Source organism: Demetria terragena DSM 11295 (assembly GCF_000376825.1).
Taxonomy (GTDB): Bacteria; Actinomycetota; Actinomycetes; order Actinomycetales; family Dermatophilaceae; genus Demetria; species Demetria terragena.
On record NZ_AQXW01000001.1, the window covers coordinates 1 to 115343 of the forward strand.

At 65.1% G+C, this 115343-nt stretch carries 107 protein-coding genes and 1 riboswitch (1 of these 108 running past the window's edge); of the genes, 44 read left to right on the forward strand and 63 right to left on the reverse strand.

What is annotated here, in order from left to right; translation table 11 throughout:
• The 4 genes from F562_RS17470 to F562_RS0100020 all read right to left on the reverse strand — a co-directional run.
• Positions 1–1637 (reverse strand): Ig-like domain-containing protein (locus F562_RS17470; protein WP_169333347.1); only part of this gene is annotated, 1637 nt, incomplete at its 3' end.
• Between the two features lie 209 nt (positions 1638–1846).
• Positions 1847–2590, reverse strand: a complete 744-nt coding sequence (locus F562_RS0100010) for a succinate dehydrogenase/fumarate reductase iron-sulfur subunit (RefSeq protein WP_018154855.1) — start codon at positions 2588–2590, stop codon at positions 1847–1849.
• On the reverse strand, positions 2587–4566 hold the full coding sequence (locus F562_RS0100015; RefSeq protein ID WP_018154856.1) for a fumarate reductase/succinate dehydrogenase flavoprotein subunit: 1980 nt from the start codon (positions 4564–4566) through the stop codon (positions 2587–2589). The genes F562_RS0100010 and F562_RS0100015 overlap by 4 nt, the downstream gene beginning before the upstream one ends.
• A gap of 27 nt (positions 4567–4593) precedes the next feature.
• The gene (locus F562_RS0100020) at positions 4594–5295 is read right to left on the reverse strand and encodes a succinate dehydrogenase cytochrome b subunit (protein WP_018154857.1); all 702 of its coding nucleotides are present in this window, start codon (positions 5293–5295) and stop codon (positions 4594–4596) included.
• 100 nt (positions 5296–5395) lie between these two features.
• On the opposite strand from F562_RS0100020, the gene F562_RS17475 reads away from it, so the two are divergent.
• Complete coding sequence (locus tag F562_RS17475) at positions 5396–6739, forward strand: CoA transferase (protein ID WP_018154858.1); 1344 nt, start codon at positions 5396–5398, stop codon at positions 6737–6739.
• A 233-nt stretch (positions 6740–6972) separates the two neighbouring features.
• Here the strand turns inward: F562_RS17475 and F562_RS0100030 are convergent, their stop codons facing one another.
• Together F562_RS0100030 and trpS are read right to left on the reverse strand one after the other, a co-directional pair.
• The gene (locus F562_RS0100030; RefSeq protein ID WP_018154859.1) at positions 6973–7521 is read right to left on the reverse strand and encodes a 2'-5' RNA ligase family protein; all 549 of its coding nucleotides are present in this window, start codon (positions 7519–7521) and stop codon (positions 6973–6975) included.
• Positions 7518–8528, reverse strand: a complete 1011-nt coding sequence (trpS, locus tag F562_RS0100035; protein WP_245553586.1) for a tryptophan--tRNA ligase — start codon at positions 8526–8528, stop codon at positions 7518–7520. Before trpS ends, F562_RS0100030 begins: the two co-directional genes overlap by 4 nt.
• A 147-nt stretch (positions 8529–8675) precedes the next feature.
• Here trpS and F562_RS0100040 point away from each other — a divergent pair, with 147 nt between their 5' ends.
• Both F562_RS0100040 and F562_RS0100045 read left to right on the forward strand, forming a co-directional pair.
• Positions 8676–10334, forward strand: a complete 1659-nt coding sequence (locus F562_RS0100040; RefSeq protein WP_026180858.1) for an AMP-binding protein — start codon at positions 8676–8678, stop codon at positions 10332–10334.
• Positions 10331–11167 (forward strand): acyl-CoA thioesterase, encoded by an 837-nt coding sequence (locus F562_RS0100045; RefSeq protein WP_018154862.1) that lies wholly within the window; start codon positions 10331–10333, stop codon positions 11165–11167. The genes F562_RS0100040 and F562_RS0100045 overlap by 4 nt, the downstream gene beginning before the upstream one ends.
• On the opposite strand, the gene F562_RS17480 is transcribed toward F562_RS0100045, so the two are convergent.
• Positions 11066–12076 (reverse strand): LysR family transcriptional regulator, encoded by a 1011-nt coding sequence (locus F562_RS17480; RefSeq protein WP_018154863.1) that lies wholly within the window; start codon positions 12074–12076, stop codon positions 11066–11068. The two genes, F562_RS0100045 and F562_RS17480, sit on opposite strands and share 102 nt — an antisense overlap.
• A gap of 67 nt (positions 12077–12143) precedes the next feature.
• Between F562_RS17480 and F562_RS0100055 the strand changes: the two genes are divergently transcribed.
• Positions 12144–13043 carry a LysR family transcriptional regulator gene (locus tag F562_RS0100055; protein ID WP_018154864.1) on the forward strand — a complete coding sequence of 300 codons (900 nt, stop codon included), beginning with the start codon at positions 12144–12146 and terminating at the stop codon, positions 13041–13043.
• Here F562_RS0100055 and F562_RS0100060 read toward each other — a convergent pair.
• The 5 genes from F562_RS0100060 to F562_RS0100080 all read right to left on the reverse strand — a co-directional run bounded on the left by F562_RS0100060 (position 13022) and on the right by F562_RS0100080 (position 18163).
• Positions 13022–14350 carry an MFS transporter gene (locus F562_RS0100060; RefSeq protein WP_018154865.1) on the reverse strand — a complete coding sequence of 443 codons (1329 nt, stop codon included), beginning with the start codon at positions 14348–14350 and terminating at the stop codon, positions 13022–13024. The two genes, F562_RS0100055 and F562_RS0100060, sit on opposite strands and share 22 nt — an antisense overlap.
• A gap of 138 nt (positions 14351–14488) precedes the next feature.
• Positions 14489–15481, reverse strand: a complete 993-nt coding sequence (locus tag F562_RS0100065) for a Gfo/Idh/MocA family protein (RefSeq protein WP_018154866.1) — start codon at positions 15479–15481, stop codon at positions 14489–14491.
• 25 nt (positions 15482–15506) lie between these two features.
• Positions 15507–16055 carry a hypothetical protein gene (locus tag F562_RS0100070; RefSeq protein WP_245553587.1) on the reverse strand — a complete coding sequence of 183 codons (549 nt, stop codon included), beginning with the start codon at positions 16053–16055 and terminating at the stop codon, positions 15507–15509.
• A gap of 81 nt (positions 16056–16136) precedes the next feature.
• Positions 16137–16934, reverse strand: a complete 798-nt coding sequence (locus F562_RS0100075; protein WP_040385032.1) for an HAD-IIA family hydrolase — start codon at positions 16932–16934, stop codon at positions 16137–16139.
• A gap of 11 nt (positions 16935–16945) precedes the next feature.
• Positions 16946–18163, reverse strand: coding sequence for an NADP-dependent isocitrate dehydrogenase (locus F562_RS0100080; protein WP_018154869.1), 1218 nt, complete (start codon positions 18161–18163; stop codon positions 16946–16948).
• 265 nt (positions 18164–18428) lie between these two features.
• Between F562_RS0100080 and F562_RS0100085 the strand changes: the two genes are divergently transcribed.
• Entirely contained in the window at positions 18429–19139 is a 711-nt protein-coding gene (locus tag F562_RS0100085; protein ID WP_018154870.1) for a TetR/AcrR family transcriptional regulator, read from the forward strand.
• On the opposite strand, the gene F562_RS0100090 is transcribed toward F562_RS0100085, so the two are convergent.
• From F562_RS0100090 to F562_RS0100100, 3 genes are all read right to left on the reverse strand, one after another.
• A complete protein-coding gene (locus F562_RS0100090) occupies positions 19098–19673 on the reverse strand; it encodes a hypothetical protein (RefSeq protein WP_018154871.1) in 576 nt (191 codons plus the stop codon). The two genes, F562_RS0100085 and F562_RS0100090, sit on opposite strands and share 42 nt — an antisense overlap.
• A 140-nt stretch (positions 19674–19813) precedes the next feature.
• On the reverse strand, positions 19814–20572 hold the full coding sequence (gene cuyB, locus F562_RS0100095) for a cysteate racemase (RefSeq protein ID WP_018154872.1): 759 nt from the start codon (positions 20570–20572) through the stop codon (positions 19814–19816).
• Positions 20569–21837 (reverse strand): carboxylate--amine ligase, encoded by a 1269-nt coding sequence (locus tag F562_RS0100100; protein ID WP_026180864.1) that lies wholly within the window; start codon positions 21835–21837, stop codon positions 20569–20571. The genes cuyB and F562_RS0100100 overlap by 4 nt, the downstream gene beginning before the upstream one ends.
• A 43-nt stretch (positions 21838–21880) precedes the next feature.
• Here F562_RS0100100 and F562_RS0100105 point away from each other — a divergent pair, with 43 nt between their 5' ends.
• The 4 genes from F562_RS0100105 to F562_RS0100120 all read left to right on the forward strand — a co-directional run bounded on the left by F562_RS0100105 (position 21881) and on the right by F562_RS0100120 (position 27477).
• Positions 21881–23377, forward strand: coding sequence for a hypothetical protein (locus F562_RS0100105; protein WP_018154874.1), 1497 nt, complete (start codon positions 21881–21883; stop codon positions 23375–23377).
• Entirely contained in the window at positions 23374–24906 is a 1533-nt protein-coding gene (locus F562_RS0100110) for a hypothetical protein (protein ID WP_018154875.1), read from the forward strand. The genes F562_RS0100105 and F562_RS0100110 overlap by 4 nt, the downstream gene beginning before the upstream one ends.
• 39 nt (positions 24907–24945) lie before the next feature.
• Entirely contained in the window at positions 24946–26412 is a 1467-nt protein-coding gene (locus F562_RS0100115; RefSeq protein WP_018154876.1) for a S10 family peptidase, read from the forward strand.
• A 75-nt stretch (positions 26413–26487) separates the two neighbouring features.
• A complete protein-coding gene (locus F562_RS0100120) occupies positions 26488–27477 on the forward strand; it encodes a malate dehydrogenase (protein ID WP_018154877.1) in 990 nt (329 codons plus the stop codon).
• A 79-nt stretch (positions 27478–27556) separates the two neighbouring features.
• Here the strand turns inward: F562_RS0100120 and F562_RS0100125 are convergent, their stop codons facing one another.
• Complete coding sequence (locus tag F562_RS0100125; RefSeq protein WP_018154878.1) at positions 27557–27820, reverse strand: DUF3017 domain-containing protein; 264 nt, start codon at positions 27818–27820, stop codon at positions 27557–27559.
• A 3-nt stretch (positions 27821–27823) separates the two neighbouring features.
• Entirely contained in the window at positions 27824–28669 is an 846-nt protein-coding gene (locus F562_RS0100130; RefSeq protein ID WP_018154879.1) for a bifunctional methylenetetrahydrofolate dehydrogenase/methenyltetrahydrofolate cyclohydrolase, read from the reverse strand.
• Between the two features lie 19 nt (positions 28670–28688).
• Here F562_RS0100130 and F562_RS0100135 point away from each other — a divergent pair, with 19 nt between their 5' ends.
• Positions 28689–29159, forward strand: coding sequence for a GNAT family N-acetyltransferase (locus tag F562_RS0100135; protein WP_169333348.1), 471 nt, complete (start codon positions 28689–28691; stop codon positions 29157–29159).
• Here the strand turns inward: F562_RS0100135 and F562_RS0100140 are convergent.
• Both F562_RS0100140 and purH read right to left on the reverse strand, forming a co-directional pair.
• Positions 29156–30133, reverse strand: a complete 978-nt coding sequence (locus F562_RS0100140; RefSeq protein ID WP_018154881.1) for a DMT family transporter — start codon at positions 30131–30133, stop codon at positions 29156–29158. The genes F562_RS0100135 and F562_RS0100140 overlap by 4 nt on opposite strands.
• A complete protein-coding gene (purH, locus tag F562_RS0100145) occupies positions 30133–31734 on the reverse strand; it encodes a bifunctional phosphoribosylaminoimidazolecarboxamide formyltransferase/IMP cyclohydrolase (protein ID WP_018154882.1) in 1602 nt (533 codons plus the stop codon). The genes F562_RS0100140 and purH overlap by 1 nt, the downstream gene beginning before the upstream one ends.
• 25 nt (positions 31735–31759) lie before the next feature.
• Positions 31760–31840: riboswitch (ZMP/ZTP riboswitch) on the reverse strand.
• Positions 31841–32064: 224 nt separating this feature from the next.
• On the opposite strand from purH, the gene F562_RS0100150 reads away from it, so the two are divergent.
• From F562_RS0100150 to F562_RS0100195, 10 genes are all read left to right on the forward strand, one after another.
• The gene (locus F562_RS0100150; protein ID WP_018154883.1) at positions 32065–33561 is read left to right on the forward strand and encodes a sugar transferase; all 1497 of its coding nucleotides are present in this window, start codon (positions 32065–32067) and stop codon (positions 33559–33561) included.
• A gap of 8 nt (positions 33562–33569) precedes the next feature.
• Complete coding sequence (locus F562_RS0100155) at positions 33570–34340, forward strand: WecB/TagA/CpsF family glycosyltransferase (RefSeq protein WP_018154884.1); 771 nt, start codon at positions 33570–33572, stop codon at positions 34338–34340.
• Positions 34304–35881, forward strand: coding sequence for a flippase (locus F562_RS0100160; RefSeq protein WP_018154885.1), 1578 nt, complete (start codon positions 34304–34306; stop codon positions 35879–35881). Before F562_RS0100155 ends, F562_RS0100160 begins: the two co-directional genes overlap by 37 nt.
• Positions 35878–36567 carry an IMS domain-containing protein gene (locus tag F562_RS0100165; RefSeq protein ID WP_018154886.1) on the forward strand — a complete coding sequence of 230 codons (690 nt, stop codon included), beginning with the start codon at positions 35878–35880 and terminating at the stop codon, positions 36565–36567. The genes F562_RS0100160 and F562_RS0100165 overlap by 4 nt, the downstream gene beginning before the upstream one ends.
• Before the next feature lie 61 nt (positions 36568–36628).
• Positions 36629–39085, forward strand: coding sequence for a fibrinogen-like YCDxxxxGGGW domain-containing protein (locus tag F562_RS17485; protein ID WP_018154887.1), 2457 nt, complete (start codon positions 36629–36631; stop codon positions 39083–39085).
• The gene (locus F562_RS17490) at positions 39082–39906 is read left to right on the forward strand and encodes a CDP-alcohol phosphatidyltransferase family protein (RefSeq protein WP_018154888.1); all 825 of its coding nucleotides are present in this window, start codon (positions 39082–39084) and stop codon (positions 39904–39906) included. Before F562_RS17485 ends, F562_RS17490 begins: the two co-directional genes overlap by 4 nt.
• Entirely contained in the window at positions 39906–41138 is a 1233-nt protein-coding gene (locus F562_RS0100180) for a Wzz/FepE/Etk N-terminal domain-containing protein (RefSeq protein WP_018154889.1), read from the forward strand. Before F562_RS17490 ends, F562_RS0100180 begins: the two co-directional genes overlap by 1 nt.
• 6 nt (positions 41139–41144) lie before the next feature.
• Positions 41145–42431: an O-antigen ligase family protein gene (locus F562_RS21105; RefSeq protein ID WP_018154890.1), complete on the forward strand. Its 1287-nt coding sequence runs from the start codon at positions 41145–41147 to the stop codon at positions 42429–42431.
• Entirely contained in the window at positions 42428–43336 is a 909-nt protein-coding gene (locus F562_RS0100190; protein WP_018154891.1) for a glycosyltransferase family 2 protein, read from the forward strand. The genes F562_RS21105 and F562_RS0100190 overlap by 4 nt, the downstream gene beginning before the upstream one ends.
• Positions 43337–43338: 2 nt before the next feature.
• Positions 43339–44217 (forward strand): glycosyltransferase family 2 protein, encoded by an 879-nt coding sequence (locus tag F562_RS0100195; RefSeq protein WP_018154892.1) that lies wholly within the window; start codon positions 43339–43341, stop codon positions 44215–44217.
• A gap of 21 nt (positions 44218–44238) precedes the next feature.
• Here the strand turns inward: F562_RS0100195 and F562_RS0100200 are convergent, their stop codons facing one another.
• The 7 genes from F562_RS0100200 to rfbB all read right to left on the reverse strand — a co-directional run bounded on the left by F562_RS0100200 (position 44239) and on the right by rfbB (position 50773).
• Positions 44239–44682: an FAD synthase family protein gene (locus F562_RS0100200; protein ID WP_018154893.1), complete on the reverse strand. Its 444-nt coding sequence runs from the start codon at positions 44680–44682 to the stop codon at positions 44239–44241.
• A gap of 79 nt (positions 44683–44761) precedes the next feature.
• Complete coding sequence (gene purN, locus F562_RS0100205) at positions 44762–45397, reverse strand: phosphoribosylglycinamide formyltransferase (protein WP_018154894.1); 636 nt, start codon at positions 45395–45397, stop codon at positions 44762–44764.
• A 16-nt stretch (positions 45398–45413) separates the two neighbouring features.
• Positions 45414–46649 carry a cell division protein PerM gene (locus tag F562_RS0100210; protein WP_018154895.1) on the reverse strand — a complete coding sequence of 412 codons (1236 nt, stop codon included), beginning with the start codon at positions 46647–46649 and terminating at the stop codon, positions 45414–45416.
• Between the two features lie 79 nt (positions 46650–46728).
• Positions 46729–47610, reverse strand: a complete 882-nt coding sequence (gene sucD, locus F562_RS0100215) for a succinate--CoA ligase subunit alpha (protein WP_018154896.1) — start codon at positions 47608–47610, stop codon at positions 46729–46731.
• Positions 47611–47645: 35 nt separating this feature from the next.
• Positions 47646–48830 carry an ADP-forming succinate--CoA ligase subunit beta gene (gene sucC / locus F562_RS0100220; protein WP_018154897.1) on the reverse strand — a complete coding sequence of 395 codons (1185 nt, stop codon included), beginning with the start codon at positions 48828–48830 and terminating at the stop codon, positions 47646–47648.
• Positions 48831–48920: 90 nt separating this feature from the next.
• Positions 48921–49778 (reverse strand): dTDP-4-dehydrorhamnose reductase, encoded by an 858-nt coding sequence (gene rfbD, locus F562_RS0100225; RefSeq protein WP_018154898.1) that lies wholly within the window; start codon positions 49776–49778, stop codon positions 48921–48923.
• Positions 49778–50773, reverse strand: coding sequence for a dTDP-glucose 4,6-dehydratase (gene rfbB, locus F562_RS0100230; RefSeq protein WP_026180871.1), 996 nt, complete (start codon positions 50771–50773; stop codon positions 49778–49780). Before rfbB ends, rfbD begins: the two co-directional genes overlap by 1 nt.
• 86 nt (positions 50774–50859) lie before the next feature.
• Here rfbB and rfbA point away from each other — a divergent pair, with 86 nt between their 5' ends.
• Both rfbA and F562_RS0100240 read left to right on the forward strand, forming a co-directional pair.
• Positions 50860–51750, forward strand: a complete 891-nt coding sequence (gene rfbA / locus F562_RS0100235; protein ID WP_018154900.1) for a glucose-1-phosphate thymidylyltransferase RfbA — start codon at positions 50860–50862, stop codon at positions 51748–51750.
• Entirely contained in the window at positions 51740–52348 is a 609-nt protein-coding gene (locus F562_RS0100240; protein WP_018154901.1) for a dTDP-4-dehydrorhamnose 3,5-epimerase family protein, read from the forward strand. Before rfbA ends, F562_RS0100240 begins: the two co-directional genes overlap by 11 nt.
• A gap of 34 nt (positions 52349–52382) precedes the next feature.
• On the opposite strand, the gene icmB is transcribed toward F562_RS0100240, so the two are convergent.
• Positions 52383–52793, reverse strand: a complete 411-nt coding sequence (gene icmB, locus F562_RS0100245) for a coenzyme B12-dependent isobutyryl CoA mutase small subunit (protein WP_018154902.1) — start codon at positions 52791–52793, stop codon at positions 52383–52385.
• 268 nt (positions 52794–53061) lie between these two features.
• Here icmB and F562_RS19905 point away from each other — a divergent pair, with 268 nt between their 5' ends.
• Complete coding sequence (locus tag F562_RS19905) at positions 53062–54018, forward strand: M23 family metallopeptidase (protein WP_169333349.1); 957 nt, start codon at positions 53062–53064, stop codon at positions 54016–54018.
• Between the two features lie 638 nt (positions 54019–54656).
• Here F562_RS19905 and pcrA read toward each other — a convergent pair.
• The gene (gene pcrA, locus F562_RS0100255; RefSeq protein ID WP_018154904.1) at positions 54657–57098 is read right to left on the reverse strand and encodes a DNA helicase PcrA; all 2442 of its coding nucleotides are present in this window, start codon (positions 57096–57098) and stop codon (positions 54657–54659) included.
• 79 nt (positions 57099–57177) lie between these two features.
• Here pcrA and F562_RS0100260 point away from each other — a divergent pair, with 79 nt between their 5' ends.
• Positions 57178–58272, forward strand: a complete 1095-nt coding sequence (locus tag F562_RS0100260) for a phosphoenolpyruvate carboxykinase (ATP) (RefSeq protein WP_018154905.1) — start codon at positions 57178–57180, stop codon at positions 58270–58272.
• 1 nt (position 58273) lies between these two features.
• On the opposite strand, the gene F562_RS0100265 is transcribed toward F562_RS0100260, so the two are convergent.
• The 3 genes from F562_RS0100265 to F562_RS20450 form a co-directional block, all read right to left on the reverse strand.
• A complete protein-coding gene (locus F562_RS0100265) occupies positions 58274–58816 on the reverse strand; it encodes a hypothetical protein (RefSeq protein ID WP_018154906.1) in 543 nt (180 codons plus the stop codon).
• Between the two features lie 164 nt (positions 58817–58980).
• A complete protein-coding gene (locus F562_RS0100270; RefSeq protein ID WP_018154907.1) occupies positions 58981–60372 on the reverse strand; it encodes a sugar transferase in 1392 nt (463 codons plus the stop codon).
• Entirely contained in the window at positions 60369–62651 is a 2283-nt protein-coding gene (locus tag F562_RS20450) for a glycosyltransferase family 4 protein (RefSeq protein WP_018154908.1), read from the reverse strand. The genes F562_RS0100270 and F562_RS20450 overlap by 4 nt, the downstream gene beginning before the upstream one ends.
• A 113-nt stretch (positions 62652–62764) precedes the next feature.
• Between F562_RS20450 and F562_RS0100280 the strand changes: the two genes are divergently transcribed.
• The gene (locus F562_RS0100280) at positions 62765–64309 is read left to right on the forward strand and encodes an oligosaccharide flippase family protein (protein WP_018154909.1); all 1545 of its coding nucleotides are present in this window, start codon (positions 62765–62767) and stop codon (positions 64307–64309) included.
• On the opposite strand, the gene F562_RS0100285 is transcribed toward F562_RS0100280, so the two are convergent.
• Entirely contained in the window at positions 64234–65406 is a 1173-nt protein-coding gene (locus F562_RS0100285) for a glycosyltransferase family 4 protein (RefSeq protein WP_018154910.1), read from the reverse strand. The genes F562_RS0100280 and F562_RS0100285 overlap by 76 nt on opposite strands.
• A gap of 32 nt (positions 65407–65438) precedes the next feature.
• On the opposite strand from F562_RS0100285, the gene F562_RS0100290 reads away from it, so the two are divergent.
• Genes F562_RS0100290 through F562_RS0100300 form a run of 3 tightly spaced genes read left to right on the forward strand, consistent with a single transcriptional unit; the run spans position 65439 to position 67662 of the window.
• Complete coding sequence (locus F562_RS0100290) at positions 65439–66518, forward strand: glycosyltransferase family 4 protein (RefSeq protein WP_018154911.1); 1080 nt, start codon at positions 65439–65441, stop codon at positions 66516–66518.
• Positions 66515–67381, forward strand: a complete 867-nt coding sequence (locus tag F562_RS19910; protein ID WP_018154912.1) for a nucleotidyltransferase family protein — start codon at positions 66515–66517, stop codon at positions 67379–67381. Before F562_RS0100290 ends, F562_RS19910 begins: the two co-directional genes overlap by 4 nt.
• Positions 67378–67662: a hypothetical protein gene (locus F562_RS0100300; RefSeq protein ID WP_018154913.1), complete on the forward strand. Its 285-nt coding sequence runs from the start codon at positions 67378–67380 to the stop codon at positions 67660–67662. Before F562_RS19910 ends, F562_RS0100300 begins: the two co-directional genes overlap by 4 nt.
• Before the next feature lie 54 nt (positions 67663–67716).
• Here F562_RS0100300 and F562_RS17505 read toward each other — a convergent pair whose 3' ends face one another.
• Positions 67717–69057, reverse strand: coding sequence for a tyrosine-protein kinase domain-containing protein (locus F562_RS17505; protein WP_018154914.1), 1341 nt, complete (start codon positions 69055–69057; stop codon positions 67717–67719).
• An 83-nt stretch (positions 69058–69140) separates the two neighbouring features.
• Between F562_RS17505 and F562_RS0100310 the strand changes: the two genes are divergently transcribed.
• From F562_RS0100310 to F562_RS17515, 4 genes are read left to right on the forward strand one after another with little or no spacing between them, the layout of a single operon-like run.
• On the forward strand, positions 69141–71096 hold the full coding sequence (locus F562_RS0100310) for a glycosyltransferase (protein WP_018154915.1): 1956 nt from the start codon (positions 69141–69143) through the stop codon (positions 71094–71096).
• Positions 71093–72394 (forward strand): O-antigen ligase family protein, encoded by a 1302-nt coding sequence (locus tag F562_RS17510; RefSeq protein WP_018154916.1) that lies wholly within the window; start codon positions 71093–71095, stop codon positions 72392–72394. Before F562_RS0100310 ends, F562_RS17510 begins: the two co-directional genes overlap by 4 nt.
• Positions 72394–73404, forward strand: coding sequence for a glycosyltransferase family 4 protein (locus F562_RS0100320; protein WP_018154917.1), 1011 nt, complete (start codon positions 72394–72396; stop codon positions 73402–73404). Before F562_RS17510 ends, F562_RS0100320 begins: the two co-directional genes overlap by 1 nt.
• Positions 73401–74510 carry a glycosyltransferase gene (locus tag F562_RS17515; protein ID WP_018154918.1) on the forward strand — a complete coding sequence of 370 codons (1110 nt, stop codon included), beginning with the start codon at positions 73401–73403 and terminating at the stop codon, positions 74508–74510. Before F562_RS0100320 ends, F562_RS17515 begins: the two co-directional genes overlap by 4 nt.
• On the opposite strand, the gene F562_RS19915 is transcribed toward F562_RS17515, so the two are convergent.
• The 5 genes from F562_RS19915 to F562_RS0100350 form a co-directional block, all read right to left on the reverse strand.
• Positions 74496–75425, reverse strand: a complete 930-nt coding sequence (locus F562_RS19915; RefSeq protein WP_018154919.1) for a glycosyltransferase family 2 protein — start codon at positions 75423–75425, stop codon at positions 74496–74498. The genes F562_RS17515 and F562_RS19915 overlap by 15 nt on opposite strands.
• Positions 75413–76159, reverse strand: a complete 747-nt coding sequence (locus F562_RS19920) for an FkbM family methyltransferase (RefSeq protein ID WP_156822440.1) — start codon at positions 76157–76159, stop codon at positions 75413–75415. The genes F562_RS19915 and F562_RS19920 overlap by 13 nt, the downstream gene beginning before the upstream one ends.
• Before the next feature lie 36 nt (positions 76160–76195).
• Entirely contained in the window at positions 76196–76498 is a 303-nt protein-coding gene (locus tag F562_RS0100340; RefSeq protein ID WP_018154921.1) for a winged helix-turn-helix domain-containing protein, read from the reverse strand.
• The gene (locus tag F562_RS0100345) at positions 76495–76929 is read right to left on the reverse strand and encodes a hypothetical protein (protein ID WP_156822441.1); all 435 of its coding nucleotides are present in this window, start codon (positions 76927–76929) and stop codon (positions 76495–76497) included. The genes F562_RS0100340 and F562_RS0100345 overlap by 4 nt, the downstream gene beginning before the upstream one ends.
• A gap of 64 nt (positions 76930–76993) precedes the next feature.
• Positions 76994–77644, reverse strand: coding sequence for a GTP pyrophosphokinase (locus F562_RS0100350; RefSeq protein WP_018154923.1), 651 nt, complete (start codon positions 77642–77644; stop codon positions 76994–76996).
• Positions 77645–77715: 71 nt separating this feature from the next.
• Here F562_RS0100350 and F562_RS0100355 point away from each other — a divergent pair, with 71 nt between their 5' ends.
• On the forward strand, positions 77716–78237 hold the full coding sequence (locus tag F562_RS0100355) for a GNAT family N-acetyltransferase (RefSeq protein ID WP_018154924.1): 522 nt from the start codon (positions 77716–77718) through the stop codon (positions 78235–78237).
• A 13-nt stretch (positions 78238–78250) separates the two neighbouring features.
• Here the strand turns inward: F562_RS0100355 and F562_RS0100360 are convergent, their stop codons facing one another.
• Complete coding sequence (locus F562_RS0100360; protein WP_018154925.1) at positions 78251–79621, reverse strand: cryptochrome/photolyase family protein; 1371 nt, start codon at positions 79619–79621, stop codon at positions 78251–78253.
• Between F562_RS0100360 and F562_RS0100365 the strand changes: the two genes are divergently transcribed.
• Together F562_RS0100365 and F562_RS0100370 are read left to right on the forward strand one after the other, a co-directional pair.
• Positions 79564–80184 (forward strand): GNAT family N-acetyltransferase, encoded by a 621-nt coding sequence (locus tag F562_RS0100365; protein ID WP_281164081.1) that lies wholly within the window; start codon positions 79564–79566, stop codon positions 80182–80184. The two genes, F562_RS0100360 and F562_RS0100365, sit on opposite strands and share 58 nt — an antisense overlap.
• Positions 80181–81530 carry a serine hydrolase domain-containing protein gene (locus F562_RS0100370; protein WP_018154927.1) on the forward strand — a complete coding sequence of 450 codons (1350 nt, stop codon included), beginning with the start codon at positions 80181–80183 and terminating at the stop codon, positions 81528–81530. The genes F562_RS0100365 and F562_RS0100370 overlap by 4 nt, the downstream gene beginning before the upstream one ends.
• 15 nt (positions 81531–81545) lie before the next feature.
• Here F562_RS0100370 and F562_RS0100375 read toward each other — a convergent pair whose 3' ends face one another.
• From F562_RS0100375 to F562_RS0100390, 4 genes are read right to left on the reverse strand one after another with little or no spacing between them, the layout of a single operon-like run.
• Entirely contained in the window at positions 81546–81902 is a 357-nt protein-coding gene (locus F562_RS0100375; RefSeq protein WP_018154928.1) for a hypothetical protein, read from the reverse strand.
• Positions 81899–83119, reverse strand: a complete 1221-nt coding sequence (locus F562_RS17530) for an MFS transporter (protein ID WP_018154929.1) — start codon at positions 83117–83119, stop codon at positions 81899–81901. The genes F562_RS0100375 and F562_RS17530 overlap by 4 nt, the downstream gene beginning before the upstream one ends.
• Before the next feature lie 41 nt (positions 83120–83160).
• Positions 83161–83850, reverse strand: a complete 690-nt coding sequence (locus F562_RS0100385) for a LuxR C-terminal-related transcriptional regulator (protein WP_018154930.1) — start codon at positions 83848–83850, stop codon at positions 83161–83163.
• Positions 83847–85076, reverse strand: a complete 1230-nt coding sequence (locus F562_RS0100390) for an ATP-binding protein (RefSeq protein WP_083915412.1) — start codon at positions 85074–85076, stop codon at positions 83847–83849. The genes F562_RS0100385 and F562_RS0100390 overlap by 4 nt, the downstream gene beginning before the upstream one ends.
• A gap of 115 nt (positions 85077–85191) precedes the next feature.
• On the opposite strand from F562_RS0100390, the gene F562_RS0100395 reads away from it, so the two are divergent.
• A complete protein-coding gene (locus F562_RS0100395) occupies positions 85192–86541 on the forward strand; it encodes a PspC domain-containing protein (protein WP_018154932.1) in 1350 nt (449 codons plus the stop codon).
• Positions 86538–86855, forward strand: coding sequence for a hypothetical protein (locus tag F562_RS0100400; RefSeq protein WP_018154933.1), 318 nt, complete (start codon positions 86538–86540; stop codon positions 86853–86855). Before F562_RS0100395 ends, F562_RS0100400 begins: the two co-directional genes overlap by 4 nt.
• Here the strand turns inward: F562_RS0100400 and F562_RS21110 are convergent.
• Together F562_RS21110 and F562_RS0100410 are read right to left on the reverse strand one after the other, a co-directional pair.
• Positions 86812–87486 (reverse strand): NUDIX hydrolase, encoded by a 675-nt coding sequence (locus F562_RS21110; RefSeq protein ID WP_018154934.1) that lies wholly within the window; start codon positions 87484–87486, stop codon positions 86812–86814. The two genes, F562_RS0100400 and F562_RS21110, sit on opposite strands and share 44 nt — an antisense overlap.
• Positions 87483–88598 carry a glycosyltransferase gene (locus F562_RS0100410; RefSeq protein ID WP_018154935.1) on the reverse strand — a complete coding sequence of 372 codons (1116 nt, stop codon included), beginning with the start codon at positions 88596–88598 and terminating at the stop codon, positions 87483–87485. The genes F562_RS21110 and F562_RS0100410 overlap by 4 nt, the downstream gene beginning before the upstream one ends.
• 15 nt (positions 88599–88613) lie before the next feature.
• Between F562_RS0100410 and F562_RS0100415 the strand changes: the two genes are divergently transcribed.
• Together F562_RS0100415 and F562_RS0100420 are read left to right on the forward strand one after the other, a co-directional pair.
• On the forward strand, positions 88614–89450 hold the full coding sequence (locus F562_RS0100415) for a PIG-L deacetylase family protein (protein WP_018154936.1): 837 nt from the start codon (positions 88614–88616) through the stop codon (positions 89448–89450).
• On the forward strand, positions 89447–90529 hold the full coding sequence (locus tag F562_RS0100420; RefSeq protein WP_018154937.1) for a lysylphosphatidylglycerol synthase transmembrane domain-containing protein: 1083 nt from the start codon (positions 89447–89449) through the stop codon (positions 90527–90529). The genes F562_RS0100415 and F562_RS0100420 overlap by 4 nt, the downstream gene beginning before the upstream one ends.
• A 12-nt stretch (positions 90530–90541) precedes the next feature.
• On the opposite strand, the gene F562_RS20455 is transcribed toward F562_RS0100420, so the two are convergent.
• The 12 genes from F562_RS20455 to F562_RS20690 form a co-directional block, all read right to left on the reverse strand.
• Positions 90542–90667 (reverse strand): methionine/alanine import family NSS transporter small subunit, encoded by a 126-nt coding sequence (locus F562_RS20455; protein ID WP_018154938.1) that lies wholly within the window; start codon positions 90665–90667, stop codon positions 90542–90544.
• Positions 90667–92226 carry a sodium-dependent transporter gene (locus tag F562_RS17540; RefSeq protein ID WP_051080112.1) on the reverse strand — a complete coding sequence of 520 codons (1560 nt, stop codon included), beginning with the start codon at positions 92224–92226 and terminating at the stop codon, positions 90667–90669. Before F562_RS17540 ends, F562_RS20455 begins: the two co-directional genes overlap by 1 nt.
• 81 nt (positions 92227–92307) lie before the next feature.
• The gene (locus F562_RS17545; protein ID WP_169333350.1) at positions 92308–93189 is read right to left on the reverse strand and encodes a phosphatase PAP2 family protein; all 882 of its coding nucleotides are present in this window, start codon (positions 93187–93189) and stop codon (positions 92308–92310) included.
• 56 nt (positions 93190–93245) lie between these two features.
• Positions 93246–94823: a glutamine-hydrolyzing GMP synthase gene (gene guaA, locus F562_RS0100440; RefSeq protein WP_018154941.1), complete on the reverse strand. Its 1578-nt coding sequence runs from the start codon at positions 94821–94823 to the stop codon at positions 93246–93248.
• Between the two features lie 4 nt (positions 94824–94827).
• On the reverse strand, positions 94828–95208 hold the full coding sequence (locus F562_RS0100445) for a DUF3817 domain-containing protein (protein WP_018154942.1): 381 nt from the start codon (positions 95206–95208) through the stop codon (positions 94828–94830).
• Entirely contained in the window at positions 95201–96013 is an 813-nt protein-coding gene (locus F562_RS0100450; protein ID WP_018154943.1) for an SURF1 family protein, read from the reverse strand. The genes F562_RS0100445 and F562_RS0100450 overlap by 8 nt, the downstream gene beginning before the upstream one ends.
• Positions 96014–96046: 33 nt before the next feature.
• Positions 96047–97759, reverse strand: a complete 1713-nt coding sequence (locus F562_RS0100455) for an FAD-dependent oxidoreductase (RefSeq protein ID WP_018154944.1) — start codon at positions 97757–97759, stop codon at positions 96047–96049.
• 35 nt (positions 97760–97794) lie between these two features.
• Positions 97795–99228, reverse strand: a complete 1434-nt coding sequence (locus F562_RS0100460; RefSeq protein ID WP_018154945.1) for a family 14 glycosylhydrolase — start codon at positions 99226–99228, stop codon at positions 97795–97797.
• 92 nt (positions 99229–99320) lie between these two features.
• The gene (locus tag F562_RS0100465; protein ID WP_018154946.1) at positions 99321–100442 is read right to left on the reverse strand and encodes a GuaB3 family IMP dehydrogenase-related protein; all 1122 of its coding nucleotides are present in this window, start codon (positions 100440–100442) and stop codon (positions 99321–99323) included.
• Between the two features lie 183 nt (positions 100443–100625).
• Positions 100626–101363, reverse strand: coding sequence for a hypothetical protein (locus tag F562_RS0100470; RefSeq protein ID WP_018154947.1), 738 nt, complete (start codon positions 101361–101363; stop codon positions 100626–100628).
• Positions 101364–101370: 7 nt separating this feature from the next.
• Positions 101371–102303, reverse strand: coding sequence for a hypothetical protein (locus F562_RS0100475; RefSeq protein WP_156822445.1), 933 nt, complete (start codon positions 102301–102303; stop codon positions 101371–101373).
• 110 nt (positions 102304–102413) lie between these two features.
• The gene (locus F562_RS20690; RefSeq protein ID WP_156822446.1) at positions 102414–102962 is read right to left on the reverse strand and encodes a hypothetical protein; all 549 of its coding nucleotides are present in this window, start codon (positions 102960–102962) and stop codon (positions 102414–102416) included.
• Positions 102963–103339: 377 nt separating this feature from the next.
• Between F562_RS20690 and F562_RS0100485 the strand changes: the two genes are divergently transcribed.
• The 3 genes from F562_RS0100485 to F562_RS0100495 are packed head-to-tail and all read left to right on the forward strand — an operon-like array spanning position 103340 to position 109097.
• The gene (locus F562_RS0100485; RefSeq protein ID WP_018154950.1) at positions 103340–103939 is read left to right on the forward strand and encodes a hypothetical protein; all 600 of its coding nucleotides are present in this window, start codon (positions 103340–103342) and stop codon (positions 103937–103939) included.
• Positions 103936–105681 carry a DNA polymerase Y family protein gene (locus F562_RS0100490; protein WP_083915414.1) on the forward strand — a complete coding sequence of 582 codons (1746 nt, stop codon included), beginning with the start codon at positions 103936–103938 and terminating at the stop codon, positions 105679–105681. The genes F562_RS0100485 and F562_RS0100490 overlap by 4 nt, the downstream gene beginning before the upstream one ends.
• Entirely contained in the window at positions 105681–109097 is a 3417-nt protein-coding gene (locus tag F562_RS0100495) for an error-prone DNA polymerase (protein ID WP_018154953.1), read from the forward strand. The genes F562_RS0100490 and F562_RS0100495 overlap by 1 nt, the downstream gene beginning before the upstream one ends.
• Positions 109098–109113: 16 nt before the next feature.
• Here F562_RS0100495 and F562_RS0100500 read toward each other — a convergent pair whose 3' ends face one another.
• From F562_RS0100500 to F562_RS0100525, 6 genes are read right to left on the reverse strand one after another with little or no spacing between them, the layout of a single operon-like run.
• The gene (locus tag F562_RS0100500) at positions 109114–109650 is read right to left on the reverse strand and encodes a GNAT family N-acetyltransferase (RefSeq protein WP_156822447.1); all 537 of its coding nucleotides are present in this window, start codon (positions 109648–109650) and stop codon (positions 109114–109116) included.
• 59 nt (positions 109651–109709) lie between these two features.
• Entirely contained in the window at positions 109710–110438 is a 729-nt protein-coding gene (locus tag F562_RS19935; protein ID WP_018154955.1) for an anti-sigma factor family protein, read from the reverse strand.
• Positions 110435–110977, reverse strand: coding sequence for a sigma-70 family RNA polymerase sigma factor (locus tag F562_RS0100510; protein ID WP_018154956.1), 543 nt, complete (start codon positions 110975–110977; stop codon positions 110435–110437). Before F562_RS0100510 ends, F562_RS19935 begins: the two co-directional genes overlap by 4 nt.
• Before the next feature lie 2 nt (positions 110978–110979).
• On the reverse strand, positions 110980–111837 hold the full coding sequence (locus tag F562_RS0100515; RefSeq protein WP_245553588.1) for an enoyl-CoA hydratase/isomerase family protein: 858 nt from the start codon (positions 111835–111837) through the stop codon (positions 110980–110982).
• Positions 111837–113225 carry a ferredoxin reductase domain-containing protein gene (locus F562_RS0100520; protein ID WP_018154958.1) on the reverse strand — a complete coding sequence of 463 codons (1389 nt, stop codon included), beginning with the start codon at positions 113223–113225 and terminating at the stop codon, positions 111837–111839. Before F562_RS0100520 ends, F562_RS0100515 begins: the two co-directional genes overlap by 1 nt.
• Positions 113222–114838: an amino acid adenylation domain-containing protein gene (locus F562_RS0100525; protein WP_018154959.1), complete on the reverse strand. Its 1617-nt coding sequence runs from the start codon at positions 114836–114838 to the stop codon at positions 113222–113224. The genes F562_RS0100520 and F562_RS0100525 overlap by 4 nt, the downstream gene beginning before the upstream one ends.
• A 174-nt stretch (positions 114839–115012) precedes the next feature.
• Between F562_RS0100525 and F562_RS0100530 the strand changes: the two genes are divergently transcribed.
• Both F562_RS0100530 and glmS read left to right on the forward strand, forming a co-directional pair.
• Complete coding sequence (locus tag F562_RS0100530) at positions 115013–115273, forward strand: hypothetical protein (RefSeq protein ID WP_026180879.1); 261 nt, start codon at positions 115013–115015, stop codon at positions 115271–115273.
• 17 nt (positions 115274–115290) lie between these two features.
• Positions 115291–115343 carry the start of a glutamine--fructose-6-phosphate transaminase (isomerizing) gene (gene glmS, locus F562_RS0100535; protein WP_018154961.1) on the forward strand. The gene runs 1771 nt beyond the window's last position, so only the first 53 of its 1824 coding nucleotides appear in the window; its start codon is at positions 115291–115293; its stop codon lies beyond the right edge, outside the window.

Genomic DNA, 115343 nt, shown 5'->3' on the forward strand with positions numbered 1-115343 from the left:
TCCACCGGCGTAAACGTCACATCACCGTTCGGCTCCACCGTGAACGTACCCACATCCGGAACCGTCACCGTGTCAGTCGGGTCACCGTTCTCATCCAACAACGTGGTCTCACCAGGAACAATCGGTGTATCACCCGCAGTGTCGTTCTCCGACGGCGTCAACGTCACCGGAGTATCCAGCGGCGTCGTCTCCTCATCCGGGTTCGCCACCGGCGGGACAGCATCCTGCGGAGTCACCGTAATAGTGACCGTCGAATCAGCCGTCTCGCCGTTCTCATCCGTGATCCGATAGGGAACCGGAGTCGCCTCACCCGTGAAATCAGGAAGCGGAGTAAACGTCACAACACCCTGATCATTCACCGCGTACGTGCCCTCACCCGGCACCGTCAACTCATCAACGGGGTTACCAGCCGGGTCGAGCAACGTCGTCAGCGCGGGATCGATCGGAGCAGAACCCGCGGTGTCGTTATCCAACAACGGCACATCCACCGGAGTGCCCTGCGGGGTGGTGTCCGAATCCGGGGTCGCCACCGGCGGGTCAACTGCCGTCGGAGTCACCGTCACAGTCACCGTCGAATCAGCAGTCTGGCCCTGCTCGTCAGTAATTCGGTAGGGAACCGCAGGCGTCTCACCGGTGAAGTCAGCCTCTGGTGTGAACACCACATTGCCCGTGTCATCGACCGTGAACGTCCCGACTCCGGGATAAGTACGCGTGTCGACCGGGTTGCCCGCGGCGTCCAACAGCGTTGTCAAAGCTGGGTCAATCGGCGACGTGCCCGGGGTGTCGTTCTCGAGCAGCGGGACCGTGACCGGGGTGTTCTGCGGGGTCGTGTCCTCATCCGGGTTAGCCACCGGTGGCGCGGGCTCGGCCGTCGTCACGAATCGCTGGGGAAGGAAGTTCAGGGCGTCCCTGGGGAAGGTGCTGACGAAGTTGCGAAGGATTGCACGACCTACCAGGCCGCCCTGAGTTCCCCCAGCAGAGCGGATCGAAATGCCCGAGGAGTGTTCGGTGACGGCACCGCCGCCACCGGTGTCGACCCAACTCACGCGGGTCGTACCGTCTCCATTGTCGGTCGCAGTGAAGTCGACACGACCAGTCGGATCTCCGAACCGAATATCCATGTCAGCCGGCGCGATCCGGTTGTTCTGCGTGTCGAAGGCTTCAATGTCAACCTGGCCGGTCCTGCCGTCCAGGTCGGAGATCGAGAAGAAGGACGTGGTGACAGTGCCGTTCTCAACACTGGTGTCTTCAGCGATGTCGAGGATGTCCCCACTTACCACTGCAGCGGGCCCTCCCGGCTCGTACGCGATTCCGTTACCGGTCGCACGCGTCAACGCGGTGCCGCTCGTGGTAATCGAGCCGCCCGTCGCGCTGGAGACAAACTGGAACGGGCGATACGTGCCGTTCCCGGTCTGGGTCTGGGAGCCTCGGTTAGTAGCCCCCTCATAGATCTCAGCTGCCTGCGCAGCACTCTGGAGCGCCGCAAAACTCGAGACGACCAACGTGACGATCGCTGCGAGGCGGGTCAGCCACACTGCACCCGGCCACGCCCGGGAGCCACGGCGGGCATCAGGCCCAGGATCTCGCTGATTCCTTGTGATCGGACCGCCCTCGGGCCCTGATCGCGCACCACTCATATCTTCTTCCCTTACCACAGATGTCGGTTATCCAGCGCCCGTTCAGACGCTACCCAGCAAGCGACAAAGTAGTAAGGATGCGCAGCACGCAACAAGACTTCAGTTGCTAATCCGTTCCATTAGATCCTGAAACGTTATGAAGCGTCCGGCATGGGAGATGCGGCGCGGCGGAGGTGCCCAGCTAGGTCTCGATGGCTCAAGTAGCCGAGTTAACGCTGCGACTTCCTCGAACTACGGAAGTCAGCGTTGAGCGTGGAGATCACGTCGAGCGGAATCTCCTTGGGGCAGGCCGATGAGCATTCGCCGATATTGGTGCAGCCGCCGAAGCCCTCGAAGTCGGCCTGGTTGACCATCGACACCACGCGCGAGTCACGTTCGGGCTGACCCTGCGGTGTCTCGCCCAGGTGGGTCACCTTGGCACCCATGAACAACATCGCCGACGCGTTGGGACACGCTGCGACGCAGGCACCACAGCCAATGCACTTGGCGGCCTCAAAGGCCCGGTCAGCGTTGGCCTTCGGGACCGGCACGGAGTGGGCCTCCGGCGCGGCACCGGTGTTGACCGAGATAAAGCCGCCCGCCTCGATGATGCGGTCGAACGCCGAACGGTCCACGACCAGGTCGCGCACGATCGGGAAGGCTTCGGCCCGCCACGGCTCGACGGTGATGGTGTCACCGTCGGTGAAGGACCGCATGTGCAACTGACAGGTCGTGGTGACCTCGGGACCGTGGGCCTCGCCGGAGATCATCAGGCCGCACATTCCGCAGATGCCCTCGCGACAGTCACTGTCGAAGGCCACAGGTTCATCGCCTCGACCGATGAGCTGCTCGTTGAGGACGTCAAGCATCTCCAGGAAGGACATGTCGTCCGTGACGTCTTCGATCGGGTACGTGACCAGCTCGCCCTGGGCGTCCGGGCCGGTCTGTCGCCAGATTTTGAGGGTGAACTTCACTTGTAGCTCCGCTGCTTCAGCTCGATGAACTTATACGTCAGGTCTTCCTTGTGGAGCGTCGGCACCAGCGCGCCGGTGTCCTCGTCACCACCGAAACCCCACGCCGCGACATAGGCGAACTCGTCGTCGTGGCGGAGCGCTTCGCCATCCTCGGTCTGGCTCTCCGCCCGGAAGTGGCCGCCGCAGGACTCGCGGCGGTGCAGCGCATCGATGCACATGAGTTCACCGAGCTCGAGGAAATCGGCGACGCGGCCAGCCTTCTCCAACGACTGGTTGAGGGTGTCAGCGGCGCCGAGCACGCGCACATTGCGCCAGAACTCTTCACGAAGGCCACGGATAAGGCCAATCGCTTTACGCAGGCCCTCCTCCGAGCGTTCCATGCCGCAGTACTCCCACATGACGTGGCCGAGCTCTTTGTGGAAAGAGTCAACGGTGCGTTCACCGTTAATCGACAACAACGTGTCAATGCGCTGCTGCACCGACTGCTGCGCCTCGATGACCTCCGGCGCATCTTCCGCGACCGGCTCGAACGGACCATCGGCGAGGTACTGCCGGATCGTGTTCGGGAGCACGAAGTAGCCATCGGCCAGGCACTGCATGAGCGAAGAGGCGCCCAGGCGGTTAGCACCGTGATCGGAGAAGTTGGCCTCGCCGGCCGCGAACAATCCCGGGATCGTGGTTTCCAGGTCGTAGTCGACCCACAGCCCACCCATCGTGTAGTGCACGGCCGGGTAGATACGCATCGGGACCTTGTACGGCGACTCCCCCGTGATGCGCTCGTACATGTCGAACAGGTTGCCGTACTTCTCCGACACCTGCTCCTCGCTCATCCGCGCCAGCGCCGAGGAGAAGTCGAGGTAGACCCCGCGGCGAAAGTCGCCGACGAGCGGGCCGACACCGCGGCCCTCATCACAGACGTTCTTGGCCTGACGCGAGGCAATGTCGCGCGGCACCAGGTTTCCAAAGGCCGGGTAGATCCGCTCCAGGTAGTAGTCGCGGTCTTCCTCGGCGATGTCGCGCGGGTCCTTGTCGCAATCTTCACGGTTCTTCGGCACCCAGATACGGCCGTCGTTGCGCAACGACTCCGACATCAGCGTCAACTTGGACTGGTGGTCGCCGCTGACCGGGATGCAGGTCGGGTGAATCTGCGTGTAGCACGGGTTGCCGAACAGCGCGCCCTTGCGGTGCGCCCGCCACGTCGCGGTGACATTCGAGCCCATCGCGTTGGTCGACAGGAAGAAAACATTGCCGTAGCCGCCGCTGGCGAGGACGACCGCGTCGGCCAGGTGGGTCTCGACCTCACCGGTCACCATGTCGCGCGCGATGATTCCGCGGGCCTTGCCGTCCACGACGATGACTTCGAGCATCTCGTGCCGGGTAAACGACTGGACCGAGCCGGCCGCGACCTGCCGCTCCATCGCTTGATAGGCACCGATCAACAACTGCTGGCCGGTCTGGCCCGCCGCGTAGAAGGTACGAGCCACCTGAACACCACCGAAGGAGCGGTTGTCAAGCAGGCCGCCATAATCGCGGGCGAACGGCACGCCCTGCGCGACGCACTGGTCGATGATGTTGGTGCTGACCTCGGCGAGCCGGTAGACGTTGGTCTCGCGTGAGCGGTAGTCGCCACCCTTGACCGTGTCGTAGAAGAGGCGGTACGTCGAGTCGCCGTCGTCGTTGTAGTTCTTGGCGGCGTTGATACCACCCTGCGCGGCGATCGAGTGAGCTCGGCGCGGGCTGTCCTGATAGCAGAACGTTTTGACGTTGTAGCCCGCCTCGCCCAGCGTTGCCGCCGCGGCGCCACCAGCCAAGCCAGTGCCGACGATGATGACCGACAACTTCCGACGGTTGGCCGGGTTGACCAGTCGGTTATCGAACTTGGCCTGTGTCCACATCTTCGTGATGTCGACATCGGGAGCCTTGGTGTCGCGGATTGGCTCGCCCTTGCGGTAGAGCCCGTCGACCAGTGAAGTCATGTTCTCGCCTCGTAGTTCAGTAGGCACTTAGTTGATGACGTCGAACAAGATGAGTAGCGGTGGTAGCGCGAAACCGCCAGCGATCACGACCGCTGTCACGGCTCCTGCGGCCTTCCAGACCCGGCGGGAGCCCGCGGACGTGGTCAGCCCGAGCGTCTGCACGGCGCTCCACACCCCGTGGTGCAGGTGCATCCCCAGCGCCACCATCGCGGCGAGGTAGATCAGCGTGACCCACCAGACCTCAAAGGACTCTTGCACCAGGGCGAACGGATTGTTGGTTTCGCCGCCGGTGACGTTGATCTTTGGCGCCGTGAACTGCAGCAGGTGGAAGACCAGGAAGAGCAGCAAGGTCAGCCCACCCCAGCGCATCGTGCGCGAGGTCACGGCGGATTTGCTCTTCTTCACGGCATATTTCTGCGGCCGTGCCGCACGGGCACGCCGCGTCAGAGCGACCGCGGAAGCCACGTGTGCGACCAGCGCGACGATGAGCCCGACGCGCAGAATCCAGAGCAGCCCGGAGTACGGCAGCATCGGCTCACCGATGGTCCGCAAGTGCTCGGCATAGTCGTTGAAGGATCGCTGCCCGGACAGCAACTTGAGGTTGCCGTACATGTGGGCGGCCACGAAACCGATGAACGCGACCCCTGAGACCGCCATGAGCGTCTTCAGGAAGATCGTGGTCCCCTGTTTCGACGTCCGTTGCGCCGCGGAAAGGGTGTTGGTAGCCACGAGGGCACAATACTGCGGACCATCCGTCATACCGTGGTGAGGCAAACCTCACTGAGTGCCGCGAGAGAAAAATTCTCCTCTCCGCCGACACACTGGCTCCATGACGATGACCTGGCCTCTCCTGCACGCTGGCGATGACGGCCCCACGGTGGAGGTCCACGGCCCGCGACGATGGTGGGGCGGCGTCCTCGACGTCGAAGGACTCGCCGTGGGGTCGGTCGCCAGCGCGGTCTCGGCCATCTCGGCTCTGTGCAGCACAAACTTGCCTTGGCCGATGCGCGTGGAACGCGTCGCTGCGTCGTTCACGTCGATCACTGCCCTATCAATCGACGGTGTGCACCCGCCCGGATTCGCCGAAATGTCCGGCTTCTATCGCACTGCGGACGGCTGGATCCGCGTTCACGCGAACTACCCACATCATCGCGAACGGCTTCAGCAGGCGCTGAGCGCCACGACGCGTGATGAGATCCAGGCCCGGCTCGGCGAGATGTCATGCAGCGACGCCGAGCGCGAGATCCGGGCCGTTGGCGGCATCGCCGCCGCGGTCCGGTCCCGCGCCGCATGGGTGGCCAGTGAGCAACACCGGGCGAACCGGGACCGTCCATGGATCTGCTTCGAGGAGTCCACTGACACCAACACCAGGGCAGCATGGACCCCTCGGAGTGACCATGAGCTGCCGCTGTCCGGGATGCGTGTCCTCGACCTCACCCGCGTCATCGCCGGGCCGTCGGCGACTCGCTTCATGGCCGCGCTCGGCGCCGACGTGCTACGCGTCGATCCGCCCCACCTGCCCGAGTTGCAGGATCAACACGTCGATACCGGATTCGGCAAACGTTCGGCGCTCGCTGACCTACGCCGCCCGGAATCGGTGGACCAGGTGCACGAGTTGCTGACCCGGGCAGACGTACTGTTCCTCGGCTACCGCCGCCACAGTCTGGCTGCGGCCGGCCTCACCGCCGAGCAGTTGCGCGAGCGCCACCCGCACCTCGTCGTGGTGACCCTCGACGCCTGGGGGTCGTCCGGCCCGATGGAGCACCAGGTCGGCTTCGACAGCATCGTGCAGGCCGCGGTTGGTATCGCCGACGACTACCGCAAGCCAGACGGGTCTCCAGGCGCGCTCCCGCTTCAGGCGCTCGACCACGCGAGTGGCTACGGCATGGTCACTGCCGCCGCGCAACTCCTCGCGGCTCGCGCCCGGGGAGAGGGCGCAGGCTCGGCCCAACTGTCCCTCGCGCGAACGGCCGACCGGCTGTACGCCATGACGGCGCCAGATGCAGCTATCGAGTCGCTACAGCCGGTCGAGACGTTCCGGGTCGACAGTGCGTACGGGCACCTTGAGTTCGTGCCACCCCCTGTCGACTTGCCCGACCGGCCACTGGCGTATCCGTCGCCGCCGAGCCGCTATGGCGCGGATGAACTCGGCTGGAGACCTCGGACGAGGTGAGGCACGGAGGTGGGGTTTCGATACGCCCGCTCGTTCCTCACGGGCTACTCAACCAGCGGATTCTGGCTCGTTCCTCACGGGCTACTCAACCAGCGGATTCTGGCTCGTTCCTCACGGGCTACTCAACCAACGGATTCTGGCTCGTTCCTCACGGGCTACTCAACCAACGGATTCTGGCTCGTTCCTCACGGGCTACTCAACCAACGGATTCTGGCTTGTTGCTCACGGGCTACTCAACCAGCGGGATCTTCAGGGCCAAACGCGAACCGCTCGACCGGACGCCAGACCTGGTCATCGCCGTGCCGGTACAGGTCGAAGCCATCCACCTCGAAGGCGCACCGGAACGTCGCGAGCGCCTCGAAGGCCCGATCGAGTGCTGCGTCGGCCAAGCCCTGCGCGATCGTCACGTGCGGGTGGTAGGGAAACTGCAGCTCTCGGGAGACCGGGCCGCTACGCACGGCCGCCTCGAGTCGTTCGCAGTGCCCGATTCCCTCGGCGACAGCCACAAAGACCACCGGGGAAATCGGGCGGAAGGTGCCGGTGCCTTGCAACGTCATCCGGAACGGCTCGGCTCCGGCCGCCACCGTGCGCAAATAATCGTCCAACTCGGGCATCGCGTCGACTGCCACCTCGGTCGGCGGCATCAGCGTCACGTGCGTGGGTACGGCATCAGCCAGCGGGTCCCCCGCGTGGTGGCGCGCAGCCTGCAACTGGTCGCCATACGGGCTCGGCACCGGAATGCTGACCCCAACGGTGTGCACTCCCCCAGAGCGCGCGTTCACCGGCCGAGGGGCACGAAGCCCACTGCGTCGTAGACACGGGCCAAGGTCGCGCCCGCGACCTCTCGTGCGCGTTCAGCGCCACGGGCCAGATGCGCGTCGAGTTCGGCAGGGTCGGCGAGCAAGTCGTCGACGCGTTCCTTGAATGGCGCCTGGACCACTGCGACTTGCTCGGCCACTTCGCCCTTGAGCGCGCCGTATTTGTTCTCGCCGGCAAAACGCTCGACCAGCGCCTCGATGCTCTCGCCCGACAACGCGGAGTGAATCCGCAACAGGTTGGCGATTCCGGGTTTTGCCTCCGGGTCCCACCGCACGTCGTTGTCGGTGTCCGTAACGGCCGACTTGACCTTCTTCGTGTTGGCCTTGGTGGTGTCCAGCATCATCAGATTTCCGGACTGGTTCTCGGCGGACTTGCTCATCTTGGCCGTCGGCTCAGCCAACGACATGACCTTGGCGGTCTCCGCGGGGATGTGCGCCCGCGGCACGACAAAGGTGTCGCCATAGCGCGCGTTGAACCGCTGCGCCAGGTCGCGGGTGAGTTCCAGGTGCTGGCGCTGGTCTTCCCCGACCGGCACCGCCTCGGTGTTGTACAGCAGGATGTCGGCTGCCATCAGCATCGGGTACGTGAACAACCCGACCGTGGCGGCGTCCTGACCGCCTTTGGCCGATTTGTCCTTGAACTGGGTCATCCGCGCCGCTTCGCCGAAACCCGCCAGACAGTTGAGTACCCACGCCAGTTGTGAGTGCTCGGGCACGTGGCTTTGCACGAAGACCGCTGAACGCTGCGGGTCTACACCCCCAGCGATGTACTGCGCGGCGGTGACGCGGGTCCGCTGGCGCAGGTCAGCCGGATCCGGACCGACCGTCAGCGCGTGCTGATCGACCACACAGAAGTAGGCCTCGAAATCTTCCTGCATCCGCACCCAGTTCACCTGGGCTCCGAGGTAGTTGCCGAGGTGGAGCGAATCATGGGTGGGCTGCATGCCCGAAAGGAGGCGAGGTCGCGACATGGAGGGGATTGTGTCAAGAGCGAACTCGGCGGTGCCATCGCCCTCACCTATATCCCGCATCACAAGTTCCTTCTTTACGAGGAGGCACCTCACCTGCTTCAGTCAAGCCACCACCGGAACACGCTGGTGGCGGCAGGAGGCCGAGTAGTGAGTTGGTTCGACGAACGCCCATGGACTGCTTTACGTCCGGCCGATGCCCCGACGCCGGGGCCCGCGCCGCCCACGACCCTCGACCTGTTGAGCGCGGCAGTGGCAGAGCACGCCGCCGAGCCTGCGCTGCGCTATCTCGGGTCGACCGTGACCTACGCCGAACTGGATGAACTCACCGACGGTGTTGCGGCGTACCTGAAGTCCGAAGGCTTCGCTCCCGGGGAGCGCCTTGGGCTCTATCTGCAGAACGTCCCCCAATTCGTCATCGCACTGTTTGGCGCGTGGAAGGCCGGCGGGGTGGTGGTGCCGTTGAATCCGATGTATCGCGACGAGCTGGACCACATCCTCACCGATTCGGCCGCTACCGCGATCGTGTGCGGTGACAAGGAATGGGCCGAGCACGTCGGTGAGCGCGCGCGGGCTGCCGGGGTACGCATCGGGATCACGACCAGCCCGCTCGATCTGCAGGTCGGGGACGACCCTCGTCTGTTCGCCGGGAGAGAACGGGTCCAGACCTCATGCGCCGATCTGCTCGAGGTGGCCCGGGCCAAAAGCGGATCGCCCGTCGCCGCACCAGATTTACAGCCCTCGACCCCGGCGCTCATCTCCTACACCTCGGGAACCACCGGCCGTTCCAAGGGGGCGGTCAACACCCACCACAATCTCACCAGCAATGCCTCGATGAGCCGTCGTTATACGGCCGCGGAAGCAGGGCCCATCCTCGCCCTCGCACCCCTGTTCCACATCACCGGAATGGTCGCTCAGGTGCTGACGGCCGTCGACCACGGCGTCGAACTGGTGCTCGCCTATCGCTTCCAGGCCGCCGTCATGCTCGAGCAGATGCGGACTCATCGACCAGTGGCCATGGTCGGCCCATCGACGGCATACACCGCGATGCTCGCCCACCCCGACTGCGGCCGGGACGCCTTCGAGTCGGTGCAGACCGCGGTCTCCGGCGGCACCCCATTGCCGCCGGCACTGCTGGCGAAGGTCGAGGAACAGACCGGCCTCTACCTGCGCAACGGGTATGGCCTGACCGAGACGACGGCCGGCGCGGCGAACGTCCCGCTCGGCTTGCGCGCGCCGTACGACGCCGTGTCCGGAACACTCGCGGTTGGCCTGCCATCGGCGGAGACCGTGATCCGGATCGTCAACGACCAACGCCAGGACCTCGGCCCTCGCGAGATCGGCGAGATCGCGATCGACGGCGACAACGTCGTGCCGGAATACTGGAATCGCCCGGACGCCACGAAGGAGAGCATCCCCGACGGGCGCCTCTACACCGGCGACATCGGGTTCATGGATGAAGACGGCTGGCTCTACGTCGTCGACCGCAAGAAAGACATGATCAATGCCTCCGGCTTCAAGGTGTGGCCACGCGAGGTCGAGGACGTGCTCTACAGCCACTCGGCTGTCCGTGAGGCCGCTGTCGTCGGGGTTCCCGACACCTATCGCGGAGAGACCGTCGCGGCGTACGTCAGCCTGAGCGAAGGCCACACTCTTACCGCAGAAGAGGTCATCGACTTTTGCCGGGACCGGCTCGCCGCATACAAAGCCCCCCGACAGGTCACCGTGTTGGAGGAACTACCCAAGACTGAAAGCGGCAAGATCCTGCGACGTAGCCTGCGGAGCGTGACCGACGAGCCCAGCACATGACCTCGAGTAAGGCTGCGACCGAGACCGCCATCTCGGTGGCCGATTTGGCCCATTTGGATGAGGTCGGCACCGACGTCTTTCGGGCCCCGCCCCTCGCGACCGAACTGACGCGAACTTTCGGAGGCCAGGTGGCCGCCCAGGCAGTGGCCGCTGCGATGCGTACCGCGCCCGACCGGCGGATCAACTCATTGCATGCCTACTTCCTACGAGGAGGCAAACCCGACCAACCAGTGCGGGTCACGGTTGACCGAGTGCGCGACGGTAGGTCCTTCACGACACGGAGCGTGACCTGCTGGCAGGACGACGTGGAGATCTTCACCATGATCGCTTCTTTCCACGTCGGCGACGATGGGTTCAGCCACCAGCAGGTGGCGCCGAATGTCGTTTCACCAGAACGGATCTCGCCGGCAGGCGATACGGAACTGCCACGGAAATTGCGCGCCGAATGGGCGCTATGGGACCAGCGTCTTGTCCCGGCAGACGACGAGTCTTTTCCGCGCCGACGGCGCATGTGGATTCGCTACCGCGGCGAGATCGACGACGACCCGACAACCCACTTGGTGGGTCTGACGTTCATCAGCGATATGGGCATGGTCACCGCGGCCCACATCCAGCACCCGGATCAGCAATCCACCACGCAGAATGCCTCGCTTGACCATGCGGTGTGGTTTCACCGGCCAGCTCGAGTGGATGAATGGTTGCTGTTCGACCAGACCAGCCCGAGCGCAGAATCAGGACGAGCCTTCACCACCGCGTCGGTCTTCGACACCTCCGGAATCCTCGTGGCGTCGATTACTCAGGAGGCCATGGTCCGCAGACTCCGGACCAACTGACCCCGAGCGGCCTACCGAGGCGAGGGCGACCGCCTCCTCCTGGAAGGCTCGCGCCCACGGGCTGAGCAAGCCGGGGCGATGGACCATCGCGAGCACGAAGATGATCGTGGGCTCCATGAGCCGTACGGCGACGCCTGCCGGCGCATCGGCCACCTGCGACTCGGTGATCCAGCACATCACCCCGCCCTCGGCGATCAGCGGGAGCACCATCTGACGGTGCGTGGTGACCACTCCAAGCTGAGTCCGGCGGCCCGCGTGACGCAAGGCGGACTCGACCAGACTCCGAGACACCGCGCCAGCGTTGACCGCCACAACCGGGATGTTTGGAATGTCTTTGAACGACAAGGGATCTGGCAGCCCCGCCGCCACGGACGAAGGTAGCGCGAGATACATCGCGTCCTCCAGCAGTGGCTCGGCGACCAGCCCCTCGGCAACCCGCAATCTCCCCTCGTCGTCGGTCTGGCAATAACCCAAGCCGAGGTCGACCGACCCAGAGCGCACCAGTCGAGCAAGTTCTGCCTCGGTCACGCATTCGCGCAATCGGAAGGTCACGCTTGGGAAGCGGCGGCGTACGCGCCCGACCACGTCGGGTAGCGGCGCGTTGAATGCCTGCGGGAGGGCAGCCACCTCCAGATGCCCTCCGAACAGGCCGGCGTGCTCGGCGACCGAGGCTCGGGCGGTGGCCACATCGCGCACCAACCGACGCGCTGGCTCGATGAGTTCTCGGCCGGCATCAGTCAAGACCATGCCTCGGGAGGATCGATGGAACAACGCATCGCCCAACTCGCGCTCCAGGGTGCGAATGGACTGCGACAGGGACGGCTGAGCCAGGCCTAGCGCCGTCGCGGCACGCGCGACCCCGCCGTGGTTGACCACGGCGAGGAAGTGCTCGGTCTGTCTCAGATTCACCCGGACAACCTTCCACGGGATGGGTCGGGCTCGATGGGTCCTGGCGGGCGCGCCGTAGGATCGGTCGGTGGACTCTCGCCACCTCGCCAACTTCTTGGCCGTCTTCGATTATGGCAGCGTCACTCGAGCGGCCGAGGCACTCTATATTGCCCAGCCTGCGCTATCCCAGTCGCTGCGTGCACTGGAAGATGAGCTCGGTGTCGCGCTGTTCCGCCGCACGCCCAAAGGTATGTCGCCCACGGGCGCTGGTCAGGCCCTGGTTGGGCCCGCACGGCAGGTGCTGGCGAGCACGTCCGAGATCGATCGGCTCATGGCGAGCCTGCGCACATTGCATCGTGGTCGACTCACGCTGGCGTGTCCGACCACGCTCGCCGAAGATCCGGCCGTCGCGCTCGTGGCGCGCTACCGCAGCGATTACCCGGGCCTGGTGGTGGACATCCGCGAGCCGGACCCCGGAGAGTCCGTGGCGACGATGCTGCTCCTCGGCAAGGCCGACCTCGGGATCGATCTGCTGCCGCACCATGAGCCGCGCCTTGCCGACCTCACACTGGGCTCACGGGAGGCGGTTCTGGCGTTGGCGCCTGGTGTTGAGTTCGCGGGCACGGAGATTGATCCCCAGGCAGCCGCCGACTTGCCGTTGGTGTGCGGGGCCTCCACCAGCGCCCTGCGTGCCGACCTTGAGGCCTGGTTCGCCGCCGCTGGCTGTGCGATGACAATCGCGGTCGAAACGGATCTGGAAGACCATCTTCATCGCTTCATCGCCAGTGGGGCAGGTTCGGGGTTCATCCCAGCGGACCGCGCGGCGGCAGCGACCCAGCAGGGTTTGCGGGTGGTCAGTCCGCGTCCGCGATTGCGTCACGATTTTGGTCTTCTGTGGCTCACGTCGAGCGCCTCGCGAGCCGCCCAGGCGATGGTTGACCAGGCCCGGGCGACCACCAATCGCAATCAGGATGCGGCGATACGCTGATTCGCCTCCGCTAGCACGTCTCTGTCCCGCTCGGGATAGGCGGTGAGGTGGAGCAATACGCCACCTGCCGCGCTGGCCAGGCCGAAGACCATGAAGGCCAGGCCGTACCCCTCCACTGGCGTGTCCGCCCCATCCACCAGCATCCCTGTCAGCCAGGGCCCCACCAGGCCACCGGTCGTGTAGATCGCGACGAATAACCCCACGATCGAGGCGACCTGACGGTCCGGAGCGATGTAGGAGACGACCGCGATCATGAGTGGGAAGGCGAGCACAGCCATGCCGTAACCGACCACCACGAGTGCCAGCGGGAACGCCGAACCCGGCACGAACGGAATCGCGACGAGCATGAGTCCGCCGATGGTCATCACGACCGCCGAGATAGAGATCCGGCTAGCGCGCTCGGTCGCGCCCTTGGCCGACAACCGATCCGCCACGTACGAGCCGAGCAACATGATCGCCATGCCGGACACGCTGGGCAGGGCAAACAACAGACCCGAGTTGACCCGGCTGTATCCCAGGCCCTCTTCAAGGTAAGACGGCAGCCAGGTCAAGATCACGGCGACCTGGGCATACAACGCGAACATCCCGAGCAGCCCGCCCCAAAATGTTGGCCGCTTCATCACCATCAGCAGGGGTACGCCGCGCCGCTGTCCCTGCTTCAGCGCCGCCGCACGTGCGGCCCGCGCAGCGTAGGGACCCTCTTTGCCGATCAGCAGCCAGACGGCGGTCCAGACCAAACCGACGATGGCCATCGCGACGAAGGCGGCCTTCCAGCCCCAGGCCGCGACGATCAACGTCAGGGCAGGCGCGAGCGCGATCTTGGCGATCGACGTTCCGGAGGTGATGAACGCGGCGGGCAGTCCACGCTTCTGCGCCGGGAACCAACTGAACGCGATGCCGTTGCACATGGCCGACGCGGGCCCCTCGAAGAAGCCGAGCATCAGGCGACTGGCGAGGACACCCGCGAAGGACGCCGCGATCAACACGGGCAACTGGGCGATCGACCAGGTCACTGCGAGCACGGCTAGCCCAATGGTGAGGTGCAGTCGGTCGGCGATGAGGCTGCCGACCAGGGCGGTCACTAGGAAGGTGGCATAGAACGCCGATCCCATGAAACCGATGTCGGCGTTGGTCAGCCCGATGTCCTCGGCCATCGGCCGGGCCACGATGCCAAGCACCGCCTTGTCGGCGAAGCTGATGGCCGCGAGCAGCGTAACCATGATGGTGATGCTCCAGGCGCGTCGTGGCTCAAGGACGACCTCACCGTTCGGATCCAGCACCTCGGGGGCTTTGTCGGCGATCGCCATGAGCGCTCCTCCACATCGAGTAATGCCTCGCAAACTATGTGGTGGAGGTCACATAGGGCCAAGACGCGCCATCAGTCTCGGAGAGAGGCTGCGCTTATGGCTCTATCGGGTTGCAGAACGGACGCGATGGTCGGCTGGTCAGTAGTGCAGGCCGATCTGAGCGCGTACCTCATCCATCGTGCGCATGATGGCCAGCGACTCAGCGAGCGGCATCGCTGGCGACTCCCGCAGCCCGGCTCGAAGGCAGCGCATCACCTCAGCGGCTTCCAGGTGCAGTCCGGTCCCCGGCACCTGCTGGTCGAATTCCTCGATCACCTCGTCGTGCCGATCGATCACCCGAAAACTGGTCGGCGCATAGAAGGTCCGGTCGATCTCGATCCGTGCGTGGGTGCCATTGATTGCCGCGCGATTGCCGGTGACGGCGGCCAGCGTGCAGGTCAATACCGCCTGGGCGCCGCCCTCGTAGCGCAGCAGGGCCGAGGTCTGGGCATCGACCCCGGTGAAGGCCGGGTCGCTCACCGCGACGACTGAGGTCGGCGCGCCGAGCACCATGGAGGCGAAGGACACCGGATAGATGCCCAGATCCAGAAGTGCGCCACCTCCGAGCTTGGGGTCGAACAATCGGGACTGCGCGTCCTCCTCAAACCATTGGCCGTGCTCGGCGGTCACTGACACGACCCGGCCAAGCGTGCCCGCCTGCAGGATCTCCCGCACCCGCGTGATGTGTGGGAGGAACCTGGTCCACATGGCCTCCATCAGGAAGGTGCCGCGCCGTGCCGCCGCGTCAATCAGTTCGTGGGCCTGGGCGGCGTCCATGGTCATCGGCTTCTCCACCAACACGCCTTTTCCGGCCTCAATCGCCTGCAGGGCGACCTCATGATGAGCCGGATGCGGGGTGGCGACATAGACCACGTCGACGTCAGGGTCGTTGACCAGCGACCGGTACGTGTCGTGCTGGTTCGGGATGCCGAACTCCTCGGCGAAGCGCTGCGCCGAGTCGGCCGTACGCGACCCGACGGCCACGACGTGTGCGTCCGGGAGGTGCTGGAGGTCGCGGACGAAGGATCGCGCGATCCCACCCGTCGCGGCGATTCCCCAGCGGACAGGACGATCAGCATCTGCGGCGGTCATCCCGGCAGACTAGCGGTGCGCCTGCTCAGCCTCGGCGGACTGTCGTGACCAGGTGCGTACGGCTCGGGCTGGGCGGCACAGAGGAGAACCCGAAGCGACACGGCGGATCAACCGGCGCCAAATCGCCGAGGTCGGCATCCGCCCAGGTGCCAGTCACCGACACGACCGCATGGATGTCCGTGGCGCCGTAGCACTCCCGCCGACCGCCACCGGCAGTCCCTCGAGTTCGCACGCCCCGCAAGAACATTCGCGCGATGGGGTCGGTGACGGCACACCACGCTGGCGCGGTGGCGACCTGCCGCGGCACGAGGCGGAGAATTCGCCCGAGGGGCGTGCGCTTCCCATACCCGACGTGCACGTTCAGACTTTTAGACCGAAGGGTGAAGCCCGAGGCAACGCCCTCGAGCTCGATATCCTCGATCCGGACCTCATCGAACGTATAGGTCGCAGCCACGAAGTCGGCCACCCGCGGGTGTGGCGCGAGCAACACCCGGTGACCATCGGCGTCCTCCACCATCACGTCGGCGAAGTCTCCCCACGGGCTCTCGCGCCAGTGCCCGACGACCAAACGCACACCCGTCGTCGTGCCGACACCGGTAATGGTCCCGATGAATCGGTCACCTGTTGTCGTGGGCCGCGCCCGCCAATTCCGCACTCAGGCGGGTGCGAATTCGTCGATCAGCGGCACGACGTCCGCAATGGACTCACACACCCGCGTCGGCACGAAGGGGTGCCGTTCGACATCGGCTGGTCGCGTCGAACCACTCAGCACCAGGATCGTGCGCAGCCCAGCCTCCAGGCCGCTGACCACATCGGTGTCCATCCGGTCGCCGATCATCACCGTGGTCTCGCTATGCGCATCGATGCGGTTCAGTGCACTGCGCATCATCAAGGGATTGGGCTTGCCGACGTAATACGGGTCCACCCCCGTCGCCTTGGTGATGAGAGCGGCGATCGAGCCGGTGGCTGGCAGCGACCCTTCGGTCGAAGGCCCGGTAGCGTCCGGATTCGTGGCGATAAAACGAGCACCGGCCTCGATCAGCCGAATCGCCCGGGTGATCGCCTCGAACGAGTAGGTCCGCGTCTCGCCCAGGACGACGTAATCAGGCTGCCGGTCGGACAGCACATAACCCACGTCGTGCAGGGCAGTGGTCAAACCGGACTCACCCAGGACGTACGCCGACCCACCTGATCGCTGGTCATCCAAGAACTGTGCCGTCGCAAGCGCCGAGGTCCAGATGGCCTTCTCCGGGATATCAATGCCGGAGTTGGACAACCGAGCGCGCAGGTCGCGTGGCGTAAAGATCGAGTTGTTCGTCAGGACGAGGTAGCGCCTGCCGGTCTCTTGCAACCGAGCCAGGAAGTCAGCAGCTCCCGGAATGGCCGACTCCTCGTGCACGAGGACACCGTCCATATCCGTCAACCAGCACTCCACCGGCTTACGCGTCGTCATGGGATCCTCGCTCAGGCCATTTCCTTCTGGAGGTTTTCGTCGATGGCCGCCAAGAAGTCCTCGGTGTTGAGGAAGGCCTGATCCGGCCCGATCAGCAGCGCAAGATCCTTGGTCATCTTGCCCTCCTCGACCGTCTCGATGCAGACCCGCTCCAGCGTCTCGGCGAACTGAGTGACCTCGGGAGTCCCGTCCAACTTGCCACGGTGAGCCAGACCCCTGGTCCACGCAAAAATCGACGCGATCGGGTTGGTCGAGGTCGGCTTGCCCTGCTGGTGCTGGCGGTAATGGCGAGTCACCGTTCCGTGGGCAGCCTCCGCCTCGACGGTCTTGCCGTCAGGCGACATCAGCACCGAGGTCATCAGACCCAACGAGCCGAAACCCTGTGCCACCGTGTCGGATTGGACGTCGCCGTCGTAGTTCTTGCAGGCCCAGACATAGCCGCCCTCCCACTTCAGCGAGGCGGCAACCATGTCGTCGATGAGTCGGTGCTCGTAGGTCAAACCGAGCGCCTCAAACTTGTCCTTGAACTCGGTGTCGAACACTTCCTGGAAGATGTCCTTAAAGGCACCGTCATAGGCCTTGAGGATCGTGTTCTTGGTCGACAAGTAGACCGGCACCTTGCGCTGCAGACCGTAGTTGAGCGAGGCCCGGGCGAAGTCGCGGATTGAGTCGTTGTAGTTGTACATCCCCATGGCAACGCCACCGTCGGGTCCAAACTCGGTGACCTCGTAGGTCTGCGCTTCGCCACCGTCAGAGGGCTCATACGAGATGGTCAACTTACCGGCGCCAGGGACCTTGAAGTTCTGGGTCTTGTACTGGTCGCCGTGGGCGTGGCGGCCGATGATGATCGGCTTGGTCCACCCCGGGACCAAGCGGGGCACGTTGCTGATGATGATCGGCTCACGGAAGATCACGCCGCCCAAGATGTTGCGGATTGTGCCGTTAGGGCTCTTCCACATCTCTTTGAGCCCGAATTCTTCCACCCGGGCCTCGTCCGGGGTGATCGTGGCGCACTTGACGCCCACGCCGTATTTCTTGATGGCCTCTGCCGAGTCGACCGTGATCTGGTCGTCGGTCGCGTCGCGGCTTTCGATACCCAGGTCGTAGTACTTCAAGTCAACATCGAGGTACGGGTGAATCAGGCGATCCTTGATGAACGTCCAGATGATGCGCGTCATCTCGTCACCGTCGAGTTCGACGATCGGGTTCTTGACCTGAATTTTCTGCATGTGTGGATTGCTCCTGTGGGAACGAGGCTTTTCGGGTGGCGCGATGGGTCCGAGCACCGCTGTCAGCCTATCGTTTGGGGCTCTGCACGCTCTCAGGAGGCCATCCCTGTCGACGTTATCGACCTGATATCAGCATTGTCGCCTCCGAACTCCCCATTTCCGTCGGAGACTCGATACCCTTTCTGTGCACGGTGTTCACAGTCCAGGGCAGGGACGGAAGGAACGACATGCACTTTTCAGGCCGTCGGCCAACAGGAGGTCGACCATGACACGCGTACGTTCGGCGGGAGCCTACTCCCGCGCACAGCGCCGCCACCTTGAAACCGTTGAAGAGGTCAAGGAAATTGCGCGCGAGCGCCTTGTCGAAGATGGTCTCTCCGGACTGTCACTGCGTGCGATCGCACGCGACATGGGAGTGGTTCCGTCCGCTCTCTACCGCTACTTTCCCAGCCATGGACACCTGCTCGATGCCATCGCCGACGACGCCGCAGCGTCCATGCTCGACTACGTCGAACAGGCGATTGCAGCCCGCCCAGAAGACGACCATGTCGGCCGCTGGCTCGATGGCCTACGGGCCTACCGCCGGTGGGCGCTTGAGCACACGCCAGGCTATTCGCTCAACTTTGGCGACCTGTCCGGCGAACGTTCCGGCTCGGGGGACCCGGATGCCGTCGTGCGTCGACTCATCGAGATTATCGGCGCGGTCGTGGCGAATGCTGGCGCGGCGGGGGCACTGGACGACGTACGGATCGGCATCGTTCGCCAGTTGGTGAGCCACCTGGACGAGAACTATGACGAGAGCGAGCAGACGCCCGCACACGTCATGGCCTCGGCCTTATCTGCGTGGTCAGCGGTGCACGGCACAGTGGCCCTTGAAGTCAGCGGCCGCATCCCCGATTTGGGAATCGACCCTGACGACTACTTCGAGGCTCAACTAGTCGGCATCTCCCGCGCCATTGGCTTTCGGCTGAACTAACAACAAGCTCCGTGCCGTCTCGCTCGCTCCGCGAGCGGGACGGGCCGGGTGCGGGAAACTTAGCGCCGCTTGGACCATGGCGTACATCACCGGGAGTAACGGCACCAGAGTCGGTGCGTCGTGCTCGGCGTAGAACTCCAAGACCCATCGCGTGGCATCCGGTGCGTACCCACCGACCACGAGGATCTCAGCCATCTCACTGGAGGCCAGTCGCCGTTGCAGGGCTGCGGGCCCGGTCATCGCGTTCGCATGGAGACCGAAACCGTCGACCACCGGTCCGAGGCGTAGGTCAAATTCAGCGTCAGGCGGAGTGACGGGGCGCAGCATGTGACGGTGGACCAGATGGGGCTGGCCGGCCGGCTCATCACTAAACGCACTCCAACCGGGCAGGTCTAAGCCCTGCGCCACCAGGTCAGCCACGACGGCCAGCCGGTCGCGGGTTGAGTCGCGCTCCATCCGGTCGAGCGCATGAAGCCCGCGATGAAGAACGGCCGCGTGAAGGTGCGGATCAGGCGGTACGTCTCGTGTTGGCATGCCCCTCCTTCACATCGCCCGCCTTGACGGTACGCCCCCGCGCACTGATGTACCGGCGTTCTCACCGGAATCGTTGGGAAACCCCAACTGCGGCACACGCTATCGCCAACGTTCCACCGGCCGCTACGGACCGCCAGGACTCAGCGGGCCGCGGCGCGTCCAACGCGACGCAAGGTCTCCCTGGCCAACGACTCGACGGAGTCGACGATGCGTGCATCCCGGTGCAAGCCATGCTCGTCGTAGGCGACGGAGAGTTCGGTACATCCCAGGATGACCGTGGAACACCCGTTGGCCACCATGCCCTCGACGAGCCCCAGGAGCGACTCGATGTCGGAGGCCTGGCCCGCCTTGACCTGGTCGTAGATGAGGTGAGTGACGACACGTTGCTCGGCATCGGTCGCGTCCACCGGGACCATCCCGAGGTTCTCGAGCGCGCTGCGGTAGAGACCGGCAGCGCGAGTGCCCTCGGTTGCGAGGACACCGACGGTCGGCGGTTTTCCGGTGGCCCGCACGCGCTCAGCCGCAGCGCGTGCGGTCACGTCGACGATGTCAATCAACGGCACGCTCACCTGTTTTGACAGGCCCCGCATGAACGGGTGTGCCGAGTTGCATGGGACGGCGACGATCTGGGCACCCAGGTGTTCTAAGCGCTGGGCATCAGCCAGCAGCACCGGCGAGGGATCGGCCGCATTGGGATCGGTGAGCGCTGCCGTGCGATCAGGGGTGGTTGCGTGGCTCAGGAGAATCGCGTCGACGTGCTCTTGGTCGCTCGCCGCCTTCGTGAGCAGCGTCAGCACCCGCAGGAAGGTTGCACCCGCCAACGGGCCCATACCTCCCATGACGCCGACGACGGGGTCGGCCCAGCCCTGGTCCGGGCTCACCCGTGCATCGAAAGTCATGACGCTCTCCGCGCCTTCTTCGGCGGGTAGACCCGCAGATATTTGCGCACCTGATTGGCGCCGTAAGCCAAGACATACGCAAACCGCTTTGGGTGCGGGTCCTTGGCGTACATCATCGGGTTGGTGACCTTGCCGCGCACCACGAGCGAGGCGACCCGCCTGCGCAGGTCGGCCGACAGATAGGCCATGACCAACGGAACCGGGAGCGAGGTGTAGAGCTCCTCACCCTGGGATTCCAGCAACTCAGGTTCACCCGACAGGTCGGAACCGAGTAGGTATTCCTCGACGTAATAGCGAACCGGGTTGATCCCGCTGACGTTGACATAGAAGTTGGATCGACCCAGCCGCGGGTTGAGCTCGAAGAACTTGGTCTTACCGTCGCGCGGATCGAATTTCAGGTCGAAATTGGCAAAGCCTCGCCAGCCCACGTGCTCCAGGAGGCGCCGCGCCTCCTCGACCACGGCGTGGTCCTGACCGGTGATGATGGCGGCCGGGACCCCGAGGGTCGCGGGCAGGTGTTCTTCAAGCAGGACATCGCCGTAGGAGGCCATCCGGACCGTGCCGGTGCGATCGCAGTAGCACGTCAGGATCCGCATCCCGTCGTCCCCACCGGGAATCATGTCCTGAAGAATGAATGTCCCCGGGTAGCCACTGTCATGGACCCGCTGCATGAGGTCGTCCAGCTCAGCGCGATCGGCCGCTGTATGCACCTTTTGCTTGCCCGGAAAGTCGTATCGCTCGTAAAGGGCGCTATTGCCGGTCTTGGCAATGATCGGAAACGCCAGGCCGTCCAGCAGCGTCGTGTCGGCGAGGTGCTCTTGGTGCCGGCCGAGGTCGTACACCACCGTCGTGGGGTGGGCGATGTCGAGTTCCGCGCAGACCTGAGCGAAGGAATCCTTATCCGTCAGCCGCTGAATCAGCTCTACATCGGCGTAGGGCACGGTGAACCGCGGTTCCAGCCGATCCCGCAGGTCAACGATGCGACGTACGAGGTAGTCGGCCGAGGTCAGCAGGAGGAGCGGGCGGTCGTCGAAACGCTCGCCCAGCGAGCGCAGGTGCGCCACGAGGGCCTCGTCGTCATCGAAGTCCGCGCACCGCGACACCTCGATGATGCGACTGTTGGCCACCGGCCCGGCACCCAGCCTGGACACCGCAATCGAGACGGCTTCGTACTCCTCGTGAAAGGAACGCGCCAAGCTGTAGGTCGACGCGTCAGCCCCCAAGAGAACAGGGATGAATCGCTGGCCAGCGGGAATAGTCGTCACGAACTCAGCGTACGGGGCGCCGTCGGTCTGAGAGGCTGTGGCCATGGCGACGCGACCAACGAAGGCAGGGGCGACCTCCATGGACCCTTCAGCGTCGGACGCCGCCCTGACCGAGCGCGTCGCATGGTTGGCGCGGGTCACCCGCGGGGCCTCCGAGTTCGCCGACTCCGAGGACGACTTTGCCCGCCGGATGGAGATCCACAGCATCTTCGTCGACGGTGAAACCGTCGAGGCGTGGGAGTCAGGAGCCCGACCGATCACGGCTGCCGTCCTGCAGGCCTATGAGACGGTGCTCGGGTTTCCCTCCGGTCGCCTCACCGGCCCGTGCACTGCCTTCAGCAGGCTGCTTGTCGGCCACGGCCTGGAGCCGCCACGGGTCCTGCCTGCGCCCGAAGCCAGGCGCGAACTCGACCGGCTCGCCGATCTCATTCGGAATGGTTTTCCCACGGGCCGCGACTGGATGTCCCTGGCCCACCTGATCACCCAGCCAGAGGGGGCCATGCTTCCTGGGTTCCTGGAACGCGAGTGGCTCTATCAGCTCATCGACGAGATGAGCCGCTCCACCGGCGAGCCCTACCTGACCCGAACCGAGGCTCTGTCTCGCCTCATGGGTCACGAACTGCAGGCGCAACGGCTGGTCGCGCTGGTCCGCGACCGGGTTCACGAAGCAGGCGCCCAGGCCATCGTCGACGTCCTCGCCGTCTGGGGCGCCGGACGTGATCTTGCGAGTGTCGATGCAGCCATCGCCTTGCTGGTGGAAGACGACGAGGCGGTACGCGCCGGAGCCGGGGCCGCGCTCGTCGGCCGCATGTATGCGGGGTCATTCCCCGCGTGGCAGCAGCAACGGCTGAAGGCTGCGCTCGAACTACTCTCGACGCGAGCACCGGCCTCGCTCAGCTCTGAGGAGATCACCCTCGGCACACACCTGGCACCTGAGCTGGGCATCGAGTTGGCTAAGTCTGCTGGACGGTCAGTCAGTGCCCCGGGCTCCGACGAGGCCCCTCCGATCGAGGCGTTCCTGCGAACGGTCTCTCAGCAGGTCGACCTAGACGCGGATCCGGTGCTCGCGGACCTATTGCGAGAGGCGTTCGGCAGCCCGGCGCCGGCATACCGCACGAGGGCAACTCTGATGATCGCCGCAAGTCCGATGGCGCCCGTCGTCGCGCGCGTGTGCCTTGCACTGCACCGTGACCACACCGACGCAGCGCTCAGCCGCGGTGCAGGCCTGATGGTGGGGAACCTGGCTACGCACCTCACTCAAGAGGATCTCCTCGAACTCCTCGCCCTTAAGGAGCCTCGTCGCAGTGCCCACGCGTTGGTGGGCCTAGCGCATTCCTACGGCGTGCCCGACCACATCGATCTTGAGCCGTACATCCTTGAGCCGCAGATCAGCCGCCAAGCGCTCTATGCGGCAGGCATGAGCCAGCACCCGGTCTTGGCGCGCCTCGACCAGATCGCCGAAACACCGGCGGCCGTGCGCCAAACCGCACGGTGGTGGATCGATCACGGCGGCCGCGTGTGGGATTCGGAGCCCGCATGACGTGGGTCGAGGGGCGCGGGCGCGCCAAGAGCATGCCCTTTGACGCCAGTCCAATTCGAGCCCAACGCGTGGATGTCGACGCCCGCGTGAGCTGGTTGATGAGGGTGACCAGGATGGCCTCCCCACTGGGCGGAACCGGGGACACCTTCAGCAAACGGCTCCAGGACGTCGGCATCTATCTCGACGGCCCCGCCATTAGCCGCATGGAGAGCAACCGTCGGCATTTTCCCGCCGAGGTGATCTCGGCGTACGAAACCATCCTGGACCTGGCACCCGGCCAACTGCTCGGCGTCTGCGAGTCGATGCGCCGGACCCTGTCCTATCGGTCGGTTCAACCGCCCCGCACGCTGGACGGTGCCGAATTGCGGCAAGAACTCGACCGCATCAGCGATGTCATCAGGCACGGGCAGCCGTCGGGAGGGGATTGGCTCTCTCTGGCTCACCTCATGACTCAACCCAATGGGATTGTGCTGCCGCGCTTTGTGGAAGACCAGTGGCTCTATCAGCTCATCGATGAGATGTCCCGATCGGCTGGGATCTCCTACATCTCACGTATCGAGGCGATGTCCCGGGTGATGACCAACGATTTTGGTGCCGCCCGCATGCTTGAGGTTGGCCTCGATCGCATCCGCGAATTGGGCGTCCAGTCCACCAGCGATGTCCTGCACGTTTGGGGGGATGGTCACGACTCAGCGAGTGTCGACGCGGCCATCATCCTGCTCAACGACGACAGCCTGGAGATCCAACGCGGGGCCGCATTAGCGCTCCTCCAGCGCGTGATCGAAGGTCGGCTGGATGTCGACCAGGTCGCGCGCGTTGTCGAGAGCACCCGTCGACTCGCTCGTGACGGTCGACCCCAGGCCTCGGCAAATGCCTACATGCTCGGACGACGGCTCTCACCCGAGTTCGGCGCCGAGATCCTCGCCACGACAGGCATTACTCCCGGCTCAGATCCGGCCAGCGGACGGATCGATCAGACGCCCCCGGAGCTCCACCGGTACCTGGATGCCGGACGCGAAATCTCGGGCCTCGAGAACGACCTCATGCTCGAACGCCTCCTGCGCGAGGCGCTGACCTTCGACTTCCCGGAGCGGCGGTTCCAGGCGCGCATGATGCTCGGCGCCAGTCCGTATGCGGCCTGCATCGCCGAAGCCGCTCTCAACATCGTCGGCAAGAGCGAGTCGGTACTCGCTCGCCAGTCTGCGATTTTGCTCCTCAGCCATCTGTCGAACCACGTCAGGACCGAAGACCTCGAACCGTTCTTGACCTCATCAGATCCCTATATTCGCGGGAAGACGCTCGTCGCGCTCGCCCACGGTCCTGGGGCTAGCCACGATCTCGACATGCATGTCCACCTCCTCGACCCTGAGGTCGCGCACTTCGCCGTCTATGCGGCCGGGATGATGCGCCACCCGGACCTCGAGACCGCGGCAACCCACCGGCTCGTACCCGCAGAGGTCCGCCATTCAGCGCAGTGGTGGCAGCACCGAGGTGGCCGGGTCGATGACCCCACCCGTGAGAGCAGTTAGGGACTCCGCTCTGCTCAGCACACGGGTTACCGTGAGGCCGTGACCTCCACACCAGATCAACCCGACACCACAGCTCCGGTCGAACCCACTGATGACCTGGTCAGCACCAGTCACACCCTGCGCAGTGGTGAGGACGCGCTGTCCTACACCGCCACCGCGGGGCGGATGGTCTTGCGCGAAGACGTGATCAAGGACGACGTCTTCACCGGTCGGCGGGCCAAGGCTCAAGTCGGGATCACCGCGTACACCCTGGATGACGTCGACCCAGGAACGCGACCGGTCACCTTCGCCTTCAACGGTGGGCCCGGCTCATCCAGCGTGTGGCTACACCTGGGCCTGTTGGGTCCACGCCGGGTTGACATGGGTGATGCCGGTGCCCTTGCCGCGCCGCCGTACGGCCTTCTCGACAACGCAGAGACGCTGCTGCACGTCAGCGATCTGGTGTTCATCGACCCCGTCTCGACCGGGTGGTCGCGCGCCGCCGACGGTGAAAAGTCCAAGGACTTTCACGGCTATGCCCGGGACATCGAGACCGTGGCTGAAATCATCCGGCTCTGGACCACCCGCAACGGCCGGTGGGCCTCCCCCAAATTGATCGCGGGCGAGTCCTACGGGACGACCCGTGCGGTCGCGCTGGCCGAGCACCTGCAGTCCAAGCACGGCATGTACCTCAACGGTCTGGTGCTCATCTCTGCCGTCCTCGACTTCGGTTCGCTCGACTTCGACATCCATCGCAATGACCGTGCGCACGCGCTCTACTTGCCGCACTATGCCGCGACGGCCCACTTCCATGGCCTGCACCAGGGTCACAGTGTCGAGTCGGTCGTCGCCGAAGCCGAGGCCTATGCGACCGGGGACTATCCCAGGGTGCTGGCCCTGGGATCGCGTGCGAGTGCCAAAGACCGCGCCGACGCGGTTGCCACGGTCGCCCGCCTCGCGGGCCTGTCCGAGGACTATGTCGATCGAGCGGACCTGCGGATTGAGCACTGGCGTTACTACGGTGAGTTGCTGCGCGGCAAGGGCCGCACCGTCGGCCGACTGGACTCCCGCTTCACCGGTGTGGCGGCATCGGGGATCGCCGAGTCCATGGATGCCGACCCCTCGATGGACGCCATCGTCGGGCCGTACGCCACCACCTGGAATCACTATGTGCGCTCTGAGCTGGAAGTGACCGCCGAGGCTCCGTACCGGATCTTCGGGGATGTCCATCCATGGAGCTACCGGGAGTTCGAGGCCAAACCGGTCTATGTCGTCGACAAACTCGAACGGGCGATGCGCCAGAACCCCCACCTGCGAGTCCACGTCGCCTACGGCTATTACGACGGAGCCACGCCGTTCTCCGCCAGCGAGGACGTCATCGCCCACCTCGCGCTGCCGCAGGAACTTCGCGAGAACATCGAGCACCGCTACTACGACGCGGGCCACATGATGTACATCCACCAGCCCAGCCGGGTTCAACAAAGCGCCGACCTCGCCGAGTTCGTCCGTCGAAGCTGCGGGGACTAGCCCGCAAGGCCGCGACCCCGGTGCGGTAGCGTCCAAGTCGTCAGTTGGAGCCGCCCACATCACTTGGGAGAGAACGTGAGCACCACACCCATCAAGGTCGCCGTCACCGGCGCAGCCGGCAACATCGGATACAGCCTGCTGTTCCGTATCGCGAGCGGATCGCTCTTCGGGCCGGACCAGCCGGTCGAGTTGCGCCTGCTGGAGGTCACGCCAGCCCTGAAGGCCCTCGAGGGCGTGGTCATGGAGCTGGATGACAGCGCCTTCCCGCTGCTCGCTGGTGTCCAGATCGGCGACGACGCTAAGACCGTGTTCGACGGCGTCAACCACGCACTGCTCGTCGGTGCGAAGCCACGCGGCCCGGGCATGGAGCGCGGCGACCTACTCAAGGACAACGGCGGCATCTTCGGCCCGCAGGGCAAGGCCCTGAACGAGGTCGCAGCCGACGACATCAAGGTGACGGTGACCGGAAACCCGGCCAACACCAACGCCCTCATCGCGATGAACAACGCCCCCGACATCCCCCGCGAGCGCTTCACCGCGCTGACTCGCCTGGATCACAACCGGGCCATCGCCCAGCTCGCGGCCAAGGTCGACGCGACGGTCGGCGACATCAAGCACATGACCATCTGGGGCAACCACTCCGCGACGCAGTACCCCGACCTGTTCCACGCGCAGGTGAAGGGTCAGGTCGCTGCCGACGCGGTGGGCGACCAGGACTGGATCGAGAACACCTACATCCCCACCGTCGCCAAGCGCGGCGCGGCCATCATCGAAGCTCGCGGAGCCAGTTCGGCGGCGTCTGCGGCATCGGCCACCATCGACCACGCCCGCGACTGGCAGCTGGGCACACCCGAGGGTGACTGGGTATCGATGTCGGTCGTCTCGGACGGCTCGTACGGCGTCCCCGAGGGAATCATCTCCTCCTTCCCCGTCACGGTGAAGGACGGTCAGTGGTCCATCGTTCAGGATTTGGAGATTGACGACTTCTCCCGCGCCAAGATCGACGCCTCCGTCGCCGAGCTGGTCAGCGAGCGCGACACGGTGAAGGACCTCGGCCTCATCTGATCCACCAGCCTTAACTGCGACGTGTGCCCCTTAACCGGGAAATTTCCCGGTTAAGGGGCACACGTCGCAGTTGGGGTGTTCAGGCGAGCTTGACGGTGCCCACGATGATGAGGACGGCGAGCCCGAACACGGCATACAACGCCACGTCGAACCACCGACCTCGGACCGACAGTGCCATGACGTTGTCGGCAGGCAGGAGGCCGCGACCGGCGCTGGCGAGCAGCAAGGCCCCGCCCAGCAGGAAGCCACCGGCGCGTACGCCGCCCACCGCCATGACGGTGACCGAGACGACCACCGCAACGGCCAACGCCGCCCAAACTGGGCCCAACCGTTCAGGTGCCATCGATCAGTCCGCGGCCTGTTCAGCGGCGCGTACGACATTGGTCAACAGCATGGCGCGCGTCAGCGGACCGACTCCACCCGGATTCGGCGACATGAACCCCGCGACCTCGGCGACCTCAGTCGCCACATCACCAGCCACCTTGCCGTCGACTCGGGAGACGCCGACGTCCAGGACTGCTGCGCCAGGTTTGATCATGTCGGCGGTGATCAGACCGGGGACGCCTGCCGCAGCGATGACGATGTCGGCCGCCCGCGTGTGCTCTGCCAGGTCACGGGTGCCGGTATGACACAGGGTCGTCGTGGCGTTTTCGCTACGGCGCGTGAGGAGGAGGCCGAGTGGGCGACCCACCGTCAACCCCCGTCCGACGACCACCACTTCGGCCCCGTTGAGAGGCACGTCATAGCGACGCAACAGCTCGATTGCACCGATCGGCGTGCATGGCAGTGGGCCGTCTTCGCCGAGCACCAGTTTGCCCAAGTTGGTCGGGTGCAAGCCATCGACATCTTTGGCCGGGTCAACGCGCGACAGGAGGGCGAACTCATCCAGACCGGTGGGCTGTTGCACCAGGAATCCGGTGCAGGCCGGGTCGGCGTTGAGTTCGTCGATCACTGCCTCGACCTCGGCCTGGCTCGCGCCCGCCGGTAGATCGCGTCGGATTGAATTGATGCCAATGGCAGCACAGTCTTTGTGTTTGGCGCCGACGTACCAGGCACTGCCCGGGTCATCACCAACCAACACGGTGCCGAGGCCAGGGACCACGCCGCGCGTCGCGAGCGCGGCGACGCGCTCTCGCAGTTCGTCCTTGATCGCAGCCAACGTGGCTTTGCCGTCAAGCAGAGTCGCAACCATAGGGCCTTATCCTGCCATGGTGAGTTCACCGCCTTGGACCGTTCGCCCGGTCTCCTATCTCGACCCGGTCGTCCAGCAACTGGTGTCGGAGTTGAACGCTGAGGAACGCCAACGCTATGGCGCAAACGACGCGGGCCCCTCTCCGGTGACATCCGACGAATTCGCTTATCCGTCGGGCACATTTCTCCTTCTTCAGGATGCGCAAGGCGTGATTGGGTGCGGCGGAATCCGTACGCACGGAGCCGATGCAGAGATCAAGCGCATCTATATCCGCCAGCAGCGCCGACGGCACGGCTTCGCTCGGCATCTGATGGTGGCTCTGGAGGAGTACGCCCGGGGTCGTTCGTTCTCTCGCATCATCCTGGAGACTGGCACCGCACAACCCGAGGCGATGGCGTTGTACGACACGCTCGGCTACATCCCGATCCAGCCCTATGGCCACTACCGGGACTACCCCGAGTCACGCTGCTATGCGAAGTGGTTGATCTAAACCTCTGGACGAGCGGCTGCCACCGACGGCCGCCTGGCGCTCATCAGGCCCGCCCCGAGTGCGGCGAGAAGGCTGATCCCCACCCCGATGAACAGCGCTGGCTCGATCGACGAGCGAACGCTCGGTGTCAGAAGGTCCAGTCCCAGAGCACTCAGCAGCTGACCCGCCACGGAGACCAACCCAAAGGTCAGCACACCGACCTCGTGCACCGCCCATGACATGATCGCGATAAACGTGATCCCGCACAGGGCGCCCAGCCAGGACCACCACGGCGCGCCGGACGGGAACGCCCACGAGCCGGATTGGGTCACCAAGGTCACGAGGGCGACGACGACCAGGATCACCATCCCGAAGAAGAAGTTCTGCCAGGTCGTTGCGAGCGGTTGACCAACCACGTGGTTGACCTGCGAGTTGATGCTCTGCTGCACGGCGACCGCCCCACCGATCAGGACTGCCAGCACGATCGGCGCTACCGCGATCGCGGCCGCGCCGCCACGACCGGTTGCCGACACCGCGACTCCGAGAAGGCCCAAGAGAGCGAAGCCGATTCTCGATCGGGTCACGGCATGTTTGCCGCCTGAACCCCAGCCGAGCCGGTCGACACCCAGTCCCGAGGCGGTTTGCCCGGCGAGCGTCGCCACACTAAAGATGGCGACGCCGACCAGCGGTACGGCAAACGTCTGCGCGGCGACAAAAAGCCCACCAATGAGCCCACCGAGGCACTGGAACCAACGGAGACGACCGTCGCGTACGGCCGTCGGGATGTCGCGCACGGAGGCGCGTACCCGCGGCATCAGGAACAACAGCACTGTCAGGATCACCAGACCTGAGCCAAACGACCACAGCGCAGCCATGATGGGCCGACCGCTTTGCTCGCTCAACGTGCCGTTGATCCGTGACTGCAGCGCCAGCAGTGCGCCGCAGGCAAAGGCGCCGAGCAAGGACAGGGTGCGGGTGCGCGAACCGGATTCCATCAGTGCGCGAAGTGGCGTGCGCCCGTGAAATACATCGTGACGCCCGCCTGTTCCGCCGCCTCGATTGTCTCGGCGTCACGTTTGGAGCCACCTGGTGCGACCACGGCTCGCACTCCGGCGTCCAGCAGAACCTGAAGCCCATCGGCGAACGGGAAGAACGCATCGGAGGCTGCGACGCTGCCGCGAGCTCGATCGGCTCCGGCTCGCTGTACCGCTAGGTGGCAGGAGTCCACTCGGTTGACCTGGCCCATGCCGATCCCCACCGAGGCACCATCACGCGCGAGCAGGATGGCGTTGGACTTCACCGCCCGGATCGCCCGCCAGGCGAAGGCCAGATCGTGCAATGTCGACTCGGATGCCGCCGTCCCGGCCACCAAGCGCCAGTCGGCGACGGTGTCACCGCCGACGACCGCACCGGACTCGTCGGTCACCTGAGCGTCGAGTCGGTCGAACTCCTGCAACAAGGCACCACCGCTGATCATGCGGATGTCCACCTCGCCTGGCCGACCATCGGTCCTCAGCAGGCGAATCGCCTTCTTACGCTGGAGGATTTCCACGGCCTCCGGCTCGTAGTCGGGGGCCACGACGACCTCGGTGAAGATGTCTTTGACCGTTTCGGCCATGGCGGCACTGACCGTGGTGTTGGTGGCGATCACGCCACCGTAAGCCGACACCGGATCACACGCATGGGCCTTGGCGTGAGCATCGGCAACATCCGAACCCACTGCAATGCCACAGGGGTTCGCGTGTTTGATCACGGCGACGGTCGGCTGATCACCATGGTCGTACGCCGCCCGCATCGCGGCATCGGCATCGACGTAGTTGTTGAAAGACATGTCCTTGCCGTGCAGTTGCTCGGCGTGCGCGAGGCTACTGCCGTCCCGCGCGGCCGGATCTGCATACAACGCCGCCTGCTGGTGCGGGTTCTCGCCATAGCGCAGCCCCCGCTCCTTGGTCCAGGTCTGACCAAACCAGCCGGGTAGGTCGCGCTCTGAGGCACCCTCGCCGGCGAATCGCTGCATCCACGACGCGACGGCAACGTCATAGCTCGCGGTGTGTTCAAACGCTTCCGCCGCCAACTGCTGACGCTCGGCGAGGGTGAATCCCCCTGCGGCCACAGCGTTTTCGATGTCTGGGTAGCGATCGGGAGAGGTGACGATAGCCACTGTCGGGTGGTTCTTCGCTGCCGCGCGCACCATCGACGGGCCGCCAATATCGATCTGCTCCACACACTCATCCGGTGACGCCCCAGAGGCAACGGTCTGGGTGAACGGGTACAGATTGCTCACCACCAGGTCGAACGGCTCGACACCGAGTTGGTCGAGCTGCTGCACGTGCTCAGCCTTGCGGGAATCGGCCAGAATTCCGGCGTGCACCATCGGGTGCAAGGTCTTCACGCGGCCCTCGAGGCATTCCGGGAAGCCCGTCAGATCTTCGACCTTGGTGACGGGAATCCCGAGACTTTCGATGAGGGCAGAGGAACCGCCCGTGGAGACGAGCTCGATCCCCACAGCGTGGAGCCCGCGGGCGAGGTCATCAAGGCCGGACTTGTCATAGACACTGATCAGCGCGCGGCGCAACGGTCGACGGTCGGGGGTCATGGCGTTCCTTGTCCTGTTGACACCGTGAGCGCACCCAGGCGGGCGATGCGCAGCCTTCAGTCACTCCCCGATGGTTGGCCCATCTACGCCAGTCGTGATGACCGTGAGTCTACCGAGGACGGTCCGTGGCGGCCCATCCGAGGTCGCGACCGCGGCCATGCCACTTGACAACAGTGTCCACTTTTAGGAACAGTGTTCTTCACACGTAGCGCCGCGGGGACTTGGGGCGTTTCGTTTCAGGGAGCCCATGAATGCGCCGACATCTGTCGGCATCCGTTGACCAGGCGTGCAGACGTGCCTCCCGTCAATCTAGACCAGGGAGGGGCATCGATGCAGCACATGGGTCTACGGCGTCCAGGGGATTCCACACACGAAGGCCTCGACGCCGACGCTGCGATCCCCCAGAGCGCACCGCGCCCCGCACCGCAGTGGATTCCGCGATATCGCCGCGCTGCTGTCGTCCTCGATGCTCTGGCGGCCATGGCCGCCGTCTGTGCTGCGCATGTGGCAAGCGTGGCGCTTGGCATGCCCTCACCGGTGCCTGCTGGGTCAAATCTGCTCCTGCTTCTGGCGCCCGTCGTGTGGATTGCCAGCCTTGCACTCTCGCGCGCCTATGACCAACGCCACCTGGGCGACGGACCGAGCGAGTACGGCACCATGCCGCAGGCGGCCGTCCGGCTGCTCGCCGCGGGTGCGGTTGTCGGAGCACCCTTCCTCGGGCACCTCCCCCGCTGGGGAACCCTGCTCGTGCTGATCGGCCTGCCGGTCGCCGTCACGTTGTCTTTGGTGCTTCGCTATCTCTTGCGGCAGTCGCTGCACCGCGCCCGGAGCCAGCATGGCCGGGCCATGCAGCGCACCGTAGTGCTGGGTTGCCAAGAGTCAGTCTCAGAACTTGTCACGGAGTTCCGGCGAGAATCGACCCGCGGCTTCCTCGCCGTCGGTAGCTGCACGCCGACCGCAGACCCTCTCCCCGGTTTGCCGTTCGGCGGGTTGCTCCACTCACCGCTGCCGACGATTGACGCAGCCCAGGCTGACGTCGTGGTCGTTGCTCACCCGTCCGGGCTGGACTCCACCGCCCTCCGCCGGTTGTCGTGGGCCCTGGAAGAACGCGGCGTTGAACTCATGGTCGCCCCAGGAATCACCGAGGTCGCTGGCCCCAGGCTGTCGATTCGGCCGTCGGCCAGCCTGGCGCTCTTGCACGTCGAAAGCCCCGCCTCCAGTGGCGGCGCCCTCGTGGGCAAAGTCATCTTTGACCGCATCGTCGCGTTCGCGCTGGGACTCATCTTGCTTCCCCTATTCATCATCGTTGCTCTCTGCGTCAAGGTCGATAGCAAGGGCCCAATCTTGTTTCGCCAGAAGCGAATTGGTGCACGCGGCGAACCATTTTCGATGGTCAAATTCCGGTCGATGTCTACCGATGCCGAGGCTCGCTTGGCAGACCTTCAGCGCGCAAAGAACGATGGAAGTGGCCCGCTCTTCAAGCATCGACACGACCCTCGGGTGACTCGTATTGGCCGGATCCTGCGCCGCTATTCGTTGGATGAACTCCCGCAGTTGTGGAATGTCCTCACTGGTGACATGTCGCTCGTCGGCCCCCGTCCCCCACTCCCATCTGAGGTGGCCACCTATGAGCCCGATGCCGTGCGCCGATTGCGGGTTCGTCCTGGCCTCACCGGCCTGTGGCAGGTCAGCGGTCGAAGCGACCTGTCGTGGGATGAGTCGCTACGTCTCGACTTGCGGTACGTCGACAACTGGTCGGTGATGTTCGACCTACAGATTTTGTGGCGCACCGTCCGTGCTGTGGTCCGCGGACACGGGGCCTACTAACGATGCACATGTCGACTGCAGCTACAGCGCACGTCACCCCGGGCGTCCAAGTCGCGGGGGTCGCCCTACTCGATGGCACGGTGGACTCTCTGGCACAACACCTGGTCGGGCTGGTGCATGCGCCTGGCACGGACGTCGCAGTCGGGGTCAACGCACACGTGATCAACCTCGGGCAACGGGACGCCTCGCTCCGGGAGTTTCTGGGTACCTCGCTGAACTATGCGGACGGCCAGTCGGTGGTATGGGCGGGTCGCTTCCTCGGCGGTCAAGTCACTGAGCGAGTCGCCACGACCGATCTTGCCGAGCCGTTGCTGCGCGAAGCCGCCGCCGCCGACCTTCGAGTGTTCTTCTTCGGCAGCGCTCCCGGTGTAGCCGATCGCGCCGCCAGTCGACTGCGAGAGCAGATTCCCGGACTCCAGATTCGCGCGTGTGATGGATATCCCGACGACATGGACCAGGTGCTCTACCAGATCGCCGACCATCAGACGGCGATCTTGTTCGTCGGTCTGGGCGATCCCCTGCAGCAGCAATGGATTACCCGCCACCGCGCCGACCTCCCATCACTGGTCTTGACCTGCGGTGGACTATTCGACTGGCTGAGTCAGTCCAATCCACGAGCGCCCCACTGGATGATCGCCGCCGGGCTGGAATGGCTCTGGCGGCTTGGGCTCGAGCCCCGCCGACTCGGACGTCGCTACGTCGTCGGCAATCCAGCGTTCATTGCCACCGTGTTGAAACAACGGTGGACGACCACTGCATCCACGTGGGGCCAGCGTTGACCGCCGGCGTCTCCCAGCCAGGCGCTCCCCCGTCGTCAGCCCGGACCGAGAAGCCCACTCCCTCAGACCTGGCACGTGGTGGCGCCATAGGTCTCGCGGGCTCGATCACCGGATCGGTGATGGGGCTCTTGCTGGTCATCGTGCTGGGCAACATGCTGGGCGACACCGGAGCGGGAGTCGTCCTGCAGGCCATTGCCGTCTTCACGGTCGCCCTCGCGGTGGGCCGCTTCGGCATGGACTCGACGGCTCTGTGGCTGCTCCCCCGGCTGCGTGAGGACTCCCCCGAACAGGTCCGTGCCGCCGTACGATTGCTTCTGCTCGGTGCCGCCGCCGCAGGTCTCGCGAGCGCAGCGGTGCTCTACCTGACGGCAGGACTCATTCCGACCGACCAATCGTCGTTGAACCAGTCCATTCGCTCGGTCGCGTGGGCGCTGCCCATCGCCGCGACCGCGTTGGTGGCGCTCGCGGTGAGTCGCGCTCTTGGCGGGTTGCGAACGTACGCGCTCATTGGCAACGTCGTGCTGCCCACCTCACGAGTATTGGCCGTCCTCATCGCAGCCGGAGCTGGTCTATCAACGACCGGCGTCGCTGCGGCATGGGCGGTCATGCTGGTTCCCGCGCTGCTGCTGGCCCTTGGCGCAGTTCATCGGCAGTTGGCCTTTGAGCTCGGGTCGGTTCCTCGGCAGTGCCCCCGCGAACTGCCTGGCCGCGTCATGCGCTTCGGACTTCTGCGAGTTGTCTCGGCGGTCCTGGAGCAGATGCTGTTGTGGCTCGATGTCGTGCTCGTCGGACTTATTGCCGGCCCCGCCGCGGCGGGCGTCTACGGCGCTGCCAGTCGACTCGTCATGGCCGGTACAGTGGTCGATACCGCCATTCGTACGGTCGTGTCGCCCTGGTTCAGTCGTGCGGTGCACCGCAAGGACACGGCCGGTCTAGCGGACATATTCCGGACCGCAACCACGTGGCTGGTGCTGTTTGGAACGCCGATTCATCTGCTGCTCGCGTGCTTCGCACCGTTGCCACTGTCACTCGTTGGCCCCGAATTTGCTTCGGGCGCCTCGGTGGTCACGATCCTGTGCATCGGGGCGATCGTCACCTTCCTTGCCGGCAATGTCCATTCACTCCTCGTGATGAGTGGCCGCAGCGGCCTCGCCGCGACAAACAAGGCCATAGCGGTCGCCGTAAACCTAGGCTTGGTCGCCATCCTCGTGCCTCGGTGGGGAATCGTTGGCGCCGCGATCGCGTGGTCAGCTGCCACGATGCTGGACGCGGCACTCGCGGGCACTCAGGTGCGCTCAACGCTTCACCAGTCCGTCTGGTCAGCAGCAGCGTTTCGGCCGTTGACCGCGGGGCTGATCACGGTCGGGCTTCCAGCGCTCCTGTGCCGGGTGCTTCTCGGCGCCACCTGGACCTCGCTCGCTGTCGCACTCGCCGTCGGCGCGGCGGCATTCATCGTCTGGATCAGGCGTGATGCCCAAGCCTTCCAGATCGCCGCCTTAACCAGCATTATCCGTCGACCGACAGCGGGAGCTGCCACATGAGTTCCGCCTTCAAGACTTTCACCTCAACCCTTCTAGGTCTGGCCGTGCTGACGTCCTGCTCGACGTCAGAGGAAAAGGCTGATCGCTCTAAGGCGCCGTCTGAGCAACCCAGCGCAACCTCAGCCGGGGTGGACTCCACACCCAGTGCTATCGCTCCCACCGCGTCCCCCACGTCCGCGCGGGCCCGCGCCAAAGGCTCCGATGCGCCCACCTCAGCGAGCCGTCGATCGGCGCGCTCATCACAAGCCGCGCCGACTGCGGCGCTACCCAAGACCAAGCCCGGTCCGATTGACCGCGGCAGGGCCACGACTCTTGTCAGCACAGTGGTCGGACAGTCGGTCGCCCCAGTCCCTAGTGACCGCAGCCTGCAAAAGGTCTTCGACCCCGTTGCGACCGGAGACTTTCTGGCCGAGCTCAAAGCCCGACGTAGCGAGCTGCAGACCAACGGCTGGACCGAGCAAGGTGGGGTTGAAGTGGTGTCGGTGAAAGTGACCCCACGCAGCAATGGAAAAGCAACGGTCACGGCCTGTTTGGACCAGTCTGAGGTACGCGTGATCGACGCCAACGGGAAAAGGCTCCCGGCGTCCAGCGTGCCTCGGGCGCAGCACATCTACGACCTCACTCAGCGCTCAGACAAGTCTTGGCGCATCACCGCACACCGCTTCCCTAACGACCCAACCTGTTGACCGGACCCGGTTGGTTCCCGCCAATCAGTCCACCCAACTTGACTGCAACTGAAGGAGATTCATGGCATCTCAGTCCGGGCGACCGACTAGCGCGTTGGCTGCAATCCTGGCCGCAATGGTCATACTTCCTGTCTCATTGGTGATCGGCACGGCGGCATCGACCGCCAATACAGCCGCAGTTCCCGACGGACAATCTCCGGCGACTGCAGCAGCATCGTGCTGGGAGATTGCGCACAACACGCCGGGGGCGCCAAGTGGGGACTACTGGTTGGTGACGCCTGCTCTGGGCGCTCCCGAGCAGTTTTACTGCGATCAGACCACCGACGCCGGCGGATGGGTCTTGGTCGGACGCGGACGCGAGGGCTGGTCAGAATCGATCACCGGAGCCGGGACGTCCGCTGACGTGCGATCGCCGGTCACCGGTCCCGGAGCTTTTGTCCCGAAGCAGCTTTCGGGCGAGGCGATTGATGGGCTCAATAACGACCAACCGATCGGTGACCTGACCGACGGCATCCGACTCAGGCGTGCGACCAACTCAGCCGGAACGACGTGGCAAGAGGCACGCTTCTCCATATCGTCGCCGCGGGACCGGTGGTCGTGGGATTTCGGAAACGCGCAGCCCGTCGGCGACTTCTCCTTCGACACGTACAAAGGGTCCGGAGGTACCACGGGTCACTTCGGTCTTAATGGTTACACCTTTGCAGTGCATACCTTGACCAACGCGAAGCTGGGCTGGGAGAAAGGGTTCGCCTACGGCAACCTGTCCAAGGCCACCTCATCCGAGGACAGCTACGTCAGGTCGACGGTTGCCTCTGGCCGCTACCCGCGCCCGTTTACTCAGGTGTTTATCCGACCAAAGCTCACCTCAGCCGACATTTTCTCCGAGATTCCCGACACGGGAACACCAGCAAGCGCTGCTCCTGTCGCCGCGAGCACGTACGCCGAGCCTCAGCGATGGGGCGTCAGCGGCCTTGGCGCAGGGCCGTTGGAGAAGGAAGGAAGTAACGAGGTTTCCGGGTTTGCCGAGTCCGGAAAAACCGTGTTCGTCGGGGGCAACTTCACTCACGTGCAACGCTCCCGGTCGGGAACGGATCAGCAACCTCAGGCGTATCTGGCTGGCTTCGATCGCGAGTCCGGCGACTGGGTCTCCACGTTCCGCCCGACGTTCAACAATCAGGTCAAGGACGTCATTGCCCTTCCGGGCGGACGGATCGCCGTGGGCGGCTTCTTCACCGAGGTGAACGGTCAACCCCGCGACGGGTTGGTCGTTCTGGACGCAACAACCGGGCAGATCGACGAGACATTCTCTGGGCGCCTACTCAACGCCATTAGTGGAGGCGTTCCCTCTGTCCGATCACTCGATGTCCAAGACGGCTGGCTCTACGCCGCGGGAGCCTTTACGCACTCGGTCGGCGATGGCCGCAAGACCTACACCAAAGGCGCCTCGCGATTCGACATCGCGACCGGCAGTCCCTCGCCGTGGAACCCCGAACTCAACGCCACGGTGATGAGCATCGACGCTTCCGCGCGTGGGGATCGGGTGTATTTCGCGGGCTTCTTCACCCAGTCGCGCGGACGTGCCGCCGACAAAGCTCTCGCTCTGCGCACCGACTCCGAAGAGATCGTGCCGTGGACCCCCAAATTCGCGCTGCCTGAGCAGAACTACCAGCAGGCTGTTCTCGAGGTTGGCGACCGGGTCTGGCTAGGTGGCTCCCAGCATCAACTGATGAGCTACCACCGCGAGGGACTCGGTTTGGCTTCGTCCGACATCGCCCTTCAGGGTGGTGACTTCCAAGCGCTTGCGACGGACGGCACTGCGGTCTACGCCGGCTGTCACTGCTTCAGCGTCACCTTCTCCGGCGCGACCACTTATCGCGGCTTCAAGGTCGCGCCTGGTCCGGACTGGCACGCAGCGGACGCGATCTATGCCTCTGGGGCGTGGAGCGCCGCCGATGGCAAACGGATTCCGGCGTTCAATCCCAAGCTCAACACCGCTCGTGGAGCAGGCGCCTGGGCCCTCTTTGTCGACTCCACTGGCGCTCTGTGGCAGGGAGGAGACCACACCTACTCGACGCGCAGGGACGGCACCCGGCAGTGGTCGGGTGGTTTTGTACGCCACGCAGCGGCTGACCCCACGCCACCCACCGTTCCCTCTGCGCCTGAGGCACGCACGGTGCCCGACGGCGTCAAACTCAGTTGGCTGGCCGCGACCGACAATCGTGCTGTCACCCACTACGAGGTTCTTCGAGACGATCGGCCGATTGCGTCGGTCTCAGGGACGTCTGTCACGGTGCCATCCGGACCTGACGGCGCTCGCTACTTTGTTCGGTCCGTCGATGGTGTCGGCAATCGATCCGCGAGCACTGCGGCGTTCCAGGTCGCTGCGACACCGACACCACCGACGCCAACGCCGACACCAACCTCGACCGCCACGCCCACTCCCACAGGGACTCCGACGCCTACCGCATCGGAGCCTCCGGCCCCCACAACATCAACGACAACTGAGGCCACTCCTTGACCCAGACAGCGCCACCTGAACGTCAGCAGAAGTCAGCCGCTGCACCACGGTTTTCTGACCACCTGCACAATCTGAACCGCGCGCAAAAGAGCGGCGTGGGCGTTCCCGCCTACACCCGTTGGGTCAACCGGCGCCTGGCCCGAGGCGTGGCCGCGGGTGCTGCAGTGATCGGTCTCGGGCCGAACGGGGTGACCGTGATCAGCGGCGCGGTATCGCTGGTCGCCCTGATATTCCTCATCGTGCTGCCACCGGCTGTCGGCACAGGGCTGCTCGTGGCCGCACTCCTCGCGCTGGGTTACGTCCTTGACTCTGCCGATGGGCAGGTAGCCCGGCTGACAGGTCGCGCCGGCCCGACGGGCGAGTGGCTCGATCACGTGGTCGATGCCTTTCGCACCCCGGCGATCCATCTGGCGTGTGCCGTAGCGACCTTCGTCCATTACAGCGACAACCTGGTACTGATGGCTGGCGCAATGGGCTACGCGCTGCTCAGCAGCGGCCAGTTCATGAGCCAGATCCTGGCTGAGCAGCTCGTCGGCCGCGAGCCAGCAAGGACAGGGGGCAAGGTCACCCGACCTCAGGAGCAAGAGTCCTCGGGACTCACCAAGTCCTTTGTGCTGCTGCCGAACGATATGGGCATGGTGTGCTGGTGCTTCGCGCTCTGGGGTGTGACGCCAGCCTTCACAGTGGCCTACCTCGTCCTGTTCGCGCTCAATGGCGCGCACTCGATGATCTCGATGCGACGCAAGTACGTGCGCCTGCAGCAGGTGACTGCCTTGGCTCACGGAGATGCAGGCAACGCACGCAACGAAGGCGGGGCCTGATGGAGTTCGACGCCTCTGACACGACCTCGCTACCGCTACGGCATTACACCCGCGTGGTGGCGCGGGGTTGGCGTCTGATCGCGCTCTGCACGGTGCTGGGATTGCTCGCGGCCGCTGCGTACCTCTTCCTGGCACCGCGTCAGGTGACGGCAACGGCGCGGGTCTCGCCATCGGTGATTACCAGTGTGCCTTTCGACCCAGACCATGCTCCATCAAAGATCCTCGACCCCGCCCGCGAAAAGGCCACGGCGAACTCTTCTGCGGTAGCCAGGGAGGCAGCAAAAGCGCTGCCTGAAACGACGTCGGAGCAGGTACGACAGGCCAGCAGCATTGAGGTGAGCTCGGAAGGCGTCGTCGCAACCGTGACCTACACATCCGACTCAGCCAGCCGTTCGCGGGTCGGGGCCGACACGGTGGCAAAGGCTTACATCGCGCATCGAAAGACCACCGCCGAAGTGAAGATTCGCAAAATTGCAGGCACCCTCGATCGACGGATCAAGGCGCTTGGCAGAGATCTTTCCCGAGCTGAGGCGACTCTCGTCGACACCGACGAGGGCGGCCCAGCTCATGCGGAAGCGCTCTCAGCCAAGACTCGCGCCGAGACCGGTTTGGGCGATCTCTACAGCGACCGGCACGACCTGCTGGCCATCGACACTGCAGGCGGGGAGGTGCTCGCATCCGCTGACGAGACGGCGCTGACCTCCTCACCACGAACCCCGGTCGTTCTGGCTAGCGGACTCGGAGCCGGCTTCATTCTTGGCCTCCTCGCCGTCTTCGCACGGCGACGCTTCGACCGGGTCATTCGGTCCGCCGAAGACGTGTCCGAAGACCTGAACCTTCCCGTCCTGGCAGTTTTCCCACGCCAGCGAGGTGACATCTCCGATGCCGGCGCGGTCGTCCGAGAGCGGCTGTTCCACGCTCTCGCCCCAAAGGCCGAGGCGGTGGCCATGATCGACGCTTCGACGGAGTACGACCCCATGGTCGAGCACTCAGTGATCAGCGCACTGGACGAGAGCACCAGCAGCTCGATCGTCCTAGACACCTGCTCAGTTGCCGACCCAGCATCGACTCAGCTCGAAGTCATCCGTCGTGCTGATGCGGTCCTGATCATGGCAAGGCTTGGCGCGACCAGCCGAGATGTCGTGGCGACCATCCGTGATCGCTCTCGCTCGCTCGACACTCCAGTGGTGGGAGTCGTTTTGACCCACGGACCCCGCTCCGCGAAGCAGTGACGAGCAATGCCCACCGCGCTACCCCGCTGGCCGATTGCCGCCATGTTTGTCCCGTTTGGGCTGTGGTGGGTACTCGGGCTGGCCGAGATGGCGTGGATCCCGATCGCCGGTGCGATGGCGATGCTCCTGGTTCGACGCGGGCAGGTACGCCTGCCACGCGGAAGTGGAGTGCTACTCCTGTTCCTCGCGCTCATGACCGTCTCAGTCATCGGCATCGATGCGCCGGGACGGCTCGTCGGCTTCACCTTTCGTGCATTGCAGTACTTCGCTATAGCAACAGCTTTCGTCTACGTCTACAACGCCAGACGTGAGATCGGAGTCACTTGGCTGCTAGGAGTCCTGACAACGTTTTGGCTCTGGGTGGTCGCGGGAGGGTTCCTTGGGCTCCTGGCTCCGTTGCTGTCGTTCCGCACCCCACTGGGCCTCGTACTTCCGGCCTCGATCCAGGCCAATGAGTTGGTACAAGAGATGGTCATGCGCCGCACCACGCAATGGAATCCGGGGAGCTGGGTTGACTCCGGTCCGCGGCCGTCCGCGCCCTTTCTCTACACGAACGGATGGGGTAGCGCCTACTCCCTCCTACTGCCGTTGGTCATTGCCTATGCCATGCGCATTCCGCACAACCGCAAGTGGATTGGCCTGCTTGTGCTCATTCCGCTCTCGGCAATTCCTGCGGTCCTTACGCTCAACCGAGGCATGTTCGTTGGTCTCACTGTCGCTGCTCTCTGGGTGGCGCTGCGGCTGGCCGCTGCCGGACGTGCGCGCGCCGTACTCACCCTTGGTGCCGGCGCTGGTGTGGGCATCTTGGTGGGGTGGCTACTCGGGGCCGCTGACCGCCTCTCCCAACGACTAGCCACGAGTTCGAGCACCGAGGACCGGGCCAACCTTTATGCCGAGGCCATCACCCGCACCCTCCAGTCCCCGCTATTCGGCTATGGCGCACCGAGACCCTCGTACAGCGAAGGTGCGCCCTCCGTCGGCACCCAGGGTCAGGTATGGATGGTGCTGTTCTCTCACGGTTATCTTGCGCTTGCGGTGTTCCTTGCCGGATTGGTGCTGCTCATCGTCGGGACCTGGAGGTGGCAGATACATGGAGCCGCTGGCCTGGCCATCAACGCCGTCCAGGTCGCCCTTCTGGTCGAAGCGTTCTTCTACGGGCTGCTCCCCACTCCTCTGACCGTCGCTCTGATCGCCGCGGCGGTCGTGCTTCCCCGCACCGGCGTACCAGAAGCACCACCCGATCGAATCAAGACAATACGTACGAAAACCGCTGCCCCTCAAGGAATCCCGTGACCTACGTAGCCACCGTTGTGATCCCGACGCGCGACCGGCCAGAGCTTGTGCGGCGCACCGTGCGCTCGGTGCTGGCGCAGACCGACCTGCCCGGTCCGCTCGAGATCGTCGTCGTCTACGACGGGCGACCCACCGACGACCTGGCCGACCTCGAACGCGGCCCGCACACCGTGCTTGCGATCAAGAACACGCGCCGCCAGGGACTAGCGGGAGCCCGCAACACTGGCGCACTTGCCGCGACCGCGCCCTTAGTCGCCTTCTGTGACGACGACGATGAGTGGCTGCCGACTAAACTCGTCCGCCAGCTTCCCCTGCTTGATATGCCAGACGTGGTGCTTGCCGCCACTGGCTCAACGATCGCTTCTGCGGGCGGCGAGCGGGAGCGCCTTGCCCCAGAACGGATTTCGCTCGATGACCTGTTGATTTCCCGCGAGTTCTCCGTGCCGTCCTCATCGTTCCTGCTACGAGCTGACTCGCTAAGGGGAGACCTTGGGCTCGTCGATGAAGAGCTGCCTGGCTCGTTCGCAGAGGACTACGACCTCATGCTGCGCGCCGCACGGCTCGGCCAGGTTGCGACCGTGCCCGACGCGCTGACTGTGGTCCACTGGGACCGCCCGTCTTACTTCAGCGAGAAGTGGCTGCGCATTGCCGACGCGTTGACCTACCTTCTGGAAAAGCACCCGGAGTTCAAACGGTCGGCCCAGGGCCAGGCGCGCATCGAAGGCCAGATCGCATTTGCCTATGCCGCGGTAGGCGCCCGCGACGACGCTCGGCGCTGGGCTCGCCGGGCCCTTGGCCACAACCCTCGACAACCGCGGGCATACCTCGCGTTGATGGTTAGCCTGCGTCTTGTCTCAGCCGATCGCATTCTGGTGGAACTCAATCGGCGTGGCCGGGGAATCTGAGTATGCCGCGGATCTCTGTTCTGATGCCCGCCTTCAACGCCGAGGCAACCGTGCAAACCGCTGCAACCAGCACCTTGAGGGCGCTGCCACAGGACTCAGAGTTGGTGGTTCTCGACGATGGCAGCGCCGACAACACGGCATCGGTTCTCGAGCAGATTCGCGACCCCCGGTTGAGGGTCGTCCGGGGCGAGAACCGCGGGCCGGCCCTGGCTCTCCAGTCGCTGCTGCAAAGCACCGACAGCCTATTCGTTGCCCGGATGGACGCCGACGACCGTTGTCTTCCCACGCGATTCAAGGCCCAACTCGGCGCAATTGGAGACGCCGAGGTCATTTTCACCACGGTGCGGTCGTGGGATGGCAACACACGCCCGCATCCCCCGCGCCCATTGCCCGTCTCCGCTCTTGAGTTTCCCTTTCACCTGCTGCTTACTAATCCGGTCGCACATCCAACCATGCTGGCTACCCGGTCCGTACTGAGTGCCGCCGGCGGGTACCGGGACGTCCCTAGCGAAGATCTTGACTTGTGGTTACGACTGTGTGCCAACGGTGTTCGCCTGAAACGTCTGGCGCGACCCGGTGTCGACTACCGCACGCACGCTGCACAGATCACCGCGGCACGCGACTGGCGGCAGCGCTCTTGGCGCGACGAGCGCACCAACCAGGCGTATGCCGCGCTGGCTGAACACATACTGGGTCAGCGCGCAATGCGGATCACCACCTTGTCAGTGGCAGACCTAAGCAGCGCAGAGAAAGCCCGCAACATGACCTCGTTCGCGGAGGCATTTCGCACGGCTATCGCGGTGCTGCCTCCGCTGGCCCGCATGCGAGCAGAGCGCCAGTTGAGAGCCCGTGAAAAATGGTTCTGGGGCGAACTGCGCTAAGCGAGCGACCGAAACCTGCCGTTACGAGACCCGCTGATCGAGCGTCTGCCGTAGCAGCGTGCTGGAGGTTTGAACGGTGTAGGGCAGATAGAAGACCTCGACGCCTACTGCTGCAAAGTCACGTTCAAGTCGCTGTCCCTTGGGTGTTCCTCGCCAGTCATCTCCCTTGAAGATGACGTCGAACGGGTGCTCCCGCCAGACATCGAGCTTGCTCGGCACATCTTCGACAATCGCCTCATCGACAAACCGAATGTGTTTGACGATCTCGAGTCGCTCGGCTAACGGGATAACCGGGACCTTGCGCTTGGCGCGCAGGGACATCCCGTCGCTCACCACACCAGCGATGAGATAGTCGCAGCGCTCACGAGCGCGCTGCAGAATATTCAGATGACCAATATGGAACAGGTCATAAACCCCGGGCGCATACCCCACGCGCAGTTCCTTGTTCGCAGCGTCATATCTCACGCCGAGCCCTCCCCTGTCGTGCCAGCCATGCGCTCTCTCGGCACCGGCTCAGGGAGTCTATCTCATAAGTGAACGGTGTTCATGACCTAGGCGGGGGTCCGTCCCCTACCCGCACCCGGCGCCCGTCAATCCGAAAACCCTCGCGCGCCATACGGCCGACGTAGTCGACAAGCATCGCCCGCTCGTGCACCTTGATTCGCTCGTGCAGCGAACCCTCGGTGTCATCGTCGCGCACCTCGACGATCCGCTGGTCCAGAATCGGGCCACTGTCTACGCCGTCGTCGACCAGGTGGATGGTGGATCCGGTGACCTTGACGCCGTAGGCCAGCGCATCGTGAACGCCATGCGCCCCGGGGAAGCTCGGCAGCAGTGCGGGGTGGGTGTTGAGGATCGGGGCCACGGTCAGCATGTCTGGTCCGACGATCTTCATGAATCCGGCGGTCACGACGAGAGCAGGTGCCTCGGCTCGCACCCGGGCCGCCAGGGCGGCGTCCCACTCCGAGCGGCCGGGATAGTCGCGCACTCGCTCAACAAAGGTCGGGATGCCTGCACGCTCGGCCCGAGCCAACCCCTCGATGCGGCCACGGTCAGCACCGACGGCCGCGATGCGCACGCCGTACGCCGGATCGGCTGTCGCATCGATCAGCGCCTGCAGCAGGGTCCCCGACCCAGAGACCAGGACGACGATGTCGACGGGATCAGGAGTGGACGGCACGCGGCAGAGGCTACCGTCAGCGCAGCGTGCGCCAGTAGTGCAGGGCCGACGCGCTGGCGACGGCACCGAGCGCGACTTCGATCGGGAGCAGCAGGATCGTCACCCAACTGGGGCCAACGTAGGACATCGAGCCGCCGGAGACGCCCATACTGCCGAGGAAGGCAACGAGCAGCACAAGCAGCGCGGCGATTCCGCCTGCCGTGGCAGCAGTCTGGATCTTCATGGTGAAGGAGGCCAGCGCCGTCAGCGCACCCGATGCCCACCACCCGACTGCCAGCCCCACCGCGACCGGGATGAGCGGGGTAAACGGCGCCCATGCTGGGCCGGCGCCGGCTTCGGGCAAGGCTCCGAGCGCGGGCACCATAGGCAGGATGCCCGGCGACATCGCGGCGTGCCCAACACTCACCGGGCCGATTTGGAAGGCAGCGCCAGACAGCCAGGCCCCTCCCCAAGCGGCCGCATTGGGCAGTGCGAAGAGTTGGCCGAGTGCGAGGACGATGCCACCGGTCAGGCCAGTCCCGAGCTCCTGCGAAATCTCGCTGATCCGGGACCACGACAAGACAACCGCGGCCAACACCAGGAGCGCTCCCAGGCCCAGCAGAATGCCCGCGCCCCGAAGCGCCGGCTGCCACGCGCGCCTGATGACCACGGGAATGGGCTCGATCACCCGCTCAACCATCGTGTCGAGCGAAGGATCGATGCCATCCTTGCGCGCCTTGAGGACACCTAAGACAAGTCCCACCGAGGCCACCAGCAGCGCTCCCGGAATGACGTAGATCGGGTTAGGCCGGGCGGGACCGAGCCAGGCGACCAGGGCAAGCGCGACACCGGTCAGGGTGTAGCCCCCGACATATACCGCCGGGAGGTGCCACCACGCCGCCTCGTCGTGATCGTGACTCTGCCCCTCGGTCTGCACGAGCGCCGCCCGGGCCGCGCTGCGAGCACAGAGCACGGCCGCGATGGTCAGCCCTAAAAGCGGGAAGGTGACGGCGACCTCCTCGCCGGGCACACCGGTGGAACCACGGTGCGCCATCACCCACACCACCGGGGCGAGGGTGAGTGCCTCAAACCATGAGTCCGGGCTCTGCGGATCGGTCACCCAGGCTGCCATCGCCGGGAGAACCAACATGAGCGCGAGCGCCAGGGCCCCGACCGCACCGAAACCGAACGCGACGCTCAGCCGCCGCCACGGCCCCGCCGGGTCAAGCGCTCTCGTGGGCACGATCTGGCGGGTGCGTTCGAGCAGACTCATGATGCGCCCATCGTCGCCCGGAACGACAGCATCCCCCGGCAGGCACGCCGGGGGATGCTGTCGAAGTCGACCTCAGGGGTCAGGAGCTCTGCATGATCTCCCGCATGAGCTGGGCGGTCTCAGTCGGCGTCTTGCCAACCTTGACACCCGCCGCCTCCAAGGCTTCTTTCTTGGCCTGCGCCGTGCCAGAGGAGCCGGAGACGATCGCGCCTGCGTGGCCCATCGTTTTGCCTTCGGGTGCGGTGAAGCCCGCGACGTACCCGACGACCGGCTTGGTGACGTTGTCCTTGATGTACGCCGCCGCACGCTCTTCGGCGTCGCCGCCGATCTCGCCGATCATGACGATGGCCTTGGTCGCCGGGTCGGCCTCGAACGCCTCAAGGGCGTCGATGTGCGTCGTGCCGATGACGGGGTCCCCACCGATACCGATGGCGGTAGTGAAGCCAAGATCCCGCAACTCATACATCATCTGATAGGTCAGCGTGCCCGACTTGGAAACCAGACCGATCGGCCCCTTGCCCGCGATCGTGTGCGGCGTAATGCCGGCCAGCGACTCTTCGGGCGTGATGATGCCGGGACAGTTGGGACCGATGATCCGCGTCTTCTTGCCGACCGAGTAGTTGTAGAACTCGGCCGAGTCCTTGACCGGGATGCCCTCGGTGATGACCACCAGGAGCGGAATCTCGGCGTCGATCGCCTCGACCGCGGCATCCTTAGCGAACGGCGGCGGCACGAAGGCCACTGACACGTTGGCGCCCGTCTTTTCCATGGCCTCGGCCACGGAGCCGAAGACGGGCAGTTCCTGGCCACCGATCTCTGCCGTGGTGCCGGCCTTGCGCGCGTTGACTCCGCCGACGATGTTGGAGCCGGCCTCGAGCATGAGCGCGGTGTGCTTGGTGCCCATACCTCCGGTCATGCCCTGCACGATGATCTTGCTGTCAGCATCCAAAAAGATTGCCATTGCTTGCGATTCCCTCTACTCGTCTGCTGTCAGCGTCACTTGTCGGACGGTGTTCCGGCGAGTTCCGCAGCCTTAGCCGCAGCGCCGTCCATCGTGTCGACCTGGGTCACGAGCGGGTGGGCCAGCTCGTTGAGAATCGCCCGACCGGCCTCGACGCTATTGCCATCGAGACGCACCACCAGGGGCTTGGTCGCGTTGTCGCCGAGGATTTCAAGGGCACCCTTGATGCCGTTCGCCACCTCGTCGCACGCGGTGATGCCACCGAAGACGTTGACGAAAACCGACTTCACCTGCTCGTCGCCGAGAATCACGTCGAGGCCGTCAGCCATGACCTGAGCGTTGGCGCCGCCACCGATGTCGAGGAAGTTAGCGGGCTTCACGCCGTGCTCTTCGCCGGCGTACGCAACGACATCGAGAGTCGACATGACCAGACCCGCACCGTTGCCGATGATGCCCACCTGGCCGTCGAGCTTGACGTAGTTGAGGCCCTTGGCCTGCGCCTTCGCCTCCAACGGGTCAGCCGCGGCCTTGTCCTCCAAGTCGGCGTGCTCTGGGTGCCGGAAGTCGGCATTGCCATCGAGCGAAACCTTGCCGTCGAGGGCGACGATCTCGCCGTCTTCGGTCTGCACCAGCGGGTTGACCTCAACGAGCGTCGCGTCTTCCCCGGCGTAGACATCCCAGAGTTTCACCAGCACGGGGGCGACCTTGGCGCCGGTCTCGGCGTCGAAGCCAGCCTCGGACACGATCTCCTGCGCCTTGGCCTCATCGATCCCCACATTGGGATCGACGGCGACCTTGGCCAGCGCTTCCGGGCGTTCCACGGCGAGCGTCTCGATGTCCATACCGCCTTCGACGGAACACATCGCGAGTAGGCCGCGGTTCGACCGGTCTAGCAGCACGGAGAAGTAGTACTCCTGGGCGATCTTGGCGCCCTGGGCAATCATCACGGTGCCGACGGTGTGGCCCTTGATGTCCATCCCGAGGATCTCACCGGCAAACTGCTCGGCCTCATCCACGGTCTTGGCGACCTTGACACCACCGGCCTTACCGCGGCCACCGGTCTTGACCTGCGCCTTGACCACCGTCACGCCGCCAGATTTGGCGCCGATCGTCTCGGCGGCGGCGCGTGCCTCAGCGGCAGTTGTCGCCGTGGCTCCGGCTAGTACGGGAACTCCGTGCGCCTCAAAGACGTCACGGGCTTGATACTCGAAAAGATCCACGGATTTGTCCTCGCGTCGAGTGTGGGGATCGTCCGTCCCTGAGCGTAGCGGGGGCCGCGCTCAGGACGAGAGTGGGTTGGCTTCCACGTTCTATGTACTGGCTGTGAGCCCCAACTGTGGCACCGCCTCGCGCAGCGCAGTGCGCCAGTCCCGCTGCACCGCGACGCCCGCGGTGGACCAGGCCCAATGCCCCAGAACGCTGTATGCCGGGCGCGGCGCGGGCCGTGGGAATGCCTCGCTGGTCGTGGGCTGAACCCGCTCTGGGTCCAGACCCAACTCCTCGAAAAGCGCACGGGTCAACCCGAACCAGGTCGTCTCCCCCGAGGCCGTGCCGTGGTAGATCCCCGGCGCCGCCTCGGCGCCGATGAGCGAGACGAGTTGGGTCGCAAGGTCACCCGTCCACGTCGGTTGACCACGCTGGTCATCCACGACTGACAAGGTCTCGTGGCTCTGGGCGAGGCGCGCCATGGTGGCAAGAAAGTTGGGCCCACCGGCTCCGTATAGCCACGCGGTACGCACGATCTGACTGTCAGGGCACAGCTCTCGCACCGCCTGCTCCCCCGCGAGCTTGGTGCGTCCGTATGCCGACCTCGGCGCGGTCGCGGCGTCCTCGGCATACGGCGACGTCGCCGCTCCGTCGAAGACATAGTCGGTCGAGATGTGCACCATGCGAGCGCCCGCCGCCGCGCACGCGCGGGCAAGGTTGGCCGCACCGGTCGCATTGACGGCATAAGCGCTCTGCTCGGACGCCTCGGCGTCATCGACCGCGGTCCATGCCGCGGCGTTGACGACGAGGTCGTGTCCGTCCACGGCCCGCTCGCACGACCGCAGGTCGGTGATGTCGACTTGCGGTCGCCCGGCTGCGGTGACCTCGTGCCCAGCCTCACGCAGGCTCGTGACGAGATCTTGGCCGAGCATCCCGCGAGCGCCGGTCACCAGCGTGCGCATCAGCGACCCAACCGTGAATAGGTGGTCTCCGCGGTGACTTTGGCGGTGCGCCACCAGTCTGGGTTGGCCTGGTACCACTCGATAGTGGCTGCGAGACCGTCCCTGAATCGCGTATAGGTCGGCTCCCAGCCAAGCTCGGTGCGCAGCTTGCTGGAGTCAATGGCATAGCGCAGGTCATGCCCGGGACGGTCCGGCACATGGTCGAACCAGTCGGCCGACTTGCCCATCAACTCCAGGATGGTGGCGATTACCTCGCGGTTGCTCTGCTCACCATCTGCGCCAATCAGGTAGGTCTCCCCGGGCCGGCCGCGTTCAATGATCGCGATGACAGCCTCGTTGTGATCATCGACATGGATCCAGTCGCGCACGTTGTCACCGGAGCCGTACAACTTGGGCTTGACCCCTTCCAGCACACCGGTGACCTGACGGGGAATGAACTTCTCGACGTGCTGACGCGGGCCGTAGTTGTTAGAGCAGTTCGAGATGGTGGCTTCGAGGCCAAAGGAACGTACCCAGGCACGCACCAGCAAATCGCTGGAGGCCTTGGTCGCGGAGTACGGCGAGCTCGGGTTGACCGGAGTCGTCTCAGTGAATCTCGCGGGGTCATCCAGGCTCAGGTCGCCATAGACCTCGTCGGTGGAGATGTGGTGCAGTCGCTTGCCGTGGCGGCGTACGGCCTCCAGGAGTTGGTATGTCCCCACGACGTTGGTCTGAACGAACGGCCACGGATCATCCAGGCTGTTGTCGTTATGACTGTCCGCTGCGAAGTGCACCACGACGTCATGTGAGGCGACCAAGTCATCGACGAGGTCGGCGTCCGCCACCGAACCCTTCACCAGGTCGATGTCATCGATCACCGGGTCCAGAGACGCGGCGTTCGCGGCATAGGTCATCGCATCCAGCACGGTGACCTTCCAGTTCGGTCGCTGTGCTGCGGCCAACAGCACGAAGTTCGCTCCAATAAAGCCGGCCCCACCTGTCACAAGCACTCGCATACGCCGACCCTACGACGGGATCGGGAGCGTGACCCAGCAACCGTGGCGGCGCACCCAGCGAGTTCCCGGCCGGTAAGGTGCCTCAAATGAAGGGCATCGTTCTTGCCGGGGGAAGTGGAACTCGCCTTCACCCCATCACTCGGGGGATCAGCAAACAGCTGCTCCCCATCTATGACAAACCCCTGATCTATTACCCCATCGCGACGCTCATGCTCGCCGGGATCAGAGACGTCCTGGTCATCACGACGCCACACGATCGCGAGCAGTTCCAGCGGCTCTTGGGTGATGGAAGCCAGTGGGGCATGACACTGACGTACGCCACCCAGGCGCAGCCCCGCGGGCTTGCCGAGGCGTTCCTGGTCGGCGAGGAGTTCATCGGCGATGAGAGCGTCGCGCTCGTCCTCGGCGACAACATGTTCTTCGGACCAGGTCTCGGCACTCGACTGCGCGAAGCCACTCCGGTCACGGGCGGGCGGATCTTCGCTTACCAGGTTCGCCATCCAGAGGCCTACGGCGTCGTGGAGTTCGGGGCCGATCAGCAGGTGCTCTCCCTGGAGGAGAAGCCCGCGAAGCCTCGCTCGCACTTCGCCGTCCCCGGGCTGTATTTCTATGACAACTCCGTCGTCGAGATCGCGCGCAACCTCACTCCCAGCGCTCGGGGCGAGTTGGAGATCACCGACGTCAATAGGACCTACCTCCAGCGTGGTCAACTCACCGTGACGCCGCTGCCGCGCGGCACCGCCTGGCTAGACACCGGCACGGTCGACACCCTGTTGGATGCTGGACAGTTTGTCCGCACGATCGAAGAGCGTCAGGGCCTCAAGGTCTCCTGCCCAGAGGAAATTGCCTGGCGGCAAGGCTGGATTGACGACGAACTCCTAGCCCACCATGCCTCCGACCTGGCCAAGAGCGGCTACGGCCACTACCTGACCGAACTACTCGAGAACGCTTCTGAGGTATCACCTAATGCAGATTGAGCCCCTCCCGATCGACGGCGCCCTGGTCGTCACACCGCGCCAGTTTCCGGATGACCGCGGTGTCTTTATGGAGGGCTATCGCGGCGACCGGTTGGCCGAGCACCTCGGCCACGAACCTCGCATCGTGCAGACCAACATCTCGACGTCCGCTCGGGGCACGCTGCGCGGCATTCATTTCGCCGATGTGCCGCCCTCTCAGGCCAAGTACGTCACCGCTCTGGCTGGCAGTTTCGTCGACTTCCTGATCGACCTGCGGGTCGGGTCGCCCACGTTCGGGCAGTGGGCGTCGGTGCAGCTTGATACGACAGACCGCCGCGCGGTCTATGTGCCAGAGGGTTTGGGCCACGCGTTGTTGGCCTTAGAAGACGACAGCGTCGCGCACTATTTGTGCACGGCGCCGTACGCCCCCGCACGCGAGCACGCGATCAACCCGCTGGACCCCGAGGTTGGCCTCAGCATCCCGGACGACCTGACCCCGCTGCTCTCCCCCAAGGACACCGCGGCGCCAAGCCTGAGCGAAGCTCGCTCCGCTGGCCTGCTGCCGACGTACGAGGAGTGCCTGGCCTGGACCGCCAGCCTGCGCACGACACCGGCATAGGACTTACCCGCACGCCTGATGGACGCGAGGGCCATCACTCGGGTGCGGTGTCACCTAGGTGCGTGCGCACCCAGGTGATGATGTCCTCGGTGGTGGCGCCGGGGGTAAAAACGGTCGCGACGCCCATCTTTTCCAATTCAGGACGATCCTCATCGGGGATGATGCCGCCGCCGAAGACGACGATGTCGGCGGCATCACGCTCCCGCAGCAGTGCCGTGACCTTCGCGAACTGCGTCATGTGCGCCCCAGAGAGCACTGATAGCCCTACTGCGTCGGCGTCTTCTTGGATCGCCGCCTCCACGATCTGTTCTGGTGTCTGATGCAGTCCGGTGTAGATCACCTCGACGCCGGCGTCTCGCAGCGCCCGGGCCACGACCTTGGCGCCGCGGTCATGACCATCCAGGCCCGGTTTGGCAACAACGATCCGCAGTGGCGCACTCTTCATGCCTCGGAGCCTAACTGTCGGCGGCGGCACATCGCGGTCCGATCAGCATCGACAACCGGCCGTGTTCGCGGTCGTGTCAAACCCGACGCCTGTGAGGCTCGCCACGCTCAAAAGGCGCAATCTCGGTACTTTTGTGACGGATGTGACGGTTGTGACGAACTCTTTCGGGATATCCACAAAGATCTCGTCGTTCGATTTCAGATCACGGGAAGGTCACGGTACTGTTTCCCAGTCACTCCCCCGAGACAACAGGAAGTTGGTGTGCGTCTTGTCCCGCAAGTATCAGGGTCGACACCGTGCTCTTCCGGTATCCCCGCTGCAGAGCGCCCGAGTCGCTCTCCCAGCGTTGGCCGCGGCCTCGCTGACCGTTGCAGCCGCCGGTACCGCCGCAGCCACGGACGTCGGCCAGCAGACCCGTACGAACGCGTCTGCCGGATTCCAGGACACCACGCAGTGGAGCCAGTCCAGCGCCGGAGTATCTCGCTCCAGCCAGCGCGCCAGCGTGACGAAGGCCAAGGCCAACGTCGCAGCGAAGGCTAAGACCCGCTCCGCAAGCGTCACCCAGGCCCAGGCCTCCCGCGATAACGCGACCCGTCGTGCGGCCCTCGGTGCACTCGCAGCCAACGACACATCGGCGACGACTTACACCAAGCCAAAGCCCAAGCCCAAGCCAGTTGCACAGCCGGCAACGGACACCCAGAACGCGCCGACTCGGGGGAGCCAGGCGCAGACAGGGTCCTCCACCTCGCAGGGAACGCAGCAGAGCCAAGCCCCGACCCGCTCGGGCATCCCGACTCGCTCGGCTACCTCGACGCAGACCGCTGCCCCGCAGAGCAGCTCGACGGGTTGGGTATCTCCCATCTCGGGCGGCACCCGCACCTCGGGCTTCGGCTACCGCTGGGGCCGGATGCACAGCGGCATCGACTACGCCGCCCCGGTTGGCACCCCGTTGCGCTCCATGAACAACGGCACCGTCACCGCCGTCGGCTGGTACGGCGGCCAGGGCCAGCGCGTTGTCGTCCGCTTCGACAACGGCACTGAAGCCCACTACGCACACATGTCGAGCTTCTCGGTGAGCCCCGGCTCGCGCGTGAGCGCTGGCCAGGTTATCGGCCTCTCCGGCAACACCGGTAACTCGACTGGCCCGCACCTCCACCTTGAGATTCACGTCGGTGGAGTGGCCATCAACCCGGCAGGTTGGCTCGCCGCACGCGGCCTCGGCTGATCGATTCATCCCGGTTCTGACGACAAAGACCGCCACCTGGTTCCGACCAGGTGGCGGTCTTTTCGTGCTCCCAACGCCGGTCGAGCCCGGTGTCCCCAACGCCGGTCGAGTAGGCCCACCAACGCCGGTCGAGCCCAGCCCACTAACGCCGGTCGAGTAGGCCCACCAACGCCGGTCGAGTAGGCCGAGGCGCTAGCCGAGGCCGCATCGAGACCACCCCCACTACCAAGGTCTCGACACGGCTCGCGCCAAGGCGCTCCCCGGCTCGACCAGCGTTGGGGGTTCCAACGCCGGTCGAGTAGGCCGAGGCGCTAGCCGAGGCCGTATCGAGACCACCCCACTACCAAGGTCTCGACACGGCTCGCGCCAGGGCGCTCGCCTGCTCGACCAGCGTGGGGGGGGCCCAACGCCGGGCGAGGAGACCGAGGCGCCAGCCGAGGCCGCATCGAGACCACCCCCACCAACGCAGGTCGAGTAGGCCGAGGCGCTAGCCGAGGCCGTATCGAGACCACCCCACTACCAAGGTCTCGACACGGCTCGCGCCAGGGCGCTCGCCTGCTCGACCGGCGTGGGTAGGCGCTCGCCTGCTCGACCGGAATGGAGGTGGGTGCTCGACCGGCGTGGGAGGTGCGGGCGATCTAGAGTTTCTCGACGGGTGCGTACCGCAGCAGCAGACGCTTGACGCCCGCTTCACCACCAAAGTCCACGTGCGCCATGGCGCGCTCGCCGTCGCCCTCAACTCGAATCACCGTGCCGAGACCGAATGAGTCGTGGGTGACCTTGTCACCGCCGGCCAGCGAGATCGGGGGTCGGTTGCCAGGGCTCTTCACGCCGGGGCGGCTGGCCAGTCGAGCCACGGCCGGAGTCTTGGTGTGCCGCGTCATTCCCGTCGCCGCTTCGCGGTCCCACCGCACCAGCTCCGGCGGAATCTCGTCCAGGAAGCGCGAGGGTGGGTTGTACTGCGGCGCCCCCCACGCTGAGCGCATCTGTGCCCGCGAGAGGTGCAGACGCTGCCTGGCTCGGGTAATCCCGACGTAGGCCAGCCGACGCTCTTCTTCCAGCTCGTCGTTGTCGCCGAGGGCGCGGGTATGCGGGAAGGTGCCGTCTTCCAACCCCGTGAGGAACACGACCGGAAACTCCAACCCCTTGGCCGTATGCAGCGTCATGAGGGTGACGACTCCGGCGTCATCACCTTCGTCCGGGATATCGTCAGCGTCGGCGACCAGCGACACCTGCTCAAGGAAGTCGACCAGCGAACCCTCGGGGTAAGTCTCATCGAACTCCCTGGCCACTGCCACGAGTTCGGCGAGGTTTTCGACGCGTGTTTCGTCCTGTGGGTCAAGGCTCTGCCGAAGTTCGGACAGGTAGCCAGATCGATCGAGAATGGCCTCCAGAAGGCCTGCGACACCGACGTCCGTCTCGGAGGTCTCGCGCAGGCCCTCCATCAGCGCCGTGAACCCGCGTACGGCGCTCAACGAACGCGTGGCGATACCCGGGGCATCCTCGGCCCGTCCGAGGGCGGCCACGAACGGGATCCGTTCTCGATCCGCGAGCGCGGAGACGCACGCCTCGGCGCGATCACCGATTCCGCGCTTAGGGACATTGAGGATCCGCCGCAGGTTGACCGTGTCGGCGGGATTGGCCACCACCCTCAGGTAGGCAAGAGCGTCCTTGATCTCGCGGCGCTCGTAGAAGCGGGTGCCGCCGACAATCTTGTATGGCAAACCCACCCGCACCAGGACTTCTTCCAGCGCGCGCGACTGGGCGTTGGTGCGATAGAACACCGCGACATCCTTGGGCTGCACGCCATGCCGGTCGGAGAGTTGGTCAATCGTGCTCGCGATGAACGACGCCTCGTCATGTTCGTTGTCCGCGACGTACCCCACGATGGGAGCACCGTCACCGGAGTCGGTCCACAGGTTCTTCTTGCGCCGATCTGGATTGCGTTCGATGACGGCATTGGCAGCTTTAAGAATGGTCTGCGTCGAACGGTAATTCTGTTCCAGCAGAATGGTTTTCGCTTCAGGGTAGTCCTGCTCGAACTCCACGATGTTGCGGATGGTCGCGCCACGGAAGGCATAGATCGATTGGTCGGCGTCACCCACCACGGCGAGCTCGGCGGGCGGCACCTGCCCCTGCGCGCCATCGGCAATCTCGTGGCCAACCAGCTCGCGGATGAGTGCGTACTGCGCGTGGTTGGTGTCCTGGTATTCGTCGACCATGATGTGCCGGAACCGACGGCGATAGTGCTCGGCCACGTCGGGGAAGGCCTGCAGCAGGTTGACCGTCGTCATGATGAGGTCGTCAAAATCGAACGCGTTGGCCTGGCGCAGCCGCCGCTGGTAGGTCGTGTAGGCCTCCGCCACCACGCGATCGTGTTCGTTGCTCCCACCGTTGGTCGAGCCCGCCGAGACCTGGCTAGCGAAGGTTTCTTCATCGATGAGTTCGTTCTTGGCGTTGCTCACCTGATGGGTGAAGGCCCGTGCTGGATAGCGCTTCGGGTCGAGGTCCATATCCCGCAGCACCAGCGCCATCAACCGCTGACTGTCCGCGGCGTCGTAAATCGAGAAACTCGACTTCATTCCGAGCTTGCCGGCCTCGCGGCGCAGGATGCGTACGCACGCAGAGTGGAAGGTCGAGACCCACATCGCGCGCGCCACGGGGCCGACGAGGGTCTCGACGCGTTCGCGCATCTCGGCAGCGGCCTTGTTGGTAAAGGTGATGGCCAGAATCTGACCAGGCGCTGCGCCGCGGTCACCGAGCAGGTGGGCGATGCGATGAGTCAGGACCTTGGTCTTGCCCGAACCGGCTCCGGCCACGATGAGCAACGGCGTGCCGTGGTGCAGCACCGCCTCACGCTGCTGGGGATTCAGCCCCGTCAGCAGTTGTTCGCCACGGGGGCGCTCGTGATCGGCAGCGGCTCTGGTGGGCCCTGGCACGCCCTCCGCCGCCCACGCGGGCACGCCGCGTTCATCGACCGGCGGCAGGCCGTCATCCCGGGATGCCGACCCCTTCGCTGAGTTCTCGGGCTTGGTCAGCCCAGGCAGGGGCAGGTCATCAAAAAGGCTGGCGCTCGTCATTGCCCTGCCAGGGTACGTCGTCCCTCTGACAGCAGTTCCGCGAGTGCCAGCGAGCAACCGACCGCAGTAGGCTCCGCACGTGACCCGCGGCACCCCAGATCTCAAGGTCGAGGCGCTCGGCGCTCAGGTGGCCGTACGACTTCCACTAGACGCCGTCGAGCAGGCACGCGAAGCCTGGCGCTGGTGCCTCGCGACCTTCGACCGCGAGGCGGACAGTGCGCTTGACCTGACCAACCGGCCTGACCTGGAGCCGGGTCAGGTGCAGGAGCATCTCAGCCGCGAACTGACCCTTCGAGCGATCAATCACCAGCGAGGACAACGCCTGATGGTGCACGCCGCGTGTGTCGTCAGCCCCACCTCTGGACGCGGTCTCGTTCTGGTCGGCGAATCTGGCGCGGGCAAGACAACAGCAGCAATTCACCTATGCTCGAACGGATTTCGATACGTCACGGACGAGACCGTCGCGCTGGACGACGCCCATCACGCGTTGCTTTATCGCAAACCGCTATCGATGGTGGAAGCCACCCAGTCGCGGTTCAAGGCACAGCGCGCCCCCGAGACATTGGGTATGTCCGTCGCGGAACGCTCACCGCAGGTCGGGGCCATGGTCCTTCTCGCCCGCGACCCGACCTGCACTGCCCCCAGCCTGGAACCAGTCAGCCTCATCGACGCCCTCGCGGACCTCATCCCCCAAACCTCATCGCTCGTGGTCCTGCCCACCCCGCTGACCCGACTGGTTGATCTCGCGAACGCGGCGGGTGGTGTCCAGCGATTGCGCTATCGGGAGATCGGCGACACGACCGAGTTACTGCGGGTGGCCACCGACCGGAGCGAACCCACCTGCTCCAGTGCGAGCGTGGCCGGGCCGCGCCCCTCAGCACCCCACGAACAGCTCCCGCCTGGCGCGGTCATCCGCGCCGATTTTCACGAGGCGTGCACCGATGAGGATGACGTCCTGGTCCTCATCGGTGACACTCCGGTACGACTCGCAGGCATCGGCGCAACCATCTGGAAACTCGCACTAGAGCCCCAACAACTCGACGACTTGGTGGCAGGGTGCGTCGCGGCCCATGGCAAGGTTCCTGAGGCTGAGCAGCGCGTACGCCGTGTCCGCCAGGCGATGCTGGATTTTGGAGTGTTGTGTGCCGGTCCGACCGTTCCGGTGCGGGGCTAACTCAGATACAGACCAGGGTCGGCGAGCTCACGGCGATATCGTCGCCCGAAGTAGACAGAGGCGATTGCGCGACTGCGAAGGTGAGTTGAATGGTGATGCTTGCCGATGCCGTCGTGGTGAACTCGACGGCGATCGTTCCTGGGTTCACTTGGACAGTGGTACGGGTGGTGCTTTGCCCACCGGCGGTGACCGAGAACGACGCGGTCTGCGAATTTGTCCTGAACCAGTTCACGACCGGAAAAGTGAGTCGGTAGGACTTGTTCGGTTCCAATTGCAGCGTGAGTTGAGTCTTCGTCTCCGCTGAACCGAGCCCCCGTGCCGGATCGGCGTTTCCCCCGAACTGGTTGCCTTGAAAACCAGACCAGCCGTTTCCCAGGTAGCCGGTATTCGTCGGGGTCGACCATGAACCAGGAAAACCGACTTGAGGAAGCGAGTTGCACGAGGCCGCGGCAGCGCGGGCCGCCGGGAGCACGACCAGTGCAGGAACAGTCCACGCGGTCCGTGCCAGCGCCCTGCGCGTGGGGACACTCGGTTTCTGTTCCATATGTTTCCACCCGTCCTCGCGCCCACGTCCTGGGCGAGCCTCGTCCCGAGGGCACCGACGACCGTCGAGTCGGCACCACACTCGAATGTGATCTGTGCTCACCATTCTGACAGGTACCCGGCGCACAGTGCACCTGTCCCCGCTTTCGGTGAGCCGCGCGGGCGTCAGTACGCGCCACGCCCCCGAAGCACTGCACCGATGGTTTGCCCGAGAATGACCAGGTCCCCGGTGGCCGACCAGTTGTCGACGTAGTACAGATCGAGCCGGGCGCTGTCCGACCAAGTCAGGTCGCTGCGCCCACTCACCTGCCACAACCCGGTCAGCCCGGGCCGGACCGTCATTCGGCGCCGCGCCATATCTGGTCCGTATTCCGCGACCTCTTGCGGCAGCGGCGGGCGCGGGCCGACCAGACTCATGTCGCCACGCAGCACGTTCACGAACTGCGGGAGTTCGTCAAGGGAGAACCGTCGGAGGACTCTCCCCACGGGAGTAACTCGCGGGTCGGTCGTCAATTTGAACAACGGCCCACGGTCGGGGCGCCCCTCGACCAGCTCCTGCCGAAGATGATCCGCATCGGCCACCATCGTGCGGAATTTCAGGATGGTGAACCTGACCCCGTCTCGACCCACCCGAGTCTGCCGGTAGATGATCGGTCGCCCCTCCGATACCAAGATGGCGAGGGCGATGATCGCCTGCACTGGAAGGCTCAGCACCAGAAAGACCGTCGCGAGGGCATAGTCGAAGACGGTCTTCCACACCCACCGCGATCCACGGAAAGTCAGTGCACCCAACCGTAGAAGTGGCACACCGGCGATGGGTTGCGACACCAGTCGGGCGCGGGACACCTCGGTGAGATCCGACATGACCAGGAGATCGACCCCGTCCGGTTCCAGGTCCCACGCGAGGGTGCGCAGCGCTGCCGGTCCACGGCGCGACCCTGCCCAGGCAACCGCATCGACGCCCAAGGCGACCGCTACCGATGCGGCATCGGCCTCTCGCCCCCGCACCTCGGTGCCGTAGATCGGCCCATCCAGATCGTCGCAGCACACGCCCTGCACGACGTACCCCGCGGCAGGTTCACGCTCAATGGCAGCAATGAGTTCCCGCAGGTGGTCCTGACCACCGACGACCAAGACGCGTTCCTGATAGGCGCCCGACTGCCGTCGGGCCCGCACGATGAACCTCCGCCAGGCCAGCCGCCCCAGGCCAGTCAGCAGCACGCCGAGCGGGAAGGCGATGACGACATACCCACGGGCAAACAACAACTGCAGGACATAGGACAACAGGGCGAACGCAGCGAATAGCCCAACTCCCGCCCGAAGGATGGCGCGAAACTCCTGCTGGCCATATCCCAGGATGGACGTCCGGTACGCACCCGAGAGTCCGAGCGCCGCAACCCACGCGAGAACCAGCACGATCGAGACCGCCGAATAAGTGGTGCCGAGCCCGGCCACCTCCGCCGCGGTCCAGCCAAAGCGAATGACGTGAGCTATGCCGACCGCAAGCGCCACCAAGAGCGCGTCAGTCAGGAGGAGAGCGCCACGCAACCTCGTCATGACTGAGTCGCCGCGCCGGAACGGCCAGTGGCCTGTACTTCTTCGACCACCCTGCGCAATCGCTGGATGAATACCTCTTGCGCGAAGCGCTCTACCGTCTCAATCACCTGCGCGGCGTCCCAGGTCCGTGCATTGTTGCGATGCACCGCAGCCCTGATGTCCGCCGCGTCGGCGCTGTCGAAGAAGGCACCGTTGACGTCCTCGATGACCGTGTCGAGATAGCCGCCCGCCCGCAGCGCGAGCGTCGGCGTACCGAAGAGCGCCGCTTCCAGCGGAGTCAAACCAAAATCCTCGAAACTTGCGGCGATGAGAGCCTGCGCGTGAGCGTACGCCCACCGCAATTGCGCGTCAGTCTGATCCGTGACAATCCGCACGTTGGGCGGGCAGTCCTGCATAAGGTCGGCGAGCATCGGCCCAGATCCGACGACGAGCAGGTTGTCCTCCAGTCCGGCGAATGCCTCCACGATCACGTCGACATGCTTGTACGGCAGTAATCGCGACACCACCAGATAAAACGGAGGCTCCACTCCGGGAATGGCGGTCCGTGGCCCGTCGTGGGACAGCCCGGGCGGTGGGTGCATCACTTCGGCATCAATGCCGTAAGCATCAGCCACCGCTGACTGCACTGCCGTGGAGTTCACGACGACGCGGTCCGCTGCGCGCATGCGCCGACGATCCCAGCGTCGCAGTGTTGGCCCCACCGCCATGAGCACCAGCCCGATCGGACTCTTGTACGCCGGTTTACCGAGGTATCGCTCGGTCTGGTAGAGCCAACGCGCAGGCGAGTGGCAGTAGACAATCTTTGCGCCCGAGGACCGGAAAGCGTGCGCCCAGCCACTTGTCGAAGCCACGGTCACGTTGCCGGGGACACGCATGAACGAGGACGCCAATGGCAGCAGCGGGAAGGCCATCCGGTGGTTCCGCCGCAGTGTGGAGATCCGATTGAGCACACTGGCTTCGACTCGAAGGTGCTCAAACTCATGAAACGTGGTCGCTGGCTCATAGAGCAGCGTGTGCAACGGACTCTTGGGGAAGGCCGCGCGCATCGCGAGCACCACTCGCTCCGCGCCGCCGCGCTGGGTGAGGTAATCGTGCGCAAGGGTGACCGGCGGCTCGCTGAAGGAACGCCGTCCCGCTGCCACCGCCTGGAACACCTCGGCCACCGTGCGCGCCGTGGACGAAATGGGAAGGTGTTCAGCGACGTATGCCCGGGCCCGGCGTGCGCGTACCTCCGCTCGCTCGGGTGCGTCCAGGACATCAAGAATCGCCTCGACCATCGCGTCGGGGTCCCTGGGCGGGACGAGATAGCCCAGCGGCTGTTCACCTGGTGGGTGCACCAACTCTGTGGCGCCACCACCTCGCGTCGCAACCACGGGAGTGCCGCGGGCCATCGACTCGGCGATCACCTGGCCGAACGGCTCCGGGATCGTCGCGGCGTGCACAGACACAGCCAAGGCATCCAGCTCAGGTCGTGGGTCATCGATGTGCCCCACAAACGCGACCCGATCGTTCAATCCGAGCCGCTCGACTTCGGCCCGTAGCGCATGCTCGTAGTCCTCTTGACCGAACAGTGCTCCGCCTATGAGGCGCAGGGTGACACCGGGGCGTGCGGCGATCAGATCGGGCATCAACCGGATCACCTCTAGCTGTCCCTTGGTCTGGCTCAGCCGCCCCACGACGCCGATCACGTCGTGGCCCCGCTGTGGCGGTTCGGTCAATGGCCGGAGTTGTTCTGGCGTCAGTCCTGGTCGCGCAACGATGAGCTCACGCACTCGGGCAACGGTCGCGGCGGTGGCCTCAGAATTTGCGATGATCGCGCGCGGCGCCGTTCGTGCCAGAGCACGAACGAGGCGCACCATGGTTGAGGGGAGGTATTCGTGACTGATGCGGTCATGCAGGCTCCACACCAGCGGCAGGCCAGCCAGCCGCGCCGCGGGGACGCTGAGGAGATGGGCCTTCAGCGAGGCGCTCCACACCACGTCATGGTCACCCTCGCGCAACCGGCGCGCCAGCATCCGCACCATCGGCGTCAGACTCGCTGCTGCCTTCAAAGCCGCCCGCGCCGAGGTCGTCTCGGCACGAGTGAGCGAACGCACCCGCTCATCCATCCCCAAGATGTCGACGCGCACCCCGGCGGCCCTCAGCTGGTCGGCATACGGCCCTTCTTCCCCCAGAAATGCCTCGACGCTTAAGTCCCGGGGAAGCGCTCGAATGACCCGAAGGGTCGCCAACTCCGCCCCACCGACCTGCCCGGTGTGCGTCACCAATGCAATGCGCATCCAGGGGCGCCCTTCTCTATCGTGGCCGTCCGCAGAGACGATACTGGTGCGACTGCGACAACTGGTGCCACCCCGGATGCACCCATGGTGGTCGATCTCGGGAAGGAGTGCGTGTGCCCGCCGACGACCCCGGAACCGACCGCCCGACGCGGGCGCAAATCCAGCGCAATGCTGTGCGCGGTGCGACGTGGACCATGGCCGCCACGGCTATCACCATCCCCCTTGCGTTCGTCGCCAATGTCGTTCTCGCTCGAGTCCTCGGGGTCGAGGGGTACGGTCGGCTCGCCTTTCTGACCGCCGCACTGGAAATCGTCGTCGCGGTCACCGACATCGGCACGACGGCTGCGGTGATTCAGTTCGGCTCCCGGGCACATGCCCTCGGACAGACGGGAGAAGTTCAACGAATCCTGGCTCGGGCTCAGGGATTTCGCCTCCTCATCGTCGCCCCGGTGCTTTCGCTCTTCATCGTGCTGCTCGTCGACTTGGCGACGCCCGTGTTGATCGCGGGAGTCCTACTCGGAGTGTGGCTTCCTGCCGCATTGGCCGGAATCAATGACTGTCTCACGGTGGAGAATCGAACAGCCACGGCCGCCAAGATCCAACTCGCGATCGCTGTGGTGATTCAGACCGCTGTCGTCGTCGCTGCCCTGCTGAGCCAACAAGCCGACAGCACCTGGCTGGTACGACTCGCACTCACCGCGGTGAGCCCTTTGGTCGCCATCCCGCTGGTCACCAAGGCCTATCGATCGGCCGTGCTGCGCCCGCGGTCGCCTCGCGGACTCCCCTCGGGTTTCTGGAAATTCGCGATTCCAAGCGGCACCGCAGGCTTGATCGGCGGCCTCGTGGTCTCCCGAAGCGAGGTGCTGTTGTTGGAGTGGCTGGACACGCCAAATGCGGTCGGCCTGTTCGCGCTGGCCTTCGGTATAGCCGCTCATGTCTTTGGGCCAGCAAACGCACTGACCAATCCGCTCCTTCCTGCCGTGTCGAGTTTGCGTGCGGTAGACGCCGACGCGATACAGCGAGCGTTCCTGCGCGTCACCCGAGTCTCGGTCGCCATGGTGAGCGCCATCCTGCTGCTCGGCGTGCCAGCACTCGCAGTGCTCGTCGACACCATTTACGGCGCCGAATACCGCACCGCTGCAGCCCTTCTGGTGGTCCTAGCAGCCGGTATCGCGGTCTCGACACTCAGCGGGCCGGTCACGGCGTTCAACCTCTCCCGGCTTGCGAGTATGCGTGTCCTGTTCGCCAGCCTGATTGCGCTCATCGCCAACGCAGTGCTGGCAGTCGCGCTCATTCCGATGTGGAGTATCTGGGGTGCTGCGATCGCGAGCGTGCTGGCGGCGGTGACTCGCGTGGGCATCCTTGTGCGCGACGAACTCATCGCCCTCGAACTGGGGTGGGCCGGGATCCGTTCAGCAATCACCGCTTTGGCCACCAGCGCCATCGGTGCCGGTCTGGTGTGGTGGACGTCGAGATACATCCCGTGGACTCCGGCCGCGGTCGCGACGGCAGTCGGGCTCGGCGCCGTGCTGTGGTGGGCCACCCTGCGCTGTGCAGGCGCCACCATCGAACCCGGCGACCGTCAACAAATTGTCGGCGTCTTGCCGCGACCGCTCCGGGCAGGAACATCCCGCGTACTGTCGCTGGTCACCCGCTGATAGATCCGAGCGTAGGCCGCCGCTGTTGCCTCCCAAGTGAATTCGCGAACTCGTGACCGACCGACCGAGACGAGTCGCTCGCCCAGACTCCGGGTTTCCAAGAGCGTGCGCAACGCCGCCGCGAGCGCTTGTGGGTCACCACCGGGCACGAGCAGCCCATCAACGTCGTCGTCAATCAAGTCACTGAGTCCGTCGACGGCGCTTGCGACCACCGGCGACTCCGCAGCCCAAGCCTCCAGGACGACCAATCCAAATGCCTCGCGCCGGCTGGGCACCGCAACGGCGACGGCTCCAGCCATCAACCCGGCGACCTCGTCTGGGGGAACCACCCCCAGAGTGAGGACACGGTCATGCCCCGCGAGGCGTGCTCGGTCGGGCCCGTCCCCCGCCAGGACCACCCAACAATCGTCAGGGAGGTATTTGGCAGCGTCCGCAAGCACATCGAAGCCCTTGACCGGCACCAGCCGTCCAACCCCCACCACGTAGCGGGTGCCGCGCGGAAGCCCGGGGACCTGCGAACTCCGCGCGTCGGTGCAGGGCGCGACCCCGCCCTGCACGACCGCGCCGCCGTCCAAGCCGTACGACGAGCGCAGGTCAGCGAGCACCGCAGCCGAGCACCCCGTCACCGCACGGGCGCGCCGCACACCCTCCTGAAGCGCGGTCCGCAACAGCCAAGACCCGTCGAAGACCTCGCGGTCGGCGAATGTCTCGCCGTGCGAGGTCAGCACCACTGGCCGCTTGCCGACGGCGGCCGCCGCGAGCGCCCACGGTCCACTGGGACCAAAGCAATGCACGTGCACGATGCCCGGCCGCAGGTCCTTCCATGCCTGACGCCAGGCGCGCAGCGCCCCGGGCAGCAGGTGCACAAAATCGGCTACTCCGCTGAAACTCTGCCGTGGCAAGGGACACGGCAGATAGCGCACGCGTACGCCGTCCACCTCGCACTCAGCCAGGTCCCCCGGCATCGCCACAGTCCACACTTCAACGTGATGGCCAAGATCCTGCAGTGCTGCAGCGGCCTGTCGGACATGCTGCTCGACGCCGCCGATGCGAGGGTGATAGGACGACGACACGAGCGCGACGCGGTGCTGTGGCATCGTCACACTCCTCCACGACCGGCCTAGGACAGATGGGACCCGCAGTGACTGACCTCGCGATCGCCCAGTGCGCGTCCGCACAGCCTATGGGTGCCCAGGTCTACCAGCGACAGATTCTCGACCGAGCGCCGGATCGTCTTGCCCGACTCGGGTGGTCCATCGATATCGTCACGGCCCGCTCGATGCGCTCGCCACTACCTGGCACCCATCGAGTGCCACTTGGGTGGCTGAATCGTGCGGGTGTTTCCGCGCGACGGGCAGCCGGAAGGTTGCTGTACGGCAACCGCGACCTCGTCCACCGCTTCAGTCTTGAACTCCCTCCCGGGCGGGTCGATGTGGTCACTCTGCACGACGTCATCGGATGGCGATTTCCCGACGAGGAGACGCCAGCCGCGGCCGCGGCCGCAGAACTACGACGTGCCGCGGCAGTCATTTGCGTGTCGGAGTTCAGCGCGTCAGAGGCCAGGGAACTTTTCGGACTCGAACGTGTGCATGTCGTTCCCAATGGCGTGGACTCCGCATTCATTGACGCTGTCCCGGCGAACGCTGAGGCACTGACGCGGCGAGGCATTCGGGGGCCTTACGTCCTTGTCGGTTCCGGAGTCACGGCCCGAAAGAACCTCCCAGTCCTGGCCCAGGCGTGGCGGGTGATTCACCACCGCTGGCCGGATGTGCAACTCGTCATGACCGGTCCCGCCCACCCGCGACGGGATGCACTCTTTGCTGATTTGCCTGACGTGGTGCGTACTGGTTGGCTGCCCGCTGAAGAGATCCCGCCTCTCGTCGCGGCCGCTCAGGCGGTCGTCCTTCCCTCCACCTACGAAGGATTCGGGCTCCCCGCACTCGAGGCGATCGCGGCAGGTACGGCACTCGTGGCCGCTGACATTCCCGCGGTCCGCGAGGCGGTCGGCTCGGAGGCCATTCTCGTCTCCCCTGACCTCGATGGGTTGGTCTCTGGGCTCGACCTCGCGCTTGACGGCGGCGCCTCTATCCAGGCTGGGATAGAGCGCGGTCGCGCTCGCGCGCGGGAGATGACCTGGGACCTCTCGATGGCTGGCCATCTGCGCGTCTGGCAGTCCGTTCTCGAGCAGAATCCGGTCCTGCGGCCATGACCGATCCCGGACTCGGTGTCGTTCCTTTGGCCGTCGTCTGCGAGATGGCTCATGGCGTCGCCCAGGACCTCGCCGACCAGGCGGGGGTAGAGCTCCTGCACATCAAAGGTGCCACCCTCGACCCGGAACTGCACTGGCAGTACCGGGCGTTTAGCGATGCGGACGTTCTGGTCCGCCCACGCCATGTCGACATCTTCCTGACCACGCTGCGCGAGCACGGCTGGCAGGTAGAGACGTCGTTTGCCAACGGTTCCCCGTTTGAACACGCCACGACGCTGATTCATCCAGTGTGGGGTTATCTGGATGTGCACCGATGGTGGCCAGGGTTCGGGCTCCCGCCGCAGGAAGCCTTTGATCTGATGTGGCGCCAGCGGACGACCCGCGGCCTGGCTGCCGTGCCCTGTGCGGTGCCAGACGTGGTCGACCAGGCGCTCATCCAGTGCTTGCATGTGGCGCGCTCCGGCTGGCCCGATCCGGCAACTCACCCGGCCGTACTCGCCTGCTGGACGGCCCGGGGCGGCGAACTGCGTGAGTTGATCGAGGACCGGGTTGAGCGCCTGCAAGCCCATGTTGCCTATGCCGTCCTGACCGACGACCTGGCCGCCTTCCGCGGCGACCCTGATCAACCGCTGTGGGTGGCGATCTCCGAACGCAAAGGTCGGGTTGCCGAGTGGGCAGCCAGAGCTCGGCGCGAACGCACTCTTCGCGGCGCGCTGAAAGTCGCTGGACGGGCGCTACGGGTCAATGTCGAACACCTGGACACCGTCCGCGGTCGGCCATCGACACGTGGCGAGGTCGCCCGGGAGTTTGCCCGTCGCCTCGTGGGCGGTGTCCGCGAACTACGGCCCGGGCGGCGGTCATGAGCGCGCGATATCTGTTGCGCCCGCACATCGGGATGGTGCACGAGCCCGGACCACCGCTGCGCACCCATCTCGCCGACCTGCGACGTGGTCCCATCACCACGTTGCCCGGCGCCTCGGCGGTGATTCTGCACGTCGCTCTTCAGGTCGAGGTCGACACCATCACGGCCGAGGTCGCGCGGCTGACCGAGGCCGACGTGGACGCCATCCGTGAGTCAGTCAGGGAGCACCTGGAGCAACTCGTCGAGAGCGCCTTCATCGAACTGGTCAGCACCGATCGGTGAACCGTCGGGGCCCGGCGCCTCGGCGCCTTCCCGCACGCGACTCGCGGACGGGGCTTAGTGGGTTGCCTTGCGTGTCTTGCGCGACCGTTTTTTCTTCGGCTGTGAGCCGTAGCCATACCCATAGCCCGCTGGGGCCTGCGCGTAGTTGAGCACCGTCCCCGAAAGGTGCGCGTTGACCGTTTCCAGCGACCGCCGTGCCGACTGCATGTCACGGCGCGAGGTTTTGTCAGCGGCCACTACCAGCAGCAGATTGCCCGCGAGCCGCTCGATCAGTAGGGCGTCGACCACAGGCACCAAGGGCGGACTGTCCAGGATGACAAAGTCGAAAGCGCTGGTCGCGGCCGTGAACAACTGACGCATCGCCGAGGATCCCAGCAACTCGGCGGCGTTGGGCGGTTGCGGCCCGGCGGGCAGGACATACAGCGAGGTGCCTTCCCACTGCTGGACGACATCGTCCAACATGGTTTCCCCCACCAGCACCGACGTGACGCCGACGCTGTCGTCCAGGTCGAGCAAGCGACCAACATCGGACTTGCGCAGATCGCCATCCACCAGAAGCACTCGCCGACCGTCCCGTGCCATGGCTTGCGCGAGGCTGATCGCCACCGTGGTCTTACCGTCTCCGGCGTGCGGTGATGTGATCACCAACGACCCGCTCTCGCGTGTCACGTCAATGAATCTCACGTTGGTTCGCAGTCGGCGAATGGCCTCCGCATGCGGACCGTACGGCTCGCGAGTCAGATCGGGTTGCGGCTGTGTCTTGGGCACTTCGGCCAGCACCGGCGCGTCGAACTGTTCCTCCAGGTGTTCCACCGTGCGGGCTCGCGTGTCCAGGGCCGAGCGCAGCAACGCCGCACAGACTCCGAGCACTAGACCGGCGAGAACGGCCAGCGTCATCGTGCGCACGACAGCGGGCGAGCTGGGCCGGTCTGGAACGCTTGCCGGCTCGATCATCGAACTGCGCACCGTCGCGCCACCGGCCAACAGGGAGGTGAACTGCGGCGCTACTTCGGCCAGCACTTCGGGAGTCTCGTTCGCCAAGGCGGCTGCCTGTTTCGGATCTGAGGCCTGAGCCTGGATCTCCAGGATGCTCGCGGTGTCCGCCAGCGTCGCACTCACCTGGATCGGCGTTCCCGATGGCAGACCGAGGCGCTCCCGCAGCGGCTGCAGGACTGTTGGAGAGGACAGCACCTCGGTATAGGTCTGTAGGTCCTGTCGGCTGAGGGCACCGGCGCTCTCGCCGCCCTGCGCAGCCAGATAGGCCCGAGCGGTCGCGGTATAGGTCCGAGGCGCGGTGGCGGTGGCCACCGCTGCGGCACCGACGACCAGCAGCAGGACCACGAGCACCAGTCGACGGGAAGCCCAGATCCGCGTGAAGAACTCGCGCAGCGTCATGCTGGCAGGGTTTCACACCCTGGCGGCACCCCTGCGCAGGTTGCGCGAATGTCACGGTGCCGCGCGCATGCCAGAGTAGGCGCATGGATGTGCTGCGGGTCTACCACAGTGCTGTCGTCGACGAGTGGCGAGAGCGCGAGCGGACACTCCGTCGCCGCGGGCACACCGTGACGACGGTGACTGCGTGCGAATGGGTCGAGGGCGGTATCCGCGCCTCGGCCCGCCCTGGCCCCGGCGAGGACGTTCGCTCGGTCCGCACCTACTTCGGTCAGCATCCGGCCCTCTTTTGTGTCGACCCGCGCCCACTCTGGCGTCTGCTCGGGCAGTCGTGGGACGTGCTGGACATCCACGAGGAGCCATACGCCCTCGTCACCGCGGAAATCCTGCTCATCCGGGCACTGCGTCGCTCGCGGGTGCCGTACATCCTCTACTCCGCCCAGAACATCGATAAGCGCTACCCGTGGCCATTCCGCACCCTGGAACGCTGTGCCCTCAGGCACGCCGCAGCCGTCCAGACGTGCAACTCTGACGCCGCCCGCATCGTGCGCCGGAAGGGTTATCCCGGCCGTGTCGATGTGCTGCCTCTGGGCACCGACCTCGAGCACTACCGCCCTGCGGCAGGAGACGAAAACGATTTCTGGACCGTCGGATTCGTCGGACGACTCGAACCCACCAAGGGCCTCGACATCTTGCTGCATGCGCTTGCCGACATCCCAGATGTCCACCTCATCGTTGTCGGTGACGGATCGAGCAAAGGTCGCCTGCACGCTCTGGCAGACGAGCTGGGACTCACGGATCGAATCACGTGGCGAGGCTCGGTCCCCGCCGCGCAGGTCCAGGAGATCTATCGCGAGTTCGACGCTCTCGTCGTGCCATCGCTGGACACTCCTCGGTGGCGGGAGCAGTTCGGTCGCGTCGCGGTTGAGGCCATGGCCAGCGGAGTGCCAGTGATCGCTAGTCGCGCGGGCGCGCTCGCGGAGGTGATCGGCGACGCCGGACTGCTTGTCCCGCAACGGGATTCAGTGGCTCTTGCCCAGGCCGTCGCGCACCTTCGCTCCCCCGGGGTCGCGAGTACCCTCGTCGCTTCCGGTCTCGCCCGCGCGCAACGCTTCTCCTGGGGCGCCGTCGTCGACCAACTCGAATCGATCTATGCCCGGACCAACCCGGCGATTACTAAAGGCGAGCGCGAGTTGCTGATTGTGGTCGTGGCATACGGCGACCCCGGCCACCTCCGGCGCTGTCTGACCGCTTTGGGCGAGGCATCAGGTCGAGGCCGAATTCGGTTAAGCCTCATCGACAATGGTTCTGACCCGCGCGTGCGTGCCCTGGCCGAGCAGGCCAACGCCGCCTACCACGACCCGGGCCGGAACCTCGGCTATGCGGCCGCGGTCAACATCGGCCTGCGCCAGGCTGACGGTGCCGACGTCTTGCTGGTTAATCCCGACGCCCTCGTGACGGCCGCCGACGTCGCACGTCTGCGGGACAGTCTCCATGCACACCCTCGCGCGGCCGCCTGCGCACCTGCGCAGAGCGACCCGGCCGGGCGCGGCGTACGAGTCGGCTGGCCCTGGCCCACGCCCCTGACGAGTTGGATGGACGCCCTCGGGATCGGCCGCCTGCGCCGGGCCCGCTATGTCAGCGGAGCCGTTCTCCTGCTGCGTGCCGAAGCGTTGGAGCAGGTCGGTGACTTTGACGAGCGCTTCTTCCTCTACGCCGAAGAAGCAGACTGGCAACGCCGCGCCACCCGCATGGGATGGTCGATTCACCTGGTCCCAGAAGTCACCGTCACCCATGTCGGCGCGGCCAGCAGTGCCGACACCACCCGCCGAGACACGCACTTCGACGCGGCCCAGGAGCGCTATCTGCGCACCCATACCGGCACGGTCGGCTGGCATGCTGCCCGCGCCGCCATCCTGGTGGGCGCAGCCGGACGTTGGGCGGTCTCACCAGCGCGCCGCCCGACGATGCGGCGGCGGATGATCGCCTATTGGCAGGGCCCCATCCGCCGAGAACAAGCCCTAGGCGTCGAGACCCGATGATCGTTCGCCAGTTCCTCACCCGCCTCGCGCTGGCGATCACGGCGGCGCTTGCGCTCCTCGGCCTCGCGGCCTTGGGCTACCTGCTCCCCAGTCACCAGACACCTGTTCTGGTTCTCGTCGCGCTGGCGGCGATCTGGGCGATCGGTCTGACCGACCCAGCCTTGATTGCCCTGGCCACGATCTCGCTGATTTTCGTCCCGGCCCGGCTCGGCGCGGCCGGGGTTGACCTCACGGTCTCCGATCTGGCCCTAGTCGTCGGCTTGATCCCCTTACTCGTGTCTGCGCCGCGCCCGTTCTCGGCGCCGATGCGCACCATGCTCTGGCTGTCAGTGGGCTACCAGGTGGCCATTGCCTTCACCGTGATCTTGCACCCGACCCGCTCGGGGATCGTGGAGTGGTTTCACGAATGGGCTTTGGTGTCAGGGGCGTTGCTCATCGGGTGGACCATCGGCCGCGCAGACCGCGCTCGCGCGGGAGCAGTCGTGCTGTCAGTCACGGGCCTAGCCCTGGCCCTGCTGGTCATTGCGCAGGGCCTGCGCCAACTGATCGCCGGCAATCTCGCGCCGGTCTATCTGTCCTGGCCGGTGGAATTCCATAAGAACTTCGCCGGATCGCTGCTGTGCGCCGTCGCCCTCGTGGGTTATGCCCACCCCCACTGGAGCGGCCTGTCTCGCAGGTTTGGACTCTTCGTCTTCTGGGTCTGCACCACCGGGATCGCCTTCACTCAGTCCCGGCAGGCGCTGATCGGCCTCGCTGTCGGGGTCACCATCTTGGTTCTGCGCGCTGACCACACCGTCCTACGGCGCCGCTCCCAATTGATCTTCCTTGCGGTCATTCCCGTCTTGGCGGCGGTGAGTGTCCTGGTGCGCGACCAACTCCGCTCCGGCAACGAGTTCAACTCGGCCAACCAGCGATTGGACTGGTTCGCCGACTCCTTTGATGTCTGGCAGACCGACTATCTGTTCGGCGCCGGTCTGCGTTGGTGGTACGAAGGCATCTTTGAGGTGGAGTTCCAACCGCCCAACGCCGAACTCGAGGTGCTGACCTCGGCTGGGCTCGTCGGCCTGGTGGGTTTTGTGGTGATGTGCCTGGGCGGGGTGCGCGTGCTTGCTGCCGTGCCGCCAACGGTCGGATCGCTTGGCTTGGCGGTGATCGTGGCCCGACTTGTCCAGGGCCAGCTCGACATCTTCTGGGTGGCTGGCCAGTCCTCGCTGCCGTACGCCATCGCCGGGATCTGTCTCGGTGTCGCCGCACGCGAGGCTGAGCAGACTCGGCGCGAGCGCGAGTTGGTCGCCTAATGCACGTTGTTCACTTGGTCGTGTCCGACCGGCTCGCGGGCGTAGAGCACTACATTGCTCGCCTCGCCCGCGCTCAGGCGGCGGCGGGCGAGCACGTCACGATTCTTGGTGGGCAGGTCGTCGACATGCGCACCGCTGCCGGACCGCAGGTCCAGGTTCATCCGGTCGCCACGCTGACAGCAGGCATCCGTGCGCTGCGGGCGCTGCATACTCGACCCGACATCATCAACACCCACATGACTTCAGCAGACCTCGCAGCAGCTCGCTCACTGACCGGCGCGCGGCTCGTGTCGACCCGGCACTTTCCCGCCGTGCGCGGCTCGGGCACGACACGCAGGGCGCTCCTGCGACCGTTGTCTCGGCTACTCGCGGCCCAGATCTCGGTGAGTCGGTTTGTTGCCGACGCGATCGACGAGCCCAGCGTCGTGGTGCCATCGGGTGTCCCGACTCGTGCGACCGTGGACCGCCGCGGCCTGCGGCGAATCGCTGTGCTGGGACGACTCGAGCACGAGAAGAACACTCGACTCGCGCTCGACGCCTTCGCTGCATCCGGGCTGGCCGCTCGCGGTTGGTCGCTTGAGGTCATCGGTTCGGGGTCGCGCTGGGGGTCGCTACACCGCCGCACGGAAATCTTGGGTATCACCGACGCCGTACGCTTCCACGGCCACCTCACCGACCCCAGCGCCGTTCTCGATTCGACCTCGGCCCTGCTCGCGCCGTGTTCGGTCGAAGCCCTCGGCCTTGCGGCACTGGAGGCCATGGCGGCCGGGCTGCCGGTCGTGGCCGCGCGCGCGGGTGGGCACCTGGAGACGGTGGGTGCTGCGTGCCCAGATCTCTTGTTCGAACCCGACGACGTGACTGCTGCCAGCGCCTTACTTCGTCGAATCGCCGAATCCCCCACATGGGCTACGGCTTCCGGAAGGCAACTGCGCGACCTTCAACGACGAGATTTCACCCTCGAACGACAGGTCGCAGCGACGGCGGGGGCCTACGAACAGGCGTTGCGATGACCGACCTCGTCGTGATCTCGTTGGAACCGTGGGACCAGGTGTGGCGCCGCAACCAGCACCTGATGGATGGATTGCTGCGCGCAGATGCCACGACCCGGGTGTTGTTTGTGGAGCCCGGCACCGACCCTGTGCACGACCTTCGACGCGGCGAGCGACCACGACGAGCTGCCGGACTGCGTCAGGTTGCCGCCGCTGACTACCAAGGGCGCCTTTGGTGTCTGGCGCTCACCAAATGGCTTCCCCGCAAAATCTGGCCCGGCCAGGATCAGCACTGGGCTCAGGTCGTCCTACGAGCCGCACGTGAACTAGCCATGGACGCGCCCGTGCTCTGGGTCAACGACCCGCGCGGTGCGCAGGTGCTACGCCGTGGTGTGCCATGGCGATCGGTTTACGACATCACCGACGACTGGTTGAGCGCTGACCGAGCGCCCCGCGAGCGAGAACGCTTGATCGCCGACGAGAAGTTGTTGCTCGATCATGCCGATGACGTCGTGGTGTGCTCCTCCGAGTTGCTGCAACGCAAGGGCAAAAGTCGACCAGTTCACTTGATTCCCAACGCTATTGATGGCGCTGCCTTCGCAGCCTCACACCCCCGCCCTGCTGATCTTCCGCCCAACCCATGCGCCGTCTACCTCGGCACCTTGCATCGCGACCGTCTCGATGTCGACCTGTGCGTCCGGACCGCACGCGCACTCGGCCAGGCTGGAGAGTTGGTGCTCGTCGGGCCCGACTCACTCGGGGCGCAGGACCGAGATCGATTGCGCAGCAATGACATCCAACTACTCGGAGCACGACCGCATGACAGCGTCCCGGCATATCTCCAGCATGCCGACGTCTTGGTCGTTCCCCATCTAGACGACGATTTCACGGCCAGCCTCGACCCCATCAAGAGATACGAATACGCCGCATCGGGGCGGCCCACGATTGCGACCCCGGTCGCTGGTTTTACCGACGGAGTCGATGGCGTACGCGTCGCCGCGCCGAGCGATTTTCCCACGATGGTCGCCGCCTTGGCAGCCGAGCCGCCCCCGCGCCGAGAGCCCTCCACCGCGATCCCGACGTGGGTCGAGCGGGTGGCGGCGTTCCAGGAGTTACTGCCGGCCTAGCCGCGCGGTCAACCGCCGTCGGGCGTGGGCCACCGACTCTTGAGCCAGCACCCGGGGGTCGCAGCGCAATCCTCGGATCAGCGCACCGACACTGCCTCGGCCATCGTGGCGCGACCACGCCACCCGCGCGGCATCGATCGCCTGGTAAGCGTGCGTTCGACGGCGCATACGCAACCCGGTCCGACAAGCGTCCACCAGGTCCGTCTGGCCCGCAGTTCGCGCTGTCTGCAACTGGGCACCATAGACCTCCCGGAACTCCTGGTCCGTCCTCCAGAAGTTGCCCGAAGCGTTGTCGCCGTGCACGACATAGGTCACCAGTTCCCGAGGATGGACGGCCATTGGTGCCTGGCGATACGCCATCAGCCGCAGTGCCATCTCGAAGTCCTGGCACATCAGCAGGTCCGACCGTTGCCCACCGATCTGCAGATAATCTGAGCGGCGGACCGTCACCGCACTTTGGCAGGCACCGCCCTCAGCTAAGAACCATCGCAGCGAGCCCTGCGGCGGAAGGGCACTGGTCTGGTGGCGCTGGGGCATCTCCCACCGAAACTGACTGGTCCACATCGCTGCCTCCGGAAAGTCCGCGATGAGATCGAGGGCGCACCCAAGTCGATCCGCATGCCACCGATCGTCCTGGTCCAAGAAGGCGATGTACGGCGCCCTCGCCAGCGCCACGGCAGCGTTTCGGGCTCGGGACACCCCTGCGTTGTCCTGCCGGTGCAGGCTCACTCGCGGATCCACATCACCGACCCAACTCAGGTCCTCGCGGCTGCCATCATCGACCACCACGCACTCCCAGTCAGGCATGGACTGTGCACACACATCCGCGAGCGCAGCCCGGAGTCGTGGCCCTGGGTTGTATGCCGGCACCACCACCGACACCCGAGGTTGACCCTCACGGCTCACCGAGTCCACCGCTCTCGTCGGACGTGGCCTTCGTCCTCCCAGACGACGCTGTCGATCACTGCGCGCGACTCCGACCCCATCGCTCGCAGCAAAGCCGGTTCGCTGCCTTCGGTGTCGACCTTGAGCAGCTCGATCCGACCGCACTGGCCCGCAACCGTCGACACCACCTCATCGATGGCTCGGGTCGGCACGACGATCACCTCTCCGGATTCGCGCGGCGTGAAATCAGCCAATCCGCTATATCGCCCCACCGGGTCAGCCACGAACTCCGCACGTCCGGCGGTCGGCGCGACCGCCTGCGGGTGGATCTGCACCCGGTCGGAAAAGGGTGCGAGGTTGGCGCGAAGGACCGCGAGGTTGCCTGGGTGCGGCTCGACACAGTGCACGACCGCGTCGGGTCTGCGCGTCAGGAAGTACAGCGCCGAAACCCCAATATTGGCACCAATATCCAGCACCACCGCCGGAGCGTCCCGCCCGTAGTCACCGCGACAGAACACTTCGTTCACGGTGCGCATGTCGTGCGCGTGGGGCAGGTGCACGGTCACCCGCCCCAGAGGCGTTCGTAGCGAAAGGTCGTGCGGGAACTGCCCCTGGCCGAGTGCATACCTGCGGAGTCCGTCGACAGGCTGGGCATACACCCGCAGACTGTTGAACGCTGCTCGATAGTTACGCGGGCGCAACGGTGCACTCCATCGCCGCCGGATGTCCTGACCGGAGGTTGCGCTACGTCCGCTGACCTTCACGAGGCGATCGTACGTGCGGCCCACCGACCCGCAGGGTTATCCGGCGATCGCGCGCAATGCCGTGAGGTGGCGGGCGTATGCCTTCCGCCCCGCGGCCGTGAGTGCCAGCCAGGTGCGAGGACGCTTGCCGACGTACCCCTTGCGGACCTTCACATAGCCGGCTTCTTCCAACTGGGTGACCTGCTTGGAGAGCACCGAATCGCTCACCTCGACGGCATCGCGCAGGGTGGCAAAGTCGGCTTCATCAACCGAGGCGAGAGCCGCCGCGATGCTAAATCTGACGGGTGCGTGGATCACTGAATCGAGCTGGTGTCGCGCATGCTGACCTGTTGCCGTCATCGGCGGACCCACCAGATACGGGCCGCGGCGATCAGGCACGGGATCGAGATCACGAGAGCGGCAAGGAGCAGCACCGGCCAGCTCACCGGAGCGTCCTTGGCCTGTGTATTGAGCCACGGGGTGACGGCCAGCAGATTGAGTGCGAACGATGACCCGAACCCGATGTGCGCCCAACGCTTGGCGCGCAGCGGCGCCGTCGTCGCTTCTTTCTCAACCCGGTAAAGGGTGGCGAGCGCGAGACCCCAGATCGCTGCTGCGGCAAGGGAACTCGCCATTCCGTCCAGGCGCTGCAGCACGATCGCTGACGCACCGAGCACGAAGCCAAAGACCACCATGCCACCGGCATACAACCCACGGTCACGAGGTGTGGTCACGGAGGGACGCGCGGCCGCTTCGAGCTGCTCGCGCGCCTCGTCGGAGGTGAGATTCATGTCGCTGTCCATGACGACATTTAAGCAACTACTTTCCAGATTGGCAAGTAGTTGCACGGTTGGTTCAGGAGCCGCCGCGTACTTCCTGGTGAATGGCCTTCATCCGCTGGTCCAGCTGGTTCGCCGTCGTTGCCGCGGCCGTGAGCTCAGACAGCAAGCGCTCCGGGACTGCCTTGTCGTATTTGTAGTAGATCTTGTGCTCCAGACTCGCCCAGAAGTCCATCGCAATCGTGCGGTACTGGATCTCGACCTTCACGGGCACCTGCCCGGAGCTGAGGTTCACCGGCGTCTCCACAATGGCGTGCAAACCGCGGTATCCGTTCGGCTTCGGCTCAGCGATGTAGTCCTTGAGATGCAGCGTGGTGATGTCCGGCTGGGCGTCGAGCATCTCGTGCAGCCGGTAGGTGTCCGGAATGAAACTGCAGGTCACCCGAATGCCCGCGATGTCATCCAGTTGCTTCACTCCCTCAAGGCCCGGCTCCAGCCCGCGGCGCTGTAACTTTTCCAGGATGCTTTGCGGCGACTTCACCCGATGCGACAGGTGCTCGATTGGGTTGTAATCGTCTTCCAGCGAGATCTCATCGCGCAGGATGCGCAACTTGGTCAAGAGCTCCTGGATGCCGAACTCATAGCGGCTCATCTCGCGCTGCATCGAGCGGCCGTACGCCAAGAGTTCGTTGGCAGCCTCGACCAGGTGAGGTGGAATGGCGGTCATAGGCGCATTCTCTCCCGGCTTGATGAATATCGGACCGAAGGCGCGATAACCGCTCCCCTACGCTTACCGCCATGATCACGTTGGTCCCGCCGTCACTGTCGCTGCACTCCTCCTGGTGGGAGGCCGCGCAGGAGTTCAACGGGGCGCGACTACACGGATTCTCGGTGCACGGCTTTGAGCACCTCGACCTCGGCAGCCCGGAGGGCTTTGGACCCTGGCTCGCTCTCCAGCAGCGCACCATCACCGACCCGCCGGAGGGTTGGGTACCGGCCACGATGTTCTGGATCATTGACGACGCGCAGCCACAGCAGGTTCTCGGATCACTGTCGTTCCGCCACGAACTCAACGACTTCCTGCGCGAAGAAGGCGGCCACATCGGGTATGGCGTCCGCCCCTCCGCGCGCGGCCGTGGGGTGGCGACGGCGGCGCTCGAGGCAGCGTTGGCCTACGCGCCCTCTCTCGGCCTGGACCGGGTGCTGGTCACGTGCGATGAGGACAACGAGCCGTCCCGCAAGACGATCGAGCGCTGTGGCGGCGTGCTGGAGGACATCCGGTCCGCGAAGCGCCGCTGCTGGATCGATTGCGCCGCTTGAAGATTCGGGCTGATCAACCGCGCGCGTCGTCGTACCGCGCCAGCGCCTCAGCCCGCGCCTCACGGTGCTCGACGATCGGCTCGGGATAGCCCTCGGTGTAGCCCAGCAGGTCCTTCCATGGCTGGTGGGCGCTCTTGCCGGCGACCTGCGCCAGTTCGGGCACATAGCGGCGCACATAATCCCCGCCAGGGTCGAAGCGCTCGCCTTGGGTGATCGGGTTGAACACCCGGAAGTAGGGCGCGGCGTCCGTGCCGGTCCCTGCCACCCACTGCCAGCCGTGGTTGTTGGATGCCAGGTCGCCGTCGACCAGGTGTGCCATGAAGTGGCGCGCGCCGTGCGGCCACCAGATGTGCAGATGCTTCGTCAGAAAACTTGCGGTCACCATCCGGACCCGGTTGTGCATCCATCCGGTGGTGAGCAACTGGCGCATTCCGGCGTCGACGAACGGGTAGCCGGTGCGGCCTTCCCGCCACGCGGCCAGGTCATCCGCCGCGTCCGGGTCAGTGTCGGGGTCGCGATAGCTCATGCTGGAGAGGCTGCCGGTGAAGTCGTGCCAGGCCGAGTCGGGACGGTGCCAGAGGACGTCGGCATAGAACTCACGCCAGGCCAGTTCCGTCACGAAGCGGGTCACGCTCGACTGAGCCCCATCTGAGCGAGCAGCGCAGTCGGCCAGCAGTGTGCGCGGGTGAATCGTGCCGAACTTCAGATGCGTCGACAAGCCACTCGTGCCGTCCCGGTCCGGGCGGTCTCGGTCGGTGTCGTAGTCCGCCAGCGCCTCATCTTGAAACTGCTCCCATCGCTCACGCGCGGCCTGCTCGCTCACCTCTGGGAGATGGCAACCCTCCGGCGGGTCAACCGTCGGCAGCGGTTCACTGTCGACCGACGTCACGAATGTCAGGTCAGGATCCGCCGCCGGCGCGGGCAACCCGTGATCACGCCAGGCACGGGAGAACGGGGTGAAGACGCGGTAGTGCTTGCCGGACTGATTAAGGACCAGACCCGGGCCGATGGCATACGGCGAGCCCGTCGCGACCAACCGACGGTCCTCCGTCGCCAATTCGGCAGCGACCTGCTCATCACGGCGCCTGCCGTACGGCGTCGTCTCCCGCGAGATGTGCACGTTCGCGGCGCCGACCTCCGCTGCGACCTGCGGCACGACGACCGAAGGTCGCCCTGCGCGGACCACGAGGGCACCGTCAAGACTCTCGTTCAGGGCAGCGAGCGCTTGGTGCAGCGCGGCCGTACGCACCGCACCAGCACCATCGGTCAGCACCGGGTCGAGAACGAAGAGTGGGAGGACATCACCTTCGGCAGCGGCTTCGAGCAGTGCCGGGTGGTCGCCGCGACGCAGGTCGCGACGGAACCACAAAACAGTGGCAGGCATCTGCCCAGCGTAATCCGAGCTCACGGGAATGCCGTCGTGCGGATGCCGACGGGCTGAATACGATGACGGCCATGACCGACCCGCGCATCCGCATGGCCTCACCAGCTGACCTGCCTGACATCCTTCGCCTCGTCCACGATCTCGCGGAGTACGAGCGTGAGCCCGACGCGGTAGAAGCCACTGAAAACGACTTCGCTCGCGTGCTCTTTCCCGACCACGGACACCCCGGCACGTTCTGCCATGTCGCAGAAGTCGACGGCAAGGTCGTGGCAATAGCGTTGTGGTACTTGAACTTCAGCACCTGGACGGGCCAACAGGGCATCTGGCTGGAGGACCTGTTCGTCGAGCCGAAACACCGCGGTAGCGGACTCGGCAAGGAGTTGCTCATCACCCTCGCGAACGTCTGCGTGGACCGCGGCTACCGGCGGCTCGAGTGGTGGGTGCTCAACTGGAACGAGCCGTCCATTGCCTTTTACGAAAGCCTCGGCGCGAAGGCCCAGGACGAGTGGACCGTCTATCGCGTCGACGGCGACGAACTTGCCACGCTGGGAGGGGCGGAATGAACGACACGGCCCGACTCCAGTTGGACGTCCACCTGGCTCGCGCGCAGGTTCAGGCTCGGGTGCCCTCGATCGCCGCCGCGGTCGTCCGTCAGGGTGAGGTTGTCTGGTCTGGTGCGGTCGGCGCAGTCGATGGCGCGGAGGGAGCGCCCGCAACGGCCGACACCCAGTACCGCGTCGGATCCATCACCAAGACCATGGTCGCGGTGGGGGTGATGCGTCTGGTCGCTGAGGGGTCGGTCGCTCTGACCGACTCGATCCGCCACCACCTGCCCGAATTAGACGAGAGCCTGGCCCACGTCACTCTCACTCAGCTGCTCACTCAGTCAGCCGGACTGGCCGCTGAGACGACCGGGTCCTGGTGGGAGCGTTCGCCCGGGACGACCTGGGATGAATTGCTGCCCTCGATCCGGTTGATCGGCGACCCGGGTCGCCGATTCCATTACAGCAATGTCGGATTCGCGGTTCTGGGACAGCTTCTTGAACGCCACCGAGGGCGTCCGTGGGCCGATGTGCTCACCGATGAGGTCTGGACACCGCTCGCTATGACTCGGACCTCGTACGCCGCCGTCGCGCCTAGCGCTCCCGGGCTGGCGGTCCACCCATACGCGGACCTGCGCCACGTCGAGCCCGAGCAGGACACGGGCGCGATGGCCCCGGCCGGACAGGTCTGGTCGACGGTCGAAGATCTCGGTCGCTGGGCGAGTTTTCTGGCCGCCGGTGACGAGGCCGTCCTGCCCGACGCACTCCGCCGGTCCATGCACGTACCCGCCGTGGTGTGCGACTCTCCGGGCGAGGCATGGACCCGCTGCTACGGGCTGGGGCTGGACGTCCTCAACATTGACGGACGGCGATTCGTCGGACACGGCGGGTCAATGCCCGGCTTTATCGCGAGCGTTCTGGTCGACCCCGACACCGGCACGGGCGCGGCGACGCTCACCAACTCCACCGCCGGCCCCAGCGGCCAACTCGCACTCGCCCTGGTCGACCTTCTTGAGGAGCATGCGCCACTCGCACCAGAGCCATGGCGTACGTCCGACTCCCCCGACGCGGATCTTGTCGGCACGTGGTTCTGGGGGCCACGGCCGTACTCCCTCACCACGCGTCCCGAGGGCGGACTCGACCTCGGACCAGCCGGGGGTGGCGGTCGATGGTCACGATTCATCGCCAACTCCGACGGCACGTGGACCGGGCAGGACGACTATTGGGCCGGTGAGACCCTACGAGTGATCGACCGCGGCACCGCAAGCGTCCACTTGGACCTTGGGTCGTTCCGACTGACCCGGACGCCATATGACCCGGCATCCGACATCCCCGGTGGCGTGGACGAATCCGGTTGGCACGCTTGACGTTGAGTGGTCGGGTCAGCCCCACGCCACGGCAATGACGACATTGAGAACCGCGAGGTACCCGGCGGTGTTGACCAGCCAGGCCTCACCCTCGCCGCGTTTCTCGCGCCCGCGTGCTATCTCGGCAAGTGCGACGACGGCGAGCGCGATGAGCAACTTCAGGCCCACCTTGTTGCGGTCTGGCATGAGGTCCAACGAGGCGACACCCTCACCGAGTCCGACCATGATGATCCCCGTGATGAGTTGAAGTCGGGCACCCCACACCATGAGCGCGCTGACCCGCGGCTGTGCCAGTACGGCGAGCCATCCGCCGACGAGCGCAGCCATGCCCAGCAGGTGCATCATCAGCGCCAGGTCGTAGAGCACCTTCATGGCTCGATCTTATGTGGATGACTGGGCCTCGGAAGGTAGAACGCGCTCGTCAAGACCAGAGCCGCGCCCAGCGCGATGGCCGTACGCACGTCGGCCACTGCCGCCACTACTCCACCGAGGGCGATGCATACCGGCTGCGCGGTCTTCTGACTCACCGACCAAGCTGCCGTCACCCGCGCCATCACCGGATCTGGCGTGTGCTTCATGCGGTAGGCCGTGAACGTCGGGTTGAACACCCCGGCGCAGGCCATCATCGCGACTTCGGCGACCACCACGACGAGCAACCCCAGGGATCCTGGCGGTGCTACGACCAACAAGGGCATCCACAGCGCTCGCCCAATCCCTGCGACGAATAGCACTCTCCTCGCCCCCCAAGACTCTGTAAACCGCGGGGCCACCATGGACCCGACCAGCGCAGCCGCACTGGAACCGCCCAACACCGCGCCGAACTGCCAGGCAGCCAACCCCAGGTCGCGCAGCATGAATATCGCGAGCATGCTCGAGACGAGCATGATGCCGCCGCCGAAGAACAACGAGTTCACGAAGAGTGCTCGCAGTCGCTGGTGCCCCCAGACGTGTCGCCACCCAGCAACCACCTCGCGCCGCCATTCGTGGTCGGGCTGGCGGCGCGGCGGAACAGGTTCTGGGGTGCGCATTCGGCGGATGCCGAGGGCAGCGGCGAGGCACGAGCACGCATCGGCCACCAGCACGACCGCCGGACCAAAAAGGCTCACGAGAGAACCACCGGCGGCTGGACCGACGGTGTTGCTAGTCCAGAACGTGGTGTCCAGGCGCGACTGCGCCCGGACTCTTTCCTCGGCTGGAACCAAGCCTTTGAGGTGGGCACCCCCGGCCGCAGCAAACGTCATCGCACCCAGCACGTGAGCGACGCCGACGACCACCAGATGCGGATAGGTCAGGGCGTCAGCCCAGATCGCGACAGGCACCGACAGTAGTGCGGCGGCCGTGACGAGCTCGGCCGTAATCATGACGGGGCGCTTACGCCGAAACTCGATCTGCGGTCCGAGCGGAAGCACCACCGCGGCGGCGCCCAGACCCGAGATGGCTGCGAGCATGGCGACCTTCCACGCGGGCGCCTCTAATACCAGCACCGCAACCAGCGCCAAGCCGCCCATGGCGACCGCGCTCCCCGCCTGACTGGCCGCCGTCGCGAACCACAGCCGACCGAAGTCTCGGCGCCAGGCTCCCGTCAGCATGCGGGCGAGACTAGTCGCGGCCTACGACATAACCCCTTCGGTCAGAGCAGGCGGCGCGACATAGCCCATGAGGTGAGCTCGTGACGAGAGGACAACTGCAATTTGCGCAGCACCGAGGACACGTGGGTCTCGACGGTCTTGATCGAGATGAAGAGCTCCTTGGCGACTTCCTTGTACTGGTAGCCGCGCGCAATCAGGCGCATCACTTCGCGCTCCCGCGCCGAGAGGCGGTCGAGTTCTTCGTCGACCTCAGCAATCTCTCCTGCCGCCGCGCCGAACGCGTCGAGGACGAATCCTGCAAGCCGCGGCGAAAACACTGCATCACCTTCAGCTACCCGGTGGATGGCGGAGATCAGGTCGGTAGGTGAAATCGTCTTGGTGACGTATCCCCTTGCCCCAGAACGAATCACCGCGATCACATCCTCGGCGGCGTCGCTGACCGATAGCGCGAGGAAACGGACCGGCTCGCCGGCCTCGGTCGTCGTACCGGCGCAGCCTTGGGCCACGTCCGCGCCGCCCTTGCCGGTGCCGCCGGGCAGATGCACATCAAGCAGGACGACATCCGGACGAGCCTCTTTGATCACCTTCACGGCTGCCTCGACATCGGGGGCTTCCCCGACCACCTCGATCGTCGAGTCGAGTTCGGCCTTCACACCCGATCGGAACATCCGATGGTCATCGACCAAGACCACACGGGTACGCCGACCTGACCCGGTATCAGTGGAATTCATGACTGATTCGCCTCCTCAGGCGCGTCGTGCGGAAGTCGGAGTTCGATTTCAGTGCCGGGCTCGCGGCGGCGCAACTGTGCGCTTCCGCCGTGGCGTTTCATACGGCCCATGATGGATTCTCGAACGCCGAGGCGATCGCCCGGTACCGCATCGGGGTCGAATCCAACGCCGTGGTCTCGAACAAACGCCTCGGTCTCCGCCGGGCCGACTTCAACATAGGTCGAGACCGGCGGCGCACCATGGCGGACCGCATTAGACATTGCTTCGCGAAGGGCACTGACTAGCGCTTGCGCGTGTGGGTCGAGCGGGCGGTCTCCGGTGACCACCAGTTCGATCGGGGTTCCGTGGTGGTCCTCGATCTCGTGCGCTGCGGCCGTCACCGCAGACGCCAACGTCGCATCGGCCGGTGTCGTATCGGCGAACAACCAGCGCCGCAGTTCACGCTCCTGGCCACGGGCCAGGCGCGCCACTGCAGTCGGGTCATTGGCCCGCCGCTGAATCAGAGCAAGCGTCTGCAGCACCGAGTCGTGCAAGTGAGCCGCGATATCGGCCTTCTCGGTTTGCCGGATGCGTTCGGTCTGCTCGCGCCGGAAGTCCTCCCAGAGCCTCAGGGCAAACGGCGCCAACAGCACCGTGAGGCCAACAAGAAAGACCACCGTGGCCAGCAGTACGTCACGCACGCCGCTAAACCCGCGACCGCTGGAGACCAACACCGCGAGCCCACCAAGGACCAGCACCCCACCCAGGCCGATGCGTACGACCGACTCTCGCTTGGTCATACCCCGACCGGCGAGCCACGTTTGACGCCGACGGCGGTCCAACAACGACCAGGTCAGCACCATGCCCGACCCGATGGCCAGGAGCGGCAGCATCGACGCCGGGTCGATCGTCGACCCGATGGCAATCGCGGAAATTGCGGCCGCCGCGATCAAGGCGCCGAGACCAATGATCACCGGGCGGGACAACGACCGCCGGCCGATCAGCGATGGGCCTTGGTCTCCTTCGCTCATGGTGATCCAGAGGAAGGCGTAGACGACAACCCCCGGTCCGAAGACGCCGAGGGCTCCGAAGACGATCCGCACCAGGAGGACGGACACACCAAGGTGGCCCGCGACTCCGCAGCAGACCCCCGCGACAACCCGGCCCGTGGGGGGCCGCAACAAGGGCGGACGATCCGGCAGTGGATCGCCCGCGCGTGGAGTCCCAGGGGGCGCAGCGGTCGTCATGGTTCCATCTTGACGTACGCCCGGCGCCCGATGGCCCACCTTCAGGGTGCGGTCAGGGCTCCATCAGGGTCGCCCCGCATAGCGACCGGGCCCGTCTGAACGCACAGTGGATGTCATGAACACGTCCGTACCCCCCTCAGCACCAGGCGAAGCCCCCGGCGCAGCACCGCCGCCACCACAGCCCGACGGTCTCGACCGGTTCTTCGCTGGTCTGCGCGGCCTGGGCCTGCACCGCTCCGACAACGAGCGATGGGTCGGGGGTGTCTGCGGTGGCGTCGCCGAACGTTTGCGCGTCGACCCGCTGATTGTGCGCGCCGCGTTCATCTTGCTCGGCCTGGTCTTCGGCGCCGGAATCACGGTCTATCTCATCGCCTGGGTCCTGCTGCCCGACCGCAGCGGAACGATCCAGTTAGAACGCGCACTCCGGGGCGGCGATGGGACGGCCATCGTGTTGGTCGTTATCGCGGCGATCATCGCGTTCAGTGGCTTCGGACTCTTTTGGGGTTGGGGCGGACCTGGCCCAGTCATCCCGATACTGCTCGTGATCGGCGCGGTGATCTATTTCGTGGGCAAGCAGAATAGGTCGGCGACGCAGCCACCGGACGCCACCTACTCGGTGGCGGCCCCACCAACTCAGCACTCCGCCACGCCCGCCGCACCAGGTATGAGTGGTCAGCCACCCGTCGGACCTGGCCAGCCTCCTGTCTGGGGCGCTGGTTCGCCACCGCCGCCTGCGGTACCTCCGGTTGCTCCCCTTCCCCCGGTAGCACCGCGTCCTCGCCGACGACGGCTCGGCGCCGGACCGACCCTGATTCTCTTCGGAATCGCCGCCATCCTCGGCAGTTCCATCGCACTCATTGCCGCGAACACCGACCTCTCCGAGGTCAGCGCCCGGCTCGGGTTAGCCGCCGCCACCATCACCCTCGGGGTCGGTGTGCTCGCTGCCGGATTCATGGGTCGCAAAGCCGGATTCGCCGCCTTCATCGGTCTGGTGCTCGCCGTCGTGACCGCGATGAGCGCGGTGCTCCCGCGCGAGTTGTCACTCAACGGACCGCATGGAACCCAAGAGTGGTCACCGGCCAAGGTGACGTCATCGTCGACGTACACGATGGGGGTAGGTGAGGGCGAGTTGGACCTACGCGGTCTGACGCCGCCGACGGCATCGACGCTGATCAAGTCGCGCGTGTCAGTCGGCGAGCTGCGCATCATCGTTCCGGAAGACCTCCCGATCCGGATCACCGCTCATGTCGACGGCGGTGAGATCCGCACCGAACGGCCCGCCGACCTCACCGTGCCGTCAGCGACGGAGTCGGACGGCGGAATCGTCACCGACATCAGCGCTGATACTGCGATCTCTGGCATGGGCAGGTCCCGCACGTTCACCTATGGCGAGGGCAGCCCCGCGTTGACCCTCGATGCAGATGTCGGTTTCGGTCAGATCACCATTGAAAGGACGCCATCATGAGCCAGGACGAGCGCTCCGGCTACACCATGAGCGAGGACACGACTCCGCTCCCCACGGATCCCCAACCGAGGGCCGAGCCTCAGCCAGAGGAACCGCAATGGGTGACCGGGCCCTCATCGCCCACTGTGCTCGCCGGACTACTCATCGTCGTGATCGCCGGCCTTGCGACCGTGCGACTCGTGACCGACGTCGACCTCGACTGGTCTATCGCCGTGCCGGTGACAGTCATCGCGGTCGGTCTCATCGCCGTGGTGCTAGGAGCAACCTCGTTCACTCGGCATTCTCGGACAGCAGAGCACGACACCACGAGCTGATATTCAGGCTGCCCAACTGTGTCCGCGGGATCCAGGCCGCGGACGCAGTCGTACCACCGACATCGTGGACGACCGGCACGGAGGGATCTGGGACATGACCGCGATAGATGACCCGAACAGCCTGGAAATCTTCAATCTCTCCGTTCGGCGCGGGCCCGATCCAGTGGTCGGTGAGCACATCGCTGGCCTTGCCCAGCACCGGTCGTTGCCCCGTCTCCTCCCAGACCTCGCGCAACACCGCCTGATCGGGGTGCTCGCCGGGGTCCACGCCACCACCAGGAAGCAGCCACAACTCCGGTTTGGTCGCCGAGCGGACGAGTTTCGTCAGGAGCACCCCGAGATCGCTGTCGAGTACTGCGTACGCACCGACCCGACAGTGCTGGATCGCTGTCGCCGCGGCGGCAGCCGATACCTCAGACCGCGGGGTCCTGGGCGCACCATCCTGGACTGTTGCGCGATGCACCCGAAACGTCAGGTCGAAGCCCGCGGACGATCGCTCGATCGCGAGAAGATTAGAAGCTCGAAAACCATGTATTCCCAGCACTATTCGCGGATCAGCGCCATGCGCCAGAACCTCGCGGACGACGTCTTTATCCTCGGCGTCCCGCCCGATCACGACCACCGTACTCACCGGCCAAGGCTCCCCGCCCGGATGGCCTGTGCGTACGCACCGACCGACGTGTCGACCACCGAATCCCACTGCTGCCGTATAGGCATCGACACATTGTGTGCGCGAATCCCCTCCCGCACAGCCGTGTCCTTCGCCAAGTGCACGAGGCCCTCGACGAGCCCGTCGTCGCCATCGGTCAAGAGTCCGCTGATTCCGTGCTCCACAAACTCCGTAATGCCGCTCTGTCGGGGGCCGATCACCGGAAGACCTGAGGCGCGGGCTTCCAGCGCCGCGATGCCGAAGGCCTCCAACTCAGCGGGGGCAATATATGCATCCGCGGCCAGATAACGCTCATGCAGTGTCGCTCGATTCACCCGGCCGGGCAAGGTCACCCAGGACTGCGCTTCATGGGCGCTGATCCATCGCTCCAGATGCCCGCGCCAAGGCCCATCACCCAAGATCTCCAGGCGAAGATCCGCCCCGCTCGTGGCACGCGCCCGGGCGGCGAGTTCGACCAGATCGTGCGGTCGCTTTCGGCGGGCAAGCCGCATCGCCGTGACAAAACGGACCGCCCCGTCGTCATGGCGCACGCGCGGTTCTGGGGCCCACCGAGCGGGGTCGATACCGTTGGGCAACACCGATACTGGCCCATCGGCCAGGTCCCGCAGTGGCTGCGCGGCGACGTCCGAGACGGCTGTCAGCACCGCGCCCCGATCGGCCCACCGGCGGACATAGCCGAGCCGTCGAATCAGGGGTACCGCATAGGCGAGCATGCAATGCCAGGTCACCACGGTCGGGATGCCCAGCGACAGACTCGCCTGCACAGCATCCATCGCGAATGGACTGACCACACCCATATGCACGTGCGCCACGTCATAACCACCGGTACGCAGTTCGTGTCGCAGAGGGCCGAAAGCCAGCGGGTTGGCGACCAGCCCGGCAGGCAACACGAAGGGCAATGCCAGCCGCTGAACGTTCGGGTCTTTGGTTCCCCCGCCCGCAGAATCCGGCGTGGCGGTGATCACCGTGGCCTCGTGCTCCGCGGCCCGCAACGCCTGGGCCAGGTCATGCACCTGCACCTCGATACCCCCCAGACGCGGGAGGTAACAGTCCGACAGCAGGGCGACCCTCACCCGATTGAGGATGTCATGCTGCGAGACTGCTCTGTGATGCCCTACACCTTGGTGGCTTTCCACGCCCATCCCGACGACGAGGCCCTGCTGACGTCGGGGACAATGGCGCGCGCCGCGGCTGAGGGCCACCGGGTGGTCTTGGTGGTGGCAACCGACGGTGAACTGGGCCTGGCAGCAACCGCATTCAGTTCCGGGGACGGATTAGCCGCAACCCGTCAGGCCGAGGCCCAGGCCAGTGCCGACGCCCTCGGAGTAGCGCGCGTGTGTTGGCTGGGTTATGCCGACAGCGGTATGGATGGTGAACCTGAGCCCGACCCACCTGGCCGGCGCCGGTTCGTGCGCGCCCCTGTCGAAGAGGCCGCCGAGCGACTCGCCACGATTCTTCGCGAGGAGCAGGCTGACCTGCTGTTGTCCTACGAGCCCAACGGCGGCTACGGCCACCGCGACCACGTCCGGGTCCACGAAGTCGGCAAACTCGCCGCGGAACTCGCCGGGACCCCCAAGGTTCTGGAAGCAACGGTTCCACGCGACCTCATCGTGCGCGCGCTGCGTCTGGTCAGCAAGGTGTATCCCTTTCCGCCAGATTTCGATATCACCAGCTTTGACCGCGCATTCACTGCCCGGCGCGAGATCACCCACCGCATCTCGGTTCGCCGCCACATCTCGACCAAACGCGCCTCCATGCGCGCCCACGCCTCCCAGGCGTCAGCGGATGGCGGCGCCGACCGCACCCTCGGGATGTTCCTCAAGATCCCCCGGCCGCTCTATGACCTGGTCTTTGGACGCGAGTGGTACATCGACCGGACTCATACCGGCGCAGTCACTGACGACATCTTCGCGGGGATGCGATGAGTCCCGCGACCCGGGCCCGCAACGTGGCGGACGACACCCCCACGCTTCCCCGGCCAAGCCGACGCACCGTCGTACAGGCGGTGCTGGGGCTCGGGCTAGCCATCGCCATCATCGGGTTCGGCTTGCCGTTCTTCGCCGACACTTCCTGGGCAGACATCGGACACCACCTGGGCAAGGTGGGCTGGGTACACGCCCTCGAACTCTTCGGGATCATGGCGATCGGCCTGTGGTGTTACACCTTTACCCTCACCGGTTCCTTGCCAGGCCTGACCCACGGCAAGGCACTCATGATGAACGTCTCCGGCTCATCCGTCGGCAACCTGTTGCCGGGCGGTGGCGCGGCCGGCGTGGCGGTGACCTACCTCTTCGGGCGCTCCTGGGGCTTCTCCCGGTTGGCCATCTCGACTTCGATCATCGTGTCCGGGGTCTGGAACGTGCTGGCTCGAGTCGCCTTGCCGTTTATCGGCATTGCCGTATTGGCGATGGACCAAACGGCCCTGCCCAAGTCAGTGCGACAGGCAGCCTTCGGTGCCGCCGTCATGGCGCTCATCACCCTGGTGGTCTTCATCGCCATGGTGGTCAGCGACGCCTGGGCATCCCGGCTGGGCACCTTCGTGGACCGCTGGGTCGGCCATCTTATCGCGAAATTCCGCCGCGGCGCCAAGAAAGGTCAGCGGATCGACCTCGCCGCCGTGCTGCGCAACCAGCGATCACGGCTGGCGTCGGTGACCGCCCACGGGTGGCCGGCCATGACCTTCGGAGTCGTCGCCTTCCTCGGCATCTACTTTGTGCTCTTCTGGCGGACCATGGAAGTGGTCGGCGTCGACATGCCGATCCCGCAGTTGTTCGCGGCATACGCCATCGGGAGGCTTCTCACTGCTGTCGGCGTCACCCCCGGTGGTCTGGGAATCACCGAAGCAGGCACCTTGTCGGTCATGGTCGCCTGGGGAGGCGAGCCTGCGGCCGCGGCTGCGGGAGTCCTGATCTTTGCGCTTTACACGCACATCTTCGAGGTGCCGCTCGGCGCCCTCGGGTGGCTCGGGTGGACGCTTTCGGTCAAGAAGCGCCCACCCGACTGATAGTGCTTGAGCTCAGCTTTCGGCGTGGTTGCCTTTGCTCTGGCTGTCGCTGCGGCGCAGGTTGAGCAGCGCGACCACCAGCCCACCCCAAATCGCGAGCATGGACACGAGCATCATCGCCACGGCAGATCCGGACATCAGCGCACCTCTTCCTCAGTCTCGACGTCAGTCTCGAGATCCTCGACGTCATTGGTCATGTCCTGGTTGCGCCATGGGAGCGCGGCCAAAGCAAAGGCAGCGATCGGAATGACGATGACCACGGCCCACCCGAACGGGATGAGCAAGCTTTGCGGATAGTCGCCATACGGCGCGTCCAGTCGAGCACTGAATTCTTTATAGAGCAGGTAGATCAAGGCGATCGGGGTGATGAACCCAATCACGGTTCGCCACACCGTCCCGAGCCGGATCGAACTGACCCGGTTGAGGCTGTCCGCGAGAACCGGGAGCTTCTTAGCCACGTGGGCGACCACGATCATGCTCACCACGGCTACGGCCAGAATGCCGAAACTGTTGATCCAGGAATCCACCGTGTCGAGCACGGTCAGCGCACCCGTGGTCGAGAACAGCAGCACGCTGATGATCGCCATCGGCACGCCGACCATCGTGGTCGCGGTACGACGGCTCAGGTTGAACTTGTCCTGGAACCCGGCGATGACGACCTCGATGACGCTCACCAACGAGGTGAGGCCGGCCACGACGAGCGACCCAAAGAAGAGCACGCCGATCAGCGCACCCGCGGGGGCTTCGTTGATGATCGCGGGAAAGGCGATGAACGCCAGCCCAATTCCGCTCTCGACGACCTTGTCGACCGCGACACCGGACGCTTGCGCCATGAACCCCAACGCTGAGAAGACGCCGATCCCGGCGAGCAGCTCGAAGCCGGAGTTGGAGAAAGCGACGACGGTGCCGGCGCCAGTCATGTCGGTCTTGCGCGCGACGTACGACGCGTAGGTGATCATCACACCGAAACCGACCGACAACGAGAAGAAGATCTGTCCGAACGCGGCCACCCAGACATCGGTCTGCTTCAGAGCACTCCAGTCCGGCGTGAACAGCGCATCCAAGCCCTTGGGTGCTCCGTCGAGGAACAACGCAAAGACGACCAGCGCGGTGAACGCGACAAAGAGTAGGGGCATGAGGATCAGCGCGGTTCGACCGATCCCATCCTGCACACCCAGCGCCAGGATGCCCAGCACGAGCACCCACACGATGACCAGTGGGATCAACAGGCCGGGGACGAAGTCCAGCGTCGGCCCGGGCTCGGCGGCGGCGTGCAAGAAGTCCCCGCCGAAGAATTCATCGGGCTTGCTACCCCAGGACTTCCCGAACGAGAAGATCGTGTAGCGCAGCGCCCACGCGATGATCGCGGCGTAATACACACCAATGACCAGGCAGACGAGCACCTGCCACCAGCCGATGCCCTCGGCTCCTCGGCTCATCCGACGGAAACTCAGGGGCGCCGATCCGCGATACCGGTGCCCCATCGCATAGTCGAGATAAAGGAACGGCAAACCAGCGACAAAGATCGCCACGAGATACGGCACGATGAACGCGCCGCCGCCGCCTTCATACGCGACATAAGGGAACCGCCAAATGTTGCCCAGACCAACGGCCGACCCGATCGCTGCGAGGATGAACACCCTCCGCGATGCGAATCCTGCAGCCGACTTCCCTGAATCCTCCGTAACCGCGGACACGCGGCGCCTCCTCGACGGTCAGAGCCCCCTCTCCGGGGACATCGTCCAAGGATGACACGCCCGGATCAGCGGTGAAAGTACCTACGCGAGACGGCGATCCGCGATGGCCGAGGTCCAGAAGACTGCGAGTCCGGTGAGGACCCCAATCGGTGCCAGCGCCAACACGGCGAGCAGGAGTTCGGTGTCATGGTCCTGCGGTCGCAGACCCCAGGAAACGAAGCACAGACCAACCATGGCCGATCCGACCAACCCCAGAGCTGAACGCGCCGCCCATCGGTCTCGTGGAGGCGGCACTTCCCGCTGCAGTGCGTAGGCGACCGCAAGCGCTAGCGCGCTCCACACCATGCAGACGGCCACTGCGGCAGCAGCATCCGAGGGTCGGTGCCATTGCCCCACAACGGTGCCCGCGCCGACGAAGGTCCCGACGAAACCGGCAAAGGGGACGACGACCCAGCGCCACGCGGCCGGCGCCACGATGACGGCTGCCAGACCCAGTGACACGGCGACCGTGGTATGCCCGCTGGGCAGCGTGTTCGGCATGCTGTCAGTGCGTTCGATGACCACCTTCTTGAGCACACGCGTACTGATGTTTGCGCCCGCCACCAGCACGATGGCAGCCGCGGCAAGGTTGTAGCGCTGTCGGGACAGCGCCACGATCACGCAGACGGCTAGTGCCAAGGCGACACCCGCGACCGAGACATAGGTCAGCCAGTCTTGGATGCGCATCGCCGCAGCCGCCGAATGCCCGACCGAGTCCATCAATCGCTCGTCGAGGGCCATGCCGCGACTGGTGCGCAGGGCGCCATAGGTCAGGATTCCCAGGATGACCATCCCGGCGAACTCCATCGCCAGGATGCTCGGCCACGGACCTGGCTTGGACTCGGGGTCGCGCGGACGTCCCGACTCAGGCGGTCCGAATCTCGGTGACTGAGCGGGCTGCTCGGCAAGGGTTGGTGCACTCACGCGGTCTATTCTGGCGCGCCAATCTGGACGCGGGCTGTGACCTTGCTGTGGGCCATTCACTCCCATTCGATGGTGCCGGGCGGCTTGCTGGTCACGTCCAGCGTCACCCGATTGACCTCACTCACCTCATTGGTAATGCGGTTGGAGATCTTCGCCAGGACGTCATAGGGCAGCCGCGTCCAGTCTGCAGTCATCGCGTCCTCCGAGGACACCGGGCGCAGCACGATCGGATGACCATAGGTGCGGCCATCGCCTTGAACACCGACCGACCGGACATCGGCCAAGAGCACGACAGGGCATTGCCAGATATCGCGGTCCAGACCGGCGGCCGTGAGTTCTTCTCGAGCGATGGCGTCAGCACGGCGCAGGATGGCCAACCGATCAGCGGTCACCTCGCCCACGATGCGGATGCCAAGGCCCGGGCCGGGGAAGGGCTGGCGATAGACGATCTTCTCCGGCAGGCCCAGCTCTAGACCGACTTGCCGGACTTCGTCTTTGAACAGTGAGCGCAGCGGCTCCACCAACTTGAACTGAATGTCGTCGGGCAGTCCGCCCACGTTGTGATGGCTCTTGATATTGGCGGTGCCCGACCCGCCGCCGGATTCCACGACGTCCGGGTAAAGCGTTCCCTGCACGAGCCATTTCACGGGATGTTCGTCGTCGCCCCGCTCCGCGACGATCTCGCGAGCGGTCTCCTCAAAGATCCGAATGAACTCAGCGCCGATGATCTTGCGTTTCTGCTCTGGGTCGCTGACCCCGGCGAGCTGTTTGAGGTATCGCTCCTGCGCGTCGACGACGATCAAGTCGGCTCCGGTGAGCTCAACGAAGTCTTCCCGGACCTGGTCGGCCTCACCTTCGCGCAACAACCCGTGGTCAACGAAAACGCAGGTGAGCTGGTCACCAATCGCCTTCTGTACCAACGCTGCCGCGACCATGGAGTCGACTCCACCGGAGAGCGCGCAGATCGCTCGGTCGTCGCCCACCTGGTCGCGCACTTGGTCCACGAGTTCCTCGGCCATATTGGCGGGGGTCCAGGTGGCGTCGAGCCTGGCACCGCGTAGCAGGAAGTTCTCCAACACACGCTGCCCGAAAGCGGAGTGCAGCACTTCGGGGTGCCACTGCACGCCGTACAACTGGCGCTCGTCATCTTCAAAGGCCGCGACCTTGGCACCCGCGGTGTGCGCGGTGACCCGCATTCCCTGGGGTGGTGCGGTCGCCGAGTCGCCATGGGACATCCAGACCGACTGGTCCGCAGGCTGGCCCTCGAACAGGGTCGAGGAGGTGTCCTCAATGGTGGCGGCCGTGGCGCCGTACTCGCGTGCGCCAGTTTGGGCGACCGTCCCGCCCAGGCCCTGACACATCACCTGGAAGCCGTAGCAGATGCCGAAAACCGGTATGCCAGCGTCCAGGATGCTCGGGTCCAGCGTCGGCGCGTTGTCGGCGTAGACCGAGGAGGGACCACCGGACAGCACGATGGCCGCTGGCTTCTTGGCCAGGAGTTCCTCGGCGGGCATCGTGTGCGGCACGACCTCGCTATAGAGCGAAGCTTCGCGTACCCGGCGAGCGATGAGCTGGGCGTACTGGGCGCCGAAATCGACGACGAGGACGGGGTGATTCTGGAGCGCGTCAGTCACGGAGTCAGGCTACCGGGCCCGCAGCTGAGGTCTCGTGGCCGCTCTCAAGGCTGGCAAGTTGCGCCTCGACCTCAGCCGCGACCCTGCGCTCGACCCAGAACGACAGGAACGGCACGCATCCGGCGAGCATCACCAGCACCATTCGACCGAGCGACCAGCGCACCGCGAAACCAAGGATGGCGGTGGCCACGACATAGATCACAAAGATGAGTCCGTGCGGCTGCGGCCACCACTTGAGGGCGTCGTTCTCAAAGCCGTACCAGAGCACCATCTCCGCCACGAGCACCAACAAGCCGATGCCGACGATGAAGGCCATCACCTTGAAAAAGGTCAACTTGGTGCGCGCGCTGGCGACGTCGATGCGTTGAACTGCAGGATCAGACATGGGTTCCTTCGGGGACATCGGGAGCCGGGTGATCGCCCGGCGGTGACTCAGGTGGCGGACTCGAGTGTGCCGCTTCTTGGCGCGCCACCTCATCCAGGTGGTCTTCTCGGACGGAGCGCCACCAAAGGTAATAGGCAAAGAGAGCAAAGACCCACCATTGCAGCGCATAGCCCAGATTGCGCCAATCGAGACCGTCGACCTCCGGCGCGGGCGGCGGAACCGGCTGCATGGCAGACGTCGGCTCTGCCGGGTCCTGCGCGATCACGAACAAGAACGCGTTGTAGACCTCGCCGCCCCACTCGTTGATCAGGGTCGCGACTTCGATCGATCCACGCTGCCCTGGCGGCAACGGACCCACATCAACCGGAGAATCACTCGGCGCCAGCGCCCCTGTGATGCGGACCTTTCCAGCCGGCGGTGGGGCGGCCTGATCTGGATCAGTCACAAACCCGCGCAATATCGGCAGGCGCGCACCAGTGGTGTCGACCACCACAGGAGCCACCACCCAATACCCACGCTCACCCTCCAGCACTCGGCCAGGCACCAAGAATTGTTGATCGGCGTCGTAGGTTCCACTGGTGGTCACTCGTCGCAGCGACCCATTGGACGGGAACGGCTCGTACGGCGCCACGAGCTCATCGAGAGCAACGATCGGCTGACGCGGCCCCTCCCGCAGCGCCTCCTCCCGGGCGTCTTGCTGGGCGACGCCGTACTGCCAAAAGCCGAGCGCAACGAACACCACCGCAAAAACCGTCGCGAGCGCCAGCAACGCCAGATGGCGGGGTTGGCGGGCGGTCTGAAGCACCCCTCCAGGGTAGGTCGGCCCCGCCACACGCGCTCAGGCGGTCGCCGGCATCCCGAGCGAGACTCCCGGAACCCGCGCCGGGCGTTCCCCTAGCCGGACGTAGGCCTTCCCTTGCTCCGGCCGTTCGTCCCGTTCACCCTTCGTCGGCCAGAGCGACGCTGCACGCTCCGCCTGAGCGGTGATGGTCAGCGCCGGGTTGACGCCCAGATTGGCCGAGACCGCGGAGCCATCGACGACGTACAGATTGGGGTAGCCCCACACCCGGTGGTACGGGTCGATAACTCCATGGTCCGGGCTGTCAGAGATGGGCGCCCCGCCGAGAAAGTGCGCGGTCATGGGAATGCCACACGTTTCGGCCCAGGTGCTGCCCGCGATCGTGCGTACGCCGGACGTGGCCTCCAAACGCTCAGCGACCCGAGCGGTCGCGTCGTGGCCCTGGGGAATGTAGGTCGGGTTCGGCGCCCCATGGCCCTGCTCGCTGGTCAGCACCCATCGCCCGAATCGGCGCCGGACTGACGTCGTGAGCGAGTTGTCCAAGGCCTGCATGACCAGCAAGATCACGGTGCGCTCACTCCAGCGGGGGCCAAGCGCACGCAGGCTCGTGACCGGTTCGGCAGCGAATTTTCGTGCGAACTCGGCTGCACGTTGCCGCGGTCGCTTAGAGCTGTCGACCGCAAGAGTTGAGAGCAAGCCCATGAGGTTGGATCCCTTGCCGTAGCGAACATTCTCGACGTGCGTGTGTTCGTCGACGTGAAATGACGTCGTGATCGCGATGCCACGGTCGAGTTCCATCCCGTCGGGAACTGCCACCGACGCGGCCCCTTCGAGGGCCTCGGAGTTAGTCCTGGTCAGCGCGCCAAGAGCGCTCGAGAGCCGGGGAAGACAGCCAGTGGCCCGCATCGTGTGGAGCAAGGACTGCGTACCCCACGTGCCGGCCGCGAGCACCACCTGACCCGCGGTCACGGTCTGCTCCTCGTGTTTTACCCAAGCGCCCGATCGCCTCGTGGTCACCCGGAATCCGTTGTCCGCCAAGGGATCCAACCTGGTGACGGTACGCATTGCCTCGATCCGTACGCCGACCCGTTCGGCCAGGGCCAGATAGTTCTTGCGGAGCGTGTTCTTGGCGCCGGTACGGCAGCCGACCATGCAATTGCCGCATTCAGTGCAGCCCGTGCGCGCTGGCCCTTCCCCACCAAAGAAAGGGTCCGGGACCCGCTCACCTGGAGTGCCGAAGTAGACCCCCACTGGGGTCTTTCGGAAGGTCGAGGCCACGCCCATATCGGCAGCGGTGTCGCGCATGACCCGCTCGACCGGTCCCTCGCAGGGATTCTCTTCGACCACCCCGAGCATGCGCTTGGCCACGGCGTAGTGCGGGTCAAGCTCCGCCCACCAATCGGTGATGTGCCCCCACTGCGGGTCTTCGAAAAAGGGCCGCGGCGGCAGATAGAGCGTGTTGGCGTAGTTGAGCGAGCCGCCGCCCACACCCGCTCCGGCCAGTACCAGAACGTCGGGCAGCTTGTGGATCCGTTGCACGCCAAAGCACTTCAGCGCAGGCGCCCACAGATAGCGGCGCACGTCCCAGGAGGTCTTGGCGAAGTCCTCGTCCTCGAATCGACGCCCGGCCTCAAGCACCAGGACCGAGTAGCCCTTCTCTGCCAGGCGCAATGCCGTGGTGGCCCCACCGAAGCCGGAGCCCACGACCACCACGTCGTAGTCGTGGTCGTCCTGGTGTGCAGATGCGTTCATTACTCCAGCGTAACCTTAGTGTTGTCCGGAGGTCGTCACTCCCGATAATCAGCGATGAACTGCCCGTAGCGCTGCGCCCCGGTGCCAGCAGCGACATCAGACATTCGCAAGACCGTGAGCCCGAGATAGCCCCAGGTTTCGAAGGCATCCTCGATCTGATCCCAGCCGAAGTCGTTCTGCACCCCACCGGACAGCGCGTTTTCGCCCTTGAGTTCAACCCCGGCGTCGTGGGCGCCTTGGCCGATCCAACCGACCAAGGTCTTGGCCCGCGAGTAGGCCGGTGCCGCCGGATCGTCGCCCATCTCCAACGCCGTGAAGTGCATCGTGACGGTGCGGCCTCGCGCGTTAACCCGATCCGCAAGTTTGATGATGCGCCGGTACCCGTGGGCGCTTGACCGGGAGTTCTCGTTGACGCTGGTCTGTACCAACCCGGTCGTCACCTCAGTGGCCCGTGGGTGGACCGGGTGCTCGATCTGCCAGTGAATCCCTGGCACCTTGTAGCCGACCTTGGCCTTGGGGAAGTTATGCCCGAGCGACTTCACCACGGTGTTGAGCATCCGCTTGCCGTGCTTGACCAGGGAGCCGTTGTACCAATCGATGAAGTCGGTGCCATAGCGCGAGTGCCGATAGTCACCACTGGTGAAGAAATCCTCGGCGTCCCGTGGTGGGCGCACCTGCTCCCATCGGTTGAGGTGGGTTCCCCAGGCCCGATTAAGGCGCTTCAGCGAGCCATATTTATGGCGCATTGATCGTTGCAGGTCGTTGACGGCCAGCGGCGAATACGCTTGCAGCGCACCGCGGGTCGGATATCCGGTGTCGGTGTCATGCTGGTTGTACGACGGATAGCGCAGCTCTCCCGACGGGCCGAGGGAGACGTTGATCTCGGTGAAGTCTTTGGCGTATTTCTTGCCATATCGCGCGACGAAGGCCTTGGTGAAATCGCGATATTCGCCCTGGACGAGCGGATCGGCAAAGCCCTGGACGCTCTCCTTCGAGTAGTTTCCCTGCTCGCTGCGGTGCATGAGCCCGGTCTTGGTGACCTTCTGCCCGCGGTAGGAACGGTTGGCGTACTTCGTCCACAACCAACTCGGCAGCAGACTGGTGTAGTCATCCCCGACATTGCCGCCACATTGATGGAACGACAAGATCGGCGCGACTTCAAGGCCGCGCTTGGTGATTTCCTTGAAGACCCGGTCGTAGTAGCTCCACGTGAAGCGATTGTCTTTGGTCTCCACGTCGCCCCACCAGATGTCGACACTGACGGCGTCTACGCCATACCTTTTGACGGCCTTGAGGTCGCGGGTGAAGTCGCTCCAGTCAGTCACCTTCAGAGGCGCCATGACGTTGGCGGTGAACTCCGGGTTTCCGTGAGCGATCGGCCCAGGGACATCACCTGCCGAGGCGGGCGGAGCGAGGTAGGCGGCCGCGGCGAACGCGGTGACGATGGCTGAGCTGACGTACGGTCGCATCGGACTCCCAAACTGGTGGCTAATGCTCGGAATCTCACCACATTTCGAGCATCGCCGCGGCTAGTCGCCCAGAGCGATAGGCGACCGGCCCGCTAGGAGCGCTGGTGCGGCGACACGACGACTTCGATCCGCTGGAACTCTTTGAGGTCGGTATAGCCCGTCGTCGCCATCGCGCGTCGGAGGGCGCCCACCAGGTTGGTGGTGCCGTCGGCGCCCGCTCCAGGACCGAACAGGATCTCCTCCAGATTGCCGAGAGTTCCGACGCTGACGCGTTCGCCACGCGGGAGTTCGTGGTGGTGGGCCTCTGAGCCCCAGTGCAGTCCGCGACCGGGAGCATCCGTGGCCCGCGCCAATGCGGCGCCGAGCATGACGGCGTCAGCGCCACAGGCGATGGCCTTGACGATGTCGCCTGAGGTGCCCAGACCGCCGTCGGCGATGACGTGCACATAGCGCCCGCCGGATTCGTCGAGGTAGTCCCGGCGCGCAGCCGCGATGTCCGCCACCGCGGAGGCCATTGGAGCGTGGATGCCGAGCGTCGCTCGGGTGGTGTGCGCCGCTCCCCCGCCGAAACCGACGAGGACGCCGGCCGCTCCGGTACGCATGAGGTGCAGCGCCGCGGTGTAGGTCCCCGCGCCGCCCACAATCACCGGGACATCGAGCTCGTAGATGAAGCGCTTGAGGTTGAGCGGTTCGGCTCGGCTGGAGACGTGCTCGGCCGAGACGGTCGTACCGCGAATGACGAAGAGGTCGACTCCAGCGTCGACGACCGTGCGCCAGTGCTCCTGAGTACGTTGCGGGCTGAGCGCACCCGCAACGGTCACGCCAGAATCACGAATCTCCTTGAGCCGCAAAGTGATCAGATCTGGATTGATCGGCGCTGAGTAGATCTCACGCATGCGCTGGACATAACGATCGGGAGCCAAGTCGGCGATCTCGGCGAGCAGCGGCTCCGGGGTTTCGTAACGCGTCCACAAGCCTTCGAGGTCTAGCACTGGCAGGCCACCGAGCTGGCCCAACTTCACCGCGGTCTGCGGCGACATCACCGAGTCCATCGGGGCCGCCACCACCGGAGTGTCGAAGTGGTAGGCGTCAATCTGCCAGGAGGTCGAAACCTCACGGGGATCACGCGTACGCCGTGAGGGCACTACCGCAATGTCGTCAAAGGAATATGCGCGGCGTCCACGCTTGCCTCGGCCGATCTCGATCTCATTCACCCGGACAGGCTAGCCCGCGACATCTGAACTGAACGTTGCCGCCTCTCCACTGAAGCACCCTTCGCATCGCCGAGCGATGTTGCCACCCAGCCTTCAGCCCGGACATCACAGGAGATCTCGGCACATCTGTCCGCAGATCCACCGATGGGCCAGCGGTGGCGTTCGCCAGGTCACGGGGCGAATCTATGCATCCGGAAACGTTAACCGACTGGGATCTGGCGGGAGAGAACTTCTCACATCGGGCCCCGCCCAGACCTTAAGAAGCTGATCTACAGAATGCTTGACGATCTCGATATCGCCCTCGCCCTCGCCCGGCACTTTGACTGAGGGGATGCCCGCACCAATCCCCACCTCAACTAGACGCACATTTGAGATAATTCTCATCATCTTTCGCTGGTTAAGCTCGAGAGCGAATGATGTGAGAATGCCATCCTCAACCCAAACTCGCGCACACCCGCTTTTGGGCTGAGAACTCCCCGTGCGCTCACCCTGAAGGGTCGACTTGGCAGCAGCCATGTTCCCGGCAGCTGCGACCGCACGCTGGTAGTCAACCGGAAACACCCACGAACCGTCCGGCAGTTCACTAGAACCGTCATCCGCCACACCCAGAAGCCACAGAAAAGAGTTCATTCCGACATCTGGGAACTCGCCCGCCTCCAAATCTCGGGAAATCCACTGATGATTCTCACCGTCGGGAATCGCCACGTACTCACGATTCCCGACGGTGGCAGTGATGAACATCTCGGTCGCACCGTCTTCGACATTGACTGTCAATGCATTGCCTGTCTCAAAATCGACTAGCGAGCGAAACCAACCTTTAACCGCTTTCGTCTCATGATCCCTAAAATAGGTAGACAAGGCCAATCGATCTTCCAACAAGACTCTCTCGACCAGCCCCGAGACGCCCTCACTGCTCAGCATGAATCAATCACCACTTACTCTTGCAGACCTTATGACAGGTCTTAACCTTAGATCCACATACAGCCACCATGCAAGCAAGTACGAGGTACATGAACCTGAGCTTCGCGCACTTAGCAGCCTTACTAGCACAGTTCGCACCGACGCAGAAGACGACACATTTAAAGTAATCCATCTTGCCCATAGGGGCCAGCGAACTCGCGAGCGCTACCGAGCGCACGTTGAGGACATCGCCCACCCGGCTAGCGGACACCACCTCGTCGATGTCTCCCTCTACCGACTCTAGAGAGACCTTCTCCACACCGCCTTCAAGGTGGAAACTCAGGACGGCGGCCTCTCTATCTCCACGCTCGGCGTGCCCGATAAATACGTAGAGCAATCGCCCACCGTCTCCAGTATCAAAACCCACCGACTTGCTGAGTTTCGTGTCGAAACCCTGCGAACGAGCGGTTTGCAACGCCGCCTTGAACTGAGGGTTTCCTCTAGCCCGCTTCTGGAGCTCACTAAGTCCATCTGGGTCAAGCGCCCCAGCGTCGGCGCTCCCACCAGCGGCCATCGACGGGCTCGCGCCAAGAGCCATGCCTGTCGCTACACCGACACCCAGGCCTGCCGCTCGAAGGAACGACCGGCGTCCATCCCTGGCATCCTTCTTCAGCGCGTCGTGGACAATGCCGGATACGCTCAATGCTCGCCGGATGCCCATGCCTTGGATCATGGCCCAACTCATGGAGGCCCCGCTCAGGAGTTGAGCCCCCTCGCCTCCGTCTACGACCACCAGGTGGGGGCGATTCGGCGCCACTTCACCAGAGTTTCTCAGCAACTCAGTTACCTCAGAGTCCCCGATGGGTCGCACGGTGAGCCACCCTTCGGAAGCCCCCTCGACGCGCTCTGCTATGTCAGAGCACAGCGTGCAACCGTCGTCGTACATTAGGTAATTCGTCACAATCTTCCCCTTTTCCTTGCGACGCACCCAGTCGTGCGTCAATACAGTTGCCCAGATTAGGCTATTAACCCCATCTTGCTCCTTCGATCACCGACGGCGACCCCTACGTTTTAATCGTCATTTGCGACGATTTCCCCTACGAACCTCTCGACATCCATCTCTCTCGCATCATCCGGCTCAGGCAACTCGATCTCCACGTCGCTACCAAGGCCGTCAACTTCCAAGTCGACAACAAAGTCCCCGCCACCCTCAACGTCTGAAACACGGAAGGATGCCTTTTTAATCAACCCGAGCATTATAACGACCTCTCCAGAAACGGTCTCAGAATCCCCAATGTCGGCCTCATCGAGCGACGCCAGAACGCCTTCACGGTTCGCCTCGCCCACCATCTCGATGATCAATGACCGAGACGTCGTGAAATCGATAATGGTCCCACCAGGAGTGGACAACGACGCACGCCCACTGCCACTGGCCTCCGCCCCTAATAGCCAGAACAATAAGGCGACCGGCGACGATCCTGGCCATTCGCTACGCACGGCCGACCAGCGTGGTGATTCACCCACTCGTTCAAGGTAAAGTAGATCTTCATTGACGAGACTCCTCACGGGACCCAAAACGGAACCTTGTCCATCTTCAGAGTCTTCAGAGTCTTCAGCCATTATAAATTTATGAATCATTTCGACTTGTCGTCGATCAATGTTATAGGAAACTGAACTCGTGGATGCAATCGAACCATCAGAGCCCAAAACAAACTGAATCAATTGTCCAGTTGACATTTCCAATGTCGCCCGCGCGGCCCGTCTAATGCCACTCTCGCCATGACTTACTCGCCGATCATGCCCCCAGTTCACGGTACCCCCCGATCGCTCGCTTAGGTCGAGTATGGACCAACCGAGGCGAGCGGTCAAGGGTGGCGCCTTAATTTAAACTTCAACACTTACTTTGTATAAATTGACCTTTCAACGACGCATGACGAGCGAATCGCACTCCACGTCACAAGTTTGACTGGATCGAACATGTGTTCGATCATTGACTGGTGACTCAGACCGCCACCCGATCGCTGACCGACCTGAGAGACCTGCTGCGTCAGCACGAAGACGAGCCGGTTTCTCGTGGGCTGCCCGTCCACCATCACCTCGCGGAAGCCTTCCCTCGCGGCCTGCGCCCCGGCGCGGTCTATCAAGTGAGCGGTTCGACGGCGATCGCGGTCGCTCTGCTCGCCGCGGCGTCCCAGCAAGGATGGTGTGCCGCCGTCGGGCTCCCCGATGTGTCTCTCGAGGCGGCGGCGCGCTGGGGAACGGCTCTCGACCAACTCATCCTCGTCCCCCGCCCCGGCCACGAGACCTGGGATGTCGTCGGCACCTTGATTGATGCGGTGGACCTGATCCTGGTCGCGTCCGCACCCATCGCCCCGGCTCAAGCACGCCGCCTGGAGGCTCGACTCCGCGCTCGGCAGGTTGCGTTGATCGTTCTTGGCCTGTGGCCACAGGCCACCGCGACGATCGAGGCGAAAACCACCGGGTGGGTCGGGCTGGGGCACGGCGACGGATGCCTGACTGAGCAGCACCTCGAGGTCACCGTCACCGAAAAACACCGTCAGCGGACCTCGTACCTGACCGTTCCGGAGCGACCATGACCAGCCCCACGACGCTGAGTCGGCCCCGGAAGGCAGGAGCATCTCCCCTGGCCGCGGCGCCGATACGCGTCCTGCTGCTGTGGTGTCCAGCGTGGTCCATTGCTGCGGCACAAAGCGCCCACGGCATCGCGGCAAGCGCTGAGCTCGCCCTAATCTCCAAAAGCACCGTGGTCGAATGTTCCGCCGCCGCAGAACGCGAAGGAGTCACCGCAGGCTTGCGGCTTCGCCAGGCTCAACATCGCTGCCCCGACATGGTCCTCATTCCCCACGATCCAGATCTTGACCGGCGGATCTTTGAGCCAGTGGTCCAGACAATTGAGGATGTCATTCCCGGCGTCCATCTCGTCCGCCCCGGAGTCGCTGCCGTACGCGCCCAGGGCCCCAGTCGCTTCTATGGCGGTGATCGCGCGGCTGCCGAACGGCTCTTGGAACGAGTGCGCTCTCACCATGTGCACGACGTCCGCCTGGCCGTCGCCGATGGCCTCTTCGCGGCAGAGCAAGCGGCCCGTACCACCACCCCAGAGGAACCCATCGCGATCGTCCCTTCCGGCGGCTCTCCCGAGTTCCTCGCGCCCCTTCCCGTCTCCACCATCGCCACCGATACATTCCCCTCGCGAACAGCAAATCTCCTGCGGCGCTTGGGCATTCGCACCCTCGGCGACTTGGCGGCACTCCCCAGCACCGATGTCCACGCTCGGTTCGGAGCGAGCGGTCTACGCGCCCATCATTTGGCTAGTGGCCACGATGTGCCGGTCCTCTCCCCGCGCGAGATCCCGATCGACCTCAGTGTTCGGGTGGCCTGTGAGGGAGCCGTCGCATCCGATCAGATCGTTGCCGCAAACTCGCCTGCCATCGATCGTCTGCTGTCCCGCCTAGAACAAGACACGGCCGTGTGCACCGCCATCCGCATCACGATTCACACCACAGCGGAGGACTCCGATCGGGTGTGGCGCCACCCCTGGCATTTCACCCATCACGACATCCTCGACCGGATGCGGTGGCAACTGCGCGATATCGGTGCGGCTTCGACCAATGCGCTGCGAGCTGACGAAGGCGGCCAAGACCACGAGATCACCGCCGTGACCGTCACCCTCGAGACTGTCGTGCCTGCCCAACACCAAGCTGAGGGGCTATGGGGGGCCCGGCCAGACCACCACGTCGTGCACGCCATCACCACCCTCCAGCATCGACTCGGTCATGACGGGGTGCTGACCGGCGCCCTCGGCGGCGGCAGGCTGCTGCACGAGCGTCGCCTCCTGCGGCCGTGGGGTGAGCCACCGCCGAGCGCCGCCCAACGACGCCGCGATCAGCCCTGGCCTGGCCACCTGCCTGGACCGGCCCCCGCGCTGGTCTTCGAGACCGCCCACGCGGTCCGCCTGCTCGCTGCGGACGGCACCCCTCTTGTGGTGTCCGACCGCGGCGACCTCAACGCAGCACCAGCCTGGTTCGTCCCACACCCCGGTCGAGCACCCAACGCCGGTCGAGCACCCAACGCCGGTCGAGCACCCAACGCCGGTCGAGCAGGCCGGAGCGCTAGCGGAGGCCGTGTCGAGACCACCCTCGACACCACCGCGGAGCCCAGCCTGGGCATCCTCGCGTGGGCTGGCCCCTGGCCACTTCGCCAGCGATGGTGGCGCCGTGGACCGGCCTACGACCGTGTCCAACTCGTCGATGAGCACCAATACGCCTGGCTCCTGCTGCACGAAGGCGGGCGCTGGTGGGCCGAAGCGAGGTATGACTGATGCCCTACAGCAACCCGCCGATTCCCTGGGCCGAGCTCGAACGGCTCCTCTCCGACGGCACCCACGCCACGACTCCCGCAGGGGCTCCGGCCGATGGTGGAGACGGGCCAGCCTTCACCCGCAAGCGCGCGCCATATCGCCCGAGTGCTCGCCCGCTAGTCGAAGGGCCACATGTCCCCTATGCCGAGTTGCATGCGCATTCTCACTACAGCTTTCTCGATGGCGCCTCGGCACCTGAGGCACTCATCGCCGAGGCCGTGCATCGCCGTCTGACCGGGGTCGCCCTGACCGACCATGACGGTGTCTATGGCGCGGTGCGCTTTGCCGAGGCCGCTGATGCTTACGAGCAACCGCCGCTGACCTGTTTCGGCGCCGAGCTCTCACTGGGGCTCTCCACCCCGCAGCAGGGTGTCGCCGATCCCGAAGGGCAGCATCTCGTGGTTCTGGCGCGAGGCACCGAGGGATATCGGCGGCTCTGTGGCTCTTTGACCGATGCGCACTTGGCCGACGGTGCAGAAAAAGGCCGCCCAATCTATGAGTTAGGGAAACTCTCTGAGAGTGCCGCCGGGCATTGGATGGTGCTTACCGGCTGCCGTAAGGGCGCCGTACGCCACGCGCTAGAACACCACGGACCAGAAGCGGCTGAGCGCGAGATCTACCGTCTCCGTGAGCTTTTCGGCCCCGACAACGTTCTCGTCGAGCTCACCGACCACGGTCTTCCTGGTGATGCCCACCGCAATGATGCGCTAGCCGACCTGGCGCAGCGCACGGGATGCCCGGTCGTGGCGACCAACGCCGTGCACTACGCCATCCCAGAGAGTTATCCGCTAGCCACTGCCGTCGCGGCCGTACGCGCCCGACGCAGCCTCGAAGAGATCGACGGCTGGTTGCCAGCATCGCCGCGTGCCCATCTTCGCAGTGGCGCTGAGATGGCCCATCTATTCCGGCGATTCCCTGGGGCCGTCGAACTCACGGTTGATATCGCTGCTGACTGTGCCTTCCAATTGCGAGCAGCCACACCAGAACTCCCCCGCCAGGATGTCCCCGATGGTCATACCCCCATGAGTTGGCTCCGTGAGCTGACCTGGCGTGGTGCCGCTGCTCGCTATCCCGACCTGACCGCCGAAGGTCGGGCTCGCATCGAGCGAGAACTCGACACCATCGATCAGTTGAAGTTCCCCGGGTATTTTCTCATCGTCGATGACATCGTCCGCTTCGCGCGCGGCCGCGGAATCCTTTGTCAGGGAAGAGGATCCGCGGCTGCCTCTGCAGTGTGCTACGCACTGGGGATCACCGTCATCGACCCGATCTATTACCGCCTCCCGTTCGAGCGGTTCCTCTCTGAGCTCCGCGAAGAAGCACCCGACATCGACGTCGACTTCGATTCGGGGCGGCGTGAAGAAGTCATTCAGTACGTCTACCGCACCTACGGGCGACGCAACGCCGCGCAGGTCGCCAACGTCATCACCTATCGCCCGAAGAACGCCGTCCGCGACATGGCCAAAGCGCTCGGATACACCACCGGGCAACAAGACGCCTGGTCAAAACAGGTCGAGCGATGGGGTGCTGATGTCAGCAGCAGCGACCACGATATCCCTCCTGACGTCACCGAGTTGGCGACCAGCCTGTTGACCTTTCCCCGACACCTGGGAATCCACTCCGGAGGCATGGTGCTCACCGAGGGCGCGGTCGGCGAGGTCTGCCCCATCGAGCACGCCCGAATGGAAGACCGCACCGTCCTGCAATGGGACAAGGATGACTGCGCCTGGATGGGCCTGGTGAAGTTCGACCTGCTCGGACTGGGGATGCTCGCCGCCATCCAGCACACCTTCGATCTCATCCGTGATCACCTCGGCGAAGAGTGGACTCTGCAGACGATTCCCAAGGGCGAACGTGGCGTCTACGACATGCTCTGCCGCGCCGATTCGATCGGCGTCTTCCAGGTCGAAAGCCGTGCCCAGATCGGCACCCTCCCCCGGCTCAAACCACGCTGCTTCTATGACCTCGCGATTGAAGTAGCACTGATTCGGCCCGGCCCGATCCAGGGCGGCGCCGTGCATCCCTACATCCGGCGACGCTCTGGGGATGAGCCGGTGACCTACGCCCACCCGTTGCTCAAGCCTGTGCTCGAACGCACGCTGGGCATCCCACTCTTCCAAGAGCAACTCATGCAGATGGCGACCTCCATCGGTAACTGCTCCAACGCCGACGCCGATCTGCTCCGGCGGGCCATGGGGTCCAAGCGTGGAGTCGAGAAGATCGACGCGCTGCGCGACAAGCTCTATGCCGGCATGGCGGCCAACGGCATCGACCGCGAACTCGCCGACACCATCTACGCCAAGATCGAGGCATTCGCCAATTTTGGCTTCGCAGAGTCACATTCGCTGAGTTTTGCCGTGCTGGTCTATGCCAGCTCGTGGCTCAAATTGCATTATCCCGGCGCCTTCCTCGCTGCCCTGTTGCGAGCGCAACCCATGGGGTTCTATTCCCCGCAGACGCTCACCGGTGATGCGCGGCGGCACGGTGTGGTGATTCACCCACCCCACCTGGGCCGGTCGCAGGTGCACGCCACTCTCGAACCCCTTGACGATTCCCCCGCGGCCGCCCCCAGCACCGACCGCCGTTCCTGTCTGGTTGACCATGACGAGGCCACCATCGGCGAATTCGATTCCACCGCAACCGATGACAGCGCCCAGCACCGGCGGGATGCCACACATGCCGTACGCATGGGCCTGGCCGACATCACCTCCCTCGGCGAGAACACCGCAGAGCGCATCGTCGCCGAACGAGAATCTGGTGGTGAATACCGGAGCGTGAACGACCTCGGGCGGCGGGTCGACCTGACCACCGACCAAGTGGAAGCGCTGGCCACCTCCGGCGCGCTCGATGAGCTCACCGGATCCAGGCGCAGCGGCTTATGGGCATCCGTCAGCGTTGCTGACACCCACCAAGACCAGCTCGACGTCGAGGTGGCCTATCAGCCACCGCTGCTTCCACTCATGACTCCCCACGAACTCATGGTTCACGACCTGCAGTCCACGGGAGTGACACCGGATGACCATCCGATGCGGCACTACCGTGAAGCACTCGACGTCCGAGGGGTCTTGCGTGCCGCAGACCTACGCGAGGTCGAATCCGGGCGTCGGTTCGAGGTAGCCGGCATCGTCACCCATCGACAACGACCGGCGACGGCTGGCGGCACCACGTTCATCAATCTCGAGGACGAGTCCGGGTTGGTCAACGTCATCGTGAGCAAGGGCGCCTGGCATCGCTATCGGCGAGTGGCGCGGACGGCATCAGCACTGGTGATCCGCGGCATTGTCGAGCGTTCGCCGGAGGGCGTGGTCAACTTGTTGGCCGACCGGCTCGAGAACCTGCCCGTCGGCGCCCGCACCACCTCGCGCGACTTCCAATGAGGTGCGATGAGGCAGCTCAGTGGCCGAGCGCGGCGACCGCCGGCGGGTAGATCACCTCACCACGCCAGGTCGAATCGTTCTCGTCGTACGCCCCCAGTAGCGCCACCTGCGCTGCTTCAGGAGGCGCCCAGTCCGGGATCGGAATCGTGATGCCTGCAGCCGAAGCGGAGGTGAAGCCGCGCCGCCCATAAAAATCAGGAGAGCCTTCGAGAATGACTAAGGGCTCACCACGCTGCTCGGCGGTCTCCACGACGGCAGCCACAAGGGCCGTACCAACACCCGAGCGTTGCCGTCCCGGCGCCGTCGCGAGCGGGCTGAGCATCGCTACGGTCCGCTCACCGGCAGCATGGCGCAGGGTGGCGCCACTGACCATCACGTGACCGACCACCTGCCCATCACGCATCGCCGCCAGTTCCAACTCTGGCCAGTAGAACGAGGACTCGCGGATCGCCCGGACCATCCCCGCGATGTTCGGATCGTTGAAGGCGTCTGTGATGACCTGCTCGGCCGCGGAATACTCGCCCGACTGAACGGGACGGATCTGTGATGACATGACGACCATCCTCTAGGTAACAGTCATCCAACACAAAGGGATTGCGCGGCAGCACCCGGTCAGATCGCGACGGTGGCCTCCATGAGCTTCTGGTTGTTTGGCGCCATCTGAATGATCAACTCGTTAATCTGCGAGGGCTCGAGATGCGAGGCAGCCGCGATGACACAGCGCACTCCGACCTGGCCCGTCCAACTGCCGACCAGTTCGCGCTTGCCGTCGCTGCCCACGACCACCAGTTGATAGACGACCTGGTCGCCCTGCCACTTCGAGGTGCCCTCGTAGTCGGCGGTCAGCGCGATCGATGTACCCCAGTCCATGGTGGTGAGTTTGGCCTTGCCGAGCATGTTGTTGTCACCGACCCGCGCGAAATCGACCGACTGTGCCACCGTGGTCGGATGCGCGGGGTTTTGCGCTGGTTGGTCGATCGTCACCCAGATCGCTGTTGCTGCGGCCGCGCCGAGCACAGCAGAGACCGAGGCGATGCCCGCCTTGCGGATTCGGTCGCGTCGTCGGCGGGTGCCCTCCATCGATGCCACTTCGCCGATCACTGCCGCTGGAAGGGGCGGCCCAGAGTCCTCGATACCGACATTGCCCGGCAACTCCATCAGGTGGGTGGCCTCGTCTGCACTCAGTACCGCGAGTGCGGCACTGGTGGAGGTGAGCTCGGCAATGGAGTGCCGGCAGCGATCGCAGGTCGCCAGATGTTCCTCGAACTCTCGCCGCTCGGTTGCACTCAAAGCACCCAGGACGTACGCCGCATCAGCGTCACACTTTCGCTCAGAACTCATCGCGCACTCACTCCTCGCTCTTGTAACGCCACACGAAGCGCTTTCATCCCGTGGTGCATCCGGGACTTCACGGTGCCCGGCGCCAGGTCTAGTTCTTCGGCGATCTGAGCCACCGACCAGTCCTGGTAGTACGCCCGCACGATGACCTGCCGGTGCGCCTGACTCAGGGAGCGCAACGCATCGGCGACCAACCAACGGTCTAACACCGCTACGTCATGGCTGCGCACCGCGGTGGAGACTTCGTGCGCCTCGTCCGCCGGCCTATCGGTGACCTGTTCCCGCCGATAGACCGCACTACGCGCTCGGTCGGTGACCAGATTGCGTGCCACCACCATCATCCAGGCTCGTTGATGCTCGTGCTCACGAGTTGCCGATCTTGGGTCGCGCACCGCCCGCGCCATCGTCTCTTGAAGCAGGTCCTCGGCCACGTGCGGATCACCGACCTGTCGCACCAAGAAGCGCCACACGGGTGTCGCATGCTCTTCGAACAAACCTGCCAGGTCCGCCTCCTGACGCCGGTGAGCGCGCAGCCAGTTCATGACTATCGATCTGTGAACTGCGCGGGCCGCTTGGCTAGGAACGCCTTAGTGCCTTCACGCATGTCGGCGGTATCGAACATGTCGCCAAACCCTGTTCGCTCCTGAGCAAGGCCCGCGTGTTGTCCGCGCTCATGACCGGCGCGGATGGCCTGGCGGGCCGCCGCGACGGCCCCTGGGGCTTGCGCCCCGAGTTCACCTATCGTGCGTATTGCACCGGCCAACAGTGCCTCCCGATCGGGAAACACTTCGTTCACCAGACCCCAGCCCGCTGCCTGCTCGGCACTGAACTTCCTTCCGGTGGCGATGAGTTCACGCGCACGGCCCACGCCCACCCGCTGGGGCAAGCGCGTGCATCCGCCAAAGCACGGGATCAGACCGAGACTGACCTCTGGCTGCCCGAAGATCGCGTTCTCGGTCGCATAGATGAAGTCACACCCCATCGCCATCTCGCATCCGCCGCCCAGGGCATATCCGTTGACGGCGGCGATGCTGGGCCGGTCAAGTTCTTCCAGCAGGTCTGGGACGCGCTGACCGCGAGCGGCGAACTCAACGGCCTCTCTGCTTGTCAGGTGGGCCATCTGGGCTATATCGGCGCCAGCAATGAAAGCCCGATCTCCGCTTCCGATCAGAACGAGGCCGGCGATGACCGAGCGCGGTGTCTGCGCGACCACCTCGATCACGCGAGCAAGTTCGTCCAGCACATCGCCATTGAGTGCGTTGAGCTTGTCGGGTCGGTCGATGGTCACGATGAGCGCGCGTTCCTGCACCACCACGTGCAGAGTCACGGGTGCCGGATCGAGGTCCAGGATGCGTACGGCGTCACGGTTCATTTCGGCCTTTCTCAGCTTAGAGACACTCATCAGGAGTCCCAAATGGCGCCGTAGGCGGGAATGCCACGCTCTTCGAAGGCTTCCACGACCGACCACGTCGTGGGCTTGTTGGAGATGCAAATTACGGCCTCGGCCTGAATCTGCTCCTGGACCGCAAACGCCAGCTTCACCAGGTCGGGCTTGCCGTGCGCCGTGGTGTCCCAGATCGTGGCCTCAGGTTGGACGTCGAGGATTTCCTGTACGAGGCCGCCGCCGTAGGTCGCCAGCGGGTCGCGCGTCGACCACACCAGACCGGCAGGGGTGTCTCCAGAGAGCAGGTGCGGCAGACAGGGGCCGATACCTGAGCCGGTCGCGACCCATAGCACCTTGCTAAACAAGGCGTCGATGTTCCCGACGCCCGCAGTCGGAATCCCCTTGACCCACAACCGTTCTGGAAGGTCATCAATGAGTGAACCAGTCCAATCCCCGGCCCGCGAGATCGTCAGTCGGAAACCGTCCTGTCCAGCCGTGTGGACGTTGGCGAAGTGGTGCCATTCCCGCAACGGGTCTCGGCTCAGCGCGGTCGATGACCCCGCGAAAGTGGTGCGATGCGCGAATCGCGCGATAACGACGTGATTGCTGGGCTTCTCATAGGTCACCGGCACCAGACGTAGGTCCCACCACGTTGAAGAAACTGAGCACAGTACGAGCAGGAACACCCACACCGCGGGCGAAGTGAAGAACGTGCGTGCCAATGAGTCTCCGGAGCCCTGCTGCTGGGACACCGCGACGACCACACTGTGCATGCCGAACAGGCCGAGTGCCGTCCAGCCGGCAAACCGATGGATCATCTCGAACTTGTCGTGAAAGCGCGCCCGAAAGCGTGGGATCGCGGTGGCGACCATACCCAGCAAAAGGGTCAGGATCAGGAGAGACAGACCGCGCGCAACCTGACCCCACCTGCCCTGAGTGGGCTCAAGAAACACCATCGCGGTCAGGATGAAAAACCAGGCACTCGTCGCGATCGCACCGCCTACGTGCAGACCGCCGAAGTGATACACCTTGCCCAGCGACCAGCGCACCCGAAGTGGCCAGGTCACTGGAGCCGCTGTCGCTACGCGGAAGAACAAGTTGACCACGCGCTGCTGGCGTACGAGCGCGGTGAGCGCGAAGTTGACCAACACGGCGTAGGTCGCACCCTCCACGGACGCATCGCCCAACGCCCATGCGATCGCGTACATCGCATTGGCCACCAGTACGAGAGCGACCAGTCGGTTGTGGTGCATGAATCGTCGCTGCTTGAACAACCGTCGCCAGGGCTCGGTCCGCGCGGGCAGTTGCCGCTCTCGGTGGTCTAAGGCTGCGCCAGTCAGCGGTGGCAACTCAATCGCTCGTGACACGCCGTCCGTCAGGTCGCGCTGCGGAACTGTCGCCGTCATGCCGCCACCGTCCTCGTGAGGTCGCCGAGAAGCTCAGTGAGCGCACGCGCATCGACCTTGCCGCGTGGGGTGAGTGGGAGATCGCGGACCACCGCGAAGACATCGGGCCGGTAGAAGTACGGCAACGAGTCAGCTAGTGCGCCGAGTACCGCTGTCAGCCAAGGGTTTTCGAGAGGAAGAAGCCGGGGTGTGCGTACCCTTTCGGCGGCCGAGTGCGGGACCAGAACGCCCACCAAACGGCCATCGATGAGGAGAGTCGTAGCCGCCATGACATCGGCGGCACGCTCCATCGCGTTGGTGACCGCGTCGAGTTCGACGCGGAATCCGCGCACCTTGACCTGGTCATCGGTGCGACCGTGATGCAGCAGTCGCCCATCGGGCGTCCAACTCACCAGGTCTCGACAGCGGAACATCCATCCTCCGATAAACGGGTCTGGACGATAGCGCTGCGCCGTGAGGTCCTCGTTGCCCAGATATCCCCGCGTGACACACGCTCCCCCAGCCCACATCTCGCCGACCTTGCCGGTTTCGACTGGCCGCAAGTCCTCGTCCAAGACATAGACACTCGTGTTGGGCAGCGGCGTGCCAATGGTGAGCGGATCGCCAACGGCGAGCTCATGCAGTGTGTTGACGATTGTGACTTCGGTTGGGCCGCAGCTGTTGTGGAAACGCGTCCGCTGACGCCACCGCTGCGCCAGCGCCTCTGGGCACCGTTCACCCGCGACGGCAACAATGCGAACGCGCCGACACCGTGCCGGGTTCAGCCTGCCCAGAACCGACGGCGTGGCGATGATGACTTCAACCTGCTCAGCCGTCTCCTGAAGATCGGCGCCTCGGATGACCAGCGTCGCGCCATGGAGGAGCGCGCCAAAGATCTCCCACACCGACATATCGAACGCAATGTTGAGCAGTTGCGCGACCCGCATGCCTGGCTTGATCCCGAGCCCGGCCGGTCCAGCTGTCACAGTGTTCAGCAGGTTGGCATGACTGACCTGGACGCCGTTGGGCGTGCCGGTCGTGCCCGAGGTGAAGATCACGACCGCGATGTCATCCCCACCGGTCGAACAGTGCGGCGAAAACCCTTGGTACGTCGCACATTCCAGTGCATCGATGACCACCTGACGCACGCCAAGGTCGGGCAGAAGATCAGCGCCGGTCCGGTGCGTGAGGACAAGGTCGATTTTCGCGATCCGCACCACGTCGGCCAGCGTCGACTCCGGCGCAATCCGCACGTCCTGCGGCACCCACGACGCGCCAGCCTTGAGCGTGCCCAGAATCGACACGACCAACTCCAGACTTCGGGTGAGGAAGACCCCGACGCGATCACCGGTGCGTACGCCCTGCGACACCAACGCGGCAGCGACTGCATCGCTCGCCGCGTCCAGTTCGGCGTAGGTCAGTGAACGGCCCTCTGCGTCCACTACTGCTGGCGCTCCACCGCGGGAGCGGACCTGACGGGCGAAGGCGCCGGCGATCGAGGTGTCCAGCACTAGCGCGGGCGGGCCGAAGCCAAATCGAACGAAGTCTTCTTGCGCTCTGGGCGAGAGATGTGAAAGCAGTGCGGGCGGAACACCGGCCGCCAGATCAGCGGCCTCCGGGACGAGCGTGCTCATGGTGCGCTCCTGTTCGTGGGGGTGTCGTACCTTCCTCCACGACATAGGGCGCCGGTCGGTTCATTTTTCGCCAAAATACGTCCGGCGAACCCGGCATCCCGCCGATATTCGATGTATCTGCCCGATATCGGGCAAATTCTTGGGCTTGCGCGACTTCTGGGTCACACTCACCTCATGCCGGATGAGGAACTCGTACACCGCGTGGCGTTGACCACCGGCCTCCCATCCAGCGAGGCGATCCGGGTCATTGAGGACGTGATCGCGTGGCATTCGGAGTCGGTCGAGGAGTTCGTTCGGCGCCGGCATACCGAGCTGCAACTCCGCGGCACCCGCAATGAGCAAGCCTTCGGCGTCATCGCAGCCGAACTGCGAAACCGCCCGGTTCGGGCGCCAGAACTCAGCGAGCGCCAACTCCGCCGAATCATCTACAGCTAGCGCAGAAGGACCCAACCATGTGTGGAATTGTCGGATACATCGGGCGAGAGCCTGCCGCGCCCTATCTCAT

Bases quoted from the DNA above. Each gene is read 5' to 3' on its own strand.
- F562_RS0100530 (WP_026180879.1), top strand. From the start codon at position 115,013: ATGCCGGATGAGGAACTCGTACACCGCGTGGCGTTGACCACCGGCCTC.
- F562_RS19935 (WP_018154955.1), bottom strand. From the start codon at position 110,438: ATGAGTTCTGAGCGAAAGTGTGACGCTGATGCGGCGTACGTCCTGGGT.
- F562_RS0100395 (WP_018154932.1), top strand. From the start codon at position 85,192: ATGAACACGTCCGTACCCCCCTCAGCACCAGGCGAAGCCCCCGGCGCA.
- F562_RS0100345 (WP_156822441.1), bottom strand. From the start codon at position 76,929: ATGAATCTCACCTCCGACGAGGCGCGCGAGCAGCTCGAAGCGGCCGCG.
- F562_RS0100105 (WP_018154874.1), top strand. From the start codon at position 21,881: ATGGCGACGCGACCAACGAAGGCAGGGGCGACCTCCATGGACCCTTCA.
- rfbD (WP_018154898.1), bottom strand. From the start codon at position 49,778: ATGCGCACGCTGGTGACCGGCGCTCGCGGGATGCTCGGCCAAGATCTC.
- F562_RS0100285 (WP_018154910.1), bottom strand. From the start codon at position 65,406: ATGCCACAGCACCGCGTCGCGCTCGTGTCGTCGTCCTATCACCCTCGC.
- F562_RS0100195 (WP_018154892.1), top strand. From the start codon at position 43,339: ATGCCGCGGATCTCTGTTCTGATGCCCGCCTTCAACGCCGAGGCAACC.
- F562_RS0100045 (WP_018154862.1), top strand. From the start codon at position 10,331: ATGACCTCGAGTAAGGCTGCGACCGAGACCGCCATCTCGGTGGCCGAT.
- F562_RS17530 (WP_018154929.1), bottom strand. From the start codon at position 83,119: ATGCTGACGGGAGCCTGGCGCCGAGACTTCGGTCGGCTGTGGTTCGCG.
- F562_RS0100210 (WP_018154895.1), bottom strand. From the start codon at position 46,649: ATGAGTCTGCTCGAACGCACCCGCCAGATCGTGCCCACGAGAGCGCTT.
- F562_RS0100420 (WP_018154937.1), top strand. From the start codon at position 89,447: ATGAGTCCCGCGACCCGGGCCCGCAACGTGGCGGACGACACCCCCACG.
- F562_RS0100520 (WP_018154958.1), bottom strand. From the start codon at position 113,225: ATGACGGCGACAGTTCCGCAGCGCGACCTGACGGACGGCGTGTCACGA.
- F562_RS0100385 (WP_018154930.1), bottom strand. From the start codon at position 83,850: ATGAATTCCACTGATACCGGGTCAGGTCGGCGTACCCGTGTGGTCTTG.
- F562_RS0100240 (WP_018154901.1), top strand. From the start codon at position 51,740: ATGCAGATTGAGCCCCTCCCGATCGACGGCGCCCTGGTCGTCACACCG.
- F562_RS17515 (WP_018154918.1), top strand. From the start codon at position 73,401: ATGACCGACCTCGTCGTGATCTCGTTGGAACCGTGGGACCAGGTGTGG.
- F562_RS0100060 (WP_018154865.1), bottom strand. From the start codon at position 14,350: ATGGCGATCGCCGACAAAGCCCCCGAGGTGCTGGATCCGAACGGTGAG.
- F562_RS19910 (WP_018154912.1), top strand. From the start codon at position 66,515: ATGACCGATCCCGGACTCGGTGTCGTTCCTTTGGCCGTCGTCTGCGAG.
- F562_RS0100065 (WP_018154866.1), bottom strand. From the start codon at position 15,481: ATGACCGCCGCAGATGCTGATCGTCCTGTCCGCTGGGGAATCGCCGCG.
- F562_RS0100445 (WP_018154942.1), bottom strand. From the start codon at position 95,208: ATGTCTGATCCTGCAGTTCAACGCATCGACGTCGCCAGCGCGCGCACC.
- F562_RS0100300 (WP_018154913.1), top strand. From the start codon at position 67,378: ATGAGCGCGCGATATCTGTTGCGCCCGCACATCGGGATGGTGCACGAG.
- F562_RS0100375 (WP_018154928.1), bottom strand. From the start codon at position 81,902: ATGAAGGTGCTCTACGACCTGGCGCTGATGATGCACCTGCTGGGCATG.
- F562_RS20450 (WP_018154908.1), bottom strand. From the start codon at position 62,651: ATGCGCATTGCATTGGTGACGCACACCGGGCAGGTCGGTGGGGCGGAG.
- F562_RS0100515 (WP_245553588.1), bottom strand. From the start codon at position 111,837: ATGAGTGTCTCTAAGCTGAGAAAGGCCGAAATGAACCGTGACGCCGTA.
- F562_RS0100500 (WP_156822447.1), bottom strand. From the start codon at position 109,650: ATGTCATCACAGATCCGTCCCGTTCAGTCGGGCGAGTATTCCGCGGCC.
- F562_RS0100150 (WP_018154883.1), top strand. From the start codon at position 32,065: ATGCAGCACATGGGTCTACGGCGTCCAGGGGATTCCACACACGAAGGC.
- F562_RS0100085 (WP_018154870.1), top strand. From the start codon at position 18,429: ATGACACGCGTACGTTCGGCGGGAGCCTACTCCCGCGCACAGCGCCGC.
- F562_RS0100525 (WP_018154959.1), bottom strand. From the start codon at position 114,838: ATGAGCACGCTCGTCCCGGAGGCCGCTGATCTGGCGGCCGGTGTTCCG.
- F562_RS0100400 (WP_018154933.1), top strand. From the start codon at position 86,538: ATGAGCCAGGACGAGCGCTCCGGCTACACCATGAGCGAGGACACGACT.
- F562_RS0100270 (WP_018154907.1), bottom strand. From the start codon at position 60,372: ATGACGAGGTTGCGTGGCGCTCTCCTCCTGACTGACGCGCTCTTGGTG.
- F562_RS0100370 (WP_018154927.1), top strand. From the start codon at position 80,181: ATGAACGACACGGCCCGACTCCAGTTGGACGTCCACCTGGCTCGCGCG.
- cuyB (WP_018154872.1), bottom strand. From the start codon at position 20,572: ATGACTTTCGATGCACGGGTGAGCCCGGACCAGGGCTGGGCCGACCCC.
- F562_RS0100075 (WP_040385032.1), bottom strand. From the start codon at position 16,934: ATGACGACGCGTAAGCCGGTGGAGTGCTGGTTGACGGATATGGACGGT.
- F562_RS0100320 (WP_018154917.1), top strand. From the start codon at position 72,394: ATGCACGTTGTTCACTTGGTCGTGTCCGACCGGCTCGCGGGCGTAGAG.
- rfbA (WP_018154900.1), top strand. From the start codon at position 50,860: ATGAAGGGCATCGTTCTTGCCGGGGGAAGTGGAACTCGCCTTCACCCC.
- F562_RS0100265 (WP_018154906.1), bottom strand. From the start codon at position 58,816: ATGGAACAGAAACCGAGTGTCCCCACGCGCAGGGCGCTGGCACGGACC.
- purH (WP_018154882.1), bottom strand. From the start codon at position 31,734: ATGACCCCCGACCGTCGACCGTTGCGCCGCGCGCTGATCAGTGTCTAT.
- pcrA (WP_018154904.1), bottom strand. From the start codon at position 57,098: ATGACGAGCGCCAGCCTTTTTGATGACCTGCCCCTGCCTGGGCTGACC.
- sucD (WP_018154896.1), bottom strand. From the start codon at position 47,610: ATGGCAATCTTTTTGGATGCTGACAGCAAGATCATCGTGCAGGGCATG.
- F562_RS17510 (WP_018154916.1), top strand. From the start codon at position 71,093: ATGATCGTTCGCCAGTTCCTCACCCGCCTCGCGCTGGCGATCACGGCG.
- F562_RS0100140 (WP_018154881.1), bottom strand. From the start codon at position 30,133: ATGGAATCCGGTTCGCGCACCCGCACCCTGTCCTTGCTCGGCGCCTTT.
- F562_RS0100165 (WP_018154886.1), top strand. From the start codon at position 35,878: ATGAGTTCCGCCTTCAAGACTTTCACCTCAACCCTTCTAGGTCTGGCC.
- F562_RS0100490 (WP_083915414.1), top strand. From the start codon at position 103,936: ATGACCAGCCCCACGACGCTGAGTCGGCCCCGGAAGGCAGGAGCATCT.
- F562_RS0100125 (WP_018154878.1), bottom strand. From the start codon at position 27,820: ATGGCACCTGAACGGTTGGGCCCAGTTTGGGCGGCGTTGGCCGTTGCG.
- F562_RS0100180 (WP_018154889.1), top strand. From the start codon at position 39,906: ATGGAGTTCGACGCCTCTGACACGACCTCGCTACCGCTACGGCATTAC.
- F562_RS0100310 (WP_018154915.1), top strand. From the start codon at position 69,141: ATGGATGTGCTGCGGGTCTACCACAGTGCTGTCGTCGACGAGTGGCGA.
- rfbB (WP_026180871.1), bottom strand. From the start codon at position 50,773: ATGCGAGTGCTTGTGACAGGTGGGGCCGGCTTTATTGGAGCGAACTTC.
- F562_RS0100015 (WP_018154856.1), bottom strand. From the start codon at position 4,566: ATGACTTCACTGGTCGACGGGCTCTACCGCAAGGGCGAGCCAATCCGC.
- F562_RS0100155 (WP_018154884.1), top strand. From the start codon at position 33,570: ATGTCGACTGCAGCTACAGCGCACGTCACCCCGGGCGTCCAAGTCGCG.
- F562_RS0100455 (WP_018154944.1), bottom strand. From the start codon at position 97,759: ATGAACGCATCTGCACACCAGGACGACCACGACTACGACGTGGTGGTC.
- F562_RS17505 (WP_018154914.1), bottom strand. From the start codon at position 69,057: ATGACGCTGCGCGAGTTCTTCACGCGGATCTGGGCTTCCCGTCGACTG.
- F562_RS0100360 (WP_018154925.1), bottom strand. From the start codon at position 79,621: ATGCCTGCCACTGTTTTGTGGTTCCGTCGCGACCTGCGTCGCGGCGAC.
- F562_RS0100110 (WP_018154875.1), top strand. From the start codon at position 23,374: ATGACGTGGGTCGAGGGGCGCGGGCGCGCCAAGAGCATGCCCTTTGAC.
- F562_RS0100390 (WP_083915412.1), bottom strand. From the start codon at position 85,076: ATGACGACCGCTGCGCCCCCTGGGACTCCACGCGCGGGCGATCCACTG.
- F562_RS0100130 (WP_018154879.1), bottom strand. From the start codon at position 28,669: ATGGTTGCGACTCTGCTTGACGGCAAAGCCACGTTGGCTGCGATCAAG.
- F562_RS0100495 (WP_018154953.1), top strand. From the start codon at position 105,681: ATGCCCTACAGCAACCCGCCGATTCCCTGGGCCGAGCTCGAACGGCTC.
- F562_RS21105 (WP_018154890.1), top strand. From the start codon at position 41,145: ATGCCCACCGCGCTACCCCGCTGGCCGATTGCCGCCATGTTTGTCCCG.
- F562_RS0100080 (WP_018154869.1), bottom strand. From the start codon at position 18,163: ATGCAGAAAATTCAGGTCAAGAACCCGATCGTCGAACTCGACGGTGAC.
- F562_RS0100290 (WP_018154911.1), top strand. From the start codon at position 65,439: ATGGGACCCGCAGTGACTGACCTCGCGATCGCCCAGTGCGCGTCCGCA.
- F562_RS17485 (WP_018154887.1), top strand. From the start codon at position 36,629: ATGGCATCTCAGTCCGGGCGACCGACTAGCGCGTTGGCTGCAATCCTG.
- F562_RS20690 (WP_156822446.1), bottom strand. From the start codon at position 102,962: ATGGCTGAAGACTCTGAAGACTCTGAAGATGGACAAGGTTCCGTTTTG.
- F562_RS0100090 (WP_018154871.1), bottom strand. From the start codon at position 19,673: ATGCCAACACGAGACGTACCGCCTGATCCGCACCTTCACGCGGCCGTT.
- F562_RS0100355 (WP_018154924.1), top strand. From the start codon at position 77,716: ATGATCACGTTGGTCCCGCCGTCACTGTCGCTGCACTCCTCCTGGTGG.
- F562_RS17475 (WP_018154858.1), top strand. From the start codon at position 5,396: ATGACGATGACCTGGCCTCTCCTGCACGCTGGCGATGACGGCCCCACG.
- F562_RS0100460 (WP_018154945.1), bottom strand. From the start codon at position 99,228: ATGCGACCGTACGTCAGCTCAGCCATCGTCACCGCGTTCGCCGCGGCC.
- F562_RS0100340 (WP_018154921.1), bottom strand. From the start codon at position 76,498: ATGACGGCAACAGGTCAGCATGCGCGACACCAGCTCGATTCAGTGATC.
- trpS (WP_245553586.1), bottom strand. From the start codon at position 8,528: ATGTCGCGACCTCGCCTCCTTTCGGGCATGCAGCCCACCCATGATTCG.
- F562_RS0100415 (WP_018154936.1), top strand. From the start codon at position 88,614: ATGCTGCGAGACTGCTCTGTGATGCCCTACACCTTGGTGGCTTTCCAC.
- F562_RS0100350 (WP_018154923.1), bottom strand. From the start codon at position 77,644: ATGACCGCCATTCCACCTCACCTGGTCGAGGCTGCCAACGAACTCTTG.
- F562_RS20455 (WP_018154938.1), bottom strand. From the start codon at position 90,667: ATGTCCGGATCTGCCGTGGCGATGATGCTCGTGTCCATGCTCGCGATT.
- F562_RS0100510 (WP_018154956.1), bottom strand. From the start codon at position 110,977: ATGAACTGGCTGCGCGCTCACCGGCGTCAGGAGGCGGACCTGGCAGGT.
- icmB (WP_018154902.1), bottom strand. From the start codon at position 52,793: ATGAAGAGTGCGCCACTGCGGATCGTTGTTGCCAAACCGGGCCTGGAT.
- F562_RS0100470 (WP_018154947.1), bottom strand. From the start codon at position 101,363: ATGCTGAGCAGTGAGGGCGTCTCGGGGCTGGTCGAGAGAGTCTTGTTG.